The following is a 102,917-nucleotide window of genomic DNA, read 5'->3' as shown; positions in this document are numbered from 1 at the left end:
AGGCTTCGTGCGCTTCACACGCCTTCGCGACGCTTGCAGGTCGGAAAATCAGGTAACTTGCTTCGCTTCGGACAGCCTGATTTTCTTTCGCCCTGCTCGCTGCTCCGTCGGCTCACCGCCCGAGGCCGAAGGGACGAACGCCGAGGGCGTTCGAGGCGAGATTCCTCACTACGTTCGGAATGACAAAGGGGGGAGGCGGAATGACAAACACAGTTATTTGCGTTCATTTGCGCCGTTTGCGAAATTTGCGTTCGGATATTGCCGACACCACACAAAAAAAGGGCGAACACAAGGTTCGCCCCTACATTGACAACATTAATTACTGTTGACTACTTTTCACTTTTCACTCTTCGTTTTTCACTTTATAAGAATTTTGGTTACCCGTTCTCCTACGCGCACGACGTACACGCCGGCGGACAGCGGAAGAACATGATCGCCGGCGGAGGCGTTCATCGTGCGAACGAGCGAACCTACTACATTATATATATGTACCGTCGCGGCCTTGGGCAGGGTGAGGTGCAGCGCGCCGCCGGCGGCGTAGACGCGCAGGCCGTCGATCGTTTGATTGGCCACGGTGTGAGTGAACGTGAACGGCACCGTGATGTTTTGCAGCGCGTATCCTGCCGTAGGCGTGAACGTGAGGTTACGCAGCGCGGCTTTGTAGGTTCCTTTCGACGTGCCGGGCGCGGCCGTGCAGGCGAACGTCAGCAGGTTGCGTTTCTCCATCGTGCCGCCCGAGCGCAGACCGTTGGGTTTCATCTCCACGCGTTTGCCGGTCACGGTGACGGCATAGCCGGCAGCCAGCGACGCATCGGGCGCGGTCTTCTTGGCGTCGAGGGCAAAGCCTTCGGGCAGATCGACGTCGAACGAGAGCGTAAAGTCGGCATCGGAGGGTGCCACTAAGGCCAATCGTAACGTGTTATCGCTTCCCGACGTGACGGAAACCATCTGTTCGGCCGGTACGACGCGCACGCGGCAGGCCGTCTGCTGTCCGCCGACGTTGGCCACAACGGTAATATCGGCCCGTCCGGGCGCGAGGGCGCTGACGGTACCGTCTCTGCTCACGGTCGCGATGTCATTGTTCGAGGAATACCATTTCACGTCGCGGTTGATATCCGCGTCTTTGGGATAGGTTGTTACGACGAGGCGTTGCGAGGCGCCCTCGGGCAGCGTAAGTTCCGTATAATCGAGCGCGACGAAGGCGGGCCCGGGTTTGGGGTTTTGCGTGACGGTAACCGTTTCTTTCAGCGCGCCGGAGACGAAGATGATATTGGCCGTGCGGGGCTGCTCGTCTTCGTAGATCGGGGCGGTGACGGTGATTGTGCCGTCGTCCGTGCCCGAGAGTGCGGAGAGTGTGAGCCACGACGCGTCGCACCGGGCGGTCCATGCTCCGTTTGCGTTGACGGTGATCGGCTTCGTTCCGCCGGCGTCAACGAAGGAGAGCGTTTTTGGAGTCACAGAGAGGGCGGGTATCAGGGGGAGCTCTACGATCTGGAATTCTTTCCATACGTCCTTTGCTTCGTAAACGGCCTTCTTGCCGGCGGGCACATGCAGCTTGATATTCTGAGGCGTGAGATATTTAAAGACATCCTTCGAACCGATGTCGGGGATCGATGCATTATCCTTCCACGCTACGGTCAGATCCTTCAGCGCCGTGCAACCATCAAAGGCATTCTCTCCGATTGTGGTTATACTCTTCGGAAACGTGACGCTTGTCAGCGCATTGCAACTGTAAAAGGCCTTCTTTCCGATCGCGGTGAGGGCGTCGGGCAGCGTGAGGCTTGTCAGCGAGACACAATAGTGAAAGGTCTCCTGTCCGATCGCGGTTACGCTCTTCGGGATCGTGATGCTTGTCAGCTCCAAGCAATCATAAAAGGCCTTCTCTCCAATCGTGTTCACGCCGTCGGGCAGCGTGAGGCTTCTCAGGTCCCAGCAACCGCTAAAGGCGCTCTGTCCGATCGTGGTCACGCTCTTCGGAAGCGTGATGCTTTTCAGCGCGTCGCACCCGCTAAAAGCGAAATCTCCGACGGAGGTCACACCGTCTCCGATCGTTATTTTTTGGATCTCTTTTTGGAAAGCCCCCCAAAGCTGGTCGTTCGGGGTGGCAAAGTTCGGCATCGGCTTCGGTGTATCGGGCGTGGGATTGGTGATGGTGAGGGTTTTGGTGGCGGCGTCGTAGTTCCATTGCAGCCCGCCGAAGTCGTCATCCTCCACGATATTGAATTCTTTCCATACGTCCTTCGCTTCGTAAACGGTCTTCTTGCCGGCGGGCACATGCAGCCGAATTCCACTGAGTGTAAGTTCCCTAAATACATCTCTTTGGATGTCGATCGGCGTATCCCACGCTACGGTCACGTCCTTCAGCGCCCCGCAACCGTAAAAGGCGCTCTCTCCGATCGTGGCTACGCTGTTCGGAATGGTGATGCTTGTCAGCGCCCCGCAATTGTAAAAGGCGCCCCATTCGATCGTGGTGAGGCCGTCGGGCAGCGTGATGCTTTTCAGCCCCGAGCAACCGTAAAAGGCGCTCTCTCCGATCGTGGCTACGCTGTTCGGAATGGTGATGCTTGTCAGCGCCCCGCAATTGTAAAAGGCTCTCTCTTCGATCGTGGTGAGGCCGTCGGGCAGCGTGATGCTTTTCAGCCCCGAGCAACCGTAAAAGGCGCTCCGTCCGATCGTGGTTACGCTGTTCGGAATGGTGATGCTTGTCAGCGCCCCGCAATTGTAAAAGGCGCTCTCTCCGATCGTGGTGAGGCTGTTCGGAAACGTGATGCTTTTCAGCCCCGAGCAACCGTAAAAGGCGCTCCGTCCGATCGTGGTGAGGGCGTCGGGCAGCGTGATGCTTGTCAGCGCCCCGCAATCGTAAAAGGCGCTCTCTCCGATCGTGGTGAGGCTGTTCGGAAACGTGATGCTTTTCAGCCCCGAGCAACCTTTAAAGGCGCTCTCTCCGATCGTGGTGAGGGCGTCGGGCAGCGTGATGCTTGTCAGCGCCCCGCAACCGTAAAAGGCGCTCTCTCCGATCGCGGTGAGGCTGTTCGGAAACGTGATGCTTGTCAGCCCCGAGCAACCGAAAAAGGCCCACTCTCCGATCGTGGTTACGCTGTTCGGAATGGTGATGCTTGTCAGCCCCGTGCAACCGCTAAGGGCGCTCTGTCCGATCGCGGTGAGGCTGTTCGGAAGCGTGATGCTTTTCAGCCCCGAGCAACCTTTAAAGGCCCACTCTCCGATCGTGGTTACGCTGTTCGGAATGGTGATGCTTGTCAGCCCCGAGCAACCTTTAAAGGCGTGATCTCCGATCGCGGTGAGGCTGTTCGGAAGCGTGACGCTTGTCAGCGCGCAATCTGAAAAGGCATTATTTCCTACGGAGGTCACACCGTCGCCGATCGTTACGGTTTGGATCTTGCTTTGGAGAGAATGCCAAGGTATTTCGCTTGCATTATTAAAGTCCGGCATGGCGCCCGTTCCGGTGATGGCGAGGGTTTTGGTGCCGGAGTCGTAGCTCCAGTTCAGCGGTCCGGTGGTTCCGCTGTTTTGCGCCGTAGCGCCCAGGGTCGTCAACAATAAGAAGAGCCCTGTCATCCATAAAGTAAACATTTTCTTTTTCATTGTTTTCTACAATTTGATATTAATAATCATTTTTCGTTAGTCACTATTCGTTTCTTTTAAACACCTCAACGCCCCGAAGGGGTTAGCTCGCCCGAGGCCCAAGGGCTGAAAGCCCGGTATATTTCAGCCCCATCCTGTAAGGGTGGGGTATCCACGCCCATACCTTGCTTTGAGGGCTGAAAGCCTGACATAATCTTTTTGTCACTTTTGGCTTGACCCAAAAGTAACCAAAAGGTCAAGGCTTCGTGCGCTTCACACGCCTTCGCTACGCTCGCGGGTCGGAAAATCAGGTAACTCGCTTCGCTCGGACAGCCTGATTTTCTTTCGCCCTGCTCGCTGCTTCGTCGGCTCACCGCCCGAGGCCCAGGGACGAAATTAATTGTCAATGGTTAATTGTCAATTGTTATTTTCTAAATACATGATTCGGCGTGTACCACGCATAACAATTAACCATTAATTTGTCATTCAGAGCGAAGCGAAGAATCTCTTTCCTCTTCCTCGCGAGATTCCTCACGGTGTTCGGAATGACAAAGGGTGGCGTTCGGATAACCACGCATAACAATTAACCATTGACAATTAACAATTAAATTACGTCAGGCTTTCAGCCCTCCGCCGAGGGGGTTGCCCTTTTTTCCCAACGCTCCGCTTCGCTGCGCATTGGGCTGAATTAATACGCCCTTTCAGGGCTCTTACAGCGGGCGGCATTCAGCATTCAGCCCCCTTGCATTCCCCTTTTGAAGGGAGAACATCCCCGCTTTGCTTCCGCATTCCCCCCTTTGAAGGGGGGCTGGGGGGAGATGTTTCTCTACGTTCTGACATTTGTCATTCAGAGCGTAAGCGAAGAATCTCTTTTTTCTTCCTCGCGAGATTCCTCACTGCGTTCGGAATGACAAAGGCGGTTATTCGCGTTAATTTGCGTAATTCGCGTTCAGCCGTCAGCATTCAGCCCCTTGCATTCCCCCCTTCGCTTCGCTCTTCCCCCCTTTGAAGGGGGGCTGGGGGGATGTCCCTCTGCGTTCGGATTCCGTGTACCCGGCATAACAATTAACCATTGACAATTGACAATTACTTTTGTCATTCAGAGCGTAAGCGAAGAATCTCTTTCCTTTTCTCCGCGAGATTCCTCACGGTGTTCGGAATGACAAAGGGTGGCGTTCGGATTCCGTGTACCACGCATAACAATTAACCATTGACAATTAACCATTATTTTGTCATTCAGAGCGAAGCGATGAATCTCCTTCCTCTTCTCCGCGAGATTCCTCACGGTGTTCGGAATGACAAAGGGTGGCGTTCGGATTCCGTGTACCACGCATAACAATTAACCATTAATTTGTCATTCAGAGCGTAAGCGAAGAATCTCTTTCCTTTACTCCGCGGGATTCCTCACGGTGTTCGGAATGACAAAGGGTGGCGTTCGGATAACCACGCATAACAATTAACCATTGACAATTAACAATTAAATTACGTCAGGCTTTCAGCCCTCCGCCGAGGGGGTCGCCCTTTTTTCCCAACGCTTCGCATTGGGCTGAATTAATACGCCCTTTCAGGGCTCTTACAGCTGTCAGCAATCAGCCAACAACTCAACGCCTCAACAACTCAACAACTCAACAACTCAACACCCCGAAGGGGTTAGCTCGCATGGGCACAAGGGCTGAAAGCCCGGTATATTTCAGCCCCATCCCGCAGGGGTGGGGTATCGATTCCCATACCCCGCTTTGAGGGCTGAAAGCCTGACATAATTTGACAGGTACGTATGCGCCGCCCTAATACGTGCTTATTAAGCATCCTAATACGTGCTTATTAGGCATCCTAATACGTGCTTATTAGACGCCCTAATATGCCGGACTGATTATTTAACCGTTAATGTCTTCTCGAACAAGCGTGTTCGAGGTTCTTTCAACCATTGCTTCCCCATCGAATACTGCGTCGTTACTTCCAACTGGTACGTCCCGGCGGGGAGGGCGGGGATGATGATCATCAGCTCCGAGGGGTTGTTGACCACGATGTCGCCTTCGTCGACTTTGGTGGCGGCCGAATGACAGATGTCGGCCGCGAGAAAAACTGTCTTTTTCATAATCGCTTTGTTTTTATGATGAAAAGATACGCAACGTCCGTTGCTCCGCATGTGACATACGGAGACATAAGGAGTTATTATGTAGGTGTTAATAAATGTAAATAGGGGGGGGGTAAATTGAGGCGTTATCGGTCGGGTGTCAGGGTGCGAGACACGGTTCGTCGCGGCGTGCGCGTCCGTCCGTAGCGTTATCGATAGTGTCTGTCTGCCTCTGCCTTTCATTGACCGTTCCTGTTTATTTGTTCTTTACGGTGCAAAGATATAACATTTTTTTTTTTTAAATGAAAAGAGGGATATTTTTTCTGTTACTTTTGGCTTGACCCAAAAGTAACCAAAAGGTCAAGGCTTCGTGCGCTTCACACGCCTTCGCGACGCTTGCAGGTCGGAAAATCAGGTAACTTGCTTCGCTTCGGACAGCCTGATTTTCTTTCGCCCTGCTCGCTGCTCCGTCGGCTCACCGCCCGAGGCCCATGGACGAAATAAATTGTCAATGGTTATTTTCTAAATACATGATTCGGCGTGTACCCGGCATAACAATTAACCATTGACAATTAACAATTAATTTGTCATTCAGAGCGTAAGCGAAGAATCTCTTTCTTTTACTCCGCGGGATTCCTCACGGTGTTCGGAATGACAAAGGCGGTTATTCGCGCCATTTGCGAAATTTGCGTTCGGATAACCCAACCCCAAAGGGCGAACACAGGGGTTCGCCCCTACATTAACCACCTTTTCCTGTCATATCATGAAACAGGCGGCTGTATCGCTTGTCTCCGGAATTCGGCACAAACGACGGCAGCGGCGACAGCCACATTCAATGATTCCGCACATTCGTGTCCTTCGGGGAAGTTGGGGATAAAAAGTCGTTCGTTGATCTGCATTTCGACAGCCGGTCGGATGCCGTTCCCTTCATTACCCATCACGAGAATGCCGTTAGGCGACAATTTCTTCCGATACAGGTTCTCACCGTCGAGGAACGTGCCGTAACACCGGGTCCGGTGCCGTTGGAGATATCCGGCCAGATCGGTATAATGAATCTGCACATGAGCCAAAGCCCCCATCGTAGCCTGTACGGCCTTCGGGCCGAAAGCGTCGGCCGTATCCGTACTGCAAACGACGTGTGCGATACCGAACCAGTCGGCCAGCCGGATGATTGTGCCCAGATTGCCGGGGTCTTGAATACCGTCGAGGGCAAGGATGAGTTGTGAGTTTGGATCAGCTTCGTCGAGCCGGTATGTGGGTCGGCTGAAAACGGCCAGTACCTCCTGAGGTGTCTTTAGCAGACTGATCTTACGCATTTCGTCGTCACGGACTTCGATTACTTCGCCGGTACGTAAGTCAGGTTGCACCTCGATCCACGACGAGCGGGCTGCCAGCCATTTGCATTCGAAAGCCTTCATCAAGTCCGTCACCAATTTGTTTCCCTCTGCCACAAACAATTGTTGCGCATCCCGGTACTTCTTCATCTCCAGCGCACGTACCTGTTTCATTTTTGATTTACTCAACATGCCGCATCATTTTTAGGAACTCAAAAATACGTCAAATAATTTATTTCGCGTACATTTGTGCAGCTAAAAGACGATATGAGCCGATATGTCTACCTGATTCTGTGTATAAGCCTTGTTGCATGTTGCTGGTCATGCAGCACAACAAAGTATGTGGGACATGATGAATATTTATTGGATAAAGTAGACCTTTCGGTCGATGACCGTCGCATTAAAGCGGACGACCTCCGGTCGTATCTCCGTCAACAGCCCAACTATAAAGTGTTCGGTATCTTGAAATGGCCGCTGTATGTCTATAGTTGGTCGGGACGAAACGAGAAGCGATGGTTCAACAAACTGTTGCGTCGCATCGGAGAGCCTCCTGAGATTCTTGACACAACCCTTGTCGGGCCGTCGCGTGACGAACTTCACCGGTACATGATCAACAAAGGATTCATACGTGCCGATGTTCATTACGCCATTGATACGTCTAAATATAAAAAAGCAACCGTGCATTATACGATCACTGCCGGCGAACCTTACCGAATCCGGGAATACCGCACGAGGGTGAACGACGCACGTATCGACAGTATCCTTCACTTGAAAGTTTCGAAGGTATCGTGGTTGAAAGGGCTGTTCCGTCCAGCTTCCGAAGAATACACGCCATTGGTACAGCCCGGCAATCTTTTCGATCGCGACGTGCTCGATCAGGAACGGCAACGTATCACCATGTTGCTGCGCCGACGCGGGTACTATGCTTTTAATCGCGATTATATTTATTTCCGGGCAGACAGTCTACAAAATCAACAACTCGTCGACCTTGACTTGCATCTCAAACCCTTCCGTTCGGTTATGCCCTCCGATTCGACCAAAGAACGTCCTCACCGGCGTTATTACCTGAATAAGGTGAGCGTTGTGACAGGCTATGACCCCTTATCACAGGAATATACGCACATCGTACCGGTCGACTCCGTATGGAAACGCAACGTATGGATTTACCACAGTACCCGAAAGCATCGCCTGCGGCCCAGGGTCCTTGCGCGCTGCTGCTACCTTTTGCCCGGACAGCTGTACAGCGACCGCAATATGGAACTGACCTACTCCGCGTTTGCCAATCTGGGAGCCTTGCGCCATGTCAATATCCGCTACGATGAACGCGAGGAAAACGACACACTCAAACTCGACTGTACCATCCTTACCGCTCCGGCCCAAACACAAGGTTTCGGCATCGAAATAGAAGGAACCAACTCGAGTGGGGATCTGGGCTTCGCATCGAGCCTGAACTATCAGCATCGTAATCTGTTCGGTGGTTCGGAGCTCTTTACGGCTAAAGTACGGGGAGCTTATGAAGCGCTATCGGGCGGGAACAGTCAGGCCGGATGGGGGAGCTATTGGGAATTTGCCGGCGAAGCATCCATGCTTTTTCCTACATTCGTTTTCCCGTTTACAAGTTACGACTTCCGCCGAAAAGTACGTGCCACAACCGAATTTAAATTCAGCTACGACCAGCAGCACCGACCGGAATACCGGCGTGCCATCCTTTCCGGTGGCTGGAACTATATCTGGCAGAACCGGACGAATAATCTGGCCCGTCATACGTTTAAATTGCTCGATGTAGACTATATCTATATGCTTCATGTCGATACGGCATTTCGCAATACCTTGCCGGAAATCACGGCCAAATACAACTATTCCGACCTGTTCATCGTCAGCTCAGGCTATACATACTCGTTTAATAACTACGACCCGATGAAACGCGGGCGAAGTACTTACTCGCTGCGTTTGTCCGTCGAACTGGCAGGGAATATTCTGTACGGATTATCGAACTTGTTGAATAAAAAAGATGCCGACGGCCGTTACAAACTTTTCGGTACACATTATTCGCAATTCGTCAAAGGTGATATCGATTTTGCACGAAGCCTGACGATCGACAATCGCAACTCTTTCGCCTTCCACCTCGGTGCCGGCATCGGTTATCCTTATGGAAACAGCAAGGAACTGCCCTTCACCCGTCGGTATTTTGCCGGTGGCGCGAACAGCAACCGCGGATGGTCGGTACGTTCGCTGGGACCCGGAAGCATGTCTGTCACCGATGCTACGACGTTCGTCAACCAGGTAGGCGACCTCCGCCTTGATGCGAATCTGGAATATCGTACTAAACTGTTTTGGAAAATCGAGTTAGCCGCCTATATTGATGCCGGCAATATCTGGACCGTCCGCAAATACGACTATCAACCTCAAGGGAATTTTGATCTTACCCGCTTTTATAAAGAAATCGCTCTTTCGTACGGATTAGGAGTGAGACTTGACTTCGATTATTTTCTGATTCGTCTTGACACGGGAATGAAAGCCTACAACCCGCAGGAAATCGGTCATCGCAAATGGGCCATTACTCGCCCCAACCTGACCGATCGGTTCGCATGGCATTTCGCCGTCGGATATCCGTTCTGATTCCTTAAATAAAAAGAAAAAAACAAGCATTTATTCTTTAAGTTCCTAAGTGTATTGTTTTTTTATTATTTTTGCATCGTATAAAAACAAAAATATGAGCATATACCACTTACAGAATGCATGGAAAAGTTTCCGGATTTTCTTCCTGTTCGTTGGCATGGCAGGATGTGAAGTGCACACTTCCGATCTGATTGAGATCGATGAACACGGGAACAGAATCAATAATAACGGAATTCATATCGAGACATCGCTGCTTAGCGTCGGTATGAAAGCGTATGCTCTTGATTCCGTTTACACCGAATTGATGCTGGAACAACAGAAAACAGGGAGAGTAAAGATCGTGGGATTTCGCAAGGGAATGATCGGTGAAGACCGAAAGCACATCTCGTGGGATAAGAAACATCCGCGAATCCGGTATGGATACGATTATACGTACTACGATAAAGCATATGAGTATAAAATCCTGTCGCTCGAAGATCACGGATTCGTTGAAGATATGGAAGTCTGGAAAGACAGCAATCTGTATGTTCAGTTAAGATATCATTATGATCAGGGCGGATATTTATCGAGAGTCGAGATTTTGAATAAACGGTCTGTCATTCACTTTCGGTATGATTATCTGAATGCCCGGAAACGTTCGAACAGCATTACGATCATTGAAGAGCCGGAAGGGCGTTATTATACCGTCCAGCTTTCGTCCCGAAAGATCGAGAATAAAGGTTATGTCTGCAATGTGCTGCGCTATGCCGGGTCGCCGTTGACGAATGAAGTGATCATCAATCCGGATTTGTATTATCTGGGTATTTACGGTACTCCTGTCAAGTATCTTCCGGATGTTCCGATCGAGAGCGGTTCATACAGGGATACCAAAGGAGACGTTCGGGGGGTATACTCCCGTGTGGGGCGTTACCGGTATTTCTACGAAGACCAAGATAAAAAGCGTTAAAAAATGCGATCTTTCCGAAGGTCATTCAAGTTTTATTCTTTTGGCAGAAAAAAAACCTTTCCTATCTTTGCAACCGCAAAAAACAGGGTTCCGTAGCTCAGCTGGATAGAGCAACAGCCTTCTAAGCTGTGGGTCGTGCGTTCGAATCGCACCGGAATCACTTCCCTGAGTAAAGGTGACTTTCCTAACGGGCGGGCTTTTTTTCTGTTCGCGCGTCATGCCGTTGGCGTGCCACAAGGCACGCGCGCCGGCCATGCGGCGTCCCTGCATAGAGGTGGCGCTGTTCGGTTTTTCATTCATGCCTCTTCTGCGATGTATCGGGTTATCCATTTGCCTACCTCACTTGTGGTGTAGGCTTTTCCGCCGTCGGCAAGGTCTTCGGTTACGATGCCCGCATTGATGGAGTCGTTTACCGCGCGACGGATCAGCGTGCCCTCCTCCATCCGGTCGAAACCGTATTCGAACATGAGTGCGGCCGAGAGAATCATGGCCAGCGGATTGGCGATGTTCTTGCCTGCCGCCTGCGGATACGACCCGTGAATCGGTTCGAAGAGCGACGTGTGCAGTCCGATCGAGGCCGAAGGCAGCAGTCCGAGCGATCCGGTGATGACCGAGGCCTCATCGGTGAGGATATCGCCGAAAAGGTTTTCGGTAACGAGCACGTCGAAACTCTTCGGCCACTGGATGATGCGCATGGCGGCATTGTCCACGAAGAGGTAATCGGTTTCGATGTCGGGGTACTGCGGCGCGATCTCCTGCGCGATTTGCCGCCACAAGCGTGAGGTAGCGATCACGTTCGCCTTATCCACCACGGTTACTTTTTTGCGCCGCTGCGCGGCAAACTTGTAAGCCAGATGCAGGATGCGTTCTACCTCTTCGCGGGTGTAAACGCAGGTGTCATAGGCCGTATTGCCGTCTTCGCTCCGTCCCTGCGGACGACCGAAGTACATGCCGCCGGTAAGCTCGCGGATGCATACGAAATCGGCTCCGGAGACGAGGTCGGCACGGAGCGGCGATTTGTGGACCAGCGAAGGAAAAGTCATCACGGGGCGGATGTTTCCGTACAGTCCCAATTGCTTGCGCATACGAAGCAAACCCTGCTCGGGGCGCACCTTGGCTTTGGGATCGTTGTCGAATTTGGGATGGCCGATTGCGCCAAAAAGCACCGCGTCGGACTGCATGCACAGAGCGTGCGTTTCCGGCGGATAGGGATCGCCCACGGCATCGATAGCACACGCGCCCACCATGGCCTCTTCGTACGATAATTCATGTCCGAACCGATCGCAAACGGCCTGCGTTACGTGCAACGCCTGCGCCATGATTTCGGGGCCTATGCCGTCACCGGCTAATACTGCTATATTGATTTTCATTGTTGTATAAAATTGCTGATATCTGATTTTTTACTTCTTATTATTTCCGATTTTTTCCCCCTACGGCAACTGCATATAGTTGATGACGGGGATATTTCCTTTCTCAATCATGTTGAGCATCTTCATGGTCGCTTTGATGGCGGCAGCCGTCTGATCGACATCCAGTCCCCTCGTTTTGAAAACTTTTCCGTCGAACTTCCAGGTGATAATCGTTTGCACGTAAGCGTTCGTTTTTCCGCCCGGAGGGATGACCACCACGTAATCGAGCAATTCGGGGGTCGGCTTGTCGAGGCTTTTGTAAATCTTGTACATCGCTTTTGAAAACGCGTGGTACTGTCCTTCGCCCGCAGCCGACTGTTCGTAAACCTGCCCTCCGATAGAGAGTTTCACGGTAGCCGTAGGACGCATCCCCTCAGTAAGCATCAGCGAATAGTTGAGTATCTTGATACTCTGGTTCTCAATACCGTTTTTCAGGATGTCGGAGACGATGTAGGGAAGTTCGTCGGGGCTGACCAGCTCTTTCTTATCACCCAATTCGATGATGTGGGCGGTTATTTTTTTCGCCGCCTCGTCGTCCACCTCGATGCCCAAGGCTTCGAGGTTTTTGAGGATATTGGCTTTGCCCGAATTTTTCCCCAGCGCATATTCGCGCGAGCGGCCGAAACGCTCCGGTGCCAGATCGTTGAAATAGAGGTTTTTCTTTTTATCGCCGTCAGCATGTACACCGGCAACCTGCGTGAAGACGTTATCGCCGATGACCGGTTTGTTGTTGGGAATACGCACGCCGGAATAGCTCTCCACCACTTTGCTTATGCTGTAGAGTTTGTCTTCGGCAATGTTCGTTTTGAACTTCAACTGGTCGTGGATCAGCGCCGTTACACTGGTAATCGGCGCATTTCCGGCACGTTCGCCCAAACCGTTGACGGTTACATGCACGCCGTGCACACCGGCTTTTACCGCTTCGAAGACGTTGGCCACCGCCAGATCGTAATCGTTGTGGGCATGAAAATCGAAGTGCAGATCGGGATAGCGGTTCACCATCTTTTCACAGAACTCTTTTGTCTCCGAAGGATTTAAGACGCCCAAGGTGTCGGGCAACATATAGCGGGCGATGGGCTGGTGCCGGAGCTCGTCCATCATTTCAAAGACGTAGGCTTGCGAGTCGCGCATCCCGTTCGACCAGTCTTCAAGGTAGATGTTTACGGTCATTCCGCGGCTTTTGGCATCGGCAATGACCGACCGGATATCGGCCAGATGTTCGTTCACCGTCTTCCGGAGCTGATGCGTGCAGTGATTCTCAGAGCCTTTGCAAAGCAGATTCACCACGTTGCATCCGGCGGCGGCAATCCAGTCGAGCGACGCTTTTCCGTCCACAAATCCCAGAATTTCAATCCGGTCGATGTACCCGTTTTTCTTTGCCCACTGGGCTATTTTTTGTACCGAAGCGAATTCCCCCTCCGATACGCGTGCCGACGCGATCTCTACCCGGTCGACATGCAGCTCTTCGAGGAGCAGACGAACGATGCTCACCTTCTCTTCGGCCGCGAACGAGACGCCCGAGGTCTGCTCGCCGTCGCGCAGTGTGGTGTCCATGATTTCGATTTTCCTCGGCGAGGACTCGAACGGTTGTGAATGATTCATTGTTGTCATTGTTTTTATGCTTATTCGTGAAGATCACGCATGTTTCAATATTCAATCGTTTATTAAGCGTTGCAACAAACCCGCAGGCAGGTTGTCAGAACCGGTTTGCCCTGCTCTCCCACGCCTCCGTCAGCGATTGGTTGCTTAACAGGAAATCGATGTCGTCGAGTCCTTTCAGGAGACACTCCTTCTTATAGGAGTTGATCTCGAACGATTCCGACGTGCCGGTCTCGTTGTTCCGGATAGTCTGCTCCTCCAGATTAACCGTAACCGTCGCTTTCGGATTGTTGTGGATCGACGCGAAGAGTTCGCTCAAGCAGCCTTCGCTCGTTACCACGGGCAGAATACCGTTGTTGAGAGCGTTGTTGCGGAAAATATCGGCAAAGAAGCTCGATACGACTACCTTGAATCCGTAACCTGCAATAGCCCATGCGGCATGTTCGCGGCTGCTGCCGCTTCCGAAGTTTTTGCCTGCCACCAGCACCTGACCGGAATAGGTGGGATTGTTGAGTACGAAGTCGGACTTCGGGCTACCGTCTTTGTGGTAACGCCAGTCGGCGAAAAGGTTGTTTCCGAAACCTTCACGCGTGGTCGCTTTCAGGAAGCGCGCCGGGATAATCTGGTCTGTGTCCACGTTTTCGATGGGAAGCGGAACACAGGTGGATGTAAGTGTTTGAAATTTGTCCATGAGTCTTGTTTGAACGCAAATTGCACAAAAAACGCAAATTCACGCAAGTCCTTTTTTGTATTATAAAAATTTTCTCTGATTTGAATATACTTTCTTTTTGAAAGTGGATTTCCTGCCGAAATTCAGCAAATAGCCAACTTCTATTTCTTTTGCCTTCAGATAATTGATTAATTGAGCTTCGTGTGCCGGATCAATGTTCTCGCACGTTTTTAGTTCGAGTATGATGCAGCCTTCAACCAATAGATCGGCAAAATAATCTCCTACTACACGTCCGTCATGGTACACTGTTATGTTTTTCTCTACTTCGCATTTCAGTCCTGAATCGGTCAATGCAAAATACATCGCATTCTTATAGACTTTCTCAAGAAAGCCGTATCCTAAGTCGTTGTAAACGCGATAGAATTGTGTAATAATAATGTCTACGAGTTCTTTAGGAACCGAAGCAGGAGCGTTCTCTTGTGTTACCATGTTGCGGAAATTTGTGTTATTCGCGTAATTTGCGTTCTTTTTACGGGTTGGTTATTTTCCCTGTAACTGCCGCGGCGGCCGCTACCAGCGGGCCGGCCAGAATGGTACGCGCTCCGGGGCCCTGACGCCCCTCGAAGTTCCGGTTCGAGGTCGATACCGCATATTTGCCGGCGGGCACTTTGTCGTCGTTCATTGCCAAGCAGGCCGAACAGCCGGGCTGACGAAGTTCGAATCCGGCCTCTTCCAGAATCCGGTCCAGCCCTTCGGCTTCGATCTGTTTGCGCACCTGCCAGCTTCCGGGCACGAGCCATGCCGTTACGTGGTCGGCCTTGCGTTTCCCTTTCACATAATGGGCGAATACGCGAAAATCTTCGATCCGGCCGTTGGTGCAACTGCCCAGGAACACGTAATCGATGCTTTTCCCTACCAGCTTTTCGCCGGGAACAAAACCCATATATTCGAGCGACTTTGCGAACGATATTTTTCCCGCCTCATCGATCTCCTCCATCTGCGGGATGGCACCGTCGACAGGCATGCCCATGCCGGGATTGGTTCCGTAGGTGATCATCGGGCCGACGTTCGACACGTCGAAAGAGACCTCTTTGTCGAATACCGCGTCGGCATCTGTTTTCAGCGTCTTCCAATAGGCCACCGCCTGTTCCCACTTCTCGCCCTTGGGAGCGAACTCGCGCCCTTTCAGATAGGAGAAGGTCGTTTCGTCGGGAGCGATCAGCCCGCCCCGGGCACCCATCTCGATGCTCAGGTTGCAAAGCGTCATCCGCTCCTCCATGGTGAGGTTGCGGACGGCCTCGCCGGCGTATTCCACGAAGTAGCCGGTCGCACCACCCGTGGTGAGCCGCGAAATCATATAGAGCGCCATATCTTTCGCTCCCACGTTCTTGCCCAGCTTGCCCTCGAAATTCACACGCATCGTCTTCGGGCGCGTCTGCAAGATGCATTGCGAGGCCAGTACCATCTCCACCTCGCTCGTGCCGATGCCGAAAGCAATGGCGCCGAAAGCTCCGTGCGTAGAGGTGTGGCTGTCGCCGCAGACGATCGTCATGCCCGGTTGGGTGTAGCCGTTTTCGGGTCCTACCACGTGCACGATGCCGTTCTTCGGATTATTCAGTCCGTAATAGGTGAGCCCGAATTCCTGTGCGTTCTTGGCAAGCGTTTCGACTTGAAAACGGGATATCTGATCGCGAATGGGTTGGTCCTGTCCCACGGTAGGGATGTTGTGGTCGGCCGTCAGGGTCGTCTGTTCGGGACGGAATACTTTCAGTCCGCGCGAACGAAGTCCGGCAAAAGCTTGCGGACTGGTTACCTCGTGGCACAGATGACGGTCTATGTAGAGTTGGGTAGGCCCCTCTTTTACCGTGGTAACGACGTGAGCGTCCCATATTTTATCGAACAGGGTCGCCCCCTTCTGTCCGGTCGAGGGCTTCGAATGGTTTGTCTGTGATGTATGATTTGTCATTTTCTGTTTTTGTCGTTGTTATCTAATAAATTATTTTTGTCGTAATCTTTTTGGGAGAGCTATTCCACGAACTTGTTCACCGCATCGATAAAAGCTTCGACCGACGCCGAAACGATGTCGGTATTGGCCGAAAAGCCGTAGTACAACATGCCGTTGTGTGCTACCTGCATGTGCACTTTTCCTACGTCATCGCTTCCGCGGTTGATGGCTTGAATGAGGAACTCCTGAATCACCATTTCGCGGCTGATAATCTTTTTAACCGCTTTGATGGCCGCATCGACCGGCCCGTTTCCGGTGGCGGAGGCTTCGAAGTGCTCGCCGGCGATGTTCAACCCGATGCTCGCCACATGGCGCAGCCCTACGCCGCAAGTAACTTGCAGGTAATCGATCTTGATCCGGTTCAGCCGCGACTCGATGCCGGCCAACGCCAGCACGTCGTCGTCTTTGATGTCTTTTTTCCGGTCGGCCAGCGCGAGAAACTTCTGGTACACGTCGTCGAGTTTGCCGTTATCGAGGTCGACTCCCAGCAGGCTCAGGCGGTTTTTCAACGCCGCACGGCCGCTTCTTGCCGTCAGGACGATGGTGTTATCGTCGATGCCCACCTCTTTGGGGTCGATAATTTCGTAGGTATCAGTATTCTTGAGCACGCCATCCTGATGGATGCCCGACGAGTGTGCGAAAGCGTTCCGCCCCACAATCGCTTTGTTGGGCTGTACTGGCATGTTCATCAGCGCTGAAACAAGTCGGCTCGTCGAGTGAATCTTGGTTGTGTTGATGTTCGTCTCGAATCCCAGTTCCCTATGGCTTTTGAGCGCCATCACCACCTCTTCGAGCGAGGTGTTTCCGGCACGTTCGCCGATTCCGTTCACGGTTACTTCCACCTGCCGCGCGCCGTTGAGCACCCCTGTAAGGGTGTTGGCCGTAGCCATGCCCAGGTCCTGATGGCAGTGGGTGGAGAGGATGGCCTCTTTCAAATCAACGTGATCAATGAGGTACTTTATTTTGGCGCCGTACTGGTGCGGGAAACAGTAGCCCGTGGTGTCGGGGATGTTGATTACAGTTGCCCCCGCGTTCACCACCGCCTGTACCATCCGCGCAAGGTATTCGTTGTTGGTGCGACCGGCGTCCTCGGCGTAGAACTCCACGTCGTCCACAAAACGGCGGGCAAATTTCACCGCTTTCACTGCACGTTCGATGATCTTTTCGCGGTTGGAGTTGAACTTGTGTTTGATGTGCATGTCCGATGTGCCGATACCGGTATGGATCCGTTTGCGTTTGGCGTGTTTCAATGATTCGGCAGCCACTTCGATGTCTTTTTTCACCGCACGTGTGAGCGCACATATAACAGGCCAGGTGACGGCTTTGGAGATCTCAACCACCGAGTTGAAGTCGCCGGGACTGGACACCGGGAATCCGGCCTCAATCACATCTACCCCCAGCAGCTCCAGGGCTTTGGCCACCTGGATTTTCTCGATGGTGTTTAGTTGACATCCGGGAACCTGTTCCCCGTCGCGTAAGGTCGTGTCGAAAACATAAATTTGTTCCATAAGTTAAATATAGCTCTTTGTGTTTTGTAACAAAAAAAGCCTTTCCCACCCAATGAGTGAGAAAGGCTATTTCTTTATGCTGCTTGTATCTTTTTCAGTTGCCGATATTCCAATCCCACCCTCCGGATTCTTCCAGAAGTCGAATAGAAATAATAAGAATACCGATGTTATTATTATACATAAATATTGTTTAAATCTTGATAACGGTTGCAAAGTAAAAGAAAAAAGATGTAATTGCAAAATATTTGTGCGAATTATTGCCGAAAAAATATCAAAAACAAAAAAATGGGAGATGTCAATTCCTGTTCTTCTTGCGTGATTTGAAACGGTTACTTCGAGCATAGAAATATTGAAAGAATTTTCTGCTTTTATCGCTCCAACAGCAACATCGATTCTCCAAAAGCAAAGAAGAATGAACCTAAAAAAGTTCATCTCACATCTATATTTAAAAAACATAGTCGCTTTGAGTTTTATTTTTATCGGCCTGTGGGTGAATTGAAATTTATCTTGTAGCTTTGCATCGGTTGCGAAAATGGGCTGTACATACGGCAAAAAACCGTAAAGCATGGGTTTAAGATAAGATGCTTCGTTGCTGATATGGTCTCTGGAATAAACATAAATAAGAACGGAAGATGGAAAAATTGACTCTAATTCAGAATGATCCTTGGCTGAAACCTTATTCGGACGCTATCGAAGGACGTTATCACCGTACGATAGAAAAAGAGAAAACATTAACCTGTGGTGGGAAACAAACCCTTGCCGAATTCGCATCGGGTTATCTGTATTTCGGATTGCACCGGACGGAGGATGGATGGGTGTTCCGCGAATGGGCGCCGCATGCCACAGCTATCTATCTGATAGGGACGTTCAACGGCTGGGAAAAGAACGAGAGTTATCGTCTGAAACCTCTCGACAACGGCAACTGGGAGATCGTTTTGCCGGCTGCTGCCCTCCATCACGAAGATTTATACAAGTTACTCATCGAATGGGAAGGGGGCTGCGGAGAGCGTATCCCTGCATGGTGCCGTCGGGTGGTGCAGGACGAGCAGACCAAAATCTTCTCCGCGCAAGTCTGGGCGCCCGAAAATCCGTATCAGTTTGAAGTAAAGACATTCCGGCCGGATACGTCGCCACTGCTGATTTACGAGTGCCATATCGGTATGGCTTCAGAAGAGGAGAAGACAGGTACGTATGAGGAGTTCCGTACACACGTTCTGCCGCGTATCGTGAAGGACGGCTATAATGCCATACAGATCATGGCGATACAGGAGCATCCGTATTACGGTTCATTCGGGTATCATGTGAGCAGTTTTTTCGCGCCCTCGTCACGCTTCGGCACGCCCGACGAGTTGAAGCGTCTCATCGACGATGCCCATCGAATGGGGCTGACGGTGATCATGGACATCGTGCACAGTCATGCCGTGAAAAATGAAACAGAGGGGCTCGGACGTTTCGACGGTTCGTATCATCAGTATTTCCATACCGGTACCCGGCGTGAACATCAGGCATGGGACTCTCTCTGCTTCGATTACGGAAAGGACGAGGTGTTGCATTTTCTGCTGTCGAACTGCAAATACTGGCTGGATGAGTATCGCTTCGACGGTTTTCGTTTCGATGGTGTCACCTCGATGCTTTATTACAGCCATGGACTGGGCGAAGATTTCTTAAGTTACGGTGACTATTACAACGGTCATCAGGACGATGACGCGATAACATACCTGACGCTGGCTAACAAACTGATACACGAGGTTAATCCGCATGCCGTGACGATTGCGGAGGAAGTCAGCGGTATGCCGGGGCTGGCGGTTAAAGTAGCCGATGGTGGCTATGGGTTCGATTACCGCATGGCGATGAATATCCCGGATTTCTGGATCAAAATACTGAAAGAGAAGAAAGATGAAGACTGGCATCCTTCGGCGATCTGGTGGGAGACAACGAATCGGCGGGCCGATGAGAAGACCATCAGCTATGCCGAGAGTCACGATCAGGCGTTGGTAGGAGACAAAACGATCATCTTCCGTCTTATCGATGCCGATATGTACTGGCACATGCAGGCGGACGACCGACACTTTATGGTAGAGCGCGGACTGGCGCTTCATAAAATGATCCGGCTCGTGACGGCCACGACCATCAATGGCGGTTACCTGAACTTTATGGGGAACGAGTTCGGACATCCCGAATGGATTGATTTTCCGCGCGAAGGTAACGGCTGGTCGTACAAGTATGCTCGCCGACAGTGGAGTCTGGTCGATGCTCCGAACCTGAAATATCGCTTTCTGGGCGATTTTGACCGTGAGATGCTTGCGTTGATCCGCAGCGTAAAAGATTTTCAAGCGTTACCCGTGCAGAAGGTGTGGGATAACGACGGCGACCAGGTGCTGGCCTACATGCGTGGAGAATATGTGTTCGTCTTTAATTTCAGTCCTGCGCAGTCGTTTACCGATTATGGTCTCCTGACTCCTCCGGGCACTTACCGTACAGTACTAAATACGGATGACCCGCGTTTCGGAGGGAACGGATTAACCGACGATGCCATCGAGCATCTGACGCAATACGATCCGCTTTACGAAAAAGAATATAAAGGCTGGCTGAAACTGTATCTCCCGGCGCGCACGGCTATGGTATTGAAACGGCTACCTGAAGTTCGTTCATTATCGGTCGAACAAGGAGAGATGGAGAAAAGACGGGTACGGAAAAAACGATGCCACGCAAAAGGAAAGAATAACGTCATGTAAAAAGAGATGAATCATCTACTTAAACATGTACGATCAATAAAAACAAACAAAGCAGAACAAACAGTCAAACAACAAATAAAATAATGTATCCATATTTATTTCAACCGATTTTAAAGGAAATCATCTGGGGAGGAACGGATATCCGTCCGTTCAAAGGCATGACTCCTACACAGGAAAAGATAGGAGAGAGTTGGGAACTGTCGCATGTAGACGGCGATTTTTCCGTTGTAGCGTATGGTGCCGATAAAGGAAAAACGATCGACGAATTGATTCGCGAGTACGGTGAAAGTCTGCTGGGCAGTGAGGTGATGAAGCGGTTCGGAACACGCTTTCCGTTACTCATCAAGTTTATCGATGCCCGGGACGATCTTTCCATTCAGGTACACCCCGATGATGCGCTGGCCGAGAAACGTCATCACTCATTCGGAAAAACGGAGATGTGGTACGTAATCAAGGCTACCCCCGACGCTGCGTTGTATTGCGGCTTTTCGCAGCCCATCGATGCGGATGAATACGTGCGACGAGTCGAAGACAACAGTATTATGGAGGTGCTTAAGCGTTACAACGTGACAGCGGGCGACGTCTTCTTCCTGCCTGCCGGACGAGTGCATGCCATCGGCGCGGGATGCTTCATCGCCGAGATCCAGCAGACCAGCAATATCACCTACCGCATCTACGACTATAACCGCAAAGGTGCCGACGGAAAGGGACGCGAGTTGCATACCGAACTGGCCAAAGACGCGATCGACTATACGTTTCAGAGCGACTATCGGACGCATTATACGCCACAACCGGGCGCCGCCGTCGAGCTGGTGCAGTGCCCGTACTTCACCACTCGCTTGCTGGAGACGGAAACACCTATGATGCGCGATTATGCCACGCTCGATTCGTTTGTTGTTTATATCTGCATGGCCGGCTCCGTTGAGTTACGTGATGATAACGGCAACGAACTGACTGTTTCGCAGGGACAGACCGTGCTCTTTCCCGCAACAACACAGTCGGTTACCCTAAAGCCTGCACCACAGGCCAAATTGTTGGAAACTTATATCGCGTAAGCAAGAGTGACCGGCGCTTAAGCAAAGAGAGGCTTTGTACATAAGGAAAGCACCCTCTACAGGTAAGGGAAAGGCGAGGGTGCTTTCCGAGACAATAAGATAAGTGAAAACAGCGTTATAGGAAACGATAACCGGTAAAGACAGATGAACAACATATCGATACGTTCGCTAAACAAACGCTATCCGAACGGCAACCATGCCCTGAAAGACGTCAACATGGAGATACCGACGGGCATGTTCGGTCTGCTGGGGCCTAACGGGGCCGGCAAATCGACGCTGATGCGTATCCTCGTGGCGCTGATGGAGCCTACGTCCGGCGAGGTGAATGTGTTCGGCTACGACTTGCGTAAGCAGCGTCGGGAAGTACGCCGGATACTCGGTTATCTGCCGCAGGACTTCCGTTTCTTTGCGAAATACAAGACGCATGAGTTCCTTGACTATGCAGCTCGTCTATCGGGGATGAACAACCGGCGGGAGCGTCGGCAAGCCGTCGATGCCATGCTGGAGAGCGTCGGGCTGTTCGATGTCAGGGAGCGTTATGCCAATAAGCTGTCCGGCGGTATGAAACGTCGGCTGGGCATTGCACAGGCATTGATACATCGCCCCAGACTGATCATCGTCGATGAGCCGACCACGGGGTTAGATCCCGAAGAACGCATTCGTTTCCGTAATCTGTTGGCCGAAGTGGGCAAGCAGGATGTGACGATCATCCTGTCGACCCATATCGTCGGCGACATATCGAGCACATGCAACTGTATGGCGTTGATGAACAAAGGCGAAGTGGCGTTTTTCGGATCGCCCCGGGAGATGCTGCAAGAGGCCGAAGGGAAGGTGTGGCGGATGCATATCAGCAGTGACGAGATGCCCGTTATCGACGCGAAATACCCTGTGATATCGACCATCCCCTCCGGTACGGGGTGGGAAGTACAAGTGGTAGCCGACAAGATCGAAGGATATGACGCCGAACCGTATCCCCCCAATCTGGAGCACGCCTATGTATATTACATGGAGTATAAGTTGAACCGGTGGATGAACGATTGATCCAATTACAGAAGACAAACCAATATGTCGGTATGGAATAATATACGGTCTGTCGCCAAGTATGAACGCAAGCTATTGCTCCGTACATGGTTCTACCGCGTCTTTCTGGTACTTTCCGTGTTGATTCTGGCATTGTTCAATTTTGCAGCTTTACTTAGCGACGACGGCTACTGGCTGATGAAATCGCTGCCCTCCAATATCCCGTATGTAAATCTGCTGCTGCTTAATACCGGGCAGGCGGTGATCGCCGTTTTTTTGTCGTCCGAGTTTCTGAAGTCGGACAAAAAGCTCGATACGTCCGAGGTGTTTTATGTTCATCCGCTCAGCAATGCCGAATACGTAGCGGGTAAGATATGGGGGATTTTAAGCGTGTTCTTCCGCCTCGACCTGATGATTCTTGCGATGGTCCTGATTTTTAACCTCGCGTCGGGCGTGTCGATCGACTGGACGGCCTATCTCACGTATTTCTTCCTGATATGCATCCCTACGCTCTTCTATATCCTTGGACTGTCTATCTGCCTGATGCTTATCTTGAAAAATCAGGCTGTGACCTTCGTACTGCTGCTGGGGTATATCGGACTGACTCTGTTTTATGTTGGCGATCGGTTTTACTATCTCTTCGATTACATGACCTACAACCTGCCTTTGGTGAAATCGTCTGTCGTCGGCTTTACGAACGTGCAGGCGCTGATGATACATCGTGCGATTTATCTGCTGATTGGATTAGGTTTTGTCTGCCTCGCCGTGTTTTTGTTCCGTCGGTTGCCGAACACGAAGTACGGACGCTATCGATGGCTGGCACTCGGCTGTTGCTTCTTTCTCGGAGGTATCGCGGCAGCTTATCGTCATGTAGATTCCGTCAGGAAAAAAGGGGAGCTGCGACAGCATTATATCGCGTTGAATAATGAGTATGTGCACGCACCGAAGATGCTTGTCGACCGTTACGACATCATCCTCACCCAACAGCCGTCGACGATTATTGCTGAGGTGTCCATGAACGGAGTGGCTGCCACTCGCGGTTCCGTGTTTACATTCTGCCTCAATCCCGGCTTGACCGTGCACGAGGTCGAAGCCGGTGGTCGTCCGTTAGCGTTCGAGCGCAGGAGCCAGATCATCCTTGTTGATCTCGGACATGAACTCGCCGAAGGAGACTCCCTTTCGATCGTCATGAAGTACGAAGGACGCATCGACGACCGCTTTTGCTACCTTGATACTCCTGCCGACATCCTGCAGCAGGAGTATGCGAACGATCTGTTCCGAATGGATAAGAAATACAGCTTTCAGGAACGCGACTATCTGCTTTTTACACCCGAAACGTATTGGTATCCGCGTCCCGGCACTTCCTACAGCAGCCTCAGCACCGATGGGCAGCAAACGTATTTCAGTCGTTTCCGGCTGACGGTGCGTACGACAGACGGCCTGATGGCTCTCTCACAGGGTACACGGCAGCAACCTTTCCCAACGACGCTGGACACCGCTGCATTCTCTTTGGATAAGGAACAAGAACGGGTGTTTATCTACGAAACGGATTTTCCGTCACCTTCTCTCTCGCTTATCGTGGGGGACTACGAGCAGAAAAGCCTCGTGGTAGACAGTACGGAGTACAGTATTTGGCATCTGCGGGGGCATGGTGATTTTACGGCTCCGTTCGATTCGATTACGGATACCATTCCATCGCAGATCAGAGAGTTTCGCCAGTCGATCGAACACGATTATTCGCTCGATTATTCGTTCCGCCGATTCTCCGTAGTCGAAGTGCCTGTGCAGTTTTACAGCTATCCCAGAGTATGGACGCAGGCACAGGAGAAAGTACAGCCCGAGATGATTTTCTTTCCCGAAAAAGGTTGCCTGTTCAACGAGGCTGATGTTGCGAGAAGGGTCGAACGTGAAAAGAAATGGGCGCGTTGGGAAGGACGTGAGATTACCGATAAGGAAGCCGCCATCCGTACTTTCAATAGCTTTATGCATCTCTTCCGTCGTACAGAGAGCGATTTCAACTGGTCGTTCGATCGCGGAACGGAGAATGTCTCTGCCGAGGTCAATCCTTATTTGCTTTTTCCTCAACTGTATAATTTCAGATACAATGTATTTTCGTCGGAATGGTCTGTCGCCAACCGCATGATCGAACTCTACCTGCAGGACAAGTCCGAAGAGAACGGCTGGATCAGGGAGATGAACGGTATCAGCAATAAGGAAAAGGCAAATCTGCTGATGGAGCAGCGGCCGTTGAAGGAGCTGCTCTCCGATACGGAACTGCGTAATCCGGTCGACGATGTGCTGTCGCTGAAGGCAAGCAGCCTCTTCGCTCCTGCCGAAATTGATATGGGATACCGTGCGTTTCGTGACTCGCTGCGTGCCATCCTGCAACGGAACAGGTTTACAAACCTGCGCTTCGAGTACCTGCTCGATACACTCGGCACGATGACCGGCAAAGACCTCCGGGTGTCTCTCGGCGCATGGCAACATCCTACGCCGCTGCCTGTATATATTGTCGGAACGCCCCGTATCGTACACGTCACGAACCGCGATAAGGAGACGTATGTCGTGGCTTTGCAGATCACCAATACCTCCGATTACGAGGGTGCGATCCGTCTGGAAACCGATGTGGGAGGACGTAACGACTTGTATGATCCGCGAACGAAACGCACCCTCTCTTTCGCTCCGCATCAGACGAAACGCATCGTGACGCATTGGGACGAAGCGCCTCGGAAACTCCGTGTTCATACACTTATATCGGCAAACCTACCGGCGCAGATCGATTTACCCGTCGGAAACATCCTGCGTGAACAGAACCGGACGATCGAAGAGGAAGGCGACTTCGTACTGCCGCTTCTGTCGGATGATACGTCCGGAGAGGTGATCGTAGATAATGAAGACTCTTTGCTGTTCGCCTTGTCGAAACCTGAAGTGTTCGGTCTTCTGCCACGGTGGCTCGATAAGGAGAACGATCAATCGTTCCGTTATTCGGGCGTGTCCCAATGGCGTGCTCCGCTGCAATGGACATTGACGACAAACGATAAGTATTACGGTGCGCATATCCGTTCGGCCTACGTGATCAAGAGCGGAAGCGGAAATCAGACGGCTACATGGAGCATCCCGATCCCGCATGCCGGACAATATGACCTCTACTATTACGTGTATAAACCTCAGGAACTTCGTGAAGGAGGACGTGGCGGAGGAGGGGCAGGTCATACGGAATATCGGTTTAAGGTCTGTTATGATCACGAGGAAGAAGAAGCGTATATCGACCTTGCACGTTCGGAAGACGGATGGGGGCTGCTGGGCACATATTATTTCAACCGCGATACGGTACGTGTCGTATTGACGGATGATACGAAGTTAAGAACCGTCACAGCCGATGCCGTGAAAATCGTCAGAAAATAAGCGAATGAACTCAAAGAAGCAGCATAGAAAAGAAACATGATGATAAACAAACAATTTCTAAGGATTTACGTGAGTGGGATGATGTGGCTTGCGGGAATGTGGGGCGTGCCTTCAGAAGCGTATGCGCAACGGTCGGTGACCATAGAGCAGGCACTCGACATCGCCGAAGAGCACAATCCTACCCTGATCAACTCGAAGCTCAATCTGGAGCGGTATCAGCTTCAGCTTGTTGCGCAGCGGGCGTCGTTAAAATCCCGGTTCTCTCTGAACCTCGATCCGATTGATTATACGAAGACGCGTCGTTTCGACAACCGGCTGTCGCAATGGTACACGAACGAGTCGTTGACTTCAAGCGGGACGTTCCGTGTCACGCAGCCTATCTTGTGGACGGATGGAGAGCTCTCGCTCATTAACCGGTTCGGGTGGCAAAATAACACATCGGTGGTCGAAGGGCATGAAAACCGCAACAGAGCATTCAGCAACAATCTTTATCTTCAGTTCACTCAGCCGGTGTTTACGTATAACCGTCGGAAGATGGAGCTGAAACAGATTGAGTTCGATTATGAAAATGCCGGGATCGATTATGCTCTTCAGCGCCTGAATACCGAGCGAGACATCACGAATCGGTTCTATACGGTTTACATGGCGCAGAGTAACCTGGAGACTAGCAGGGAGGAGTTGGAAAATGCCCGGCAGAGCTTCGAAATTATCAAAAACAAGGTCGAAGCCGATTTGTCGGCCAAAGAGGAGCTGTATCAGGCGGAGTTGAATTTGGCCACGGCACAGTCTTCGGTCGAGGAACGTTTGGTCGCGCTCGCCAACGCGGAAGACGAGTTGAAGCAGGCACTGGGCCTGCCTCTTCACGAACGGATTCGTGTCATGGCCGATATCGGAATCAGTCCGGTAGCCGTCAGTCTTGAGGAGGCTGTCCGCAACGGACTCGATTCGCGGATGGAGCTTCGGCAGCGTGAGATCGATATCGAGCTGGCGGAACTGCAGATGGTCCGCACGAAGAGCCTGAATGAATTTAAAGGAGATATCTCCTTATCGGTCGGCATTACCGGTGACAATGAGCGATTGGGAAGCGTCTACGATAATCCGACGCAAAATCCCCGTGTCGCCATCAGCTTTACCGTTCCGATCTTTGATTGGGGAGAGAAGAAAGCGCGTGTGAAGGCGCAACGGACAGCACAGACAATCGCGAAGCTCCGGCAGGAGAATGAAAAGCTCGACATCGAGCTGAATATCCGTCAGGTGTGGCGCCGGCTCGAAAATCTCCGCACACAGATTACCATTGCCGAAAAGAATGTCAGGAACGCGCAGCTGACGTATGACCTGAACTTGACCAGATATCGTGAAGGAGACCTCACCGGTATGCAGATCAGTCAGTTTCAGACCCAGCTGTCCAATAAGAAGATCGCTTATTCGCAAACGTTGATCAATTATAAAATCGAGTTGCTGAATCTGAAAATTCTTTCGCTGTACGATTTTGAGAAAAACGCTCCGGTAATTCCTGTCCGGACATTGGGCGATGCCCGTCACAGAGATAAATAAATTCATTCCTGTATTCGAGTAAAAAATAAATGATATACCTCATGATGAAATACCAAACAATCTTCGCCGTAGCCGCACTGGCTGCGCTTACGGCATGCGGTTCCAAACCTCAATCCGATCAGAATGATGTGGAGACCCCCGTATCCGTGCAGGAACTTCGGAAAGGATCGATCAGCAAGCTCATTCATACCACGGGAACGGCACAGGCCGCTGGTGCGGCCGAACTTGTCTCCGAGATGAGCGGGATGTACGGCCTTCAGCGTAATCCGGCGACGGGCAAACCGTATAAGTTGGGTGATGGGGTCAGGAAAGGTCAACTGATCATACGCCTCGAAAATAAAGAATATGAGAATGGCATTGCGTTGGAATCGAAAACGTTGAATCTTGAAATTGCCCGGCAGGAGCAAAGCAAGCAGAAGGCGTTATACGAGAAAGGAGGAGTGACCCTCAGTGAGATGCGTAATACGGATGTGAAAGCAGCCAATGCCCGGTACGAACTGGAGAATGCCAATATCAGTCTGGAAAAGATGAATATAAAGGCGCCTTTTGACGGAGTGATCGTCTCTCTGCCTCATTATACATCGGACAGTCGGGTGGAGCAGGGGAAACCGATGGTCGGTATCATGTCGTATACGAGTATGTACATGGATGTGAACTTGCCCGAAAGTACGATTCCGTATATCAGGGTCGATCAGCCGGTCCATGTGACGCACTACACCTTGCCCGAAGATACGCTGAAAGGTGTGATCAGCGAACTTTCTCCGGCTATCAGTACCGAGACACGCACCTTCACCGGACGGATACGGATAGACAATGCCGGGCAGAAACTGCGTCCCGGTATGTTCATCAAAGTCGATATCGTTGTGGAGCAGGCCGACAGTGCCATTATTATTCCGAAGCATGCTGTTCTCTCAGCACGAGACCGCAAATATGTATATGTGGTGGAAAAGAATACGGCTGTTGCGCGTCAGATACGGACAGGTCTTGAAGACGATGAGTCTATTCAGGTTACGGAAGGGTTGAACGAGCATGATCATCTTATCGTCAAAGGGTTTGAGACCTTGCGTGAAAACAGTCGGGTAAAGGTGCTGAAGTAACGCGATGCAGTGAAACGGTAATACAGGTATAGTTTAAGATTACGCAATGACATGAAAAAAATCATCCGGTTTGCGGTAAACAATCCCGTTACCATGGCGATGGTGGTGCTGGCAATCGTGTTGCTCGGCAATATCTCGTACAATCGTCTGAATGTGGATTTACTGCCCGACATGAATGCTCCGCGTCTGTTCGTAGAAATCAAGGCGGGTGAACGTCCGCCCGAAGAGATGGAGAAGATGTTCGTAGAGAATATGGAGTCGATGGCCATACGTCAGAGCGACGTCACGCAGGTCGCCTCGGTGATTCGTTCCGGCTCGGCACGCATCACGGTCACGTACGTCCAGCATAAAGATATGGACGAGGCCTTTTTAGACTTGCAGAAAGCCATGGCGCCTTTTTCGCGTAACACGGATATTGAGTCTCTCAACATCACTCAGCATGATCCGAATACCGATCCGGTGATGTTGATTGCCATGTCGCATCGTTCCATCACCGATATGGCCGAGCTGCGTAAGATGGCCGGGAATTACGTGCGCAACGAACTGGTGCGTATAGAAGGGGTAGGGGAAGTATTACTCTCCGGCGAAGAGCGCTCTGTCCTGACCTTACGAACCGATCCCTATAAGTTAAAGGCGTTCGGCTTGACGATGGAAGACATCGCCTCCGGAATCGAGGCGAATAATCAAACCGTATCGGGCGGAAGGGTCAGTGAACTCGGACTGCAGTATTTGGTGAAAAGTTCGTCGTTCTTTACTTCCGAAGCCGATTTTGAGAATCTGATTGTGAGCTATCGCCCGACTGTCGCATCGACGGAAGCATCTCATGCAAATGGCGGAACGGAGAACCGTGCACCGATATATCTGTGCGAAGTGGCTACAGCCCGGTTTGAAAATGCCCGTCCCGAAAACATCGTGCGTATCAACGGCGAACGTTGCATCGGCCTCTCTGTTTATAAGGAGATGCAGCATAATACGGTTCGGGTGGTCGATCGAATCGATCGACAGTTGAAAGCCATGGAACAGGCTTTGCCCGGCTATCGTTTTCAGGTGATCCGCAATCAGGGTACTTTTATCAGTCAGGCGATCGGTGAAGTGAAAAGTACGGCTTTGCTGGGGATGCTGTTGGCCGTGTTAGTGCTGTTTGTCTTCCTTCGTCGTATCGGGACGACGCTGATCGTTAGTCTGTCGATCCCCATCTCGATCGTGGCAACATTTAACCTGATGTATTTTAACGGACTGACGTTAAACGTCATGACACTGGGAGGTCTCGCGCTTGGCGGAGGAATGCTCGTCGATAATGCCATTGTGGTGATAGAAAGCATCTTTCGAAATCATGAGCGGGGGCTGAGTCGTGCAGACGCTATTGTCACCGGAACATCGGAGGTAGCCGGCGCGGTGATTGCTTCTACACTAACGACCATTGTCGTTTTTCTTCCTATCGTCTACCTGCATGGAGCATCGGGCGAACTGTTCAAGGAGCAGGCGTGGACGGTGGCTTTCTCGCTGCTGTCCTCTTTATTTGTTGCCTTGCTGATTATTCCCATGCTATACGACCGGCTATCGGGGAGGAAGCAGATACAGCGGCAAGCGAAAACCGTTCGTTTCGAGCGGTATGGCATGCTGCTCACCTCGTTTCTCCGACGCCGTTGGTGGGTGATCGGTCTGTCGGTGGGATTGCTGGTCCTTACGTTCCTGCTTACTCCATTCGTCGGGACGGAGTTTTTACCCCGCTCCGCCGGACGTGCGTTCTCGGTTTCACTGAGACTGCCGGAAGGCACACGTCTCGAACGCACGGATGCCGTGGTGCATAATCTGGAATATCTGCTGCACTCCATCAGTGGCGACAGCCTGCTTACCGTGTACAGCCATATCGGAGAAGGAGCATCGGAACATGAGGTATTTGAGGGAGAGTCGACGGCAACGCTGACGGTCTTGCTTTCGGAGGCGTCGCCTTTGTCGACCGATAAAGTCATATCGCGTTTTGTGGAAGCAACGAAAGAGATCGAAGGGTTGGAACTTACGTTCAAACAGGAGGATTACTCGCTGGGCTCGCTGTTCGGAGATGAAGAGGCTCCGATTGTCGTGGAAGTGAAAGGAGAAGAATCGGAAGAGATCGCGGCTCTCACAGACGAGGTGATGGCACGGATGGCATCGGTCGAAGGGATTTATAACCTCAAGTCGTCGATGGCCGACGGAGCGCCCGAGCTGTTGATCACCCTCGACCGTACAATGGCCGGTATTCATCAGATTACGGCCTCGACCGTGCTTGCCCAGTTAAAGCAACAGTTGCAGGGGCGGGACGTGGGCAAGATGGAATATAAGGGAGAGATGCGTGATATTGTCATCAAAGTACCCGATATTACGGCAGAGGAATTGAAACGTCTTGTCATCCGTAGCGGGAATCGGGAATTTCTGCTGCACGAGATCGCGACGATTACCCCGACACAGGCCCCGAAGGAGATATTTCGTCGGAATCAGAGCCGTATCAACAAGATTCTTGCAGACAAAGACGAAGCTCGCTCGCTCGATAAGGTGGCGCAAGACATACGCCGGGCAGTGGAGGACGTGGAGTTGCCCTCACGTTATTCGATTCGTGTGACGGGCGAGGAGGAGCAGCGTCGGGAATCGATGAACAGCCTGATGCTTGCGCTGTTATTGTCGGTCGTACTTGTATACATGGTGCTGGCATCGCAGTTCGAATCGTTGCTGCATCCTTTTACCATCCTGTTGACTGTTCCGCTGGCACTGGTGGGAGCCGTGCTGATCTTCTGGATCACCGGAATGACGCTCAATATCATGGGAGTGATTGGGATGATTATGCTTGCCGGGATTGCGGTGAACAACTCGATTCTTTTAGTCGGACGCATCAACCAGTTGAAGACGACGATGGAGCTTACGGAGGCCATTGTCGAGGCCGGCCGGCAGCGGATCCGTCCGATCATGATGACTACGCTCACGACGATTCTGGCCTTGCTGCCCATGTCGCTCCATATCGGCGAAGGAGCGGCCTTGCGCTCCGCCATGGCGGTGGCTGTCATCGGCGGACTTATTACGTCTACTTTGATGAGTCTTGTCGTGATTCCGTGTGTTTACTATGTGTTCGAACAACTGAAAAGTAAGGTAAGACGCGAAGGATGAACATTCTTTTAAACAGAAGGGTAACCATCAGCATGTTGTTTATTGCGCTTACCTTATTGGGGTATGTGTCCTACAAACAGCTGCCTGTGGAGTTGTTGCCCAATGCGGAATTGCCCGTGCTGTTCGTCTCCGTCCAGTCTCAGCAGGAGATGGATCCGGCGTATGTCGAGACCGAGGTCATCATTCCGATCGAGGGAGCCATCAGCACCGTTGGAGGGGTAGATAAGATACGCTCCGAGATCAACCGCCGCCAGTCGTCCATACAGGTCGATTTCAAGGCCGATATCAATTTCAAGACGACGTATCTCAGGCTCGAAGAGAAGATGAAAGAAGTCTCCTCATCGCTGCCGAAAGGCTTTACCGTGCAAGTGCAGAAAGTCGATCTGGCGATGATGGCGAACCGTTTTATGACATTGCAGGTACGAGGTTCGGGAGGAGTGGATCGCGTGCGTAATGTCGTGGAAGAAGAGGTACGGCGCGACCTTGAACATATCGATGGGGTGGCGGCCGTCGATGTGTATGGCGGACAGGAGCGAACCATTGAGATCCGTTTACATAAGGAAGTGTGTGAAGCGTTGAACCTGACGGCCTCGAAGATCGGTGAGTTGCTGAATCGTCAGACGCAGGAGAAAATGTTTGCAGGGAATGTTACGGAAGCTGATTCGCGTTATTTCGTTCATGTGCATTCGGCGTACACGCAGGTCTCCGAGCTGGAGCATCTTGTCGTAGCCGAAGGCCCCGTATTCCTGAAAGACGTGGCGACCGTCAGCTTCGACCTGAAAGAAGAAACCTCGTTCAGCCGCGTGAACGGCAAGGACGCGATCTCCGTCGCGCTCATGAACGAAGCCCAGACGAACCTCATCGACCTGTCGCATCGTACACGGGCGGTAATCGACCGGCTCAATGAACGTTTGCAGGGACAGGATGTGGAGATCGTGATCGAGTCGGATACGGCCGAAACGATGGAGAAGAATATCGATCAGATCATTCGTCTGGCGCTGACAGGGGGCTTGTTGGCCATCTTAGTGCTCTGGTTTTTCCTGAAGAATATCCGTCTCGTGTTCTTCATCGCCTTGTCTATCCCCTTGTCCGTATATACGGCTTTTAACTTCTTCTATGCGGCAGGCATCTCGATCAACAGCCTGACTCTCGTCGGCATGGCGCTTGCTATCGGGATGCTGCTCGATAACAGCGTCGTCGTGCTCGAAAATGTGTATCGGCGGTCGGCGGCGGGAGAATCGCCCGAGCAGTCCGTAACGAAAGGGACAAAAGAGGTCTGGCGTTCGATCATAGCCGCTACGCTCACAACCATCACCGTATTCCTGCCTTTCGTCTTCTCCGATAATTTCATGATCAAACTGATCGGCAACCATATCGGTGTCTCAATTATTTCCACCTTGCTGGTGTCGATGGGGGTGGCCCTGCTGTTTATTCCGATGGCAACCTACGGCATCTTGCGACGAAAAGGTGAGAGCGTATTTTACGAAAAGATTTCTCTGCTGCAACGGCCTGTGCAGATTTACCTCGTGTTTCTCAAAACGTGCATGCGTCATCCCGGTGCCACCCTGTTGAGCGCCGTCGTACTGCTTTTCCTGACGCTGATTCTGTCGCTGACGATGAACGTCCGTCAGAACAGGGAAGTTGAGTCCGACCGCTTCGATATCTATGTCACGATGCATACGGGCAGCACGCTGGAGCATACGGATAAGATCGTGAAGGTGATCGAGGAACGTCTCCATGAGATCCCGGAGAAGCAGGATGTCGTCAGTCGTGTTCAGGAGGAACAAGCCGTGCTGACCGTGATTCTTCGGAAAGATTACGAGACGACGGGTAGGCGTAAGATCGCTGAGATCAAGGCCGACGCACAAGCGCGGATGCCGGCTGTGGGAGGTGCCGAGATCTCGTTCTCCGAAGCTATGAGCGGCTCCGGTGGGGGTGACGGCGCAGGAGCGGCCATGGCTTTTATGACGCTGCTGGGCATTGGGGATAATCAGGAGCGGGTGGTTATCAAAGGATCGGACTACGACATGATGCAGGTGGTGGCCGAAGATATACGGTATTACCTCGACGCACAGGAGTTTGTCGGACATGCGTGGATGCCGTCGGCCCGTCGTCAGCCCGAAGTGCGGTTGCATTTCGATCCGTTACTGCTCGCTTCGTACGGCATCACCCGAAGTCATATCGCGACAGGACTGGCGCAGCTGACGCCCGAATATGCTACGGGAACAACCTTCAAAGTGGGTAACAAGACTTACGACATCGTGATTCGTGAAGATTTGCCGGACAAGACGTCCGAGCGGGAAAAGAAACAGCAAACCGTTGATGACTTGAAAGAGGTACGCATTGCCGACGGGCAGGGAGGAATGCACCGCCTTCACGAGCTGGCTACCCTTCACAAGAGCAACGGACGCTCACGTATCATACGTGTGAATCAGGACAAGCAACTTGAAGTACGCTACCGGTTCGCCCGCAGTGTCGAAGAGTCGAAGACACTGCTCGAAGGGTATCGTGCCGACATCGACCGGTATATCGCGAATTATAATCTGCCCGCCGGGGTAGCCATTGAAGTCGTCCATGAAGAAGATCTGTTCGCCGATTTTAAATTCCTCCTGCTTGCCGCCTTCGTGCTGATCTTTATGATTCTCTCGTGCGTATTCGAATCGATATCGACTCCGTTCGTACTGCTCTTTTCCATTCCTCTGGCGGCTATCGGATCACTGCTGGCTCTGCTTATGACCGGTAACAGTCTGCTGAATGCCAATACGCTGACGGGCTTTCTGATCCTCCTTGGAGTAGTTGTGAACAACGGCATCATCCTTATCGACTATGCTCGTATTCTCCGCAAGCAGGGCTTCCGACGCGAACGTGCGCTGATGACGGCCGGGCTGTCCCGTATCCGTCCGATTCTGATCACGAGCATCACCACGATTATCGCCATGTTCCCGCTGGCCATGGGCGATACGGAATATGCCGGAGCTATCGGAGCGCCTTTTGCGATTACTGTGATCGGTGGACTGACTTTTTCGTCGTTGCTGACGCTGGTCATCCTTCCCACGGCTTACATGGGGCTGGAGAATACGTTACAATGGTACCGTGCGCTCTCGCGCAGGGTGCAATGGCTTCATCTCGGGCTTATGCTTGCCGGGCTGCTTGGCGTCTATGTCTATATCGACAGTTGGCTGTGGCAGGCCATATCGGTTGTGGCGCTGGTTATCCTCATTCCCGGAGTCACAGCCTTTGTAAAGGCCAGTTTGCGCCGGGCAAGAGCCGATATGATTCATCCTGGGCAGGAGATTCGGATCGTCATCCGTAACCTTGTGAAGGTGTACGACCGTGCGGGACGCTTCGCCCGCCAGTGGAACAGCGGACAGGAACGGCGTAAGCGTCTGGGGATTCAGCAGGAGTATCGTTCGTTCAAAGACTTCCTGAATATCGGCTGGTTGTTTGGATTGTTCGCGTTTATTGTCTGTTTCACCTACGGCTATCTGGAGCACTCGTTCTGGATCTTTGTCTTTTCATTTATCGTATATGCGTTGACCCTGTACCTGTGGCGTAAAATACGGATGTACCTCTTCTTCCGTTTCGGCGACAGAAGGGGTCTCCGTTACCTCAACCGACTCCTGTTCTGGGGAGTGCCTGTCGTACTGCTTGTTGTTTTGTCGGGCAAGATCAGTCAACCGTCTCTGATGGCGCTTACCGCTCTCTTGTGGGGATGCGGGTTGATTGTTTATGTCACGTCGCAATATCTGTATGAAAGGGAAGTGAACATCGAGCGTGTAGGCGGTCGCTTTGCGGGGCTGAAACGTACGTTCTTCCGTCTGGTCAAGAGTGTGCCGTGGCTCGGCAAGCGTCGTCGTCCGTTCAAAGCGTTGCGCGGCGTATCGTTCGAGATCAAGACGGGGATGTTCGGTCTGCTGGGCCCTAACGGAGCCGGTAAATCGACGCTGATGCGGATCGTTACGGGTATTTTGGAGCAGAGTTACGGATGTATTCGGGTGAATGGGCTGGACACCCGTGTCTACCGTGAGGAGTTGCAGGGGCTGATCGGCTTCCTGCCGCAGGAGTTCGGCACATACGAGCAGATGTCGTCGTGGGAGTTTCTGGACTATCAGGCTATCCTGAAAGGACTGACCGACGACCGTTTGCGCAACGAACGGATCGAATACGTGTTGCGAGCCGTGAATATGTATGAACGGAGAGACGAGAAGATCGGTTCCTTCTCCGGCGGCATGAAGCAGCGGATCGGCATCGCCCTGATTCTCCTTCATCTGCCCCGTATCCTCGTGGTCGATGAACCTACGGCGGGACTTGACCCGCGCGAGCGGATCCGTTTTCGTAACCTGCTGGTCGAACTGAGTAAGGAACGTATCGTCATCTTCTCGACGCATATCATCGAGGATATTTCGAGTTCGTGCAATCAGGTGGCCGTCATCGACAGGGGACAGTTGAAATACTTCGGACAACCCGAAGGCATGGTTCACATGGCCGAAGGCAAGGTGTGGCAGTTCTCCATCGACGGGGAGGCGTTCGACGAGCTGGATAAATCGTTCGTCGTACATCATATTCAGGATGGCGATCGCATACAGGTGCGTTATCTCTCGGCCGTGCAGCCCCGTCCCGATGCCGTGCCGGCGGAGGCCAATCTCGAAGACGCTTATTTGTGTTTATTAAAAAACATGTAGAAGATGAGAAAATATATCATACTGGCCGAGCGGATGGTGCGCTATAACTTGAAGATTATCTTTGCCGGCAAGTTTGTTTGGTTTCTGTTGGCTGCCTTCGTGTTCTTTGCCTTCTTTATGTTTCAGATGGCATGGGACAGGGTGGAGATCAACGAAGAAAGTATTTATTATTTGCTGTTCTTCCCGTGTATGCTGTTGATCTTCTATCCCGTGGTCTTTGGGATTCAGAACGATGAGGACAGCCGCATGCTCGAGATCATCTTCGGCATCCCCGACTACCGTTATAAGGTCTGGGGCGTGCGTATGCTGATGGTCTACGTGGCCGATTATGTCATCCTGCTGCTTTTTGCTTTGCTCGCCCGATGGCTGCTCTATCCCGTACCCGTCTTCGAGATGGCCGCACAACTGCTATTCCCCATGCTGTTTTTCGGCAACCTCGCGTTTCTCTTCTCCACCTTGACGCGTAGCGGGAACGCTACGGCCGTGATCATGATTGTGCTGGGACTGCTGTTCTTTATCTTTATGAATGCCGTCGACCTGATCAGCCGTTCGTTCTGGAACGTTTTTCTCAATCCTTTCTCGCTGCCTCGTGAGATGCACCCCCTCGTCTGGCAGAGTACGATCCTTAAAAGCCGTCTTTTCCTGACGGTCGGAGGCATCGTTTTTCTTCTGGCCGGACTTCTGAACCTCCGCCGCAGAGAGAAGTTTATCTAAAGAGTATGCAGCGGTCAGCCATCAGCATTCAGCCAACAATCCAACCAATCAACAATCAAACGCCCGAAGGGCTTCACTTTTCGTTTTTCACTATCCTGAAAGATAATACGCCCCATTTGTTGTCACGCTTGATCCGAGCTCTCCCCTCGCGGAAAAATCCGGCTGCCTCATATAGAGGTGGGATGATTTGCCGCACTTCGTATGTTGTTTTGTACATCACCGTATCTTGCGGAACGTTTTTCGCTTCGGGGATTTGCGCATACGCGCTTTTACCGGCGGAGAGCATCGTCAGCCTCGCCACGATCAATGTATATGTCATCTTTTTCATTGTTTTATTTTTTAAAATATGATTATCCGCACTTATACCTAATCATTTTAACTTTTATGATTATGCGCGTTTGATTTTATTTGTAAGTGTTTGATCTGTAAACTTGTATTCTGATGCGTGATGTCTGTGTCTTGTTCTTTTTCTTTTTCTGCCGGGGTATTTGCTGTTTTATGTAAATTATGTTTTTTAATGTGTTTCTTTAGATTGGTATCCAATCTTTTTGAGGGGATTTCTGTCCGATGCCGACAGGAAGTACGGTTATCGCTCCATTCTCTGCTTATTGCTTTTCCGTCAGGTATTGCCAGAAGCGGACGGGCATATCCTGACGCTGTTTCCGCAGGTTGATGCGTTCTTTGATGAACATTGCCTTGAAGTAGCCGCGCCACAATTCTTGAAACAGCTTCTCGTCTTCGGCCATCAGCGATTCGTCGAGCCGTCCGCCCAACAGTCGGTCGTCGTCCGTAAATGTGATTTCGCGTGCCGTTTGCAGGTCGTAATAGTAGCCGTACCTGCGACGCAGGTCATAGATCACCCAAGGCTGGTCGGCAAAGCGGCCGGTGAAATGGTCGATGGTCAGGGGTAGCGCGTTATATATCGGTCGGACGGGGGCGAAGAACAGATCGTCGGCAGCTTTCTGAAACCGCACGAACTGTTTGAGATAAAGCGCTTCATGGCCTACTTTACGGGCAATCTTACCGACTTCCAACACATCGGCATCACCGAAGTTCAGGGAGATGTCGTGCTTCGTATCGAATGTTTTGCAGATATAGCGGAACAGCAGCTCGTCGCTTCCCGCAAGTTCCGACAGCCAGACACGCATCAGCATGTTACAGGCTTCTTTTTTCAACTTGCGCTCCAGCGCCTTCCACACGCGTTCGGCCGATGTTTTTTGGGTCCACACCGTATAGGTTTCGTCCGTAAACAGAGGAGGTGTTTCGCCTGTTTTCATCAGGCGTTGCGGAAATGTTTTCCGGTTATATGCGTCGAAAACGGCAGTCAGCAGCCCTTCGAAGGTTTTGTCGTAGAAGAAAATCACCATACGTCTTCTCCTATTCCGGCCATGGGATGGTCAGCTGGCGTTCATCGGTCGCCAATTTGCGTTTCTTTGGTTCGGTCAGGATGCGGCGCACGTATTCGGGCGTCACCTCATGCACCGTATTCACCGGTAACTCACGGCAGGTGATGAAGTATTGCGCTTTCTTCATCACGATGCCGATCTTTTTCAGTTGTGCCGATGTGAGCCGGCCATAGCGGCGTGCGGCTACGATCAGCTTAGCTGACTTCACGCCGATGCCCGGCACCCGCAGAATCATCGAATAGTCTGCCGTGTTCACATCTACCGGGAAATGTTCGGGATGCCGCAAGGCCCATGCCAGCTTCGGATCGATCTCCGGATCGAGGTTCGGGAAACGGTCGTCGACAATCTCGTCCGCCCTGAACTCATAAAAGCGCATGAGCCAGTCGGCTTGATAGAGCCGGTTCTCACGTATCAAAGGAGCTTGCCTCAGGGCAGGCAGGCGTTTATCGTATGTATTCACCGGTATGTATCCCGAATAATAGACGCGTTTCATACTTGGTCGGCGGTACAGGGCGGACGAGATGGAGAGGATTTCCTTATCAGTCTCGGAGGTAGCGCCCACGATCATCTGCGTGCTTTGTCCGGCGGGAACAAAACGCGGAGCATGCCGGAACTTGCGCCGGTCTTCGAGGCTTTGCAACATGCCCTGCTGAATGTAGCGCATCGGTGTGAAGACGCTTTGAAAATCTTTCTCCGGCGCGAGGAGTTTCAGGTTTTGCTCTGTCGGGATTTCGAGGTTGACACTCATACGGTCGGCATAAAGCCCTCCTTCGTTGACCAGTTCCCGACTGCATCCGGGGATGCTCTTCAAGTGAATATACCCGTTGAAACGATGCGCCGTGCGAAGGTCTTTGACGACACGCACCATGCGTTCCATCGTATAGTCGGGGCTGCGCATGATGCCGGAGCTGAGAAACAGCCCCTCGATATAGTTGCGACGGTAAAACTCGATGGTCAGTTCTACCAGTTCGCTGACCGAGAATGTGGCTCGCGGATGATCGTTGCTGTGACGGTTGATGCAGTAAGCACAGTCGTACATGCAATGGTTCGTGAGCATGATTTTGAGGAGAGACACGCAACGTCCGTCGTCCGTGAAGCTATGGCAGATGCCCATCCCGCCGACGGTATTGCCTAATCCGCCGGATGTGTTTCTGCGCACCGTGCCGCTCGAAGCGCACGAGACATCGTATTTGGCCGACTCGGCCAGTATCTTCAGTTTCTCTAAAATCCCCTCGTTCATTACCTCGCAAAGGAAGACATTCCGGGCGAAACAAGAAAAAACTTTAGCCCCGAAAATCTTCCTTTGTTGAAAAAAACTTTGGTATGGCTATGGAGGTGTGCCGAAGATTTATTTGACCATCCCGATGTAGCTTCCGTACCCTTCGGCTTCCATCTTTTCTTTCGGAATGAACCGCAGTGAGGCGCTGTTGATGCAGTAACGCAGCCCTCCTTTGTCTTTCGGGCCGTCGTCGAAGACGTGTCCCAGATGGGCATTGCCCGTTGAGCTGCGCACTTCTTTGCGGATCATTCCGTGCGAGGTATCTTTTTTCTCTACCACTAACTTGCGGTCGATCGGTTTCGAGAAACTTGGCCATCCGCATCCGGAGTCGAACTTATCGGTCGAGACGAACAACGGTTCGCCGGTGGTAATATCGACGTAAATGCCCGGACGGTGTTCATTCCAGTAAGCATTCCGGAAAGGGCGTTCGGTCGCATTCTCCTGAGTTACGGCATACTGTTCGGGCGTAAGCTGTTCGCGCAGGACGCTGTCGTCCGGCTTGACGTAGGATCGGGGTTTCTCCATCCGTGCGTTGCGTGCCAGTTTGAACAACGACGGATCGATGTGGCAATAACCGCCGGGATTCTTGTCGAGGTAATCCTGATGGTAATCTTCGGCCGCATAGAAATTGACCAACGGCTTTATCTCTACGGCTAACGGACGTTTGTACGCCAATGCCAACCGGTTTACGGTTTGCTGAATGACCGGCAGATCGGCCGGATCGGTGTAATAAATCCCCGTCCGGTATTGCGTGCCCCGGTCATTCCCCTGCTTGTTGAGGCTCGTAGGATCGATTGTTTTAAAGAACAGCTCGATAAGGAAAGGCAACTCTGCCGTGGCAGGGTTGTATTCCACCTTTACCGTCTCCGCAAAATCGGTCGTACCCGTACATACCTCTTGATAGGTCGGATTCTTTTTGTTGCCGTTAGCATATCCGGCCTGCGTTGTTTTTACACCTTCGATCTGCTTCAGAAAATGTTCCGTTCCCCAGAAACATCCTCCGGCCAGATAGATTTCTTTCTCTTGTTGCTTATCTTTGGGGTTGGTCTGCGGATTCTCTCCGCCCGACAGTCCCATCATACATGTTGCCATCATGATTATCCAGTTCGTTATCATTTTTTACAGGTTTTAGTGTAATTGATTTTCGTTTTCTTTTGAAGAACGGACTGCCGCTTTGTTTTATTGTGTCGCCGGTTTTGCAGGAATATCATTGTCCGATGTGTTGTGATTAAATAATCTGTTCCAGATCTTGGGTTGATTTCTTCAGTTCCTCGTCGGGAAGTTCGTAGTTGGTCAGGTCGCCGGCCAGATACAGGTCATAGGCAGCCATATCGATCAGTCCGTGGCCCGAAAGGTTGAAGAGGATCGTGCGTGCTTTGCCTTCCTCCTTCGCCTCCTTCGCTTCCCGGATCGTAGCGGCGATAGCGTGAGCCGACTCGGGTGCGGGGATGATACCCTCCGTCTTGGCGAAGAGTCGGGCGGCGTCGAACGTCTCAAGCTGCGGGATGTCGACGGCGTCCATCAGCCCCTCCTTCTTCAGTTGACTGACAATGGCTCCGGCACCGTGGTAACGCAGTCCGCCGGCGTGGATATGTGCCGGGGAGAACGTGTGGCCGAGCGTATACATAGGAATGAGCGGTGTGTGACCCGCTTCGTCGCCGAAGTCGTATTGGAAGCGGCCACGCGTCAGCTTCGGGCATGATGCCGGTTCGGCCGCCACGACACGTAGTGTGCGACCCTCGGTCAGCTTATGCCTTAGGAAGGGGAACGACAGGCCGGAGAAATTGGACCCTCCGCCGAAGCACGCGATCACCACATCCGGATATTCGCCCGCCATCTCCATCTGCTTCTCCGCCTCCAGACCGATCACCGTCTGGTGGAGCGCCACATGGTTGAGCACACTGCCCAACACGTACTTGCAGTTAGGTGTCTGCATGGCCAGCTCCACGGCTTCGGAAATCGCCGTGCCGAGGCTGCCCTGATACGTCGGGTGATCCGTCAATATCTTCCTTCCCGACTTCGTACTCATGCTCGGCGAAGCGATGACCTGTGCCCCGAATGTCTGCATCATCGAACGACGGTAGGGCTTCTGATTATAACTGATCTTGACCATATAGACGGCCAGCTCCAACCCGAAAGCCTTGGCCGCATACGACATTGCCGCGCCCCATTGTCCAGCGCCCGTCTCGGTGGTGATGTTCGTCACCCCATCTTTCCGGCAGAAATAAGCTTGTGCGAGCGCCGAGTTGAGCTTGTGCGAACCGATGGGGCTGACACTCTCATTCTTGAAATAAATATGTGCCGGAGTATCCAATGCGCGCTCCAGACCGTAGGCCCGGACGAGCGGCGTGGGGCGCCAGTTCTTGTAGAGGTCGCACACCTCCTCGGGGATTTCGATCCATGTGTCCGTCACGTTCAACTCCTGTTGTGCCAACCCGGTGGCGAAGAGCGGGTAGAGATCCTCGGCCGTCATCGGCTGCCGAGTAGCCGGATTGAGCATGGGCATCGGCTTTGTCTTCATATCGGCTACGATATTATACCATGCAGTGGGAATATCTTTCTCTTGTAATAAAAACTTCTTCGGATTCATAGGATTCTGTTTCTGATTTGTTTTGAGATGACAAAGGAACAAAAAAAGGTTGATATATTCAAATCTTCGTCGATTTCGGGGCGTAATCCGTCGGCCGGTTCGTACGGGGCTGTCGCTCCTGTATCGTGAATACGGAATACATCGCACGGATCGGATTTTTCGGTAAAGAGCATTATCAGGTCAAACTGAAAAACGGAACACCATTAAAAGTAATTCTAAGCGGTTATAAAGTATTAAAGAGATAGTTATAATAGATATGTGCGGCTATTACCCCTTATACAAGCGCAAACATTTTTTATATTTTTCGTTCGCTTTTGTTATGATTATTTAACTCATTTGTTCTTGACAAATAAGAGGTATGACTGTATCTTTGCATCGTGGTTTTTTCATAATAGTATTAGATTTAAGGTTAACAAAGTGGGTTAGAGGCTGTCGTGAGATAGCCTTTAATTTTTTATATCTGTTTCATTTTTCTGCCCGAGGAGAAGAGAGCACCTTATCGGATAAGCTTTTAATCTGTTTCCATTCTTTATTCAGATTGTCGAAGAATGTATTCGATGCCATGGTTCGGCGATGTTTTTGTCGAATCTCGTGGGTCATATCAAGCACTGATTCGTAGGGTATTTGGCCGACGATTCGCGGACGGGGCGCGAATTGCGCGGAAAAAATACTCCGGCGCGTGTCGTATCCTTCATACCGCAATCCTCCCAAATCCGAAAGGCTGTACAATACATCCACGGTTGAATAGGGACGCTTCGTATCGAAGACAAGATCGCTTCTCCGTTGCTTGTAATCGTCCGACATCCATAGGATAAACGGTATTTCACACATGTAAGAGGAAATTTTTTCGTAAGCATGACCGGCAAATTCGCGCAAATCATATACTTCTTCGCCATGATCGGAGAAATAGAGCATGGTCGATCTTTTCTTTTCGCTCTTTATCATGTCAATTATTGAGGCGAGCAAATAGTCATTATAGCGCACGGAATTATCGTACCGGTCGATCACCGTCTTGGCATCAGCGGTGAGCTGTATGTCTCGACGCCCGATGGGATGATGCAAATGGTTGAAATGCTCGAAATTTTCGGGATAGCGGTATTTGTACGCGATATGGCTTCCCATCAGATGCAACACGATAAGTTGGGGCTTGTTCGTTTGTTCCTGCAACGTCTGCCTGAGTGATTTGAGCATCACGCCATCCGGCTCGTTCAGCCGTGAGAGGTCGGTCGTATGTTGGGCCAACCTCAGCAATGATTCGTAGCTGGAGGATGAGTTTTCGAAAGGCTGGTTACTGATCAGATACGTTTCGTATCCTGCACGGTTGAATAACTCGAAGAGTGACGGCTGTTCGGTCAGTTTCTCGGGATGCTCATGATCTGCAAAGGTGAGTGCGGCTCGCAAGACGGGAATGGTATGTACTTGCGGCGAAACCACATCACGATAAACGTTCAATCTGCTTTTCTGTGCCGACAGCAACGGGTTTGTATCCCTGCCATAGCCATAGAGCGACATGTGATGCCGGGTATGTGATTCGCCGATCACAACGACCAACGTCTGCGGTGCTTTTTCGGGAAGCATGCTTACGTCGAAGGGAAGAGTCTGGCGTTCTGCGATCTCTTTTTCTTCACGTAACCTCTGCCGTTTATAATCGGCAAAAACGCGATAGAAGTCGACGAAGTAAATGCGCTGTGCCACAGGCTCGATAGCCAGAAACAACAACAACAGCAGTACGCAGGCAAAAAAGGCGTTTTTATGCTTTCCTACGCGGTGAAAAACGACTTGTTTCATTTTACAGATCATCACGATGGGAAGCAGGACATATAAAGCGCCCCCCATGACGATCCAGGGGTTTACATAGGTGATAAATTCCTTCGCCTCATCCGTATTCGTCTCGAAAAGTGAAGTAATCGTCCCACCCGAAAGCAACACATTTGCAATCAGTAGGTAACTGAGCAAAATCGTACTTGGTATGATGGTAATCGCCAATAGAATGGAATAGAATATACGGATCCCTTTCGTCGTCATAAATGAAGAGAGGATGAAGACTACGGACAGCAGTCCGAAACTCACGAGGAAACCGGAGATAAGCGTTTTGGCCGGTATGTTTTGAGCAATCAGGCTCATGGACGGAACGAGCAGCAGGATATACATTAAGAAGAATATCTGCAGTTTCCGTTCCTTTATTGTCTGATAGAACTTTTTCATCTGTTTTTAATCGGTTAATTTATACATTCCTCCCGGCAGAGCGATGATATGTCCGGCAAGCTCGAGTTCGAAAAGTATCGGAGTTACTTGATACACCGGCAGGTCTATCGCCATCGCCAAGTCATTGATTTGCATCTCGCCTCTGTCGGCCAGTATTTTTACAATCGGGTGATCGGGTCTCTCAAGTTTTAACTTCAACTGTCCCTTGACGCCAAGGCCGGTTGCTTCGGTGTCCCAGCAAAGGGCGCGGATCAGATCCTGTCCCGAAGTAATCAGGCCGGCTTTGTTCGTTTGGACCATTCGGTTGCATCCGGCCGAATACTCGTCGGTCGTCCGTCCCGGAAAGGTATAGACGTCGCGCCCGTATGAACACGCGATATCAGCTGTGACAAGCGCTCCGCCACGCTCTGCCGATTCGACGACGACCGTCGCATCAGCCAGTCCGGCAATCAGCCGGTTACGCTTCAAGAAGTTCTCGCGATCAGGATTCGTCTCACTGGGGAAATCGGTCAGCAGTCCGCCCCGTTCAAGCATTTCGACCGCCGTATTTCGATGTCCGGCAGGATAAATCCGGTCTAACCCATGTGCCAGGACACCGACAGTGGGCAAGCCGTTCTTTAAGGCACTGCGATGCGAACAAACATCAATGCCATACGCCAATCCGCTGACAACAACTAAATCAGGATATACTTCGGCCAACTCTCTGACTAACCGTTCGGTCAGCATCCGGCCGTAATCCGTTGCGCGTCTCGTCCCGACGATACTGATGATCTTCGTTGCGTTCAGGTTGGCCTTACCTTTGTAATAGAAAACGACGGGAGCATCCTGACATTCGCGCAGGCGCTTCGGATAGTCATGCTCCGTGATGGCATACAACCGTACGTTTTTTTTCTCGATAAAAGAAACTTCTTTTTCTGCCCGTTTTAAGGCCTCGTTTTTTCCTTCATCGATCCGTCGGGCCGTATATTCGCCGATGCCCGGTATCTTTTCCAAGACTCGCCGATGCGAAGTAAAGACCTCCTCAGCCGTTCCGAAATATTGCAACAGCGCACGCGCTAACACATCGCCGACACCTTGAAGCATCGTCAGAGCAATCAGTGCAGTGGGATCGGCCGTCATTATGGAAAAGGGACAAACAGAACTTAATGAATCAGACGGTCGAAGTACTCGCCACGAGTCAGTTTCCCGTCTTGTACCATCACGGTCTCCACTCGTCCCGATGCAGCCAGAATCCCATCGGACTTCCGGTAAATATCCTGTTCGAATACGAGTTTAATACCTTCGCGTTTGAGATTTACGCACGACACGAAATGGTCGCCGCTTCGCAAAGAATGTTTGTATTTGATCTCTACCTTCGCCACGAACGCATCCAGTCCTTTCTCGTGCATCTCTCCGAAGTTTTCGCCGAGCGATTCCAGATATTCATGACGCGTATGTTCCATATAGTGCTGGTAATTGGCATTGTTCACCACGCCCTGCAAGTCGCATTCGTAGTCACGCACCTTCATCTCCAGCTTGAAAATATATTCCTTCATGTCCTTATTTATTATCTTACGGACGGGCAAAGGTAGGTATATTATGTGAACATACAAATCCCTACCGTTTGACTTTAACCATTTTATACAATTAATTATTGCCTTGCAAGTGACGGGTTTCTCGGTGGTAAACTCCGGTGTTTGGATGAAAGCGATTTCTCGTGATCTCTTCGACGATCCAACCTTTTTATGAACGAATGTATGTCATTATACGACAGTATCTTCTCATCGTTTTTTTATCTATTCAAAAAAAAAATGCTTTGCGGCAACGTTTCACCTGTTTTTTCCGTCTATTCTATATGTAAAGATAAAAGTTTTTTTACGGAGATAAATAAAAAGAGAGGATTTTTCTGCCCATTGGTGTGGAGTCTGTTGTTTTATATAAATGAGAATAAATGAAAAAAATCTTAATGAAGAAACTGTTCTGTTTTGTTTGTCTGGCTGTATTGGTGGTGGGTGCGCGAGCGCAAGATGATTTACCGGATAGGAGACGATCTACCTTCCATCCGCGGCGTGAAGTTTCCTTCGGTTGGGGATGGGTCGAACTATCTTCTCCATCGTGGTGGGAGAGTCATGACTATCCGAATTGGTGGCGGACACCACTCGATCGGTATAATCAAGGACGATATACGTACGACGAGCGCCATTACACACAAGCACTTTCGCTCTCCTATACACAGGAGATGAAACGATGGCTCGCAGTGGGTCTTAATGTTTCCTATTCAGGGGTTTTTCAAAATCGCAGAGTCAGTGAATCATTCTTGATTGATGATACTTACCGCAAACACTGTTTTGCATTTTATCCGACGATACGTTTCATCTATTTCAATCGTCCTGTCGTACGTCTCTATTCGGGGTTCGGATTAGGATTTGGCATGGAAAGCGAGAGAGAATTCGGCATGCGTGAATACTCTCATCGAACGTTTGTAACCGGACAGCTCACTTTCTTCGGGGTATCCTTCGGACGTAACCTTTTCGGATATTGGGAAATCGGATACGGAACGATGGGCTTCCTGAAGGCCGGTGCAGGTTATCGTTTCTGAAAAAAACAGTGGTTAAATATTCAAATATACTTACACAACTATGAAAATGAAACAGTTCCTTTTAAGTCTGACTCTACTGAGCATGACGTGCAGTTGCGTATATTACGATGAAAGCCGGCGCAGAACTCATCCTGGCCGTGTAGCGTTCGACTATACGTATAATGTGTTGGAAAAATACGCGACCATGCTCGAATATGTCTATCGTTTCAACGAATACTATTCGCAGACGGACCTCGCCAAACGCGACTCGGTCGACAAGCTCTACTTCAACAACGTAAAAATACTTCGTGGCGAAGAAGAAAATACGTGGACGCTTCGGCACCTTTCTGAAGATAAAATGCACATGTCCATCCGAACGAACGGACACAATCTCAATGCTCCCGGAACATGGACGGTGCGTGATTTATCTTCTTCGTCGGCAAAGCAACGGATCATCTACGAATTCGAGATTAAAAACGAAGACAGAAATACATGGAGCGTTGCCCGTCATAACAACCGGGACAGGGAATTCGAGTATTCCTGCTCGTGGAAGATTCACTTCGGAAAAGGCGCGTTGCGCAAAATCGAAGGAGAAGGCACGCTGTTGAGCATCCAATCGCCCAAGCTCCAACTCGATTATACGATCGAGGTACCCTTGCGTATTGAGAAAACACGTGGTGAGGCCGGTTTTATGGATGGAATCATCAAAATACTGGCTACCGATATAAGAGAAAAAAGAACGGAAGAAACAAAAGCCTGTATCACTTCACACGATAATGTCGAGATTCGTTACCTCAACTCCCGTGAGCACTGGATGTACAACGGTCGATTGAGATTTTAACGGAAACGAAACGAATGGTATCGTAAAGACGGAAGACAAAGGCGCGCGAGAGATTTAACACACAACATGCCTGAATGTTTTCCGGGGCAGACCGGGGCGGAAAAAGACAATGCCCCATGTGCACGCATCGATACTGACTGTGGCGGACGGTAAGGCACAAGCCGTTCGCCACGCTTCGTTTGCCTCCGGCGAAGCGTCGATTCCCCGGACGATCAGCAGGGTATCTTCATGGATATAGCCGGAACAGCATCGGAGCAGAGCGGATAATGCGCCTGTTGTCCCATCAAGCACGATACAATCGGGATGTCCGAGATCGGCTAACGCCTTAGGCAGCGACGTTTCGTATGCTTCACAACGAATTTCGACAGGCGATGTGGCCCGCTCATGCAATAACTCCCGCGCCATATCGGCCATCACGGCATCCTGCTCCAAGGCAATGCCGTGCAGCCCTCCCGAAGCATAGCTCGTCAGGCTGAGCGGAATCAGTCCCGCTCCGCTCCCGACCATGATAATGCGACATGGTTTGAAACGATTCGCCAGCCGGAAAAGCCACTCACATTCATGTCGGGAAAGGCTTTGCCGTTTGACTGCATTTTTTATCTTTGTATCCTGTTGCAGCATCAGACGGGCAGCTTTCAGTTCGGTATAGGCATAGTACCCGTGTCGTTCTTCGAACACGTTGGTAATCAAATCGAAGACGAATGGCGAATGAACTCCGTAACCTTTACGGCAGAAGAGATACCGATACAGACGCTTCAAAAAACGTTTCATGCTTTCCCGAAAAACTCGCCGATGGTATAATTCAGAAAATGGTTGAACGGCTGTAGCAGTTTGAAATCCTCGACGGTGCGATCTATCCAGTCATCGGCACAGAAGAACGCCTCCGTTTTGACGCTCGACACGACGAAACTCTTATATTTCAAGATATCACCGTGTTTAGTCTCGGTGGGGAAACCTTGCGGCATCCGGCTGAGTTTGTCGCCTTCTAACTCACCGAATACTTTTCTGAACTTCGGGTCTTCGTAAATTTGGAGAAACTCGTCCATGTTATCGAACAGATCTTTTCGTAGTTGCTTAAGCATAGCCGGAGCAGGACACCATACGCCTCCCGAGAGAAACGGTTTACCCGGCTCAAGATGGATGTAATAGCCGCCGTAGGGACTGGTACGTCCTCCGAAACCGGTCATATACGCTCCGAAATGAGTTTTGTAAGGCGTTTTATCCTGCGAAAAACGCAGATCCCGATAGATGCGATACACGCAACTCCGGGCATCCAGCCCGCCGATCTCGGGATCGAACGTGGCGATACGGTCGATCAGCTGCCTCACATGGTCGACGAAAGCGGCATGCAAAGCATCATACCGTTTCTTGTTGGCCTGAAACCATTCCCTGTTATTGTTTTCCTGAAGTTCCCGGAGGAACTCAAACAGTGCTCTATTCATCTGTCTGTCGTTTATCTGTCCGGCAAAAATAGTGCAAAAATCCGGAACGTCTGTCCGAGTGTATTACTCTTTTTCGGGGAGTTGCCGAATCACGGTCTGCAACTGCTCCTCCGTGCAGACGCCTTTTTTACCGTCGGGGGCGAGCGTCGGCAACTGTTTCACGCTACGGAAAAACATTTCTTCCTGAAACTGCGAAAGCAGCGAACGGAGGTAAACCAGATGATCTTTCCTGCGCTCCGGCCTTTTCAGATATTCGGTCGCGAAAAGCATGTTGATGAAGAGGGCACGCCGGCGATAGTCGTCAGACTGTTCCGCCATCTTAGAGGTTCGGTATCGCTGCCAGATGCATCCCAGCATATCGAACCGCTGACTCTCGGTCCAGAGTTGGTAATAGAGCACGTTCGCCTTGTCATGCTGGTTGTCACGATCAAGGGTTTCGGCCCGGAACCGTATCAACATATCGACTAAGGCAGGTGAGGGTTGCATGAGCGCTTCGGCCTTGTCGAACAATTTGAACGCCCGTTTACGGTCGAAGGTACGTCCCAATGACGAACCGAGCAACAGGCAGACCTCGACGGATGTCGTATCTTTTTGGTAAGCATTCTCGAGTGGCTCGATCGCCCTCATGTATTGACCGGCATAATATTGGGCCGACCCTCCGTACTTTAACGTATTGTAGGAACTGTCGGCCTGTGCCATAAGCATGGAATAGACCGTATCGGCCTGTGCGTATTTCTGCATGGTAAACAGTGCAAGTCCTTTGCTCTGAAGCAGCAAACGGCTTTGGGGATGATATCGTAAAGACGTGTCACAGACGGCCACTGCCTCTTCCGGCTCTTGAAGCAACAGCAACAGATTAGACAGCGAAGCTGCCAACGATGCGTTTTCCGGCTCCCTTCGAAAAGCGTTCAGATAGTATCGAAAAGCCGAAACGGTGTAGTCCATCCGGTTGTAACAATCACCGATAAGACGCATCAGTACGGAGTTTTCGGGGTCTTGTCGCAGAAGAAACTCATACCGTCCGATAGCTTTCGGATATTCTCCCTGCTGGGCGTAGAGTCGAGCCAATTGATAGTTGGCGTAAAAGTCAGTCGTATCACGTGCGCGTAGTTGTTGCAGATACGTTTCCGCCTCCGTGGTTTTACCCAGATTCGCAGCCATGCGTGAAGCCGTTGCCAGCAGATCCGTCCGGGTCGAGTCGATGGCCAGACAGCGCCGATAATAACGGTAGGCATCGCGGTATTTGAGCATCCCCTCACAGGCCTGCCCGATAGCATACATCGTGGCATAATCGGCCGTGTCGGCCGGTTGCAGGGTGGCCGCATACGCCATGACTTCGGCATATCGCCGCTTATCGACAAGTTCCTGTAAGGCGACACGCTGAGCTATTCCTTTGCAGACAGTGAGGACAGGTAGCAAAACGATGAATAACCCTGTTTTCATGATGAGTACGTTTTTTTTGACGACAAACATACGAAAAACTTACTTGAAATCAATCATAAAAGAAACAAGGTTGACTTCTTCGGGCAAGTTCAGCTTCTTGCGCAGGCGATAGCGTGCGGCCTCGGCTCCTCGAATCGTCAGGTTCAGCATGTTCGCGATCTCTTTCGAGGAATAGTTAAGGCGGAGCAGGGCACAGAGCTTGAGGTCGGTCGGGGTCAGTACCGGATACTGCTCCTGCAGCCGGCGGAAGAAATTTTCGTGAATCAAATCGAAATTTTCCTGAAACAGTACCCAATCGTCTTCGTCCGAGAGGTTGCTGTCGATAAGTGCGAGGAGTTTGTGACCTTCGTTCTTATTCATCTTCTCCCGGAGAATTACCGCTTGTATCTCGTGCTTTAACTTATTGAGAAACTCTTTTTGGTTGATGATGTTCATCGTGGCGCCTGCCAGTTCTTTGCCCTTGTGAGTCAGATCGGCTTCGAGCCGTTCGTTACGCAAGGCTGTAATCAGTTTCTCCTGCCGGTCGAGCTGTGCTATCCGTTCCTTCTCCTGCTGTTCGAATAACGCGCTGCGTTTGCGCATTACACGACGTGTGTACAGCCGGATAAAAAAGAACATCAGCAGTATCCCGAGAAACAGATAGCCGACGCCGGCCATGAACGTCCGATACCACGGTTTTTGGATACGGAACGAGTAGGAAAGAACCGAAAGTTCCTCTCCAAGATCGTTGAGCACACGCGCCCGCAATGTATATTCACCGGCAGGCAGGTAGGCATATTCGATACGACGGTGATCATCGGTAGCTATCCATCGTGTGTCGTATGGCTCCAGCAGGCACTCTATCCGGAAAGCTTTCCGCGAGAAATCGGGATACTGAAAAGCAAACGTCAGATGATTGAACGCATAATCGATCGGAGCCGGAAGTACATCGACCGACAGATGCTGACGTTGGTCGTTCCTGCGATTGTAGGCCGACACGGCATGCAGGCGTAACGTTTTCGGAGGATAAGGGATACCCGATTGCGGCAAGTACCGTGCGATGCCACCGTCGAGGCAAAGATACGATACCCCATCGTTCGTCACATGTACGTTACCGCGTCCGCTGTTGGGCGGATGATTCAAAATGGCAAACGGAATTTTTTCGCGCAGACGATAGATATTGTTGTGCAGCCCGACAAGCGCATAAGCGCCGTCGCACACGAACCAGTACAGACTGTCGTTGATGGCGGTCATGCGGTTGACGTCTTCCAGTCCGCAGAGTTGTGTGTTGAGTTGCTCATAGAGCACGATCCGTCGGTCAATGTCGTCATAAGTATAAAAATGTCGGCCGTCGGAGAAGACGATACGCCCGCGCAGTTTCATCACGCGGATGTGTGCCGGGGTGCTGTCGGCAGGATGTAAATGGGGGAAATAAGTTGTCTCGACAACGGTGCTCAACGAATCGTTCAGTCGCAGCCGATACACTCCTTTATACATGTGTCCGGCCCAGATATTTCCGGTATGGTCTGTCTCAAGGTGATGGATCAGGTCATAGAACCCGTCAATCTGTCGGGCGAACATCCAGCGGCCGGCCTCGTTCCGGCGATAGACGGACAGGTAAGTGTATGTCGACTCGATCAGCACGTCCTGCTCATGCAGCCGCGCCTGACGGATATCCATTCCACCCGTGCTCGTTTCAAGGGGGAGATTCCGGTCGTTCCGGATGAATGATGTGCCGCGGTTATTACCTGTAATCATCTGTCCGTCGAAGCAACGGATAAACCACGATTGCGTATCGAAGCCCGGCAACCGGTCTATCTGCCCGTCTACCCCTGATGATCTGTAGACCCCCTGATTGGTGGCAAGATAGAGCCTGCCGTCGTAAAAAAGCATCTCTTCTACCAGACCCAACTGAATGCCGTCCGGTTGAAAGAACGACAACTCCGATCGCGTATGAACAAGGGAAATACCATTATCTAACGCAGCCCATACATGATGATCGCGATCGACGAACAGCCCGAGCACCGTATTGTTGTTCAATCCGTTCTGCCGATGAAGATGCCATCGCTTCGCTCCGTCTCGACCGATGGCGAACAATCCTTTATTCAGCGTACCGACGATGTAAGTCGAGTCGTGCGTACAGACCGCACGGTTGACGATGGCTGTGCGCAGTTCTGCGTCGATATCCGTCGGCCACGGGCATACGGAATGCGTTGCCGGGTCGAAAATAAAGAATCCATGCTGCGACGAAACGAGCAGCCACTCCCTGCCGAAAGGCAGTACCGAAACGATATCGTCGTCGCCCACCTCCTCGCGCCCGAAAAATCGCTCCGTCTTGCCATCCTCGTTAAATCGATAAAAGTCGTCATTGATCAGTTGCGAGACCAGCTCTCCGCCGGCCTCGAAAAAATAAAGCGGCGCAGGGTATGGGCGAGCATGGCGGATGAGACCGTCGGTGGGACGATAAGCGAAATAAGAGGAGAAAGATTGAAAGTAAATGACCGTCCCGACCTTATGAATCGTCCAGATTTCGTCGTTGCGGAAAAGATAATCCTTTACAAGTGGTTTGAGCGAATGATACGTGAGGCGGTGAGCGGCGTCGGCAGTAAAATATCCGAACTCTTCGAACGATCCGACATAGATTCGTTCGGGCCTCGCAGCCGTATCGACAAAAAGCGACTTAACAGATAAATGATTCGGTAACCGGTGCAGTTCCCAGTTGACCCCGTCGAAACGCAGCAGACCGTTGTTGTTGCCGATATACATCACACCGTTGGCACCCTGCGCCACAGCCCAATTCTGGTTACCTCCTCCGTACATGGCCGTTGTGTAGTTGTAAACCGGAGGTACAAAAGGAATGTCGTGTGCATGAACATCGAGTCCGATGAGCACACATACCGCCCATCCCAAGAAAGGTATTCGTACGATACGTACCGAACGTTCCCACAGGGTCGAAAGCTGGCATCGACCGACCGATAAATCATCTCGTCTGTTCACGGGCATGCAAATGCAATGTCTCATGACAACTCCAGCATGCGCCGAATCGGTTTGACGGCTCGAAGACGAATGGTCTCGTCTACGAGTATTTCAGGTGTTTCATCTCGCAGACAACGATACAGTTTTTCCATCGTATTCAAACGCATAAAGTTGCATTCGTTGCAGGGGGACGTGCTGTCGTTCGGAGGAGCGGGAATAAACGTCTTGTGAGGATTACGTTTACGCATCTCATGGATGATACCGCTCTCGGTCGATACGATAAACACCGTTTTCGGCGATTGTACGGCATGATGCAGCAGTGCGGCCGTCGAGCCGATAAAATCGGCCATTTGCAAGATAGATTGTTTGCATTCGGGATGTGCAATGATTTCCGCTTCGGGGTGTGTCTTCTTCAAAGCAAGGATTTTCCCTGGTGAAAATTGTTCATGTACATGACATGCGCCCTCCCATAAAAGCATGTTGCGCCCGGTAATACGATTGATATAATTACCCAGATTCCGGTCCGGCCCGAAAATCAGTGAAGCATCTTGAGGGAACGACGCAACAATCTTGTGTGCGTTCGTCGATGTGACTACAACATCAGTCAACGCTTTGACGGCTGCCGAAGTGTTCACATACGAGATTACCCGATGATCCGGATGTGCTTTGACAAACTTCTCAAATTCATCGGCCGGACAGCTGTCTGCCAGCGAACAGCCCGCTTCCGTATCAGGAATGAGTACCCTTTTTTCCGGACAGAGAATTTTGGCTGTCTCCCCCATGAAATGTACGCCGCAGAGCACGAGGATATCAGTCGTTGTCTTAGCCGCCCATTGAGCTAATGCAAGACTGTCGCCCACCTTGTCGGCAATATCTTGAATCTCTCCTGTCTGGTAATAATGTGCCAGAATAATCGCATTTTTCTCTTTTCGCAGGCGGTTTATTTCTGTTGCATAATCAATCTTTTCCATCATGAATATCATCCTTTACTTCAAAGTACAAAAATAAGATATTTTTTTCGATAAAATCATTTTGCGTATCAACTCGAACCGATGTCGGAAGAACCGAACGAATTCTTCTCTCTTACCCTGCTTGTCCCGTTTTTACAGGAAGTAAAGAATTTGTTTTACCGCTTCTCATTCGTCTTTTTATGCCAGCGATTGAAAAGTGCGAACAAAAAATTTTTTTTTCATGAACAATCTCTAATTTCTCTTTGTTATAAAAACACAAACCGTTTTTTAGGCACATTGCCACGAAACGAAAAAAAGACGGAAAGGGAATGAAAAAAGAAACAGAAACAGAGAGGGAAATAAACAGATGAAGAAATTGGTTTTAAGTATGTTGGCTGCTGTCGTTATGTTGACAGCGTGTGGTAAAACGGGTGATGAGTTAACGATATCCGGTCTGAACAAGGAGCATTTCGTATCGGAGGTAGAAGGTCATCCGACTGCCTTATATGTTCTTACCAATGATAGAGGGATGGAAGTTTGCATTACGAACTATGGCGGACGCATTGTCTCTGTGATGGTACCCGATAAAAACGGGAAGATGACAGACGTCGTGCTCGGATATGATAAAATTTCCGATTATCTGGCGTCGGACGGAAACTTCGGGGCGATTATCGGGCGGTATGGAAACCGGATCGCAAATGCTTCGTTTAGCTTAGACTCCGTGACCTATACATTGCCGAAAAACGATGAGACGAACTGCCTCCACGGAGGTCCGGAGGGTTTTCATACCAAGGTTTGGACAGCGGAACAGCCGGATGAAAAGACGTTGAAACTGACGTATCTTTCACCCGATGGGGAAGCCGGATTCCCCGGGAACCTGCATGTTGCGGTTACATATCTCCTGACCGAAGAAAATGAGATCGATATACGTTATGCTGCAACAACCGACAAACCGACCGTAGTGAACTTAACGAATCACAGTTATTTCAACCTCTCCGGTGTGCCCGGCTCGCAGGTGCTCGATCATCTGATAATGATCAATGCTGACTATTATACGCCGGTTGATAGCATGCTGATTCCCGATTCGATCGCACCGGTCGAAGGAACTCCAATGGACTTGCGTGATCCGGTAGCGTTGAATTTGCATATCGATAGCTCATCGGAACAAATCGTAAGAGGTCGTGGATTCGACCATAATTGGGTCTTGAATACGAATGGCGATGTGACTAAACTCGCGGCAAAAGCGATCAGTCCCGTGAGTGGAATCGTACTCGAAGTATATACGAAGGAACCGGGGATACAATTTTATTCCGGTAACTTCATGAGCGGAAAGGATATTGGAAAACAGGGAGTAACTTATCCTTATCGGGGGGCACTCTGCTTGGAAACACAGCATTTCCCCGACAGTCCGAATCATCCGGAGTTCCCGACAACGGAACTTCGGCCCGAAAATAGCTATGAAAGTCGGTGTATCTACCGATTTACCATAGATAAATAGTTGTTTGTTTTAGTTGATTTGGAAAAAGGTCAGACTGTGAAGTTTGACCTTTTTTGTTAAGTACTGTAAAATGATGAATAACAGAGGCTCGCTAAATGTGCGTTTTTTTCTATAATCAATCATTTATTGAACTTGCAAAAGTCGAATAAAATCTTTTTCATGTGGGTAAATAAATTTCTTGTGTTGGCAACTAATATATAGTTTCGCGAGGTCTTCCAACATATGTTACGTGTAACTGGAATTTGGAGGGAGGGGGAGCGTTTGCCTTGTCTTTAGAGACCTGTGTATGGAAGATTACGAATGTAAATGAGGGCTCATTAACCGGAGAGCTTGAAGACGCCAAACTGATAAAGCAGAATCAATCCGATACCTGCCGGTGCGATGTATTGCACAAGGAAACGATAGGTTCGGAAGAAATGGAACGGCACGCTGCCTTCGTTCGTCAGTTCGGCTTTCAGGATTTTTCGGTCGATGCGATGCCCGACAAAGATGCAGGTGAGCATACCTCCGAGAGGCAGCATGATTTTAGCGGTCAGAAAATCGAGGCATTCAAAGAATGTCATCCCGAAAAGCGTACAGTCTTTCATCAGTCCGAACGAGAGCGAGCTGAATACGGCCAGAATACAGGTGCCGAGCGATACGTAGACGGTTGCCCGCTTGCGTTTGATGCCATGTTCTTCGTGAATGTAGGCCGTGGCTACTTCGTGCAGCGAGATGGTAGACGTCAGCGCCGCTACGCCCAAAAGGAGGTAGAAGCTGAAAGCCCATACGTTTCCGAAAGGCATCCGGGCGAAGATGTTGGGCAGCGTAATAAATACGAGGGCGACTTTCTCGGTCGGTTCGACACCGAAATGAAAGACGGCCGGAAAAATCATCACTCCGGCCAGCAGCGCTACGACCGTATCGAGTACCACCACCTCGATTGCAGTACGTTGCAAGTTGGTTTTTTTATGAAAATACGAACTGTACGTAATCAGGCATCCCATGCCGATGCTGAGCGAAAAGAATGCCTGCCCCATGGCACTGAACACGACGGACGAGTTGATTTTCCCGAAATCGGGTTTGAAAAGAAACTCCAACCCTTCGCGAGCGCCCGAAAACATCAGGCTGCGTATGCACAGTATGAGCATGATGACGAAGAGTAGCGGCATCAGGAATTTCGAGGCCCGCTCGATGCCGTTCTTCACACCTACCGTCACGATGAAATGCGTAAGCCCGATGAAGAGTATGGTCCAGAAGACCGGGCGGAAAACCTCGGAAGAGAAGGTGAAAAATTCCGCTTCGAAGTCGGCCGTCGTTTTACCGGTTAACGGCTCGGTCACGGATTGAAAAAGATATTCAAAAGTCCATCCGGCAATGACGAAATAGAAGCCGAGAATAAGGAACGCGATCAGAACTCCGTTGTAACCGATCAGCCCCCATGCCGTACCGGGCGCTATGGCTTTGAAGGCTCCGGCCGCGTTGCGTTGCGTGTGTCGGCCGATGAAGAACTCGGCGATGACGGCCGGCAGTCCGAGAAGCAACACGCAGAGGATATAAATCAGCAGAAACGCGCCGCCCCCATTGGTGCCCAGCATATAAGGGAAACGCCAGATATTGCCTAACCCTACGGCGCTCCCGATGGTGGCGAGCACCACGCCCAATCGGCCGAAAGTGGTCCGTGTGGCCGTACTCATATCTGTCCGTCTTTCATGTGAATGATGCGGTCGGCTTGCGTTGCCAGCTGCTCATCGTGTGTGACGATGACGAAGGTCTGTCCCATTTCGTTCCGCAGGTCGAAGAACAGCGCATGCAGCTCTTCCTTGTTCTGCGTGTCCAGACTGCCCGAAGGCTCGTCGGCCAGAATCACGGAAGGCCGGTTGACAAGCGCGCGTGCCACAGCGACCCGTTGTTTTTCGCCGCCCGACAGTTCGGCGGGCTTGTGCGTCATCCGGTCGGAAAGTTTGAGAAAATCCAGCAGTTCTTTCGCCCTTTTTTCGGCGGCAGAGGTGGGTTGGCGGGCAATCAGCGCGGGGATCATCACGTTTTCGAGCGCGGTAAACTCCGGCAGCAACTGATGAAACTGAAAGACGAAACCGATATGGCGGTTGCGGAAATCAGCCATCTGTTTTTCGTTGAGCCGGAAGGGTTCGATGCCTTCGATCAGGAGTGTACCGCTGTCGGGCTTGTCTAACGTTCCGATAATTTGCAGCAGGGTCGTTTTCCCTGCACCGCTCGGCCCGACGATGGCTGCGATTTCTCCGGCGTCGATCGTCAAATCAATACCTTTCAGAATCTCCAGCTTGTCGAAGCGTTTTCTTATTCCTCGCGCTTGTATCATTGTTAAAATAACCTGTCGTTTGGATGAAGTTGCGAAAGTAGATAAAATTCCGGCATCGGACAAGAAAAAGAGAAAAAATGCGTCGGATGATCTGAATGCCTGCCGTTTTGTTCGCGCGATCCGTTAGAAAACGTTATCTTTGCCGCGTATTATCAATATTGCCGTTGCAGCAAACAACACGAAAAACTTTTATACGTTTATGTTCGAATTTTTAGAGATTTACCCCTGGTTAACACCGATGATTATTTTCTTTGGTCGTATCTGCGATGTGACCTTGGGAACCTTGCGCATCATCTTTGTCTCGAAAGGAGAAAAAAAGAAAGCGCCGGTTGTCGGCTTCTTTGAGGTGTTTATCTGGGTGATTGTGATTTCGCAAATATTTTCTAACGCCAACGATATCGTAGCTTATCTCTCATACGCCGGTGGTTATGCAGCCGGTAATTTCGTGGGGATTATGGTGGAGAACAAGATTGCCATCGGCTTTCTGTTGTTCCGCATTTATACGAAGAGGGACGGTGCCGAGCTGACCCGCCTCCTCAACGATAACGGATTCGGCTCTACGTGCCTTAAAGGCGAAGGAGCGATCTCAGAGGTCTCGGTTATCGAGACCGTCGTAAGTCGTAAGTCGGAGAAGAAAGTCGTTCGTCTGGTGAACTTGTTCGATCCGGATGCTTTTTATCTGGTCGAAGATGTTCGCTCCAAGCAGCGAGGCATTTTTTCGGCTGCCGGCGCGCCCCGTTTGGGGAAATAAGATCTACTTTATTTCTTCATATTCACGAATCCGATTTACAGGCAGAGGCAGGAGAATCTTTCAGATCAAACACTTTAGCGATTACTTTATATGAATCTTCCAGCTTCTCATTGATCCCGACGAATGTTGTTTCCCTTTTTATCATGTTTTGAAATGATTAAATTGAAATGATTGTGTTGTTTTTCTGACGGATTCAAAACTTCACCTGAAAACGCGTCTCGATAAGACTCAGATTGGTATCGTCATAGCCGGCTCTGTCGGTTGCTTTTGTCAGCGAACCTCTGACACGCCAGATCATGTATTTGTTCGGATAATAGTTGAAGGTGAGCGACCAGTCGTTCACCCGCCCTCCGAGTATCCGGGCTTTATGATCGGACAGATCGGTGTAGTTGTATCCTAATACAAGCTCCATCGAACCCGGAGCAGGTGTGCCGATACCGCTGTCTCCATCAGAGTAAACGTAGCCATTACCTTTTACAAGCCCTCTTAAAAGGGCATACGCACCGCTTGCCTGATAACGGGGTAAATCCTTTTCACGATTTACCGTCACGAAAAAATACTGCGATTCGATAGCCAAACGACCGATAGCCGCCGTTACTTCGGGCGTAAACTTGTAAAGCATCTTCGCCTCGGTGATGTCGGCCTGCTGAGCTGCTACGCGCGCGATACGGGTCGGAAATTCCGACTTTAACGCATACGAGCGATGATTATCTTCGGGTTTGGCACTGTATCGAGGCGATTCGAAAGCACCTGAAAGACCGATATGAAGGATATTACCCGGATCGCGCAGGGGGCGGTAGACGAGTCGGCTCATCATACCGTAGCCTTCATTGCCGAGTTTATCCGTACTTTGTTTCATCGCTTCGCTTTCGGCAAAGAGGCTCAGTGTACCGAAAAACTTCCCTTTATTATGAAGAAACATCAGACCGACCAGACGGGAGTTGAAAAAGGCCTGATTGCTGGCCGGTTCCTCCATTGTGATCTTGAAGGAAGAACTTGTTGCGCTCTGCAGCCCGAACTGATGGACGAAATATCCTCCGCGAAGCAGATTCTCCTTATTGAAGACGTATTCCATAAAGATGTCTTTCAGCGAGATTTTTGCATAAGCAAATCCCACATCGACCTTACTCTTCCATTTGCCGTACTGCGCTCCAAACCCGATGCGTACATCGGGGATGGCAACTCCATCATTGAATTTGTCGTTGTAATGGTCGGCATGGAACGCTCCCGCATCCATCAGGATACGCCCCGAAGGTTTCACCGTTAATTTCTCCTCGTCCTGACTATGGGCTGTCCCCATCAACATCAGACCGAGAAGTATGAGAATAAACTGTTTCATCATACGTCCACCTGTTTCAGTTTACCTGTGTCTCGCTTTTCTTTACTTTGCCTTCCTTAACAAGTTTGGCAAACTCCTGCTTGGCCTTACCGAGCTGCACCATAAAATTCTCATTGGCATGCAGACGGGCAACAACAGCGCTGGCCACCAAACGCGCGGCATCGACATCACTCTGGAAATGATACCCGCAGATAACACGGCTCTGCCCCATCTCATATCCTCTTTTAAGGATTTCGTTCTGACGGTCTACATTGATCTCAGCCAGTACGAGTGCTGTAGCCCAACCGATGGCGGTATGTCCCGAGGGATAAGAACCGTTGGTCGAAAGTTCCTGCTGTTGCTTAGGATTACACGTTTCTTCCTGATAAAAAGCAAACGGACGCATGCGCATGTAATGCTCCTTGGCGCCGCGTGTGGCCAGATCTCCCGCGTCTTCGCGCATATTCAAGACCAACTTGTGAATTTCGGGAGTTGTCTCCTTCGAGATACGGACTCCGAATGCTTCTGAAAAGGCTTGCGGCACACCATCCCCATCTACGTTGGCATCCGAAAAAGCCTGCTCGCCGCGTGGCGTGTTTCGCTGCATCTTTCCCCACTGATACTGCGCCTGATCATAAAGAAAGAGGAGACTGCCCGGTTGCGGAGGAGGTGCCAAAAGGTCGAGGCTGCTTGCTACGTCTTCGATCTGTAAGAAATAAAGCGTAGGATTCGTCCGCACGTCTTTGATCTTTTCCTGTCCGAATACAGCGACCGAAATAATACTCAGTACGACTGCAATAAAAGTTTTCTTTTTCATACCATATAAAGTTTAAATGTTATAAAAATAATTCAGTGATTTGATGTGTACCCTTTGATTTTTAGAGAAATCTTTTCTTTCGGTCTTGCTGTCGATATTTGTGTTTGAGAGAAATGAATCTTTTCGGATCAAATGAATGCAATCAATTTTAAGCATGTTTTTAATTCTTTTTTTGTATGGCTTTTATATGCCTTATGTTTTATTTTATAAACAAAATTGCAGCAAAATGGTTCACAAAACTGTTATTTCAAGATAATAATTTTAATACTTATATTTGTGCAATCAATAGGATACAGAAATGAATACTAAGAGTTTGATATATTTATTTTTATTTAGTATATTGGCAGCAGGTTGCCGCCGCGAACGCAACCATCCGGTCGACTTTTATTACTGGAAAGCCGATGTACATATCGGTGAGACGGAAAAAAATTATTTCGACTCGCTGGCTTGTGAGAGGCTTTTTATCCGACTTTTCGATATCGATCTCCGAGAAGGAAAGCCGGTGCCCGTAGCTAAAATCAAACGTTTCGATGCAGCGGTCCTGCCGGCGGAATATGTACCGGTCGTGTTCATTACGAACCGTACGTTTCTCGATATGACGGATGAAAAGATCGACGAACTCGCCGACCATACCTTAACGCTGATTCGAGACATTGCCATCGTCAACCGTTTTCCGGAAATACGCGAAATTAAGATCGACTGTGACTGGACGACACGTACCCGGAACACGTACTTCCGTTTCCTCGAAGTGCTGAAAAAACATTCAGCGAAGAACATATCGTGTACGTTACGCCTGCATCAGATCAAGGACAGGAAACAGACGGGCGTGCCGCCGGCCGACAAGGGTTACCTGATGTGCTACGCGACCTCCGATCCCACCGGAGACGATTCGGCCAACTCGATCCTCGACCTCTCGCTACTCAAGGCTTATACCCGAAATATGAACGATTATCCGTTAACGTTCGATGTAGCGCTTCCGCTTTACTCGTGGGGGATCGTCACCAATCATTTAGGCTGGAAGAAGCTCGTCAATGGGCTTTCGGTCGAGGATATGCAGCCGCCTCTCTTTCGTCAAATCGGCGAACATACATTTGAAGTAGAGCAGGATTGTTTTCTGCATGGGTTGTATATCACTAAAGGTTTTACGGTGAAACTCGAAGAAATTACGCCCGGGTTGCTGGCTGAAGCCAGAGACTATTTACACCGGAAGATAGACCGTGATTTCCGCATTGTCTATTTTCACCTGAGCCAGGGCTTTTTAAAACGATTTACCATTCAAGAACTGAAATGACTCTCCAGTTTTTCTTAAAAGTAAATATGGTGTCCGCATAATTCTCTGAAAAGTTGCATATTTTCGGTCGTAAGAAGCAAAGGATTTCTCAACCGTTTACGATGTTCCTGCTATATCGTCGCGGACGAAGATACCGTCAAGTATATTATCACTGTCCGGAGGGCTTTCGCTTTTCATTCCTTTTTGTGTGATTCCGTTTTCACCGAGGGTGATGAGTTGTTGCTTGTAAAGGGATCCGATGGCTTTTTTAAAGCTTTTCTTACTGCATCCCAAAAGGGCATAGATCTCGTCGGCGTCGCTTTTATCGTGCAGCGGCAAGGTACCGTTGTTTTGCTCCAATGCCCGGAGAATCTGTTGGGCGATACCTTCTACCTTATCGTAGCCAAGAGGCTGAAGACTCACGTCGATCTTGTCGTCTTCACGCACTTCTTTGATATAGCCTTTTGTTTTCTCACCTTTGCGAAGGGTACGGAAGACCTCGTTGCGGTAGAGTAGTCCCCAGTGTAGGTGATTGATGATAACCTTGTAGCCAAGCTCGGTCTCGTCGGCCACGATGAGATCAACCTCCTGATTATATTCGTAGCGTGGCGGCAGATTATCGAGAAACTTGTCGATACGCGCCGAGGCCACTACACGTTGGGTAATGAAATCGAGGTAGACGTAGACCAGATACCACCGTCCGGCGATCATCTCGGTTTTCTGCTCCCGATAGGGCACGAGGAGTTCTTTCATCAGCCCCCATTCGAGGAAAGCACCGGCATTTGTCACCTGATTCACCTTCATCCACTGAAATTCGCCAACGGTGGCCAGCGGACGCTGCGTGGTAGCAATCAGACGCCCTTCGTTATCGTGGTAAATGAATACTTCGATCTCGTCGTCGATGTCCAACCCTTCGGGCACAAAACGCTTCGGCAGGAGGATTTCATGTTGATCACCTCCGTCCAGATATACGCCGAACGCCACTTTCTTTACGACACGTAACGTGTTATATCTTCCTATCTTCACGGTTATTCCTGTTTTCGTCCGACAAAGTTAGAGATTAAATTTGGTATACGAAAGAGCTTTATCCGTCGCAGCAGGGAGGGTATTTATATCTTAAAATCAAACGGCCCTGACGGGCGGGCTATCTTTGTGATCGTAAATGGAAAGAATGACGGTGCACGGGGAATAGCGTCTGTTGTTCAATGTTTGAATCGGATGCTGATCAGTACTTCCGACGGGCGGAGACGTTCGGTGTACATGACAGTATTGATCGTACTGTATCGAGTGGTGATATGCTCTTTGCGGTTCAGCAAGTTCGTCCAGTCTAAGCCGATAGTCAGATATTTGAAGGCATAGAGAATACCTAAATCGGCAAATAGCAGATTCGAGGACGATGCACCGGGGGCTTTGTTATAAAAGTGTTGTAAGTTGAGCGTGAAAGAAAGTTTGTCGGTAGCTCCAAAAAACGTGTAGAGCCGATGCTCGACGAGAGGAATATAGGTAGGGACAGGTTGACGATTCACACTGATCCCGGAAAGAGAGGCGTCCATTGTATAATCGAAATTTAGTTTTGGGCTTGCGTTCCATCTCAACGAAGGCTCGATACCCAATGAATGGTTGATATAATCATAATTCGTTCCTTGCTGTTCGATGGATGAGCCGGATCGGTTGTACGATAGGCTGAGACCCGCGATAAGCGATATGCCTGTAAACAGCTTGTTTACCGAGAGACGGTTTGTCCAAGAAGAAAACGTTTTGTTACGCACTTCCTGACCGTAGAACGCATACATATCACGAATGAAACTTACGGGCATCAGGTTGTCGTTGTATTGTGAATAAATCATGTTGTAATTCAATGTCATAAACTGTGAGAACGTTTTGTATGTTGCGTCAACGTCGATCGTTTGCGTGGCTTTGCGTTGCAGTTGATCGATGCCGCGCGAAAAAGTGTTATAGCGTGTCATCATGTAGCCTGTTTCCATCCCGTCAAGATTTCCGTAGCGGACGTTGCGTGAATAGCCCGCACTGAGTTTCAGTCCGCTCTTTGAATCAAATATGACACGCATGTGCGGGTTGATGTACGTGTGTCGGTTTCGTCGACCCGAATAATCCGTGTGCAGAGAATTGACAGCGAAAGAAGTACGGATGTTCCATTTACCGTAGATGAATCGGTACGAGGGTTGGGCGTAGAATCTACCCGAGCGCCATTGTAAGTCGTTCGTGTAATGGCCTGCCACTTCGGGATACGGTGTCAGTTGACTTCGTATACGTTGCCATGTAAGGATGCCACCCATTGTAAGATCGAACGTATGATGGCGTCGCTTATATCCTGCCGTCGCGTATGTATGGCTGAAGGCTTCGTCGAATGTTACCGACTGCTTTACCGCCTGTACACCGAAGAGCGGTAACGTATCTGTTGACTCAATGGTAAGTTGTTGTGGCAGACGTGTATATTCTGTCTCGTTTTCCACACCCAGCGATACGTTGCCGATGAGACGGGAAAACGATGTCTTGTTTCTTAGATGTATGCGCGGTAACGTCATTTGCTGTGTCATCTGATGACGAGGAGCCTTGATGTCTGCTGCAATATCTTTCCAATGTACGTTCGCCGTCAGTTTTTCTTCGAGGTAATAGGTCGACTTATTGGCCTGGAAGGTCAGTTCGCTTTCTGTCTTGTGCCAGTTCGCTGCTTGCGATGTGTAATCGCGCAGAATGACGGGCGGTTGTTTTTTGAAGTGATACGCCGTTTCTATGTTTCGCTCACGTTCTTCGCGCTCGTATCCGTAGTTTATGTTCAGTCGTAGATCCGTATCTGCAGCTGTACGCCGTAAATGATTGAGAGAAACGATAGAGCTTGTGTTGAAGCGTGCACGGTCGCGCACAAACAGATCAGCAGACGACCGGATGGGCCAAAAACGGTCTGAAGCTCCCTCATCTTGGCCTAAAACGAATACCTTTCCTCTTGCACCAAGTGAATGAAGCTTCAGCTCCTGAAAAATATCTGCTCCCGTATTGTCGATTTTTCCTACAATGAGCGTCTGATTTTTTTTGGCAAAGCGTGCCGACGTTGCCGTAGCGTTATAGAGTGGTGGCCATGCACCCAGACCAAAATCAATCGCGTATAACCATCGGGCGCGCGCTCCTTCTTTGAGTTTGATATTTAACGCAGCTTGCTCCGGGTCGCTTCGTCCGCGCATCATCTTGATCGGTTCGTGATTCTCGTAGACTTGTACGGTGGCGATATCGGAAGGTGAAAGATTCTTCGTGGCCAGCGAATAGCGACGTTCTAGGAGATTCATGTCCTCGATATAAAAGCGATTGATGGGTTTGCCGCCGTACTTTACTTGGCCGTCTTTTCGCACCTCAATGCCCGGCATGCGTGCCAGCACATCGGCCAGCGAACGATCCTGCGGACGGATGAAGTTGGCCATGTAGTAGTTGATCGTATCGCCTCGCCGATGAATGGGAGACGAAGTGATCTTAACCTCCCGCAAGGGAATGACGGACTCTTTGAGGGCGATATCGAATACTTGCAAACGGGAGGAAATTTTCTGTTTGAACGTTTCGTAGCCTACGCACGAGGTAGAGATAAGGAAAGTTTGTCGCTTCTCGTCGGGATAATCAATGGTGTAGAACCCATTTTCGGTCGAAAAAGCATAGGCCAAGATATTAGCCCCATCCTCACTCATAAGCATGACGTACACATTCGGTACCGGTTGATCCGTTCGGACGTCCTTAATCTGCCCCGTGAGTGACTGTTGCGCTACAGCCATCGTCGTAATGCACCAAGCGAAGAACCATATGAAGTATCGTCTTACATGATTCATCGTATACCTCTCTGTTTGGATGTATCGTACCGAACACCTTGTGCGGAGTATGAAAGTATTCGGTCGGATTGTATGCCGCTGAGAGACTCTGCTTTATTGAAATGATAAAATTTTACTTTCGAGGTCAAACGTTTTGTCTTTTGGATGAAATGAGCTATAAACAAGGTGTCTCTGATTATTTATCTCTTATTTTTCCAGCGGAATATAGTCTTTCTTTATTTTATGGGTAACAGGGCTTCCATCCTGGCTCATATGGATATTACGCCCGAATTCGATACGTGAAAAAGCGGCGAAGTCTTCGTTGAATGTTTTTTCGTATTGTTGGTACGTTTTCTTGGTAATATGCTTGTATGCTTCGCCTGCATACGCCCCTTTTCCTATATCGAACTTATGATGGACATAAATAATAGGCGTGGACGATGATTGTTTTTCAAAATTATTCAGTTCGTAGCGAAAATATCTGTCTTTATCTTCGGCTCTTACAATCAATCCCGGAAGTCCCCATAATTTCCAGGGGCCTTTATTTATCGGGATATCTGTCGTGAAATAGACTTCCCATTCGCGCCCCAGATACCGGGTCGTTGCGCGTCGGCAAGAATAGCCAACAAAGGTCATTGTGTCGTCGAGTATCGTCCATTTCGGCATTACAAGCGGTTCTTCATACATATATCCATAAAGAACGTATTCCGTAGTAACACGTACTTTCTTTATATCTTGCAATATATAATATATATGAGGCGTACCTCGTTGATAACCTCTTGCCGCCTCTACGGCTACTTCGGGAGATGAATTCTTCATCATTGCCGCATGGCGGATAGAGTCTCTCACCTCCTGGTTACGGCTGTAAAACTTGGACGCTTTCTTACCCATATCAAGATACATTAAATCACTCTTGGCATACTCGGTTTGATCCGGGCGAGTCTTATACGAAAACGTATAGACCGCCCGAAACACGGCATCGTCAAGTTTTTCCTGCGACAGTGCATTACAAAATGAAACTGCCGCAAAAAGAAAAATAAACATCAGCCTTTTCATCATTCTCTTCTTTAAGGACTACCTTGTTTTCTTACTCTTCATCATCGCAAAAAGACTCCATCATGTCAAGATAATCCGCGGCAATATCAGGATTTGAAAATGCTGGATCACAGGCGATAATACCTTAACAAAAACTCATAACACAATGTTTTTCGACGTGTGCCTGCACTGCAGGAATACTGCTCCGGTTACCGCCACTAAGCCTAAGGCCAAAATAAACTTTTTCATTTTATAACTGTTTTATATGCTAATGTATGCAAAGTTTGAAAAAAAGAGAAGATATGTGCAAATATTTTTATATGTTGTACAGCATATAAATCTTTTTTAATATATTATTATTTTTGATACTCCGCCCCCCCCCTCCGGTCGGTGATTACAGATGGTCTACCTGCGTTCTTTTCAGGAAGGCGACCGTCTTATGTATCTCTTTATACATCACGATATCGTCCTTGACGAACGGCACTTCTTTGCGATAGGCGTGCATGAACCGTTCCAGAATGGGGGAGCTTTTCAGCGGCCGGCGGAACTCCATGCCCTGCGCCGCATTCATCAGCTCGATGGCCAGAATCAGCTCCAGATTGTTCATCACCCGGTAGAGCTTCGTGGCGGCGTTTGCGCCCATGCTCACGTGGTCTTCCTGTCCGTTGGACGAGACGATCGAGTCGCTCGAAGCAGCGTGGCAGTACATCTTGTTCTGGTTCACCATAGCGGCTGCGGCGTATTGCGGAATCATAAAGCCGGAATTGAGCCCCGGATTGGCGACGAGGAATTCGGGCAGTCCGCGGAAGCCCATAATCAGCTGTGCCACGCGTCGCTCGGAGATATTGCCCAGCTCGGCCAGCGCGATAGCCAGAAAATCGAACGAGATAGCCAGCGGCTGACCGTGGAAGTTCCCGCCCGAAATAATCAGGTCTTCGTCGGGGAAGATGGTCGGGTTGTCCGTTACGGAGTTGATCTCGGTCAGCAATACGGAGGCCACGTAACGAATGGCATCTTTCGTCGCACCGTGTACCTGCGGGATGCAGCGGAACGAGTACGGATCCTGCACGTGCGCTTTGGGCTGAGCGATGATTTCGCTGCCTTCGAGGAAATGGCGGAAGGCTTCGCCGGTTTCGATCTGTCCCTTGTGCGGACGAATCTGATGGAGGCAATCCATGAACGGCTCGATGCGTCCGTCGAAGGCTTCGAGCGAAAGGGAGGCGATCAGGTCGGCCATTTTCGAGAGACGGCGCGCTTTCAGAATCGCAAATACGCCGTTGGCACTCATGAATTGGGTACCGTTGAGCAACGCCAGTCCTTCCTTGCTCATCAGCCGTACAGGCTCCCAGCCGAACTCGTCGAGCACGCTGATGGCCTCGCACTTTTTCCCTTTGTAATAGACGTCGCCCACGCCGATAAGCGGCAGGAAGAGGTTGGCCAGCGGGGCGAGGTCGCCCGATGCGCCCAGCGAGCCGCGGTCGTACACGATCGGCATCACGTCGTTGTTGAAGAAGTCGAGGATGCGCTGCACGGTGATTACCTGCACGCCGCTGTGCCCCAACGAGAGGGCGTAGGCCTTGAGCAGCATCATCAGCTTGATCACAACAGGCGGTATCTCTTCGCCCACGCTGCACGCATGGCTCTTGATGAGGTTCTCCTGAAGCGTTCCCAGTTCGTCCATCGAGATGTTTTTGTTACACAGCGATCCGAATCCGGTGGTGATGCCGTATAACGGTTCGGACGAGGCCGCTATTTTGGCATCAAGATAGTCGCGGCACGTCTGAATGCGCCGACGAGCTTCGGGCGCCAGTTCGAGTTTGAGGTTCTCACTGATGATCTGTTCGATAATGTCGAAGGTCAGTTCGCCGGAACCGATTTGATATACGTTCTTCATAGTGTAGTCTGTATTTATTGGAAAACTGTTTTAACGTATTCGAGCACCTGCTGTTCGGAGGCGAGCGTCTCCCGCTCGAGCCGTTCGGCCTCGGCGCTCATCTCTTTCACAAACGCCTCGTCGGTAATCGACGTCAGGTTGATACGCACGTTCAGCAGCGCTCCCAGCACGGCCGTGCGGGCGCACATCATGGCTACGCAGGCATCCGTTACCGCGTTGCTGTTGCCTTTGCGCGCGACCGTATCGATAAGCGGCAACATGGCGTGAGCCGTACGGGCTACTTCCATCGGTACCTCGGCGGCATACTTCGTCTCACGCTGGACGGCTTCCGTGCGAACGGCCTTCTCTTCGTCCGTCTCTTTGGGCAACTTGAAGGCTGCGAAGACGCGGTCGTACGCCTCGGCGTCGCGGTCTACATCGTTTAATAATTGAGCGGATAAGCCCGTCAGACGTGCCGACAGCCCCTCCATCTCGTCGTTGACCTCGGCGTACTTCTTACGCCCCACGGTCAGATTGGCTACCATAGCCGCTAACGAAGCTGCCAGCGAACCATTCAGGGCCGACACGCTTCCTCCACCCGGCACAGGATCGTTGCCGGTTACTTTGTCGATAAATTCTTTGACTGTTAAATCTTGTAAGTTCATATTCTTCTAATTTATTTAGTGAAAAACGATAAACGAAAAGTGAATAACTAAAAACTAAAAACTAAAAGTGAAAAACTAAAAATTAAAAGTTGGGGGATCGTTCTTTTTCTTTCAGGCTTTTTTTGGATGTCTTTACGGTCGATACGAGCAATGAAATGATTTCTTCGCAATCCTTTTTTAAGGAAACGGAAAGATTCTCTTCCATATAGCCGGTATCAAAAATCAAAGACAACCAGTAATGCGTTTCGTTAGCTTCTTTTAGCGCAATACTCATTTTATGAACGAAATCGGCTTTACTCTGACCGAACTCCGCTTCTCGAACCAAGGCACCTATGGATGTTCCGCTTCTCAAAATCTGACGGCTTAAGACAAACTTCATCCTGTCGCTCTGAAGCATTTGAGCAAGTCTGACGATCCTTATCGCAAAATGATAACTCTTCGTTTTCAAAATGGAGTCAGCCATAATTTTTCACTCTTCACTTCTTATTTTTCACTTTTAGTTTTTCACTCTTCACTTTTAGTTATTCACTTTTCACTCTTCACTTTTCACTCTTCGTTACTCAATCACTCTTCCTCCCTTAATTACTTTTTCCACGATATTCATCCCTACATGGTAGGGCAGGAACTTGTACGACGGGAATTGCAGCAGCACCAGATCGCCCTGCTTGCCCACATCGATGCTGCCGATCTTGTCGGCACGACGGAGGGCTGCCGCGCTGTTGATCGTCAAGGCCGTTACAGCCTCTTCGGGCGAGAGCTTCATATAAATACAGGCGATGGCGAACAGCAACGGTACGGAGGCGCTGAACGAACTGCCGGGGTTGAGGTCGGTCGCCAGCGCTACGACGCATCCGGCATCGATCATCTCACGTCCTCGTGCATATTCTTCGCGCAGCGAGAAGGCGGTGAGCGGCAGCAGAGTTGCTACCACACCCGCTTCGGCCATGGCGCGGATGCCCTCGTCGGAGGCTTGCAGCAGGTGATCGGCCGAAGTACATTTCAATTCGGCGGCCAGCTCGGCCCCTCCGAACCGGACAATCTCGTCGGCATGAATCTTCAATTCGAAGCCGTGCTCGCGGGCCGCTTGCAGGTAACGGCGCGACTGCTCAATCGTAAAGACGTTCTTCTCGCAGAAGATATCGGCGAACTCGGCCAGTTGCTCCTGCGCCACAAGGGGAAGCATCTCACGGATGTTGAAGTCGATAAACTCGTCTTCGCGTCCTTTCCACTCGGCCGGCGTCGCATGAGGTCCCATAAACGTGGGAACGACGTCCATCGGGTGTTCGCTGTTGAGGCGACGCATCACACGGAGCTGCTTCAATTCGGTCTCCCTGTCGAGCCCGTAGCCGCTCTTTCCTTCGACGGTCGTGATGCCGAGGCGTATCATCGCGTCGAGCCGTTGGCAGCCTGCTTCGAACAGCTCCTCCTCCGACGCTTCGCGCGTAGCCCGTGTGGTGTTGACGATGCCTCCTCCGCGATTCATGATGTCCATGTAGCTGTCGCCGCGCATGCGCCACGAGAATTCCTCCTCACGATAGCCGCCGAACACAAAGTGGGTATGCGGATCGACAAAACCGGGCAACAGCGCTTTACCCGTGCCGTCGAGGATTTCATACTCCGCTTCGTTGACGGGAACCGGTTCGCCCGATCTCAGCACGTGCGAAATGATTCCGTCCGTTACAACGACCGTCCCATGCTCGATGACATGCAGTTCCGACATCTCCTTTCCGCGTTTCGGGGCAAAGCCGCTGCATGTAACGACTTGGGACGCATTTTTTATGATCAGGTTGTTCATTGAATCCGTTTAAATGTGTTTACCATCAATCTGAACAAGCATTATCGTTCGAAGCGTTTACTCCATGATGCGCGATTCGAGTACCTGATCCATCGAGAATTTCTCGATTCCCAGATAATATTCGGCACAGTCGATCAGCGCCTGCATCGGTACGAGTCCGATCACTTCGGCGCCCACGACGCTCACGCCGTAGCGTTGCGCTTCCATACGCACCATTTCGTGTGCACGGTAGATAGCCGTCTTCGTGAAGTCGGTCAGGTTCATCGACACCTGCACGATGCCGCGATCGGTCAGTTCCACGCCCATGGCCTTGCAGAAGCGGAGGCCGCCGCCGAGGAAACGCACTTTCTTGGCGATGGCATCGGCAATGGAGAGATCGCCGGTATTGAGGTTCACGTTGTAAGCTACGAGCGGCATCCGTGCTCCGATGGCTACCGTTCCCGCCGTCGCATGACGCTCGGCCGGACCGAAATCGGGATGCCATTCGGGTTGTTTGATCTTCTCGGCCATCCCTTCGAATTCGCCTTTGCGTACGGCGGCCAGATTCTCGCGGTGAGGCGCCGAAGCCGATTTCTCATAGAGGAATACGGGCAGGGCATACCGTTGAGCCACCTGCTCGGCCACCTCTTTCGAGAGGGCGATGGCTTCGTCCATCGTCGTGTTCTTGATCGGGATAAACGGCACCACATCTACCGCTCCCATGCGGGGATGTTGGCCGCTGTGCTTGTTCAGGTCGATCAGCTTCACGGCTACTCCGATCGCCTCGATCACGGCATCCCGTAACGGAGCAGGCTCGCCCACCACGGTAACGACTAAGCGGTTATGGTCTTCGTCGTTGCTGTAGTCCAAGAGTTTTACATTGTCTTTTCCGCGGAAACACTCCACGATTTTCTCGATTTTTTCTTTGTCGCGCCCTTCGCTAAAGTTGGGAACGCATTCGATGATTTTGTTCATGATTGATTTACTATATTATGATATTAAAAAATAAATTCTGTAATGATAGATTGTTGTAGCAGCGGCTAATGATTATTCTGCAATTCGTTGTCACAACTTGTAGCAATCGAATATTTTTGCATTTATCTTTATATGTTCTGTTTTATTCCTTCAAAAAGCTCCCGACGTCAATCACCTCTTTCTGATCGACTAACCGAACAACACTCTCCTGCCTTCTCTGTGCTGGTGTACCGTAATCAGTAAAGAACTCGATGCGTAGACTTACGGGGAAGAGTTGTTTCTGCGATCTTGTACTGAAATAATTGACTTTGACATTGTAGCTGCCTTTTATAGCTCTCTTCAGCATAAACTCTTCCGGTCCATAACCTTGAGTAATGTCGTTGGAGATTTTTCCGCCCAGATACGTCAATACGTTGCTATAGTAGCATTTTTCTTCTTTCGGGTCAATCACCCACAAGTCCATATCGGAATTATCCGTGTCCCATGTAAGTACGACGCGTATGTCGACCGGTTCATTCTTAAGCAGTCTTTTCTCGACGAACGAGACATCTACATTCTTGTTTGCGTTAGCTATGGCGTTAATTTCGTTCATCGCTATCAACTGGATGCCCCTGAAACGATTGTCCCAACGATGCGTTACTACCTCATAGAGCATTTTCACAGCCTCGTCGAACTGCTTGTGTTGCGCCAGTGCCAGTCCCAAATCGCGATACGTCTGTGGCTCTTCTTTACGGATCGTCAATATCTTACGGTATATGGATACGCACTGCTCCGTAAAGCCGTATTGGAGCAGTTTTTGCCCCAGCATACGCAATATCTGTGCTTCGGCCAGATTCAGTTCGGCCAGATTCGAGATCACCAGTAAGGCGGTATCTTTTTTGTCGTTTTTGAAGAAATAGTCGGCAGCGTCTACGTAAAATGCGGGTATTTCGCCATATTCAATTTTCATTTTCAGGTATGTCTCGTACGATTTTTCGACATCAGCATACTCCAGTACTTTTAGATAAGGCGTTTCAGGATTCCATTCGTTCAGTTGTATCTTCGGAGACGAAACGTGCGGCGCACGTTCTGTTACTACGACTGCTTGCAAATCAGATTCTATCTTCGCCACCTCTTCACTCGCGACAGCCTCATTGAGCACCCCGTGGCTGGCTGCGCGTCTGGTGGCATACGCAACCACAATCTCTTCTTCTACTAATTCGGAAGAATCATTGGATGAGTGGGCTGTTTTTTTCGAATCCGGCTTTTCGGTTTTTACTGGGAAATCGGTTTTCCACCAATCGGTCTGCGCATTCGATAGGGCAATTACCTCTTCGATCATTTGTTTCTTTTCCGCTTTTTTTTCGACATCAGCCTTTTTTTCTTCGGTTTCTTCCTCTTTCAGGATCGAATAATATAGTTCCTGCAACTCGGCCGGCGGTATGATTTTATAATGTACATAGTCTGCAATATTCTCTAAAACAATTAGTGAGGTGCCTGCCGTTACGATGCTGTACTCCTTTCCGATCGCATCGATTTCGGTTTGCGGCCGGCCTTCTATCTGTCGTTGTACGATGTTCTTTTCGGCCCAAATGCGACGGAGCAGAGTGAACCGTTTCGTGTCGGTACCTGTTTCTTTTTTTATGTCGATCGTTTGTTTTTGTACCACTTTATTACCGTATCCGAACGAGAGTTCGAGTGTCGCCGTTTCGCTGAACATTTCACCCGACAGGGTGAAATGCCGTTGAGTAACCACCGCTTTCGCTTTCGGGTAAATATCCGAAACCTGGCCTGAAAGTACTTTCACTTCGATCAGTTGATAAGGTATTTGCATCATTTCGCGTGCCAATTGTTCCACCTCATTGCGTGTCAGATCAATATAACGGGCGCCGGTCGCGAAGGCCAGATAGTTGAGTTTTTCGGGGTGGGCCGTCCTGTTTGAGTTGATGACATAGACAGGCTTCCGTACCCGTTGAACCAACTCTGCGAAATCGGTATCGGTGTCGAAGTTGAAAATACCGTCAGTAAAAAGGAGGTACTCATCGGCGTCAGGGACGAACGACAGCGCTTTCAGGCTAGTGGCTCCGTCATAAGTGATTTTTTCGAGTGCTGATTTTAATGCGTTCCAAGCGCCGTTTCGAAGAGTGAACTGTTCGGGTTTGCCGGCTTGAATATGGAATGTATTCAGCTCGATATCTGCTTCTTGTACCTGCCTGAAATAAGCCTCTAATAGCTGAAACTCTTTAGTAAAATTGCGTTTACGACTCGAATTGGAGGCATCCCACAGGATGACTATTTTTTTCGGGAGCGTTTTCTGCTCGTCGGCTCTCTCCGGCTGCATTAAACTGCCATAGAAGTATGTTTTTTTGCCCTCTGATGCTACGATGACTTGCGGCTTTTCTACTTTCGGGAAGAGGAGGGAGATATCGTCTGAAAGTGTGTAGTCTGTCTTGCAGACTTCGGTGAGATAGGAGTTGCGCGAATGGGTGAACGAGAGTCCCAGCGAATTTTCGGTGTCGACTTCTACAAAACGCGAAACGATTTCGGCCTTGAGCGTGAAATTCTTCAAGGTTATCGGGCTCTTGATCGGCAGGAAATAAGCATCCTTCCCCTTACGATCATGTAATTCTTGTTCAAAAGCGATCAGTACGCGGCGGGTACCTTTGGCCGGCATCGGATAGATGCGGGCTTTGAAATTGTTGCCTTCCGTTTTTTCGAGTAAACCGGGGTCGACATTGCGTCTGACGACACTCTCGAACGCTTCTCGTCCTCGTGCCTTATCTACCACGACTCCTTCGCGCATGCGACCGTCTATATCGAGCGCAAACCGCGATACCTGCTGGCCGTCTGCGAGCGGAAACTCGAACTCGCCCTCCATCACGCGACCATTCGGATTATAAAACACCATCTCCATCGTAGTAACGGCTGTTTGTCCTACCACATAAATGTCGATATGCATATCTTGTAAGACAATTGGGGTAACGTTCGATTCACGTACGATGCTCATTTTCGGGATCACGTTCTGAGCCGAAATTGCCAAGGAAATGACAGATAACGAAGATGCAATGATTTTTTTCAGATTCTTCATGATGTTATTGTTTAAATTTAGATCGTGATTCAGCTAATCAGTTGTTTCTCAATTTTTTCATAAATCAATTGCTTTGAGTTATCCATATATGGATACTGACGTATCAATGGATGAAAAACAGCCTTGTGTGCGGGCAGGTCAATCGAATGATTCCGAGTATCAAGCATTGTAAATTTCAGGTTGAAATGGTTGCCGGCATACTCGAACGGGATTCCATCGGCCATACCTAATATCAGCTCCATATCACTTTGTGCATTCAACCGGTCGGTAGGCACCGATCCGAAGGCGAAGCACTTGTTTTTATGATAATGGCAATATAAACTTACAATTTGCATAAGGTGGGGCTGAAAAAAGAATTCTTACACATTCATTTTACCAACCATTTATTTCATCTTCGATCGTCGGTAATACGTCCAAATTTTGGGCAGATCTTTTTGATATTGGACCAAGTCCCATTTCTGTCCCATCCCTTCGAGATATTCGGCGAGCGGTCCCATGCCCATCGCGGCACGTCGTTCGTCTACATGTTCGACGTCTTCGATGGGAACGACGAAAAAGAACGAACGTCCATCCTCCTCTTTTGTTTTATAAGTCTGCGTTCCATAGACTTGCTCGCGTCCTTCATGCATACGGATACGGTCTACCAGATAAGCATAGTACATCGGAACTGTGCGCTTTTCATCAACAGCCGCCTTCAGCATCGGCAAGTAGCGGACAGCTACTTCCGGCCGTTGGTCAGCATGCTGGATGCATAGCCAAAGCGTCTGATCGGCCGATGCTCCTAACACATCCGCTCCCGGCCACTTGCCGAAAGCATCGAGAATCTGTGCTGCACGTCGGGTATTTCGCTCGTCTACACGCCGCATTTCATTCCGAACTTGTGCCTTAGTGGTGTCAGCTGTCTCTTTCGGCAGATTGATCCACAATACCCTGATTCCTTGATCTTCGCGTTGGATACGCCATATTTCGTCGCGGATGTCGGCATAAGGTACGGACTTTACGGAGTCGAGCCATCTTTCATACTTCTCCCAGCCCGACAGTGACCGGAAGAAGGGATGATATTCCGTATTCGAGAGGTAATAATACGCTAAAGCGTCTAATTCGGGGGCGGCTGTCAAGCTCTCCAAGTAGGATTGAACGGCCTGTTGATCACCTTGATGAATGGCACTGTCTAAATAAATTTTCGAAGCCTCCGCCGCATATCGCATAAAAATATCCGGATAGACCTTCCTGAAAGCGATACTGTCACTTGCTTCCAGAAAAGTAATGCATCGACCGATTAAATCTTCCGATGATTGGGCTTTACCCTCTCCCCAAAAGAAGATGCAAACGAAAAGCATCGTTAGACGAGTACAAATCAGGGAAGCGATTCGCTTATTACGTAATCTTGACATCTTATTACTCCTGTTTGAGTATGCGCTTTATCAACTCCTCATTCACCAGATACGGTTCCGTGATATGATACCCGTCGGCATGCGACCGGTTAAATTCGGCGACGGTACTCATGGCGTTCGCGTTGCGTGCCCACGAGCGGCGGGCTACACCTCCCATCACGTCCCAGAGCATGGACGAACGCAGAATCTGATCGACGCGTTCGCTGCCGTCGCACACCATGCCGAAGCCTCCGTTGATGGCTTTGCCGATGCCCACGCCTCCTCCGTTATGCAGCGCTACGAGGCTCATCCCGCGGGCGCAGTTGCCGGCGAAGCACTGTACGGCCATGTCGGCCATCACATTACTACCGTCCTTGATGTTCGAGGTCTCGCGGAAGGGGGAGTCGGTGCCGCTCACGTCATGATGGTCGCGGCCGAGCATAACGGGGCCGATCTCGCCCTTGCGTACCATCTCGTTAAACTTCAGTGCGATGGTCATCCGTCCTACGGCATCCTGATAGAGGATACGCGCTTGTGTGCCTACCACTAACCGGTTCTTCTCGGCGTCGCGAATCCAAATCCAGTTGTCCATATCCTGTCCGCGGCGGTGAGGATCGATGCACTCCATGGCGGCACAGTCGGTCTTGATCAGGTCTTCGTGTTTGCCGCTGAGGCAGACCCAGCGGAAGGGGCCGTAGCCGTAGTCGAACAGTTCGGGCCCCATGATGTCTTCGACGTATGACGGCCAGATGAACCCGTCTTTGTCGTCGATGCCGTTTTTCGAGATCTCTTTCACGCCGCTGTCGTAGATGGCTTTCATAAATGAGTTGCCATAGTCGAAGAAGTAGGTGCCGCGGGCTACAAGCTCTTTCACGACGTTGAAATGGCGTCGGAGCGAGGCGTCGACGAGCGTATGGAATTTCTCACGGTCTTCTTTGAGCAGTCGCGTGCGTTCTTCGAACGAGATGCCGGCTGGACAATATCCTCCGCTGTAGGGTTCGTGGCAGGACGTCTGGTCGCTCAGCAGTTCGATATGGATGTTCTTCTCCACCGCATATTCGAGCAGGTCGACCACGTTTCCGTGATAAGCGATGGAGAGTGGTTCACGGCGTTTCATGGCATCGTGCGCCCATTCGAACGCTTCGCCGGCATGGGGTGTGATGCGTTGCACCCATCCTTGCGAGTGGCGCGTTTCGATACGCGAATAATCAACTTCGGCTACGATCGATGCGGCACCGGCAATGTCGGCGGCTTTCGGCTGTGCGCCGCTCATGCCGCCCAATCCGGACGAGACGAAGAGATGTCCGCGCAGGTCACCGTCCTGCGGTACGCCCAGCTTCATGCGTCCGGCGTTAAGCAGGGTGTTGAACGTGCCGTGCACAATCCCTTGCGGACCGATGTACATCCATCCGCCGGCCGTCATCTGACCGTAGTTGGCGACACCCATCTGTGCGGCGATCTCCCAGTCGGCGAGGTTATCGAACTGTCCGATCATCATCGAGTTGGTAATGATCACGCGCGGTGCGTCGGGCTTGGAGCGGAATAAGCCGAGCGGATGCCCGCTCTCGATTACGAGTGTTTGGTCTTGCGTAAGCTCTTCCAGATACTTCATGATCAGACGGTACTGCATCCAGTTCTGGCATACCTGTCCCGTTTCGCCGTATGTAACCAGCTCGTATGGGTAGAGGGCGATATCGAAACAGAGGTTGTTATTGATCATCACCTGAAAAGCTTTGCCTTCGATGCACTTTCCTCGGTATGCGTCGATGGGCTTGGCTTTCAGGTCGCCCTCGGGGCGGTAGCGGTAACCGTAGATTTTTCCACGCGTTTTCAGCTCGTCTAAAAATTCGGGAGCAAGTGTCTCATGCAGTTCGCACGGAATATAGCGCAGGGCGTTTTTTAGCGCGGTTTCGGTTTGTGCCGGAGAGAGGCGGAAACCGCGATCAGGGGCACGGCGTATGCCTTCCCGAAACTTCGGATACGAAGGCAACGTGCTTTCAAGGGAGATTTTCATATTCGATTATCTATTGTTTCATCTTCTTCTATTGTTGGGGGCGCAAGTTAGAAAGAAAAAAGGAGAAACATGATTTTATTTCTTTTTTTCGGATATCGGATACGCCCCGACCGGTTTATAAGGCAAAAGCTGGTTGGCGATGAATCCACTGCCCGCGTGTGAAGTCGGGGAAGTCTACCACCGCTCCTCCACGTGCAATCGACATTTCCGACAGCCCCGAAATGGCGCTCCATGCGGCCGCGTCGTAGCAGTCCATCGGCGTCGGTTTCTTGTTGCGGATCGCATCGATAAAGTCATACATCATGATGTAGTCCATCCCGCCGTGACCGGCTTCTTTGGCCTTCAATTCGAGGGTGCTCCACAACTTGTGGTCGTATTTCTTAAACCAGTCATCCGACGCATCCCAGCGATGAGGCTTCGACTGTCCTTCGACATAGACATGGTTGCCGTCGTTCATCCACAGCCCTCGCGTGCCCTGAATGCGGAAGCCAAGCGAATAGGGGCGGGGCAGGTTGGTGTCGTGCGTGACGATGACGGTCTGCCCGTTGGCGCATTTAATCATCGAGGTGACGATATCGCCGAGGTTAAAGTGAATCTTCGCATACGGGTGGTTTGCTCCGCCTTTGTCTACGACGAAGTTGTGTAACCCGCGCGACTGGGTGGCCATCGAAGTGAGTGACAGGAAGCGGTTGCCCCGGTTTATATTCAGGCAGTTGGCCACCGGTCCGATGCCGTGTGTGGGATAGATGTCGCCGTTACGGGTGACGGAGTGCTGTGTGCGCCATTGCGCTTCGGCGTAGGCCGTGGGACCCATCCGCAGCTCGCCGCCTTCCTGATAGGTGTAATGTATGCCGTCGTTGAACTTGACATCGCGCAGATCGTGCTGATAGCCGCATGTGCCGTGTATCATCTCGCCGAACAGACCCTCGCGCACCATCCGTAGCGCGGCCATCACGTCGCGGCGATAGCATACGTTTTCGAGGATATTCAGGTGTGAGCCCGTCGCTTCAGAAACATTGACGAGGTCCCAGCATTCTTCGACCGTATTGGCGGCCGATACTTCGACACCGACGTATGGCACACCGGCCTTCATCGCCGCGACAGCCATCGGCACGTGCCATTCCCACGGACTGGCAATGATCACGCAGTCGAACTCCTCATTATTCAGCATCTTCTCAAACTCGCGCTCGCCGCCGGTGTACACCTTCGGCTCGGGTACGTTGAACTTGGCGATATGCTTCAACGTCTTCTCCAACGGTCCTTTTTGTATGTCGCAGATGGCTACGATCTTGTTGCCCTGTATGCCTAACACATTGTTGATGTGTTCCTGGCAGCGCGAACCGGTACCGATAAAGCCGAAGCGTAGCATGCCGTCCGACTTGCCTGCCGGTTTCTTCTTTTGCTGTGCCGCTTCGCCCGGCTGATTTACTGCGGCCATGGCCTGATCGGTCACAGCCAGTCCTGCGGCACCGATACCGGCAGCCGTTACTTTCTTCAAAAAATTGCGTCGAGTATTTTCCATATCGAAATTGTTTAGTGATTATAATGTTCTATTTTGTCGCCAAAGGTACGATATATTTTTGGCAAAGCTGCTGTCTGCCCTATGCTTCTTTTTGCGGCCGAGACTACGTGTGAATTTAGTATAACCGTCATGTTCCTTTGATTGTTATACGGTTCTGTAAAAGGGCGAACAGGGCTTGTTTTTTCGGATGGCAGATAAGATCATGATTTTTTTTGTATGTTTGCCATTGATTCGCATTATTCGCAGAACGAGTTATACATACAAACGGAAACATCATGAGACATCCCGCAAAACCGGCTTTTTGGATTTCCGGATCACTGCTTTTAGTCGCAGGCCAAACAGCTACGGCGCAAAACATAAAATATCCGATGGATAGGCCGAATGTCGTTTTTATCATTGCTGATGATTTAGGGTACGGCGATTTGAGTTGTTACGGACAGGAAAAGTTCCGGACACCCGAGATCGACCGTGTGGCGCTGCATGGCATGCGTTTCACACAATGTTATTCCGGCACAACGGTCAGCGCCCCTTCACGTGCCAGTCTGCTCACCGGCCTTCATACGGGACATACGTGTGTGAGAGGGAACAAGGAAGTAAAGCCTGAAGGGCAATTTCCGTTGCCACATGGCACGAATACTTTCTTTAAACTGTTCAAGGAGGCCGGCTATACAACCGGAGCCTTTGGGAAATGGGGCTTAGGATCGCCCGGGTCGGAGGGGGATCCGAACCGACAATACGTCGATGAGTTCTGGGGATACAACTGCCAACTGCTGGCGCATAATTATTATCCCGATCATATCTGGCACAATGGCCGGCGCATCGAATTTCCCGACAACGAGAACGGTGCGTTCGGTACGTATGCGCAAGACCTGATTCACGAGAAATGCCTTGTTTTTCTCGACGAACATCACCGTACGCCGTTCTTCCTTTTCGTGCCTTGTGTGCTGCCTCATGCCGAGCTGCTTGTACCCGAAGACAGTATCCTCCGTACGTTCAGCGGAATGTATCCGGAGAAGCCTTATCGCGGCATCGACGACGGGCCGACATTCCGTAAGGGCGGTTACTGCTCTCAGGCTTATCCGCGCGCCACTTTCGCCGCCATGGTCTGCCGTTTCGATAGATATGTCGGGCAGATTGTGCAAAAACTGAAAGAGCTGGGAGTGTATGATAACACGTTGATCATCATCACCAGCGATAACGGGCCGCATCAGGAAGGAGGCGCCGATCCGGACTTCTTCAACAGTAACGGCATCTTTCGAGGCTATAAACGCGACCTCTACGAAGGAGGTATTCGTGTGCCGATGATCGTTGCATGGAAAGGACATGTGGCTGAGGGAACGAGTAACGACCTCGTATGTGCTTTCTGGGACTGGATGCCTACCTTTGCCGAACTGACGGGAACTCGAAACGTGCAGACCGACGGTATCAGCATACTGCCTGCAATCACCGGTAAAGGAAAGCAAACAAACCGCGATTATCTGTATTTCGAATTTCTGGAACTGGGCGGACGGCAAGCTGTTCGTAAAGGTGATTGGAAGCTGATCCGGCAGAATATCCGCAAAGACGGAGGCGTTTACGAATTATACAACATCTCCTCCGATCCGTCGGAAAATCAAAATGTTATTACTGACTATCCGCAAAAAGCCGATGAGTTACGGGTGCTTATGGAACAGTCGCATGTTGACGATCCGAACTGGTCGCTTTTCAACTGACGGAAAAAAGAGAAGGGCCGTTTATTGAGTGTAACTTTTTTTCGAGACGTACGTCAAAAGGGTAAACAAATTACTTACCATTTAAAATTTTAACAATATGTCAGAATTAGTACCTATTTTTGTTGTATGGATCGTATTTTATTATACGTATAAGTTGATCGGATTGTATGCCCGGCGGAAAGAACGGTTGTTGATGATTGAGAAAATGAATGCCGTGGGAGATGTGGGAATTGATGACAAAGAGTTATTTGCACATTCATTTACGGCATTACGTGTCGGTTGTCTGTTGATCGGAGTCGGAATAGGGTTGTTGATCGGAGTCATAATCCAGACGATGCTTGTCAGCGCCGGATACGATATGAACCAGTGGGCTGATCGTAAACTGTTTGAAATATCGCTCACGGCATGCGTATTGCTCTTCGGAGGACTCGGGTTGTTAGTATCCTATCCTCTCGAACGCAAGTTTTTCCCTCCCCAAAAGGACTAAAAAAGTGTTTCAGGTACGGATGCTTAACTCTTTGTGATTCATCTGTAACACATCTGCTTAAACGTAGTCTGATCTATCCGAAATTATGGATGTTCGCTAAAACTTTTTGAAGGATAAAAATTAAGGCTGGATTCCTCGCTTGGAATTCAGCCCTTTTAGTTATCTTTCCTCTATAAAACCGAAAAGAGAATCCCGCTCATACAGCTAAAAAGTGCAATTACAGATTATTGATCGACGCTGTGAGTTATCCGCCAAACTTCAAATCAAAAATTTACAACAGGAAGAATTGCGGATAATCATTTTTAGCTAAATACCAAGAAGCCTTCGTGTACGCTCGTTACGCCTGCCGAAAGCTATACCGTTTCCATTCCCAAAGGCGTCTGCGAAGAACTTCAAAACAAATTGTTATGACCGTATCCGAAACGATGCCTTCCTTTTCAGAAACATAAGAAATATCCGACTTTCTACCTCCCCATTGTTTCGCGGTAGAAGTCGAGCGATTCGAAAACATGCTTCTTATCTACCTCCTGATCGATACGGATATCGCCGACCCCTTCCAGCAACGCAAAGCGGATACGTCCTCCTTCGTTCTTCTTATCGTGGGTCATCCGCTCGTATAAGGCTTCGTAATCGTGGCAGTCGAAAGCGAGCGAGGGGTATCCGCTACGGATCAGATTCACCGTCCGCCGCAAGACCTCGACAGGCATGGCGCACTGTTTATGCGACAGATACAATTCGCAAACCATCCCGGCGGCTACCGCATGACCATGGAGGATCGGGTGATGCTTTGCAAAGAACAAACTCTCGAGTGCATGGCCGACGGTATGGCCGAAATTAAGCGCTTTACGGATTCCCTGTTCTTTGGGGTCTTCACTGACAATGCGTTCTTTAACGGCTACCGAAGTCTCAACCAACGCGTGCAGCGGTTCTATGTCGATCTGTCTCCCCTCGATCTCGAACGCGAGAAGGCTGTTCAGATGGTTCTCATCGCTGATCAATCCGTGCTTAAGCATCTCGGCAAAGCCGGAGAGGATATTGTCACGGTCGAGCGAACGCAGGAAGACCGTATTGATCAGCACCGCATCAGGCGGGTAGAATGCTCCGATCTCGTTCTTCAGTCCGTTGTAGTTAATGCCCGTTTTTCCGCCCACAGCCGCATCGACGGCGGCCATAAGCGTCGTAGGGATATTGAGCGTATGCAGTCCGCGTTTGAACGTCGCCCCCGCGAACCCGCCGAGGTCGGTCACCATCCCACCGCCGAGATTTATCAGCAGAGAATGGCGGGATGCTCCGCTTTGCGAGAGGATCGTCCAAATTCGGGCAACCTGTTCGATGTCTTTATGCGTATCTCCGGCCTCGATCGTGATGACCTCCGCCTGCCTGAGCGTCTGCACGGGCTGCAGAAGCGGCAGACAAGCATTACGCGTATTCGTATCGGTCAGGATATACGTCCGGTCGTATTTATGCGACGCAAGATACGATGTCAGTTCCCCGGCAATATCTTTTGTGATAAGCACCATCGTTTATTTCAAACCGGCTTCTTCAAGGATGGTTTCTACGGCTGCGTTCAAACCGTCTTTCTTTTTGCCGCCGGCCGTGGCGAAATGCGGCTGTCCGCCGCCACCGCCCCGAATGTGTTTGGCGCCGCTTTTAACGAGTCGTGAAGCATCCCATCCGTCGGCCACGAGTGCATCGCTGAGTGCGACAATCAGTCCGCACTTATCATGGTCTTCAATGCCCGCGATGAAACATGCCCGTTCGTCCTTAGGATTTTCTCCTTTGATCTGGAATGCAATATCTTTAAAGATATCGAGGTTCCCTTCGCCGTTGAAAACAAACAGCTTGACGCCATTCCGCTCGATAGCGTGCGAAAGGATTCGTTGCTTGATCGAAGCCGCCTTTTCTTTCATATATTCGCCCAGCTGCTTCTTCAGTTCGCTGTTCTCCTCGATCGACTTGCGGATGGTCACGGCAAGGTTCGGCACATTATTGAACATGGCACGCAACTCGCGGATGGCATCCTGCGCAAGATAGAACTGCGTCTCGGCACTCTCGGCCGTCACCGCTTCGATACGGCGTACTCCGGCCGCGATCGAACTCTCGTTCACGATGTACATCGAACCGATCATCCCGGTCTTCGGTATATGCGTACCGCCACACAATTCAACGGACGATCCGTAACGGACTACACGCACTTCGTCGCCATATTTCTCACCGAAGAGCGCCATTGCGCCCATCGCTTTAGCCTCCGCGATCGGGATATCGCGATATTCCTGCAGTGGCAAATCTTCACGTATCTTCCGGTTGACCACCCTTTCGACCTTGCGGATTTCCTCATCTGTCAGTTTCCGGAAGTGGGAGAAATCGAAACGCAACGATTCGGGCGACACGTATGATCCTTTCTGTTCGACGTGCGTACCCAGCACCTCGCGCAACGCTTCGTGCAGCAGATGCGTAGCCGAATGGTTGCATTCGCAACGGATACGCATCTGCTTGTTGATTTGAGCGGTGAACGTACCGGACACCTTGTTCGGCAACTTCCGAGCCAGATGTACGGGTAAGTTGTTTTCGCGTTTGGTATCGATAATCTCCGTTTTTTCGCCATCCGGAGCAATCAGCCAGCCGCAGTCGCCTACCTGTCCTCCCATCTCCGCATAGAAAGGGGTTTTGTCGAGTACGATCTGATACAGTTCCTTATTTTTTTGTTTTACTTTCCGGTAGCGCAGAATCTCCGCATCGCATCCGAAATGATCATACCCCACGAAATCGGTTTCACCATCGCGGAGCACGATCCAATCGCCGGTTTCGATTGCAGCGGCATTGCGCGCCCGCTCTTTTTGTTTCTGCATCTCCGCATCAAAAGCCGCGGTATCGACGGTCATCCGATGTTCGCGCAAGATCAGTTCGGTGAGGTCAAGCGGGAAGCCGTAGGTATCGTAAAGCACAAACGCATGAGCGCCGTTCAGCATGTTTTGTCCGGCTGCTTTTGCTTCTTCTATTTTTTTGTCGAGCATTCTGATACCGGTTTCGAGTGTACGCAGGAATGCGTTTTCTTCTTCCCGGATCACTTTGCCGATCAGTTCCTGCTGAGCAATGAGTTCGGGGTATGCCGTCCCCATGGTGTCGATCAGTGCCGGAAGGAGCTTGTACATGAATGCTTCGCGCCGGTCGAGGAACGTATATCCGTAACGCACGGCACGCCGGAGTATACGGCGGATGACATAGCCGGCTTTGGCATTCGACGGCAGCTGCCCGTCGGTAATTGAGAAGGCGATGGTGCGGATATGGTCGGCGATGACACGCATCGCTACGTCTTTTTCCTTATCGGTTCCATAAGGTGTCGACGTCATATCGGCAATAGCTCGGATGATGGGCTGGAAGACGTCGGTGTCGTAGTTCGAGGTCTTTCCCTGCAAGGCCATGCAAAGCCGCTCAAAGCCCATACCCGTGTCGATCACATGGTTCGGGAGCGATTCGAGCGTGCCGTCGGCTTTGCGGTTATATTGCATGAATACGAGGTTCCATATCTCGATGACGAGCGGATGGTCTCGGTTGACGAGTGCAGCTCCGGGCGTTGCCCGGCGCTCGGCCTCGGGGCGCAGGTCGACATGGATTTCGGAGCAGGGGCCACACGGACCGGTATCGCCCATTTCCCAGAAGTTGTCGTGTTTGTTTCCTTCCAAGATATGGTCCTGTGGCAAAAACCGTTCCCAGTATTGTGCCGCTTCATTGTCGCGGTCGATGTTTTCGGACGGACTGCCTTCAAAGATCGTCACGTAGAGCCGTTCCGGATCGAGGTGCAAACAATCTACAAGATATTCCCATGCCCAAGCGATGATTTCTTTCTTGAAATAATCGCCGAACGACCAGTTTCCGAGCATCTCGAACATGGTATGATGATAGGTATCATGTCCCACCTCTTCCAAGTCGTTATGTTTCCCGCTGACGCGCAAACATTTTTGCGAATCCGCCACACGGGGATATTTAATCGGTACATTGCCGAGAATGATATCTTTGAATTGATTCATCCCGGCATTGGTAAACATCAGGGTCGGGTCGCCTTTGACCACCATAGGAGCCGAGGGTACGATGTGATGTCTTTTTGACGCAAAAAAAGACAGAAACGATTCGCGAATTTCCTTTGCTGTTAGCATATTAATCGAACAGGTGTGCTTGTAAAACCTTTAAAATATTTTGCAAAAATAGAGTAAAATCTTATATTTGCAACCTGATTCAAAGGAAGACTTTAAGAATGGGACTGTTTAAGTCGAAGAAAATATATTATTTGTACAATCCGGATACGTTAAACTATGAACGCGTATATCCTACGGCCAGGCAACGTTTTTTTTCCGTTGTCAGGCATTTGAGTATCGGGCTTTTCTTTGGCTTTGTCGTTTTCTTTATTTTCATCAGCACGTTCTCATCGCCCATGGAGTCTTTGTTGCAGAAGGAAAACAAACTGTTGCAAACACAATATGAGGTACTCGATCTGCAACTCACCGAAGCGTTGAAGGTGCTGGATGACATTCAACAACGGGACGAAAATTTGTACCGTGCCATTTTTCAGGCACACTCGATTCCCGAATCGGTTCGTAAGTCGGGGTTCGGTGGCACGAACCGGTACGAATATCTGACCAGTCTTTCCAACTCCGAGCTGGTAATTGAAACGACGACGAAGTTGGATATGCTAAAGAAACAACTTTATATCGAGTCCAATTCATTGGAAGAATTGATTGCCATGGGGAAAAAACTGGAAGAACGCAGTAGTTGCGTTCCGGCCATCCAGCCCGTATCGAATAAAGACCTCAAACGAACGGCCTCGGGCTACGGCATGCGCATCGATCCGATTTACCGTACGCTCCGCTTTCATTCCGGCATGGATTTTTCTGCACCTACCGGTACCGACATCTATGCTACCGGCAATGGTCAAGTCTCTTTTGTAGGCTGGCGACAGGGGTACGGCAATTGTGTGATCATCGACCACGGATACGGCTACAAAACGTTGTATGGTCATATGGAAAAATACTTTGTGCGTGTAGGGCAGAAAGTAACTCGCGGCGAGACGATCGGTACCGTGGGGAGTACTGGAAAATCGACCGGCCCTCATCTGCATTATGAGGTCCTGGTGAATAACAAGCCCGACAATCCTGCCAAATATTATTTCCAGGATCTGAGTCCCGAAGAATATGATCATATGCTTCAAATATCGGAGAATCACGGTCAGGTAATGGATTAACACTTCCATGGTTCCGAAACAGCAGAAAGTTGAAAAGTTCTATTTCTCGATCGGAGAAGTAGCACAATTATTTGGATTGAATGAATCGACCCTGCGATTTTGGGAAAAAGAATTTGATGAGATCTCTCCCCGGAAAACGAAAAAAGGAACACGTTACTATCGTCAGGAGGACATCGAGCAAATCCGGTTGATTTATCATCTGGTAAAAGAACGCGGCATGACGTTATCCGGAGCACGCCGCAAGCTGAAAGAGAACAGAGAAACGACGGTTCGCATCTTAGAAATATCGGACAGGCTTCACGGGGTACGTGCGGCTTTGGTTTCAATGATCGAAGCGCTGAACAAAGCAGAAAAAGCACAAAAAGAATAAGCAAATGATAAACAATGGCGTCTTGGCAGTAGGAATGGTTATTGCCGGTTTGATTTTAATTTTAATCGGGGCCAACGCTTTGACGGACGGAGCAGCCGCTGTGGCAAAGCGGTTTCGCATCTCGAATTTAGTGATCGGCCTGACGATTGTGGCTTTCGGCACTTCGGCGCCGGAGCTGGCCGTAAGCGTTGTTTCCGCCCTGAAGGGAAGTCCTGATCTGGCTATGGGCAATGTAGTAGGCAGTAATATTTTCAACACGCTCCTGATTGTAGGACTTACAGCAGCGATCGTTCCATTGGGCGTGCTTAAAAGCACGATTACGAAAGAGGTACCCTTATGTATTTTAGCATCAGTCGTACTGATGGTATCTGCCAATGACCTCTTGATCGATGGATCGACCGAAAATACCCTCAGCCGTTCCGACGGTGTGATTTTGCTCGGTTTCTTTCTGATATTTTTCGGATATACCTTTGCCATTGCCCGTAGTCATGCAGAAGGAGACGAGACGGAGGCGATAAAGGAAATGCCGATTGGGAAATCTGCGCTATTTATCGTTGCCGGACTGGTGGGGTTAATTTATGGCGGTCAGTTTTTTGTCGATGGCTCATCGCAGATTGCACGCAGCCTGGGTGTAAGCGAGTCGGTCATCGGACTGACATTGGTAGCCGGAGGCACCTCCTTACCGGAGTTAGCCACCTCGGTCGTAGCGGCATGGAAAAAGAATCCCCAGATGGCGATCGGGAATGTGGTCGGTTCGAACCTGTTCAATATCTTTCTGGTACTGGGTGTCAGCTCTTCGATTTACCCGCTGCGTGTACAAGGCATTACCTTTCTTGACTATGCCGTTATGCTCGGTTCGTGTATCATGTTGTTCATCTTCGGCCGGTTCTTTAAAAAGCAGATGATTACACGTTGGGAAGGCATCGTCATGGTGCTCTGTTTCCTCGTCTATATGACGTATTTGGTGATGAATGCTCTGGCAACGGAAGGCCCCACCATGTAAGGCTCTCTCTCCCCTTTTCGGCAGGCAAACGTGAGGGAGAGGGAGAGAAGGGCGCGCTTCCCGATCGGGCCTTTGCACATCATACGGGAGGCTGCCGAAATGGTGCATATCACCTCCGGAATGATACGGAATACCTTTATGATATTATATATCACCTCTGAGGCTAAACGGAACACCTCCGGAGGTGAAACGAAACCTTAAAAACAAGATACGGAACGTCAAAAAGGTGATACGGAACACCTCCTTAGGTGAAACGGATCACGAAACCGGTTAAACGGAACACCAAAAAGGAGAAACGGAACACGAATCCGGCTAAACGGAATGCCTCTGAGGCTAAACGGAACACCTCCGGAGGTGAAACGAAACCTTAAAAACAAGAAACGGAACGTCAAAAAGGTGATACGGAACACCTCCGGAGGCTAAACGGATCACGAATCCGGTTAAACGTATAACCCGTGCGGTTAAACGGAACATTAAACCCGGATTCCGCAATAGAAGAAATAAAAATGAATTTAATTCAGGCCTTCAGCCCTCCGCCGGGATATAAACATCGATACCCCACCCTTGCGGGATGGGGCTGAAATATGTCGGGCTTTCAGCCCTTGGGCCTCGGGCGAGCTAACCCCTTCGGGGCGTTGAGGTGTTGAGGTGTTGAGGTGTTGAGGTGTTGAGCTGTTGAGGTGTTGAATTGTTGAGGTGTTTAGCTGCCCGCTGTAAAAGCCCTGAAAGGGCGCGTTAATTCAGCCCAATGTGCAGCGAAGCGAAGCGTTGGGAAAAAAGGCGTCCCTCCCCCTCGGCGGAGGGCTGAAAGCCTGACGTAATTCAATTGTCAATGGTCAATGGTCAATGGTTATGCCGGGTACACGGTATCCGAACGCAAATTTCGCAAATGGCGCAAATCAACGCAAATAACCGCGTTTGTCATTCCGAACACCTCCTCTTGTCATTCCGAACGCAGTGAGGAATCTCACCCCGGAAAAGAAAGGAGATTCTTCGCTTACGCTCTGAATGACAAAGGATCGAACGCAGAGGAACATCCCCCCCCCAGTTTTTTATCCTTGTATTAATCCGCAATCCGAGTGATCGATTTGACATTCTTGACTTTCGAAAGGGTCACACACAGTTTCTGAATATCCTCCACATTGTGTACCATCATCTTGATTTTCCCTTCGAAGACCCCGTCTTTGGCTTCGATGGATAATTTCTGAATATACACATTGAAATCGTTCGAAATGGTTTTCGTAATCGTGTTCAGAACTCCGATAGAGTCGATTCCTTTGACTTCGAGGGTTGCTTCGAACGAGGTATTGATATGGTTGCTCCATACCGTGGAGAGAATCCGTTCGCCGAAACTGCTTTTCAGTCGTGTCGCAATCGGGCATGATATTTTGTGTACGACCACGCTCCCGTCATCATTGATAAATCCCAATGCTTCATCTCCGGGAATCGGTTTACAACAACTGGCTACGACATAGTTCCGATCGAATTTGTTTTCGCTGAGCACATACGCCTTTTTTCGGTCGTACTGCGCGATTTTTTTCTTACTGCTTTCGGGTTGAATCGGAAACTGTATTTCCTTCTTCTTCCCTACCCGAAGCGCCTGTTTCAGGTATTTGAAGAGTACATTGTCCGTCTTCTCCTGAATCAGTTTTTTGAGGTTGTCTGAAAGAGGCATATCATCTTTCTCAATCGCGTAGCAAAAATCTTCACGTGACGAAAATCCGTAATAGATCGCCACCTTGTCCATCCGTGAGGCGGTAGGCTCAATACCGGATTTTTTAAACGCTTCCAGCAGTTTACGTTCACCTTCTCTGACAGCTTCCCGACGTACGCGTTTGAGATAAGCTTCGATTTTTGTTCGCGCCTTGGCCGTCACGACATAGTTCAGCCATTCGGGAGCCGGCTTCTGCGAACGGGATGTCAGAATTTCCACTTGATCTCCGCTCGATAGCGGATGGCTCAATGGCACAAGCCGGTGATTCACCTTCGCTCCGATGCAACTATTTCCAATATTGGTATGCAGGGTATATGCAAAATCAAGCGCTGTCGATCCCTGAGGAAGGGTTTTGATATCTCCTTTCGGAGTAAAAACAAAAATTTCGGATGAAAAAAGATTCATCTTGACTGTATCCAGGAAGTCGAGCGAATTGGGATTCGGACTTTCCAGAATTTCGGTAATTGTAGCCAGCCATTTATCCAGCTCCGTATCTTCTTCGATGTGCTTTTCCTTGTACTTCCAGTGAGCCGCAAAGCCTTTCTCCGCAATGTCATCCATTCGGCGACTGCGAATCTGTATTTCGATCCATTGTCCGTCAGGCCCCATCACCGTTACATGAAGCGCCTGATAGCCATTTGATTTTGGTCTGCTTACCCAATCGCGGAGTCGGTCGGGACGAATACGGTAAACATCCGTAATGGCCGAATAGATATCCCAGCAAAGATTCTTTTCATCCACCCCCTCTTTAGGCTCGAAAATAATACGAACGGCAAAGAGATCGTAAATATCTTCGAAAGGGATATTCTTCGAGACCATCTTGTTCCAGATCGAATAGGCCGATTTGACACGGGCACGCATCTCATACGTCAGTCCCATAGCCTGCAACTTCTGATCTACCGGTTTGGCAAATTTCTCGAACAGACGCTGACGAGCTGCTTCGGTAGCTTTGAGCTTCTGGTTGATGGTTTCGTATTCCTGAGGATGTTCGTATTTGAAGCTAAGGTCTTCGAATTCTGTTTTGATCGCGAACAGTCCCAGCCGATGTGCTAATGGAGCATATAAAAACAGGGTTTCCCCGGCAATCTTATACTGCTTAGCCGGGAGCATGGAGCTAAGTGTTCGCATGTTGTGCAGGCGGTCGGCCATCTTGATCAGGATCACGCGGATGTCGCTGCTCATCGTGAGCAGCAATTTACGGAAGTTCTCGGCTTGAGCCGATGCTTGCTCATCGAAGATGACCCCGCTGATCTTGGTCAGACCATCCACGATCTGCGCAATTTTATCATCGAACATATTGCGAATGTCTTCGACCGTATATTCCGTATCTTCAACCACATCATGCAACAAGGCGGAACAAATCGAAGTAGAGCCAAGCCCCATTTCATTGCATACGATGCGAGCTACCGCCAGAGGGTGCATGATATAAGGTTCGCCCGAACGGCGTCTTACGCCCTTGTGTGCCTGATGGGCAAAATTAAAAGCTTTGGTGATACGTTCAATCTTCCGCCGGTGATTCGTATGAAAATAATCGTCGAGCAGGCGGTTGAATTCTTCTTGCACCATTTGCTCCTCCGCAACGAGCAGCTCTTCTTGTGTATTCATGTTTTTTCTTTTATCACCCTACCGGTATTTTTAAGATCTGACCGGCATGAATTGTTGAGTTTTTCAATCGGTTCGCTGATTGGATTTGTGTAACCGTGACTCCCGGATATTTCCGGGCAATCTTCATAAGAGAATCCCCGGACCTTACCTTATACGACACATATCCTTTCTGACTCTTCATTGACCTTTTCTGCGTTTGAGGCTTGGCGGTTGATGATGACGAAGCGGTCGTCTGAGAGCCCGTCGATACGGTTGCCGCCAAATTGCTGATTTCCTGCTGTGTTTCGGTTCCATAACGGACCCCTCCGTTATCAACGTGAATGACCAGCCGTTTTCCGTGTGGCACCCGATTAGATTTCAACCGATTCCATTTACGAATGTTTTGGGCGGTGACCCCATACCGATTCGCAATAATATAAAGATTTTCACCAGACTCTACGGTATGTTTGATGATTTCCTGCGTTGAATTAACCACTTCGTTTGCCGCAGCAGACGGTTCACCTCCCGACAAGTTATTTCCCAAAAGCTCTTCCGCTCGATGAAGATTGATCGTATCCTGGTGATCAAGATAAGCATACGTGGCCTGCACCGGTAGTTTCAGTACGGAAGGCCTGATGTTGCCCGGAATGATCTCGCGTTTATACTGTGGGTTAAAAGTCTTCAGAAGTTCCATGTCTACTTTCAGAAGATCGGAGACCTGCTGCAGGTGTAGCATTTTTCGAACCATGACCGTGTCTGAAGCAACAGATAGGCTCGTCTGCATCGGACAGAGGTTATGCTCGCAATGATACGTCATAATATACGTTGCAGCAATAAAAAGAGGCACGTAGGAGCGTGTTTCTTTCGGCAAATAAGGAAAGATATCCCAAAAATTCGTTCGTCCCCCGGCACGCCGGATCGCTTTGTTTACGTTACCGGGGCCACAATTATAGGATGCGAGCACCAAATGCCAGTCGCCGAAAGTTGCATACATATCTTTAAAGTAGCGACAAGCCGCATGTGTGGAAGCATAGGGGTCTAACCGCTCGTCAATCAAACTGTTGATTTCCAATCCATAAAGTTTCCCGGTGGGAAGCATAAACTGCCAGAGACCGGCGGCTCCGACCCTCGACAAAGCCCGTGGATTGAGTGCGCTCTCGACAACAGCCAGATATTTCAATTCGAGCGGTAAATGGTACTGATCTAAGATTTGTTCAAAAATCGGGAAATACAAATCCGCCATCCCCATCATGTATCGTACCAGATCGCGACGACGATCGGCATACAAGCTGATGCAGTTACGCACCACCGGATTATAATCGAGTGGAATGATACTGGGAATACGGGCTAAGCGGTCACGGTAAGTTTCATCGGCGAAATAAACGTTTTCATTGTCATCCAGACAATGCCTCTCCGTCTGTGAAAAATACTGGGCATGCCAGCTCTGAAGCAAGGTTTTCACATTTTCGTCCATTACTTCAGGTATCAGTCCGATAGCTTCATACGCCGAGTCAGTCGATAAAACGGAATAGCTTGTCATATCCGGACGGATACCGTTACGGTCGTCTTGGGCTGAAATAGCCGGCACCGCCAAACTGCCTATCCACAGAGCAAAAAAAATCTTCTTCATATCATTAAAATTTTATACTACAATTGAGTCCGTACAGTTGCGGACTGTAATTTGTACACGGTACCACAACAGGTTCGAGATGCAAAGACAGATCGCTCGATATATCGAAGTCGAACAATTGAGCATCAACATAAGAATCTGCAATACAAAGAAAATACCACGCAACAGTAAGAATAATACTCAAATCGCGATAACGACGGTAATAGTCTTTTCCGCTTTTCAGATTACTTCTGAAGTTCGCATTTGAGATATAATCTTTCGAATCTCTACCTGCCGGCACAAAATTCTGCCAGCTCGAATGCCACGTATCGGGTTTCGCCGGATTATCCGTGACGATATGCAGATAGGCTTCCGAATAGTCCCGATAGTTTTTGTTATTCCACGTCACGGCATAAATGAATCCCATGAATCCTCCATACACAAGAGGTAATTTCCAGTATTTCCGGTTATAAATCTGCCCCAATCCGGGGAAGATAGCCGAATAAACAACTGCTTTTTTCGGATTGGGTTTAAACGAAGCAGGTGTATGGCTCATGCTCACAGTGTCTGTCCCTATCCACGGCTTTATGGTTACGTTTGCCGGTATACGGATCGTATCTTCTGCTGCCGTGATCACTTCCTGCGCTTTTCCTTCCGCAGAAAAGCCTGTCCAACCCACGACACACAACCAAATACCGATCATTTTCCTACACCGATCCTTCATGAGAAGCCTTCCTCTTTGATTTATCTTTCTTTCATGCGGTCTAAAAGTCTCATGATATCTTCCAGTTCTCCTTCCGACTGGAACGGTATCGTGATCTTTCCTTTCCCATTTTCTTCGTTGTAGGTCAGCTTTACTTTCGTTTGAAAGAACGATGAAAGATGCTCCTTGAGGATTTTAAATTCTTCCGGCAAAATTTTGCGGGAAGGTTGTGGTGAGGTTGCTTCCTGAAGCTTCACGTCTTCTCCGGTCGAAGCATTTCGCGCCAGCTCTTCTACATTTCTGACCGATAATCCTTGTGTGATGATCTGTTCATAGAGCGCCAGCTGGACTTCGGGATCATCGATTGAAATCATGGCGCGTGCATGTCCCATATCAATGCGTTTATCTTTCAACCCGACTTGTATCTCTGCCGGAAGTTTCAAGAGGCGCAGGTAATTGGCAATCGTTGTTCGTTTTTTTCCGACACGTTCGCTCAGCTCTGCCTGTGTGAAGCCGTTCGAATCGATCAGTTTCTGATAAGCCAGTGCCGTTTCGATCGCATTTAAGTCTTCACGTTGTATGTTCTCGATCAGGGCGATTTCCGCGATATTTTCATCGGCTGCGGTTTTAATGTACGCCGGTATTTTTTCGAGTCCTGCTTTAACGGCTGCGCGATAACGGCGTTCACCGGCAATGATCAGGTATTTACCCGAGCCGGTATCTTTCAGAATAATCGGCTGAATGACGCCATAAGTACGGATAGACTGAGCAAGTTCGTTCAGCGTATCCTCCTCGAAGATCGAACGGGGTTGATCCGGATTCGGTTCAATCTGGGTCAGTTCAATTTCGCTGATCGATGAAGAGCCGCTCGTTGTCACTTCATCCGGTGGAGTAAGAAGGGCCTCCAGTCCGCGTCCCAATCTGTTTTTATTCGGTTTGGCCATCTGTTATTTGTTTTTTTCAATGATTTCCTGTGCCAGTTGCATATGATTGGTCGTCCCTTTCGAGTCCGCATCATAAAGCAAAATAGGACTTCCGAAGCTCGACGCTTCCACCAATTTCACATTCCTCTGAATGACCGTTTTGAATACCAAATCCTGGAACGGGCGTTTCACCTCTTCATAAATCTGGTTAGCCACCCTCAGGCGCGAGTCGTACATGGTAATCAGAAAACCTTCGATTTCCAACGCCGGATTTAGTTTCGACTTGATAATCTTAATCGTGTTCAGCAATTTGCTGATCCCTTCCAGCGCAAAATATTCACACTGAACGGGGATAATCACCGAGTCGGCAGCCGTAAGTGCATTCACCGTAATCAGCCCCAATGACGGAGAACAGTCGATCAAAATATAGTCGTATGCACTTTTTAATGGCTCGATGATCCGCTTTAAGATTTGCTCTCGCTGCTCCATATTCAGCATTTCGATTTCTGCCCCGACCAGATCGATATGTGACGGAAACACGTCCAATCCTTCCAATTCGGTCTTTACGATTGCCTTTTGCGGTTCTTCACCATTGATAAGACATTCGTAAAGAGAACAGTCCAGATTTTTGATATCAATACCTAATCCTGAAGAAGCGTTAGCCTGCGGGTCGGCATCGACTACCAGCACTTTCTTCTCTAAAGCCGCTAATGATGCAGACAGATTAATCGTCGTGGTGGTCTTCCCAACACCGCCTTTCTGATTTGCTAATGCGATAATTTTTCCCATAGTGTTTTTTTGTTTTTATTACAATCGCGCATATTTTATTACCGTTTTTATCCCTGCTATTGTAACTTGCAAAGGTATGGATTTTTTTTTATTTTCACTTTGCCGTTGTTTTGTCTTCTCGGGCCAGTCCGGTAAAATTCCTTTCAGATAATTAAAAAACAGGATATTGTAGGTTATGGTGGCGCCCTATGCCCTTCCTTGTCAGGATTACACGGAAGGCCATTCCAGAAAGCATCCAGACCCGGGGGCATACAACAGCCACACACAAAGGAGGATTTATAAACGACTCAATTCTTCTCTGTCTTTGAACCAATGTAACGAATGGCTTCTTCGATGATGGTATCTTTCCCTTTCTCCATATCTTCCTTTTTCATATCCACTTTGATGTCCGGATCGATGCCGTTTTCGGTATGTTGTTTGTCGGCATCGAGTATCGGAGAGGCTGAAAAGCGTACCGTCCATCCGTTAGGAAGTTCGGAGTGAAAGGGGAGTCCGCTTCCTCCTCCTGTCCGGTCTCCCATAATAGTCACCTGATCAAGGAGTCGCATTTTGTTCACGAAGTCGTTCGTCGCACTGTAGCTGTGCCGGTTTGTAAGCACCACGACCGGGCGCATCCAGCGAAGGTGGTTCGAGGGCTTCAGTTCGATCGGGTACGGTTCGGAAAAAGCGTCATGTGCAGGTCCCGTCTTATGGAGGATGTATCCCGCTACGATTTTCTTTTTCAGAAAGCGGGATGCAATGCGGTCGGAATTAGTCAGTGAGCCGCCACCGTTATCACGTACATCAATGATCAATCCTTTACATTTTCGGAAAGCAAAGAACACTTCGTCCAGATTCTTCTCTCCGACACTGTTCGAGAAACTTCCGTAGTATATATAGCCGATTTTCGTTTCCGGTAATTCCAGGTATTTCATCCCTCCGGCAATAGAATAACGGGTACCAAGGTAATTCTTTTGTATTTCCCGATTAAAGTTGGCCGGATAATCTTCGTACCAAGACCAGTAACGAGCGATATTAAACGGCGATACAAGGTTCGTATGTCCGTCTTTCAGTTCGGACAGCATGTTCCCCAACAAATCGAACAATTGGTATCGATCTATCGTATCCGTTACCTGAGGACTATACTTTCGATATACCTTTTTCCAGTCTACATCTTTATATTCGAAAAAACAATAATGCTCGTCCATAATGGTCCAGAGCGCTTCGAAGTTGGTACGCGCATCCATCGTATAATTATCAGCCTTCTCACAAGATGAAAACAGGATTACCACGAAGAATAAGAGACCTTTCAAATAATATTTCATCTCTCAATAATATGCGCTTTGATACAACTGCGTTTTTCGAAGACGCTTACCGCCCAACGAAATCCATTCCTTCACCATCCCGACCATGAAACTGTGTGACCCGTAATCTACTCGAATACCATTCACTTTCGTCTGATAAAGATCATTCAGATAGCCAAGACGAACCGTCCAGTTTCCGACAGGCAGATCGACGGTCAGGTAGTTGCGGAAGGCCCACTTATTGTGCAAAGAAAAGCATTGAATAACGCCATCCGAATTGCCGACACCGAATATCTCGTAATACGACTGTCCGTAATGCGGCGAGAAAAGCGCCCCTGCTATCGGGAGCGCCGTCTGGTAACGTACCGTCAACGGGTAATGGTGCAGACGGAAGGTATAAATGACTGCAGCGGAGAGACGCATATCCAGATCGACGTGTAATGCTGCCGGGTTGTTGCCGTTTTGCATATTATAAACAAAACCGAGCATGGCACCGGCCGCGCCTCCCGCCAGAATTTTCAGATCGGGAGTCGCACGGAAATGATAATGCAATCCGTAAGCATAATCGATGAACCCCGCATAAGTGCGGCTTGTTCCTGCAGGATGACTCACCGTCAACCCATCGAGGTGAAGTGTTTGCTGTCGAGAGATACGCGGACGTATCAGCTTCATCCGTTCGTTCAACACGTTTATCCCCCACCCATTATACTTAACGGCCGAGAGGTAGGTATTCTTGATCTTATATCCTCCGCAACCGATCAGTGTCGCCTCATTCACAGAGCGATGCGGCTCGTTAGCCTGTGCATGCAGTGCAAGGGTGAATACCGAAAAACAAAAAAAACAAACAGTCTTCTTCATACATTTATCGTTCTGTTTTTCTATACATCAAAGAGGTTCATCTGTTGTTCCTCACGTTCTTCCGGTTCTTCATCGTGCACGCTCACCGGTCTGTTGTCTTCCTCTTCAGGAGCAAAATGCATCGGTTCCAGTTCATTGACCGTCTCTATCTGATAGGTACTGATACGTTTCCCTCTCGCCTTGACACTCTTGACGCCGATAAACGATTCGGCATCGACTGTCAGCGGTTCACGGAAGCTGTCGTGCCCGCCGAAAAGCACTTCGATGCGGGGATACGCTTCGTCGGTAAGTAAATAGAGGCGGTGCTCCGGGTTCTCTCCCATCAAGTTTTGTCGCTTCCCGCCGGCATCAAGCTGAAAACGCTTGAGATAAACGTATTTCTGGTCGGCATCATAGAGCACGGCCGTCCATATCTTACGGCTGTCGTACCGTTCGATTAAAAGAACATTTTCTTCATAATGATTGCTCAGATCGAAGTCGGTCGTATAAAACTCACCGCTGCGGAGCACGACCAGAATCTGGTCATCGCTCTGAAATTCTCCTAGCTCTTCGCCACGCCCATCGTAATTGAGACGTAACACATCACGATCAAACCATACTTGACGGCCGCCAAGGGTAGAGCTACCTTTTTGCTTTAAAGTAATTTTATGGATCTCGGCTTTCGTCAAAAGATTTCCCATCGAGGCACGGCCTTTGATCAAAATCTCACTGAAATCTTTCTCAAAAACGAGGGTCTTCTGACGTAATTTGGGTTTAAGGACAATCTTTACCGTCTCGGCTTCTCCGTTTGGGTTGGCACTGAAATAAAGGATACGTGATCCTTCCACGCCCCTCGTTACCGTATATTCTTTATCGCGCGTGATGCCTGTAACGGCAAATCGTTTAATGAAGTTGCGCCCCATCTTTCCGTCACGGTAGATGACGTTGTAAATCGTACGGTTATCGTTCCGTTTAAAGACATTGACATAAATAACGCCTTTGCCGACAAAGATTTTGTCACTTACGCGTATGACCTTGTACGTGCCGTCTCGATAAAACAGAATGAGATCGTCGATGTCGGAACAATTGCAAACAAATTCGTCCTTTTTCAAGCTTGTACCGATAAATCCTTCATTGCGGTCAATATACAGCTTCTCATTGGCTTCAACGACTTTCGTCGCCTCGATTGTATCGAAGCTGCGGATTTCCGTACGTCGCGGATAGGCAGATCCGTATTTTTCCTTCAGTAACGAGAACCACGCGACGGTATGACCGACCATATTGGCCAGATGCTGCTCAACTTGCGCAAGGTCCTTCTTCAGCTGGGCGATTAGTTTTTCGTTTTTGTCAGCATTAAACTTCAGGATGCGTCCCATTTTGATCTCCATCAGTCGAAGGATATCGTCGGGCGTGACGTCACGGATCAGATCGGGCTTGAAAGGCTCCAGCCGTCGGTCGATATGTGCCACGGCCTTATCCATATCTTTTGCATTCTCAAACTCCGAATCTTTATAGATGCGTTCTTCGATAAAAATCTGTTCCAGCGAAGCGTAAAAGAGCGACTCAAGCAGTTCGCTTTTCTGAATTTCCAGTTCGCGGCGCAACAGGCTTAACGTCTGATCCGCCGAGTGGCGCAGCACTTCGCTGACCGACATGAAGCGCGGCTTGTTGTCTTCGACAACGCAACAGTTCAGATAAATGCTTTTTTCGCAGTCGGTAAAGGCATAAAGCGCATCGATCGTCTTGTCGGACGATACGCCCGGTGCTAAATGAATCAGAATCTCAACATCTTTGGCGGTATTGTCATCCACCTTGCGAATTTTGATTTTGCCCTTATCATTCGCCTTGATGACCGAATCAATTAGCGACCCGGTCGTGTGACCAAACGGAATTTCCGTAATCACGAGCGTTTTGTTATCGATCTTACCGATCTTCGCACGTACTTTGACCATGCCTCCTCGACTTCCGTCGTTATATTTCGAGACATCGATCAGCCCACCCGTCTGAAAGTCGGGATAGAGTTTGAACTCCTCCCCTCGCAAATGCGCAATCGAAGCGTCGATCAACTCATTAAAATTATGCGGTAGAATTTTAGACGAAAGTCCGACAGCAATGCCTTCGGCTCCCTGTGCAAGCAACAACGGGAATTTGATCGGTAAGCTAACCGGCTCTTTGTTACGACCGTCGTACGAGAGCTTCCAAAGAGTTGTTTTAGGGTTGAACACCGTCTCGAGAGCAAATTTGGAGAGACGTGCTTCGATATATCGCGGTGCGGCGGCGCTGTCGCCCGTCAGGATATTTCCCCAGTTCCCTTGACAATCGATCAATAAATCTTTTTGTCCCAGCTGCACCAAAGCATCTCCGATCGACGCATCGCCATGCGGGTGAAATTGCATCGTTTGCCCTACGACATTGGCCACTTTGTTGTAACGGCCGTCATCGATCCGTTTCATCGCATGCAGGATACGCCGTTGAACAGGCTTCAATCCATCGTTAATATGCGGTACGGCACGTTCAAGAATCACATATGAGGCATAGTCGAGAAACCAGCTCTGATACATCCCCGGCAGATGATGGACCGCATCACTTCCTCCCGGCACAGTATAGCCGGAGCGCGAAGGTAATACATCCCCTTCTTCTGCGATCTCTTCCGCCTCCGATGTTTCAGATATTTCATCGTCGGAATACGCATTTCCATTTGTCCGGACTTCTTCCCCGAACAGCATTTCTTCGTCTCGTTCTTGTTCAGTCTGATTTTCTCGTGCCATGTGCTCAAGCCTATTATGATTCGCGCCGTGCAAATGTACATGAAAAAGTTGGAACCGCAAATAAAGCCTTCTGCTCGTGTAGTTTCAACAAATAGAAATGCTTACTCCCGTTAAAGCTATCAAAGGGCAATGTGAAGAGCTAAAACAAAGAGACAAAGCCTTTAATGCCCTCTTCTCTACGGCTGTTTCAAAAGTTGGACAACCTATTGGGGCTTTCTTCAATTGGCTGAACGAAAAAACAAATATTCAAAGAGCGATGAAAGTAATATCTATCAACGGACTGTTAGTTCACATCTACGGAAAGTTGGCGATCGCTTTTTTGTACCTTATCTTTTAACGCTGGATTCGCATAATTAACAAATAAGTGCGTATGGCACGTTGTTCTCATGTAGAGATTTGATTGTGAGCTCAACTTTTTTATTAGACTGGTGTATAATCCAATGATTTTTTTGTAAGTTTGCAGCAGTGAATTTTTATTTAGTTTTCTTATGTAATTAATACCATATCTACTTATGCATGTGAATATAGACTCAACCTATCCTAACGAATATATCGATATTTATGATATTGATTTAAAGAAAAATAGCTTTCTTTATGGTGTTATTTCTACCCTTCGAAACACTTCATCTTCTGAGTCTTCCATTTGTTACATTTGGAATCCGTTGAAACAACGAATTATTTGGCTATCTAAAGGATGCATGGCGCTCTTATCTCAGAATCAGACAGCAGCATTAGAGAATCAGACAGCAGCATTAGATGATCTACTATGCCTGTATCCGAAAGAAGATCTTTTAAGAATCAAGAGATATGAAGAGTCTGCATTTAGATTTATCTTGAGTAATTACGGAAACCGGTTCTTCGACTTCAATTGTAGAAGTAATATTCAAGTATTCTTTAATGGCTTTTGGCGATGCTGCGAACGAATAGTTTCTATACTCTCAATTCAGGAAGGTCAAGTGCACACCGTATTGTGTCGACTATTACCGTCATCCCATAAATTGAGT

At 49.9% G+C, this 102,917-nt stretch carries 75 protein-coding genes, 1 tRNA gene and 1 pseudogene; 26 read left to right on the top strand and 51 right to left on the bottom strand.

Annotation, left to right across the window (positions count from 1 at the left end):
- Nucleotides 1–310 (top strand): hypothetical protein (locus Tanf_RS15595; protein WP_170218293.1); only part of this gene is annotated, 310 nt, incomplete at its 5' end.
- Nucleotides 311–357: 47 nt separating this feature from the next.
- On the opposite strand, the gene bspA is transcribed toward Tanf_RS15595, so the two are convergent.
- The 5 genes from bspA to Tanf_RS08820 all read right to left on the bottom strand — a co-directional run bounded on the left by bspA (nt 358) and on the right by Tanf_RS08820 (nt 7,182).
- A complete protein-coding gene (bspA, locus tag Tanf_RS13865) occupies nt 358–3,603 on the bottom strand; it encodes a leucine-rich-repeat family virulence factor BspA (protein WP_052449061.1) in 3,246 nt (1,081 codons plus the stop codon).
- A gap of 65 nt (nt 3,604–3,668) precedes the next feature.
- Nucleotides 3,669–3,989: a hypothetical protein gene (locus tag Tanf_RS15590; protein ID WP_236684417.1), complete on the bottom strand. Its 321-nt coding sequence runs from the start codon at nt 3,987–3,989 to the stop codon at nt 3,669–3,671.
- Nucleotides 3,990–5,452: 1,463 nt separating this feature from the next.
- Nucleotides 5,453–5,677 (bottom strand): DUF4469 domain-containing protein, encoded by a 225-nt coding sequence (locus Tanf_RS08825; RefSeq protein ID WP_046825601.1) that lies wholly within the window; start codon nt 5,675–5,677, stop codon nt 5,453–5,455.
- Between the two features lie 356 nt (nt 5,678–6,033).
- The gene (locus Tanf_RS15805; RefSeq protein WP_262509273.1) at nt 6,034–6,168 is read right to left on the bottom strand and encodes a hypothetical protein; all 135 of its coding nucleotides are present in this window, start codon (nt 6,166–6,168) and stop codon (nt 6,034–6,036) included.
- 249 nt (nt 6,169–6,417) lie between these two features.
- Nucleotides 6,418–7,182: an RNA methyltransferase gene (locus Tanf_RS08820; protein ID WP_046825600.1), complete on the bottom strand. Its 765-nt coding sequence runs from the start codon at nt 7,180–7,182 to the stop codon at nt 6,418–6,420.
- A 75-nt stretch (nt 7,183–7,257) separates the two neighbouring features.
- On the opposite strand from Tanf_RS08820, the gene tamL reads away from it, so the two are divergent.
- From tamL to Tanf_RS08805, 3 genes are all read left to right on the top strand, one after another.
- Nucleotides 7,258–9,609 (top strand): translocation and assembly module lipoprotein TamL, encoded by a 2,352-nt coding sequence (gene tamL, locus Tanf_RS08815; RefSeq protein WP_046825599.1) that lies wholly within the window; start codon nt 7,258–7,260, stop codon nt 9,607–9,609.
- A 94-nt stretch (nt 9,610–9,703) separates the two neighbouring features.
- The gene (locus Tanf_RS08810; RefSeq protein WP_046825598.1) at nt 9,704–10,555 is read left to right on the top strand and encodes a hypothetical protein; all 852 of its coding nucleotides are present in this window, start codon (nt 9,704–9,706) and stop codon (nt 10,553–10,555) included.
- Nucleotides 10,556–10,641: 86 nt separating this feature from the next.
- Nucleotides 10,642–10,715 (top strand) — tRNA-Arg (locus tag Tanf_RS08805).
- A 136-nt stretch (nt 10,716–10,851) separates the two neighbouring features.
- Here Tanf_RS08805 and leuB read toward each other — a convergent pair.
- From leuB to Tanf_RS08775, 6 genes are all read right to left on the bottom strand, one after another.
- On the bottom strand, nt 10,852–11,925 hold the full coding sequence (gene leuB / locus Tanf_RS08800) for a 3-isopropylmalate dehydrogenase (protein ID WP_046825597.1): 1,074 nt from the start codon (nt 11,923–11,925) through the stop codon (nt 10,852–10,854).
- Between the two features lie 60 nt (nt 11,926–11,985).
- Nucleotides 11,986–13,566, bottom strand: coding sequence for a hydroxymethylglutaryl-CoA lyase-like TIM-barrel protein (locus Tanf_RS08795; protein WP_046825596.1), 1,581 nt, complete (start codon nt 13,564–13,566; stop codon nt 11,986–11,988).
- Nucleotides 13,567–13,660: 94 nt separating this feature from the next.
- The gene (leuD, locus tag Tanf_RS08790) at nt 13,661–14,254 is read right to left on the bottom strand and encodes a 3-isopropylmalate dehydratase small subunit (protein ID WP_014224257.1); all 594 of its coding nucleotides are present in this window, start codon (nt 14,252–14,254) and stop codon (nt 13,661–13,663) included.
- A gap of 60 nt (nt 14,255–14,314) precedes the next feature.
- Nucleotides 14,315–14,722: a GxxExxY protein gene (locus Tanf_RS08785; protein ID WP_046825595.1), complete on the bottom strand. Its 408-nt coding sequence runs from the start codon at nt 14,720–14,722 to the stop codon at nt 14,315–14,317.
- Nucleotides 14,723–14,762: 40 nt separating this feature from the next.
- Entirely contained in the window at nt 14,763–16,199 is a 1,437-nt protein-coding gene (gene leuC, locus Tanf_RS08780) for a 3-isopropylmalate dehydratase large subunit (RefSeq protein WP_046825594.1), read from the bottom strand.
- Between the two features lie 59 nt (nt 16,200–16,258).
- Entirely contained in the window at nt 16,259–17,746 is a 1,488-nt protein-coding gene (locus Tanf_RS08775; RefSeq protein WP_046825593.1) for a 2-isopropylmalate synthase, read from the bottom strand.
- Between the two features lie 52 nt (nt 17,747–17,798).
- Here Tanf_RS08775 and Tanf_RS15110 point away from each other — a divergent pair, with 52 nt between their 5' ends.
- From Tanf_RS15110 to Tanf_RS08725, 10 genes are all read left to right on the top strand, one after another.
- Nucleotides 17,799–18,065, top strand: coding sequence for a hypothetical protein (locus tag Tanf_RS15110; RefSeq protein ID WP_161794956.1), 267 nt, complete (start codon nt 17,799–17,801; stop codon nt 18,063–18,065).
- Nucleotides 18,066–18,378: 313 nt separating this feature from the next.
- Nucleotides 18,379–20,481 carry an alpha amylase C-terminal domain-containing protein gene (locus Tanf_RS08765; RefSeq protein WP_046825591.1) on the top strand — a complete coding sequence of 701 codons (2,103 nt, stop codon included), beginning with the start codon at nt 18,379–18,381 and terminating at the stop codon, nt 20,479–20,481.
- An 80-nt stretch (nt 20,482–20,561) separates the two neighbouring features.
- Nucleotides 20,562–21,536 (top strand): type I phosphomannose isomerase catalytic subunit, encoded by a 975-nt coding sequence (locus tag Tanf_RS08760; RefSeq protein WP_046825590.1) that lies wholly within the window; start codon nt 20,562–20,564, stop codon nt 21,534–21,536.
- A 144-nt stretch (nt 21,537–21,680) separates the two neighbouring features.
- Complete coding sequence (locus tag Tanf_RS08755; protein WP_014224249.1) at nt 21,681–22,577, top strand: ABC transporter ATP-binding protein; 897 nt, start codon at nt 21,681–21,683, stop codon at nt 22,575–22,577.
- Nucleotides 22,578–22,601: 24 nt separating this feature from the next.
- Entirely contained in the window at nt 22,602–25,961 is a 3,360-nt protein-coding gene (locus tag Tanf_RS08750) for a golvesin C-terminal-like domain-containing protein (RefSeq protein ID WP_046825589.1), read from the top strand.
- Nucleotides 25,962–26,039: 78 nt separating this feature from the next.
- Entirely contained in the window at nt 26,040–27,515 is a 1,476-nt protein-coding gene (locus tag Tanf_RS08745; RefSeq protein ID WP_371706631.1) for a TolC family protein, read from the top strand.
- 41 nt (nt 27,516–27,556) lie between these two features.
- Nucleotides 27,557–28,612, top strand: a complete 1,056-nt coding sequence (locus Tanf_RS08740) for an efflux RND transporter periplasmic adaptor subunit (RefSeq protein WP_041591094.1) — start codon at nt 27,557–27,559, stop codon at nt 28,610–28,612.
- A 51-nt stretch (nt 28,613–28,663) separates the two neighbouring features.
- Complete coding sequence (locus tag Tanf_RS08735) at nt 28,664–31,750, top strand: efflux RND transporter permease subunit (protein WP_046825588.1); 3,087 nt, start codon at nt 28,664–28,666, stop codon at nt 31,748–31,750.
- The gene (locus Tanf_RS08730) at nt 31,747–36,432 is read left to right on the top strand and encodes an efflux RND transporter permease subunit (protein ID WP_046825587.1); all 4,686 of its coding nucleotides are present in this window, start codon (nt 31,747–31,749) and stop codon (nt 36,430–36,432) included. The genes Tanf_RS08735 and Tanf_RS08730 overlap by 4 nt, the downstream gene beginning before the upstream one ends.
- Before the next feature lie 3 nt (nt 36,433–36,435).
- On the top strand, nt 36,436–37,146 hold the full coding sequence (locus tag Tanf_RS08725; protein ID WP_046825586.1) for a hypothetical protein: 711 nt from the start codon (nt 36,436–36,438) through the stop codon (nt 37,144–37,146).
- Between the two features lie 73 nt (nt 37,147–37,219).
- Here Tanf_RS08725 and Tanf_RS08720 read toward each other — a convergent pair whose 3' ends face one another.
- From Tanf_RS08720 to Tanf_RS08700, 5 genes are all read right to left on the bottom strand, one after another.
- Entirely contained in the window at nt 37,220–37,474 is a 255-nt protein-coding gene (locus Tanf_RS08720; RefSeq protein WP_046825585.1) for a WG repeat-containing protein, read from the bottom strand.
- A 277-nt stretch (nt 37,475–37,751) separates the two neighbouring features.
- Complete coding sequence (locus Tanf_RS08715; protein WP_046825584.1) at nt 37,752–38,513, bottom strand: TIGR03915 family putative DNA repair protein; 762 nt, start codon at nt 38,511–38,513, stop codon at nt 37,752–37,754.
- A 10-nt stretch (nt 38,514–38,523) separates the two neighbouring features.
- Nucleotides 38,524–39,792: a putative DNA modification/repair radical SAM protein gene (locus tag Tanf_RS08710; protein WP_046825583.1), complete on the bottom strand. Its 1,269-nt coding sequence runs from the start codon at nt 39,790–39,792 to the stop codon at nt 38,524–38,526.
- A 108-nt stretch (nt 39,793–39,900) separates the two neighbouring features.
- On the bottom strand, nt 39,901–40,911 hold the full coding sequence (msrB, locus tag Tanf_RS08705; RefSeq protein ID WP_080948601.1) for a peptide-methionine (R)-S-oxide reductase MsrB: 1,011 nt from the start codon (nt 40,909–40,911) through the stop codon (nt 39,901–39,903).
- A 148-nt stretch (nt 40,912–41,059) separates the two neighbouring features.
- Nucleotides 41,060–42,421, bottom strand: a complete 1,362-nt coding sequence (locus Tanf_RS08700; protein ID WP_046825582.1) for a TrpB-like pyridoxal phosphate-dependent enzyme — start codon at nt 42,419–42,421, stop codon at nt 41,060–41,062.
- 107 nt (nt 42,422–42,528) lie between these two features.
- Between Tanf_RS08700 and Tanf_RS14830 the strand changes: the two are divergent.
- Nucleotides 42,529–42,666: pseudogene (locus tag Tanf_RS14830) on the top strand (LytTR family transcriptional regulator DNA-binding domain-containing protein); the annotation flags it as partial.
- Between the two features lie 220 nt (nt 42,667–42,886).
- On the opposite strand, the gene Tanf_RS08695 reads toward Tanf_RS14830, so the two are convergent.
- From Tanf_RS08695 to Tanf_RS08685, 3 genes are read right to left on the bottom strand one after another with little or no spacing between them, the layout of a single operon-like run.
- Nucleotides 42,887–44,626: a sulfatase-like hydrolase/transferase gene (locus tag Tanf_RS08695; protein ID WP_052449060.1), complete on the bottom strand. Its 1,740-nt coding sequence runs from the start codon at nt 44,624–44,626 to the stop codon at nt 42,887–42,889.
- A 6-nt stretch (nt 44,627–44,632) separates the two neighbouring features.
- Nucleotides 44,633–45,745 carry a DNA-processing protein DprA gene (dprA, locus tag Tanf_RS08690; RefSeq protein WP_046825581.1) on the bottom strand — a complete coding sequence of 371 codons (1,113 nt, stop codon included), beginning with the start codon at nt 45,743–45,745 and terminating at the stop codon, nt 44,633–44,635.
- Between the two features lie 23 nt (nt 45,746–45,768).
- Entirely contained in the window at nt 45,769–46,161 is a 393-nt protein-coding gene (locus Tanf_RS08685; RefSeq protein WP_046825580.1) for an acyl-CoA thioesterase, read from the bottom strand.
- Nucleotides 46,162–46,556: 395 nt separating this feature from the next.
- Here Tanf_RS08685 and Tanf_RS14825 point away from each other — a divergent pair, with 395 nt between their 5' ends.
- Nucleotides 46,557–47,204, top strand: coding sequence for a hypothetical protein (locus tag Tanf_RS14825; protein ID WP_140230609.1), 648 nt, complete (start codon nt 46,557–46,559; stop codon nt 47,202–47,204).
- A gap of 40 nt (nt 47,205–47,244) precedes the next feature.
- The gene (locus Tanf_RS08675; protein ID WP_140230608.1) at nt 47,245–48,024 is read left to right on the top strand and encodes a hypothetical protein; all 780 of its coding nucleotides are present in this window, start codon (nt 47,245–47,247) and stop codon (nt 48,022–48,024) included.
- Between the two features lie 54 nt (nt 48,025–48,078).
- On the opposite strand, the gene Tanf_RS08670 is transcribed toward Tanf_RS08675, so the two are convergent.
- From Tanf_RS08670 to nadA, 5 genes are all read right to left on the bottom strand, one after another.
- Nucleotides 48,079–48,795 carry an SAM-dependent methyltransferase gene (locus Tanf_RS08670; RefSeq protein ID WP_046825577.1) on the bottom strand — a complete coding sequence of 239 codons (717 nt, stop codon included), beginning with the start codon at nt 48,793–48,795 and terminating at the stop codon, nt 48,079–48,081.
- The gene (locus Tanf_RS08665) at nt 48,792–49,466 is read right to left on the bottom strand and encodes a DUF2461 domain-containing protein (protein ID WP_046825576.1); all 675 of its coding nucleotides are present in this window, start codon (nt 49,464–49,466) and stop codon (nt 48,792–48,794) included. The genes Tanf_RS08670 and Tanf_RS08665 overlap by 4 nt, the downstream gene beginning before the upstream one ends.
- Nucleotides 49,467–49,529: 63 nt before the next feature.
- Entirely contained in the window at nt 49,530–50,909 is a 1,380-nt protein-coding gene (locus Tanf_RS08660; protein ID WP_046825609.1) for a tetratricopeptide repeat protein, read from the bottom strand.
- Between the two features lie 39 nt (nt 50,910–50,948).
- Nucleotides 50,949–53,891 carry a triple tyrosine motif-containing protein gene (locus Tanf_RS08655; RefSeq protein ID WP_052449058.1) on the bottom strand — a complete coding sequence of 981 codons (2,943 nt, stop codon included), beginning with the start codon at nt 53,889–53,891 and terminating at the stop codon, nt 50,949–50,951.
- Between the two features lie 14 nt (nt 53,892–53,905).
- Nucleotides 53,906–54,838, bottom strand: coding sequence for a quinolinate synthase NadA (gene nadA / locus Tanf_RS08650; protein ID WP_046825575.1), 933 nt, complete (start codon nt 54,836–54,838; stop codon nt 53,906–53,908).
- Between the two features lie 343 nt (nt 54,839–55,181).
- Here nadA and Tanf_RS08640 point away from each other — a divergent pair, with 343 nt between their 5' ends.
- The gene (locus Tanf_RS08640) at nt 55,182–56,312 is read left to right on the top strand and encodes an aldose epimerase family protein (protein ID WP_041590639.1); all 1,131 of its coding nucleotides are present in this window, start codon (nt 55,182–55,184) and stop codon (nt 56,310–56,312) included.
- A 317-nt stretch (nt 56,313–56,629) separates the two neighbouring features.
- Here the strand turns inward: Tanf_RS08640 and Tanf_RS08635 are convergent, their stop codons facing one another.
- Nucleotides 56,630–57,988 (bottom strand): sodium-dependent transporter, encoded by a 1,359-nt coding sequence (locus Tanf_RS08635; RefSeq protein WP_046825573.1) that lies wholly within the window; start codon nt 57,986–57,988, stop codon nt 56,630–56,632.
- Nucleotides 57,985–58,632 (bottom strand): ABC transporter ATP-binding protein, encoded by a 648-nt coding sequence (locus Tanf_RS08630; protein WP_046825572.1) that lies wholly within the window; start codon nt 58,630–58,632, stop codon nt 57,985–57,987. The genes Tanf_RS08635 and Tanf_RS08630 overlap by 4 nt, the downstream gene beginning before the upstream one ends.
- Before the next feature lie 199 nt (nt 58,633–58,831).
- Here Tanf_RS08630 and Tanf_RS08625 point away from each other — a divergent pair, with 199 nt between their 5' ends.
- Nucleotides 58,832–59,383: a DUF2179 domain-containing protein gene (locus tag Tanf_RS08625; RefSeq protein WP_046825607.1), complete on the top strand. Its 552-nt coding sequence runs from the start codon at nt 58,832–58,834 to the stop codon at nt 59,381–59,383.
- A gap of 193 nt (nt 59,384–59,576) precedes the next feature.
- Here Tanf_RS08625 and Tanf_RS08620 read toward each other — a convergent pair whose 3' ends face one another.
- Together Tanf_RS08620 and Tanf_RS08615 are read right to left on the bottom strand one after the other, a co-directional pair.
- Nucleotides 59,577–60,722 carry an OprO/OprP family phosphate-selective porin gene (locus Tanf_RS08620; RefSeq protein WP_046825606.1) on the bottom strand — a complete coding sequence of 382 codons (1,146 nt, stop codon included), beginning with the start codon at nt 60,720–60,722 and terminating at the stop codon, nt 59,577–59,579.
- Nucleotides 60,723–60,738: 16 nt separating this feature from the next.
- Nucleotides 60,739–61,518: an acid phosphatase gene (locus tag Tanf_RS08615; RefSeq protein WP_046825571.1), complete on the bottom strand. Its 780-nt coding sequence runs from the start codon at nt 61,516–61,518 to the stop codon at nt 60,739–60,741.
- Nucleotides 61,519–61,816: 298 nt separating this feature from the next.
- Here Tanf_RS08615 and Tanf_RS08610 point away from each other — a divergent pair, with 298 nt between their 5' ends.
- Nucleotides 61,817–62,809 (top strand): hypothetical protein, encoded by a 993-nt coding sequence (locus tag Tanf_RS08610; RefSeq protein WP_046825570.1) that lies wholly within the window; start codon nt 61,817–61,819, stop codon nt 62,807–62,809.
- Nucleotides 62,810–62,905: 96 nt separating this feature from the next.
- Here Tanf_RS08610 and Tanf_RS08605 read toward each other — a convergent pair whose 3' ends face one another.
- From Tanf_RS08605 to Tanf_RS08545, 13 genes are all read right to left on the bottom strand, one after another.
- The gene (locus tag Tanf_RS08605) at nt 62,906–63,814 is read right to left on the bottom strand and encodes a CvfB family protein (RefSeq protein ID WP_046825569.1); all 909 of its coding nucleotides are present in this window, start codon (nt 63,812–63,814) and stop codon (nt 62,906–62,908) included.
- Nucleotides 63,815–63,990: 176 nt separating this feature from the next.
- Nucleotides 63,991–66,618, bottom strand: a complete 2,628-nt coding sequence (locus Tanf_RS08600; RefSeq protein WP_080948598.1) for a peptidase associated/transthyretin-like domain-containing protein — start codon at nt 66,616–66,618, stop codon at nt 63,991–63,993.
- Between the two features lie 186 nt (nt 66,619–66,804).
- Nucleotides 66,805–67,656, bottom strand: a complete 852-nt coding sequence (locus Tanf_RS08595) for a GLPGLI family protein (RefSeq protein WP_014224211.1) — start codon at nt 67,654–67,656, stop codon at nt 66,805–66,807.
- A gap of 370 nt (nt 67,657–68,026) precedes the next feature.
- Nucleotides 68,027–69,526: a histidine ammonia-lyase gene (hutH, locus tag Tanf_RS08590; protein ID WP_014224209.1), complete on the bottom strand. Its 1,500-nt coding sequence runs from the start codon at nt 69,524–69,526 to the stop codon at nt 68,027–68,029.
- A 14-nt stretch (nt 69,527–69,540) separates the two neighbouring features.
- Nucleotides 69,541–70,170, bottom strand: coding sequence for a cyclodeaminase/cyclohydrolase family protein (locus Tanf_RS08585; RefSeq protein WP_046825567.1), 630 nt, complete (start codon nt 70,168–70,170; stop codon nt 69,541–69,543).
- An 82-nt stretch (nt 70,171–70,252) separates the two neighbouring features.
- Nucleotides 70,253–70,633, bottom strand: a complete 381-nt coding sequence (locus Tanf_RS08580) for a four helix bundle protein (RefSeq protein WP_046825566.1) — start codon at nt 70,631–70,633, stop codon at nt 70,253–70,255.
- Nucleotides 70,634–70,726: 93 nt separating this feature from the next.
- Entirely contained in the window at nt 70,727–71,965 is a 1,239-nt protein-coding gene (gene hutI, locus Tanf_RS08575; protein WP_046825565.1) for an imidazolonepropionase, read from the bottom strand.
- 57 nt (nt 71,966–72,022) lie between these two features.
- On the bottom strand, nt 72,023–72,919 hold the full coding sequence (ftcD, locus tag Tanf_RS08570; protein ID WP_046825564.1) for a glutamate formimidoyltransferase: 897 nt from the start codon (nt 72,917–72,919) through the stop codon (nt 72,023–72,025).
- Between the two features lie 142 nt (nt 72,920–73,061).
- Entirely contained in the window at nt 73,062–75,986 is a 2,925-nt protein-coding gene (locus Tanf_RS08565) for a DUF2135 domain-containing protein (protein ID WP_046825563.1), read from the bottom strand.
- Nucleotides 75,987–76,015: 29 nt separating this feature from the next.
- Nucleotides 76,016–76,321 carry a hypothetical protein gene (locus tag Tanf_RS08560; RefSeq protein WP_014224203.1) on the bottom strand — a complete coding sequence of 102 codons (306 nt, stop codon included), beginning with the start codon at nt 76,319–76,321 and terminating at the stop codon, nt 76,016–76,018.
- 48 nt (nt 76,322–76,369) lie between these two features.
- Nucleotides 76,370–77,380 carry a DUF6624 domain-containing protein gene (locus Tanf_RS08555; RefSeq protein ID WP_046825562.1) on the bottom strand — a complete coding sequence of 337 codons (1,011 nt, stop codon included), beginning with the start codon at nt 77,378–77,380 and terminating at the stop codon, nt 76,370–76,372.
- Nucleotides 77,381–77,384: 4 nt separating this feature from the next.
- Nucleotides 77,385–79,373 carry a urocanate hydratase gene (hutU, locus tag Tanf_RS08550; protein ID WP_046825561.1) on the bottom strand — a complete coding sequence of 663 codons (1,989 nt, stop codon included), beginning with the start codon at nt 79,371–79,373 and terminating at the stop codon, nt 77,385–77,387.
- Between the two features lie 115 nt (nt 79,374–79,488).
- Entirely contained in the window at nt 79,489–80,895 is a 1,407-nt protein-coding gene (locus Tanf_RS08545; protein WP_046825560.1) for a Gfo/Idh/MocA family protein, read from the bottom strand.
- A 275-nt stretch (nt 80,896–81,170) separates the two neighbouring features.
- On the opposite strand from Tanf_RS08545, the gene Tanf_RS08540 reads away from it, so the two are divergent.
- The gene (locus Tanf_RS08540) at nt 81,171–82,607 is read left to right on the top strand and encodes an arylsulfatase (RefSeq protein WP_046825559.1); all 1,437 of its coding nucleotides are present in this window, start codon (nt 81,171–81,173) and stop codon (nt 82,605–82,607) included.
- Nucleotides 82,608–82,704: 97 nt separating this feature from the next.
- Nucleotides 82,705–83,094, top strand: coding sequence for a DUF6249 domain-containing protein (locus Tanf_RS08535; protein ID WP_014224196.1), 390 nt, complete (start codon nt 82,705–82,707; stop codon nt 83,092–83,094).
- A 464-nt stretch (nt 83,095–83,558) separates the two neighbouring features.
- Here the strand turns inward: Tanf_RS08535 and aroB are convergent, their stop codons facing one another.
- Both aroB and alaS read right to left on the bottom strand, forming a co-directional pair.
- Nucleotides 83,559–84,614, bottom strand: a complete 1,056-nt coding sequence (gene aroB / locus Tanf_RS08530) for a 3-dehydroquinate synthase (protein ID WP_046825558.1) — start codon at nt 84,612–84,614, stop codon at nt 83,559–83,561.
- A gap of 3 nt (nt 84,615–84,617) precedes the next feature.
- A complete protein-coding gene (alaS, locus tag Tanf_RS08525; RefSeq protein WP_046825557.1) occupies nt 84,618–87,248 on the bottom strand; it encodes an alanine--tRNA ligase in 2,631 nt (876 codons plus the stop codon).
- Nucleotides 87,249–87,346: 98 nt separating this feature from the next.
- Here alaS and Tanf_RS08520 point away from each other — a divergent pair, with 98 nt between their 5' ends.
- Genes Tanf_RS08520 through Tanf_RS08510 form a run of 3 tightly spaced genes read left to right on the top strand, consistent with a single transcriptional unit; the run spans nt 87,347 to nt 89,703 of the window.
- Complete coding sequence (locus tag Tanf_RS08520) at nt 87,347–88,330, top strand: M23 family metallopeptidase (RefSeq protein WP_014224191.1); 984 nt, start codon at nt 87,347–87,349, stop codon at nt 88,328–88,330.
- A gap of 7 nt (nt 88,331–88,337) precedes the next feature.
- Nucleotides 88,338–88,700 carry a MerR family transcriptional regulator gene (locus Tanf_RS08515; RefSeq protein ID WP_014224190.1) on the top strand — a complete coding sequence of 121 codons (363 nt, stop codon included), beginning with the start codon at nt 88,338–88,340 and terminating at the stop codon, nt 88,698–88,700.
- Between the two features lie 4 nt (nt 88,701–88,704).
- Nucleotides 88,705–89,703 carry a calcium/sodium antiporter gene (locus Tanf_RS08510; RefSeq protein ID WP_087879746.1) on the top strand — a complete coding sequence of 333 codons (999 nt, stop codon included), beginning with the start codon at nt 88,705–88,707 and terminating at the stop codon, nt 89,701–89,703.
- A gap of 1,063 nt (nt 89,704–90,766) precedes the next feature.
- Here the strand turns inward: Tanf_RS08510 and Tanf_RS08500 are convergent.
- From Tanf_RS08500 to Tanf_RS08465, 8 genes are all read right to left on the bottom strand, one after another.
- Nucleotides 90,767–93,022 carry a RelA/SpoT family protein gene (locus tag Tanf_RS08500; protein WP_046825555.1) on the bottom strand — a complete coding sequence of 752 codons (2,256 nt, stop codon included), beginning with the start codon at nt 93,020–93,022 and terminating at the stop codon, nt 90,767–90,769.
- Between the two features lie 13 nt (nt 93,023–93,035).
- A complete protein-coding gene (locus tag Tanf_RS08495; protein WP_052449057.1) occupies nt 93,036–94,631 on the bottom strand; it encodes a lytic transglycosylase domain-containing protein in 1,596 nt (531 codons plus the stop codon).
- A 4-nt stretch (nt 94,632–94,635) separates the two neighbouring features.
- Nucleotides 94,636–95,334, bottom strand: a complete 699-nt coding sequence (locus Tanf_RS08490) for a DUF5683 domain-containing protein (protein ID WP_046825554.1) — start codon at nt 95,332–95,334, stop codon at nt 94,636–94,638.
- Nucleotides 95,335–95,354: 20 nt separating this feature from the next.
- Complete coding sequence (locus Tanf_RS08485; protein ID WP_014224182.1) at nt 95,355–96,257, bottom strand: ParB/RepB/Spo0J family partition protein; 903 nt, start codon at nt 96,255–96,257, stop codon at nt 95,355–95,357.
- Between the two features lie 3 nt (nt 96,258–96,260).
- The gene (locus Tanf_RS08480; protein ID WP_014224181.1) at nt 96,261–97,025 is read right to left on the bottom strand and encodes a ParA family protein; all 765 of its coding nucleotides are present in this window, start codon (nt 97,023–97,025) and stop codon (nt 96,261–96,263) included.
- A 287-nt stretch (nt 97,026–97,312) separates the two neighbouring features.
- Entirely contained in the window at nt 97,313–98,329 is a 1,017-nt protein-coding gene (locus tag Tanf_RS08475) for a S41 family peptidase (RefSeq protein WP_014224179.1), read from the bottom strand.
- A gap of 3 nt (nt 98,330–98,332) precedes the next feature.
- Complete coding sequence (locus Tanf_RS08470; RefSeq protein ID WP_014224178.1) at nt 98,333–99,166, bottom strand: DUF3316 domain-containing protein; 834 nt, start codon at nt 99,164–99,166, stop codon at nt 98,333–98,335.
- A 20-nt stretch (nt 99,167–99,186) separates the two neighbouring features.
- A complete protein-coding gene (locus Tanf_RS08465; protein ID WP_046825603.1) occupies nt 99,187–101,871 on the bottom strand; it encodes a DNA gyrase/topoisomerase IV subunit A in 2,685 nt (894 codons plus the stop codon).
- Between the two features lie 139 nt (nt 101,872–102,010).
- On the opposite strand from Tanf_RS08465, the gene Tanf_RS08460 reads away from it, so the two are divergent.
- A complete protein-coding gene (locus Tanf_RS08460) occupies nt 102,011–102,250 on the top strand; it encodes a hypothetical protein (protein ID WP_014224176.1) in 240 nt (79 codons plus the stop codon).
- Nucleotides 102,251–102,917: the final 667 nt, after the last annotated feature.

Source organism: Tannerella forsythia, assembly GCF_001006485.1.
GTDB classification, from domain to species: domain Bacteria; phylum Bacteroidota; class Bacteroidia; order Bacteroidales; family Tannerellaceae; genus Tannerella; species Tannerella forsythia.
Note: the sequence above shows the minus strand (reverse complement) of the source record. Positions and strands in the feature narration are given on the sequence as shown.

Excerpts from the sequence above, each read along its gene's own strand:
- bspA (WP_052449061.1), bottom strand. The coding sequence starts at position 3,603 with ATGAAAAAGAAAATGTTTACTTTATGGATGACAGGGCTCTTCTTATTG.
- Tanf_RS08825 (WP_046825601.1), bottom strand. The coding sequence starts at position 5,677 with ATGAAAAAGACAGTTTTTCTCGCGGCCGACATCTGTCATTCGGCCGCC.
- Tanf_RS08820 (WP_046825600.1), bottom strand. The coding sequence starts at position 7,182 with ATGTTGAGTAAATCAAAAATGAAACAGGTACGTGCGCTGGAGATGAAG.
- tamL (WP_046825599.1), top strand. The coding sequence starts at position 7,258 with ATGAGCCGATATGTCTACCTGATTCTGTGTATAAGCCTTGTTGCATGT.
- Tanf_RS08810 (WP_046825598.1), top strand. The coding sequence starts at position 9,704 with ATGAGCATATACCACTTACAGAATGCATGGAAAAGTTTCCGGATTTTC.
- leuB (WP_046825597.1), bottom strand. The coding sequence starts at position 11,925 with ATGAAAATCAATATAGCAGTATTAGCCGGTGACGGCATAGGCCCCGAA.
- Tanf_RS08795 (WP_046825596.1), bottom strand. The coding sequence starts at position 13,566 with ATGAATCATTCACAACCGTTCGAGTCCTCGCCGAGGAAAATCGAAATC.
- leuD (WP_014224257.1), bottom strand. The coding sequence starts at position 14,254 with ATGGACAAATTTCAAACACTTACATCCACCTGTGTTCCGCTTCCCATC.
- Tanf_RS08785 (WP_046825595.1), bottom strand. The coding sequence starts at position 14,722 with ATGGTAACACAAGAGAACGCTCCTGCTTCGGTTCCTAAAGAACTCGTA.
- leuC (WP_046825594.1), bottom strand. The coding sequence starts at position 16,199 with ATGACAAATCATACATCACAGACAAACCATTCGAAGCCCTCGACCGGA.
- Tanf_RS08775 (WP_046825593.1), bottom strand. The coding sequence starts at position 17,746 with ATGGAACAAATTTATGTTTTCGACACGACCTTACGCGACGGGGAACAG.
- Tanf_RS15110 (WP_161794956.1), top strand. The coding sequence starts at position 17,799 with ATGAGTGAGAAAGGCTATTTCTTTATGCTGCTTGTATCTTTTTCAGTT.
- Tanf_RS08765 (WP_046825591.1), top strand. The coding sequence starts at position 18,379 with ATGGAAAAATTGACTCTAATTCAGAATGATCCTTGGCTGAAACCTTAT.
- Tanf_RS08755 (WP_014224249.1), top strand. The coding sequence starts at position 21,681 with ATGAACAACATATCGATACGTTCGCTAAACAAACGCTATCCGAACGGC.
- Tanf_RS08750 (WP_046825589.1), top strand. The coding sequence starts at position 22,602 with ATGTCGGTATGGAATAATATACGGTCTGTCGCCAAGTATGAACGCAAG.
- Tanf_RS08745 (WP_371706631.1), top strand. The coding sequence starts at position 26,040 with ATGATGTGGCTTGCGGGAATGTGGGGCGTGCCTTCAGAAGCGTATGCG.
- Tanf_RS08740 (WP_041591094.1), top strand. The coding sequence starts at position 27,557 with ATGATGAAATACCAAACAATCTTCGCCGTAGCCGCACTGGCTGCGCTT.
- Tanf_RS08735 (WP_046825588.1), top strand. The coding sequence starts at position 28,664 with ATGAAAAAAATCATCCGGTTTGCGGTAAACAATCCCGTTACCATGGCG.
- Tanf_RS08730 (WP_046825587.1), top strand. The coding sequence starts at position 31,747 with ATGAACATTCTTTTAAACAGAAGGGTAACCATCAGCATGTTGTTTATT.
- Tanf_RS08725 (WP_046825586.1), top strand. The coding sequence starts at position 36,436 with ATGAGAAAATATATCATACTGGCCGAGCGGATGGTGCGCTATAACTTG.
- Tanf_RS08720 (WP_046825585.1), bottom strand. The coding sequence starts at position 37,474 with ATGAAAAAGATGACATATACATTGATCGTGGCGAGGCTGACGATGCTC.
- Tanf_RS08715 (WP_046825584.1), bottom strand. The coding sequence starts at position 38,513 with ATGGTGATTTTCTTCTACGACAAAACCTTCGAAGGGCTGCTGACTGCC.
- Tanf_RS08710 (WP_046825583.1), bottom strand. The coding sequence starts at position 39,792 with ATGAACGAGGGGATTTTAGAGAAACTGAAGATACTGGCCGAGTCGGCC.
- msrB (WP_080948601.1), bottom strand. The coding sequence starts at position 40,911 with ATGATGGGACTGTCGGGCGGAGAGAATCCGCAGACCAACCCCAAAGAT.
- Tanf_RS08700 (WP_046825582.1), bottom strand. The coding sequence starts at position 42,421 with ATGAATCCGAAGAAGTTTTTATTACAAGAGAAAGATATTCCCACTGCA.
- Tanf_RS08695 (WP_052449060.1), bottom strand. The coding sequence starts at position 44,626 with ATGAAAAAGTTCTATCAGACAATAAAGGAACGGAAACTGCAGATATTC.
- dprA (WP_046825581.1), bottom strand. The coding sequence starts at position 45,745 with ATGACGGCCGATCCCACTGCACTGATTGCTCTGACGATGCTTCAAGGT.
- Tanf_RS08685 (WP_046825580.1), bottom strand. The coding sequence starts at position 46,161 with ATGAAGGAATATATTTTCAAGCTGGAGATGAAGGTGCGTGACTACGAA.
- Tanf_RS14825 (WP_140230609.1), top strand. The coding sequence starts at position 46,557 with ATGAAAAAAATCTTAATGAAGAAACTGTTCTGTTTTGTTTGTCTGGCT.
- Tanf_RS08675 (WP_140230608.1), top strand. The coding sequence starts at position 47,245 with ATGAAAATGAAACAGTTCCTTTTAAGTCTGACTCTACTGAGCATGACG.
- Tanf_RS08670 (WP_046825577.1), bottom strand. The coding sequence starts at position 48,795 with ATGAAACGTTTTTTGAAGCGTCTGTATCGGTATCTCTTCTGCCGTAAA.
- Tanf_RS08665 (WP_046825576.1), bottom strand. The coding sequence starts at position 49,466 with ATGAATAGAGCACTGTTTGAGTTCCTCCGGGAACTTCAGGAAAACAAT.
- Tanf_RS08660 (WP_046825609.1), bottom strand. The coding sequence starts at position 50,909 with ATGAAAACAGGGTTATTCATCGTTTTGCTACCTGTCCTCACTGTCTGC.
- Tanf_RS08655 (WP_052449058.1), bottom strand. The coding sequence starts at position 53,891 with ATGCCCGTGAACAGACGAGATGATTTATCGGTCGGTCGATGCCAGCTT.
- nadA (WP_046825575.1), bottom strand. The coding sequence starts at position 54,838 with ATGATGGAAAAGATTGATTATGCAACAGAAATAAACCGCCTGCGAAAA.
- Tanf_RS08640 (WP_041590639.1), top strand. The coding sequence starts at position 55,182 with ATGAAGAAATTGGTTTTAAGTATGTTGGCTGCTGTCGTTATGTTGACA.
- Tanf_RS08635 (WP_046825573.1), bottom strand. The coding sequence starts at position 57,988 with ATGAGTACGGCCACACGGACCACTTTCGGCCGATTGGGCGTGGTGCTC.
- Tanf_RS08630 (WP_046825572.1), bottom strand. The coding sequence starts at position 58,632 with ATGATACAAGCGCGAGGAATAAGAAAACGCTTCGACAAGCTGGAGATT.
- Tanf_RS08625 (WP_046825607.1), top strand. The coding sequence starts at position 58,832 with ATGTTCGAATTTTTAGAGATTTACCCCTGGTTAACACCGATGATTATT.
- Tanf_RS08620 (WP_046825606.1), bottom strand. The coding sequence starts at position 60,722 with ATGAAACAGTTTATTCTCATACTTCTCGGTCTGATGTTGATGGGGACA.
- Tanf_RS08615 (WP_046825571.1), bottom strand. The coding sequence starts at position 61,518 with ATGAAAAAGAAAACTTTTATTGCAGTCGTACTGAGTATTATTTCGGTC.
- Tanf_RS08610 (WP_046825570.1), top strand. The coding sequence starts at position 61,817 with ATGAATACTAAGAGTTTGATATATTTATTTTTATTTAGTATATTGGCA.
- Tanf_RS08600 (WP_080948598.1), bottom strand. The coding sequence starts at position 66,618 with ATGAATCATGTAAGACGATACTTCATATGGTTCTTCGCTTGGTGCATT.
- Tanf_RS08595 (WP_014224211.1), bottom strand. The coding sequence starts at position 67,656 with ATGATGAAAAGGCTGATGTTTATTTTTCTTTTTGCGGCAGTTTCATTT.
- hutH (WP_014224209.1), bottom strand. The coding sequence starts at position 69,526 with ATGAAGAACGTATATCAAATCGGTTCCGGCGAACTGACCTTCGACATT.
- Tanf_RS08585 (WP_046825567.1), bottom strand. The coding sequence starts at position 70,170 with ATGAACTTACAAGATTTAACAGTCAAAGAATTTATCGACAAAGTAACC.
- Tanf_RS08580 (WP_046825566.1), bottom strand. The coding sequence starts at position 70,633 with ATGGCTGACTCCATTTTGAAAACGAAGAGTTATCATTTTGCGATAAGG.
- hutI (WP_046825565.1), bottom strand. The coding sequence starts at position 71,965 with ATGAACAACCTGATCATAAAAAATGCGTCCCAAGTCGTTACATGCAGC.
- ftcD (WP_046825564.1), bottom strand. The coding sequence starts at position 72,919 with ATGAACAAAATCATCGAATGCGTTCCCAACTTTAGCGAAGGGCGCGAC.
- Tanf_RS08565 (WP_046825563.1), bottom strand. The coding sequence starts at position 75,986 with ATGAAGAATCTGAAAAAAATCATTGCATCTTCGTTATCTGTCATTTCC.
- Tanf_RS08560 (WP_014224203.1), bottom strand. The coding sequence starts at position 76,321 with ATGCAAATTGTAAGTTTATATTGCCATTATCATAAAAACAAGTGCTTC.
- Tanf_RS08555 (WP_046825562.1), bottom strand. The coding sequence starts at position 77,380 with ATGTCAAGATTACGTAATAAGCGAATCGCTTCCCTGATTTGTACTCGT.
- hutU (WP_046825561.1), bottom strand. The coding sequence starts at position 79,373 with ATGAAAATCTCCCTTGAAAGCACGTTGCCTTCGTATCCGAAGTTTCGG.
- Tanf_RS08545 (WP_046825560.1), bottom strand. The coding sequence starts at position 80,895 with ATGGAAAATACTCGACGCAATTTTTTGAAGAAAGTAACGGCTGCCGGT.
- Tanf_RS08540 (WP_046825559.1), top strand. The coding sequence starts at position 81,171 with ATGAGACATCCCGCAAAACCGGCTTTTTGGATTTCCGGATCACTGCTT.
- Tanf_RS08535 (WP_014224196.1), top strand. The coding sequence starts at position 82,705 with ATGTCAGAATTAGTACCTATTTTTGTTGTATGGATCGTATTTTATTAT.
- aroB (WP_046825558.1), bottom strand. The coding sequence starts at position 84,614 with ATGGTGCTTATCACAAAAGATATTGCCGGGGAACTGACATCGTATCTT.
- alaS (WP_046825557.1), bottom strand. The coding sequence starts at position 87,248 with ATGCTAACAGCAAAGGAAATTCGCGAATCGTTTCTGTCTTTTTTTGCG.
- Tanf_RS08520 (WP_014224191.1), top strand. The coding sequence starts at position 87,347 with ATGGGACTGTTTAAGTCGAAGAAAATATATTATTTGTACAATCCGGAT.
- Tanf_RS08515 (WP_014224190.1), top strand. The coding sequence starts at position 88,338 with ATGGTTCCGAAACAGCAGAAAGTTGAAAAGTTCTATTTCTCGATCGGA.
- Tanf_RS08510 (WP_087879746.1), top strand. The coding sequence starts at position 88,705 with ATGATAAACAATGGCGTCTTGGCAGTAGGAATGGTTATTGCCGGTTTG.
- Tanf_RS08500 (WP_046825555.1), bottom strand. The coding sequence starts at position 93,022 with ATGAATACACAAGAAGAGCTGCTCGTTGCGGAGGAGCAAATGGTGCAA.
- Tanf_RS08495 (WP_052449057.1), bottom strand. The coding sequence starts at position 94,631 with ATGAAGAAGATTTTTTTTGCTCTGTGGATAGGCAGTTTGGCGGTGCCG.
- Tanf_RS08490 (WP_046825554.1), bottom strand. The coding sequence starts at position 95,334 with ATGAAGGATCGGTGTAGGAAAATGATCGGTATTTGGTTGTGTGTCGTG.
- Tanf_RS08485 (WP_014224182.1), bottom strand. The coding sequence starts at position 96,257 with ATGGCCAAACCGAATAAAAACAGATTGGGACGCGGACTGGAGGCCCTT.
- Tanf_RS08480 (WP_014224181.1), bottom strand. The coding sequence starts at position 97,025 with ATGGGAAAAATTATCGCATTAGCAAATCAGAAAGGCGGTGTTGGGAAG.
- Tanf_RS08475 (WP_014224179.1), bottom strand. The coding sequence starts at position 98,329 with ATGAAATATTATTTGAAAGGTCTCTTATTCTTCGTGGTAATCCTGTTT.
- Tanf_RS08470 (WP_014224178.1), bottom strand. The coding sequence starts at position 99,166 with ATGAAGAAGACTGTTTGTTTTTTTTGTTTTTCGGTATTCACCCTTGCA.
- Tanf_RS08465 (WP_046825603.1), bottom strand. The coding sequence starts at position 101,871 with ATGCTGTTCGGGGAAGAAGTCCGGACAAATGGAAATGCGTATTCCGAC.
- Tanf_RS08460 (WP_014224176.1), top strand. The coding sequence starts at position 102,011 with ATGCTTACTCCCGTTAAAGCTATCAAAGGGCAATGTGAAGAGCTAAAA.